The 100,647-nt window shown below is 35.1% G+C and carries 91 protein-coding genes, 1 pseudogene and 1 riboswitch (1 of these 93 running past the window's edge); of the genes and pseudogenes, 13 read left to right on the forward strand and 79 right to left on the reverse strand.

The annotated features are described in order from the left end of the window. From VK90_RS06995 to VK90_RS07015, 5 genes are all read right to left on the reverse strand, one after another. Positions 1 to 346: the 5' portion of a DUF420 domain-containing protein gene (locus tag VK90_RS06995; protein ID WP_002173006.1), read on the reverse strand. Its footprint begins 197 nt before the window's first position; 346 of the gene's 543 nt are visible here — the first part of the coding sequence; the start codon lies at positions 344 to 346; its stop codon lies beyond the left edge, outside the window. Between the two features lie 316 nt (positions 347 to 662). Next, positions 663 to 977: a hypothetical protein gene (locus VK90_RS07000; protein ID WP_156185375.1), complete on the reverse strand. Its 315-nt coding sequence runs from the start codon at positions 975 to 977 to the stop codon at positions 663 to 665. A gap of 158 nt (positions 978 to 1,135) precedes the next feature. After that, positions 1,136 to 2,530 carry a GABA permease gene (gabP, locus tag VK90_RS07005; protein ID WP_048371523.1) on the reverse strand — a complete coding sequence of 465 codons (1,395 nt, stop codon included), beginning with the start codon at positions 2,528 to 2,530 and terminating at the stop codon, positions 1,136 to 1,138. A gap of 276 nt (positions 2,531 to 2,806) precedes the next feature. Continuing rightward, positions 2,807 to 4,024: an amidohydrolase gene (locus VK90_RS07010; protein ID WP_048371525.1), complete on the reverse strand. Its 1,218-nt coding sequence runs from the start codon at positions 4,022 to 4,024 to the stop codon at positions 2,807 to 2,809. A gap of 122 nt (positions 4,025 to 4,146) precedes the next feature. Further along, positions 4,147 to 5,040, reverse strand: coding sequence for a metallophosphoesterase (locus tag VK90_RS07015; RefSeq protein ID WP_048371527.1), 894 nt, complete (start codon positions 5,038 to 5,040; stop codon positions 4,147 to 4,149). A gap of 199 nt (positions 5,041 to 5,239) precedes the next feature. On the opposite strand from VK90_RS07015, the gene VK90_RS07020 reads away from it, so the two are divergent. Further along, positions 5,240 to 6,055, forward strand: coding sequence for a formate/nitrite transporter family protein (locus tag VK90_RS07020; protein ID WP_048371528.1), 816 nt, complete (start codon positions 5,240 to 5,242; stop codon positions 6,053 to 6,055). Positions 6,056 to 6,196: 141 nt separating this feature from the next. Further along, positions 6,197 to 6,469, forward strand: a complete 273-nt coding sequence (locus VK90_RS07025; RefSeq protein WP_001043913.1) for an HU family DNA-binding protein — start codon at positions 6,197 to 6,199, stop codon at positions 6,467 to 6,469. 19 nt (positions 6,470 to 6,488) lie between these two features. Here the strand turns inward: VK90_RS07025 and VK90_RS07030 are convergent, their stop codons facing one another. The 12 genes and pseudogenes from VK90_RS07030 to VK90_RS07080 all read right to left on the reverse strand — a co-directional run bounded on the left by VK90_RS07030 (position 6,489) and on the right by VK90_RS07080 (position 17,253). Further along, on the reverse strand, positions 6,489 to 6,968 hold the full coding sequence (locus VK90_RS07030) for a GNAT family N-acetyltransferase (protein WP_048371530.1): 480 nt from the start codon (positions 6,966 to 6,968) through the stop codon (positions 6,489 to 6,491). Positions 6,969 to 7,110: 142 nt separating this feature from the next. After that, positions 7,111 to 9,528, reverse strand: coding sequence for a heavy metal translocating P-type ATPase (locus VK90_RS07035; RefSeq protein WP_048371532.1), 2,418 nt, complete (start codon positions 9,526 to 9,528; stop codon positions 7,111 to 7,113). Positions 9,529 to 9,626: 98 nt separating this feature from the next. Then, positions 9,627 to 9,833, reverse strand: a complete 207-nt coding sequence (copZ, locus tag VK90_RS07040) for a copper chaperone CopZ (RefSeq protein WP_002173015.1) — start codon at positions 9,831 to 9,833, stop codon at positions 9,627 to 9,629. A gap of 317 nt (positions 9,834 to 10,150) precedes the next feature. Then, positions 10,151 to 10,453 (reverse strand): metal-sensing transcriptional repressor, encoded by a 303-nt coding sequence (locus VK90_RS07045; RefSeq protein WP_000349636.1) that lies wholly within the window; start codon positions 10,451 to 10,453, stop codon positions 10,151 to 10,153. Between the two features lie 345 nt (positions 10,454 to 10,798). Further along, positions 10,799 to 11,026, reverse strand: coding sequence for a hypothetical protein (locus VK90_RS07050; protein WP_000849101.1), 228 nt, complete (start codon positions 11,024 to 11,026; stop codon positions 10,799 to 10,801). Positions 11,027 to 11,288: 262 nt separating this feature from the next. Beyond that, positions 11,289 to 11,498 (reverse strand): annotated as a pseudogene (locus tag VK90_RS28170) (cation transporter dimerization domain-containing protein); the annotation flags it as partial. Then, a complete protein-coding gene (locus tag VK90_RS07055) occupies positions 11,495 to 12,322 on the reverse strand; it encodes an alpha/beta hydrolase (protein ID WP_048371534.1) in 828 nt (275 codons plus the stop codon). The pseudogene VK90_RS28170 and the gene VK90_RS07055, both read right to left, overlap by 4 nt. 15 nt (positions 12,323 to 12,337) lie before the next feature. After that, positions 12,338 to 13,156 carry an ABC transporter ATP-binding protein gene (locus VK90_RS07060; protein ID WP_048371536.1) on the reverse strand — a complete coding sequence of 273 codons (819 nt, stop codon included), beginning with the start codon at positions 13,154 to 13,156 and terminating at the stop codon, positions 12,338 to 12,340. A gap of 14 nt (positions 13,157 to 13,170) precedes the next feature. Further along, the gene (locus VK90_RS07065) at positions 13,171 to 14,193 is read right to left on the reverse strand and encodes a FecCD family ABC transporter permease (RefSeq protein ID WP_048371538.1); all 1,023 of its coding nucleotides are present in this window, start codon (positions 14,191 to 14,193) and stop codon (positions 13,171 to 13,173) included. Further along, a complete protein-coding gene (locus VK90_RS07070) occupies positions 14,186 to 15,193 on the reverse strand; it encodes a FecCD family ABC transporter permease (protein WP_048371540.1) in 1,008 nt (335 codons plus the stop codon). The genes VK90_RS07065 and VK90_RS07070 overlap by 8 nt, the downstream gene beginning before the upstream one ends. A gap of 27 nt (positions 15,194 to 15,220) precedes the next feature. Further along, positions 15,221 to 16,186 carry an iron-hydroxamate ABC transporter substrate-binding protein gene (locus tag VK90_RS07075; RefSeq protein ID WP_048371542.1) on the reverse strand — a complete coding sequence of 322 codons (966 nt, stop codon included), beginning with the start codon at positions 16,184 to 16,186 and terminating at the stop codon, positions 15,221 to 15,223. 308 nt (positions 16,187 to 16,494) lie between these two features. Further along, positions 16,495 to 17,253, reverse strand: coding sequence for an exodeoxyribonuclease III (locus VK90_RS07080; protein WP_048371544.1), 759 nt, complete (start codon positions 17,251 to 17,253; stop codon positions 16,495 to 16,497). Between the two features lie 154 nt (positions 17,254 to 17,407). Between VK90_RS07080 and VK90_RS07085 the strand changes: the two genes are divergently transcribed. The 3 genes from VK90_RS07085 to VK90_RS07095 are packed head-to-tail and all read left to right on the forward strand — an operon-like array spanning position 17,408 to position 19,423. After that, entirely contained in the window at positions 17,408 to 17,980 is a 573-nt protein-coding gene (locus tag VK90_RS07085; RefSeq protein WP_048371546.1) for a bifunctional transcriptional activator/DNA repair enzyme AdaA, read from the forward strand. 4 nt (positions 17,981 to 17,984) lie between these two features. Further along, complete coding sequence (locus VK90_RS07090) at positions 17,985 to 18,509, forward strand: methylated-DNA--[protein]-cysteine S-methyltransferase (RefSeq protein ID WP_048371548.1); 525 nt, start codon at positions 17,985 to 17,987, stop codon at positions 18,507 to 18,509. A 2-nt stretch (positions 18,510 to 18,511) separates the two neighbouring features. After that, on the forward strand, positions 18,512 to 19,423 hold the full coding sequence (locus VK90_RS07095) for a DNA-3-methyladenine glycosylase family protein (RefSeq protein ID WP_048371550.1): 912 nt from the start codon (positions 18,512 to 18,514) through the stop codon (positions 19,421 to 19,423). 199 nt (positions 19,424 to 19,622) lie between these two features. Here VK90_RS07095 and pepT read toward each other — a convergent pair whose 3' ends face one another. Continuing rightward, positions 19,623 to 20,855: a peptidase T gene (gene pepT / locus VK90_RS07100; protein WP_048371552.1), complete on the reverse strand. Its 1,233-nt coding sequence runs from the start codon at positions 20,853 to 20,855 to the stop codon at positions 19,623 to 19,625. Positions 20,856 to 21,038: 183 nt separating this feature from the next. On the opposite strand from pepT, the gene VK90_RS07105 reads away from it, so the two are divergent. Then, positions 21,039 to 21,683 carry a YczE/YyaS/YitT family protein gene (locus VK90_RS07105; RefSeq protein WP_048371554.1) on the forward strand — a complete coding sequence of 215 codons (645 nt, stop codon included), beginning with the start codon at positions 21,039 to 21,041 and terminating at the stop codon, positions 21,681 to 21,683. Between the two features lie 67 nt (positions 21,684 to 21,750). On the opposite strand, the gene VK90_RS07110 is transcribed toward VK90_RS07105, so the two are convergent. Then, a complete protein-coding gene (locus VK90_RS07110) occupies positions 21,751 to 22,326 on the reverse strand; it encodes a histidine phosphatase family protein (protein ID WP_048371556.1) in 576 nt (191 codons plus the stop codon). A gap of 332 nt (positions 22,327 to 22,658) precedes the next feature. Continuing rightward, entirely contained in the window at positions 22,659 to 23,048 is a 390-nt protein-coding gene (locus tag VK90_RS07115) for a VOC family protein (RefSeq protein WP_048371559.1), read from the reverse strand. A gap of 427 nt (positions 23,049 to 23,475) precedes the next feature. Here VK90_RS07115 and VK90_RS07120 point away from each other — a divergent pair, with 427 nt between their 5' ends. From VK90_RS07120 to VK90_RS28180, 3 genes are all read left to right on the forward strand, one after another. Further along, positions 23,476 to 26,199 carry a sensor domain-containing phosphodiesterase gene (locus tag VK90_RS07120; protein ID WP_048371561.1) on the forward strand — a complete coding sequence of 908 codons (2,724 nt, stop codon included), beginning with the start codon at positions 23,476 to 23,478 and terminating at the stop codon, positions 26,197 to 26,199. A gap of 239 nt (positions 26,200 to 26,438) precedes the next feature. Beyond that, positions 26,439 to 27,605, forward strand: coding sequence for a DUF2515 domain-containing protein (locus VK90_RS07125; protein WP_048371562.1), 1,167 nt, complete (start codon positions 26,439 to 26,441; stop codon positions 27,603 to 27,605). Beyond that, on the forward strand, positions 27,580 to 27,999 hold the full coding sequence (locus VK90_RS28180) for a CBO0543 family protein (RefSeq protein WP_082147832.1): 420 nt from the start codon (positions 27,580 to 27,582) through the stop codon (positions 27,997 to 27,999). Before VK90_RS07125 ends, VK90_RS28180 begins: the two co-directional genes overlap by 26 nt. Before the next feature lie 10 nt (positions 28,000 to 28,009). On the opposite strand, the gene VK90_RS07130 is transcribed toward VK90_RS28180, so the two are convergent. From VK90_RS07130 to VK90_RS07170, 9 genes are all read right to left on the reverse strand, one after another. Beyond that, positions 28,010 to 28,432, reverse strand: a complete 423-nt coding sequence (locus VK90_RS07130; protein WP_025148390.1) for a YfmQ family protein — start codon at positions 28,430 to 28,432, stop codon at positions 28,010 to 28,012. Between the two features lie 65 nt (positions 28,433 to 28,497). Further along, positions 28,498 to 29,169 (reverse strand): LrgB family protein, encoded by a 672-nt coding sequence (locus tag VK90_RS07135; RefSeq protein ID WP_048371565.1) that lies wholly within the window; start codon positions 29,167 to 29,169, stop codon positions 28,498 to 28,500. Positions 29,170 to 29,192: 23 nt separating this feature from the next. After that, positions 29,193 to 29,549 carry a CidA/LrgA family holin-like protein gene (locus VK90_RS07140; RefSeq protein ID WP_048371567.1) on the reverse strand — a complete coding sequence of 119 codons (357 nt, stop codon included), beginning with the start codon at positions 29,547 to 29,549 and terminating at the stop codon, positions 29,193 to 29,195. Between the two features lie 54 nt (positions 29,550 to 29,603). Beyond that, positions 29,604 to 31,034: a MocR-like pyridoxine biosynthesis transcription factor PdxR gene (gene pdxR, locus VK90_RS07145; RefSeq protein WP_048371569.1), complete on the reverse strand. Its 1,431-nt coding sequence runs from the start codon at positions 31,032 to 31,034 to the stop codon at positions 29,604 to 29,606. A 93-nt stretch (positions 31,035 to 31,127) separates the two neighbouring features. After that, complete coding sequence (locus VK90_RS07150) at positions 31,128 to 31,322, reverse strand: hypothetical protein (protein ID WP_002173039.1); 195 nt, start codon at positions 31,320 to 31,322, stop codon at positions 31,128 to 31,130. A gap of 226 nt (positions 31,323 to 31,548) precedes the next feature. Then, a complete protein-coding gene (locus VK90_RS07155) occupies positions 31,549 to 32,256 on the reverse strand; it encodes a GntR family transcriptional regulator (protein ID WP_002173040.1) in 708 nt (235 codons plus the stop codon). 30 nt (positions 32,257 to 32,286) lie between these two features. Continuing rightward, entirely contained in the window at positions 32,287 to 33,696 is a 1,410-nt protein-coding gene (locus tag VK90_RS07160; RefSeq protein WP_048371572.1) for a glycoside hydrolase family 1 protein, read from the reverse strand. Positions 33,697 to 33,899: 203 nt separating this feature from the next. Then, on the reverse strand, positions 33,900 to 34,889 hold the full coding sequence (locus tag VK90_RS07165; protein WP_048371574.1) for a phosphatidylinositol-specific phospholipase C: 990 nt from the start codon (positions 34,887 to 34,889) through the stop codon (positions 33,900 to 33,902). Positions 34,890 to 35,072: 183 nt separating this feature from the next. Further along, positions 35,073 to 36,923, reverse strand: coding sequence for a S8 family peptidase (locus VK90_RS07170; protein WP_048371576.1), 1,851 nt, complete (start codon positions 36,921 to 36,923; stop codon positions 35,073 to 35,075). A gap of 304 nt (positions 36,924 to 37,227) precedes the next feature. Here VK90_RS07170 and VK90_RS07175 point away from each other — a divergent pair, with 304 nt between their 5' ends. The 3 genes from VK90_RS07175 to VK90_RS07185 all read left to right on the forward strand — a co-directional run bounded on the left by VK90_RS07175 (position 37,228) and on the right by VK90_RS07185 (position 42,129). Continuing rightward, a complete protein-coding gene (locus VK90_RS07175; RefSeq protein ID WP_048371579.1) occupies positions 37,228 to 38,025 on the forward strand; it encodes a cell wall hydrolase in 798 nt (265 codons plus the stop codon). A 297-nt stretch (positions 38,026 to 38,322) separates the two neighbouring features. Further along, positions 38,323 to 39,660, forward strand: coding sequence for an NAD(P)-binding protein (locus VK90_RS07180; RefSeq protein WP_048371581.1), 1,338 nt, complete (start codon positions 38,323 to 38,325; stop codon positions 39,658 to 39,660). A 549-nt stretch (positions 39,661 to 40,209) separates the two neighbouring features. Further along, positions 40,210 to 42,129 (forward strand): LTA synthase family protein, encoded by a 1,920-nt coding sequence (locus VK90_RS07185; protein ID WP_048371583.1) that lies wholly within the window; start codon positions 40,210 to 40,212, stop codon positions 42,127 to 42,129. A gap of 164 nt (positions 42,130 to 42,293) precedes the next feature. On the opposite strand, the gene VK90_RS07190 is transcribed toward VK90_RS07185, so the two are convergent. Continuing rightward, positions 42,294 to 45,077, reverse strand: a complete 2,784-nt coding sequence (locus VK90_RS07190; RefSeq protein WP_048371585.1) for a dynamin family protein — start codon at positions 45,075 to 45,077, stop codon at positions 42,294 to 42,296. A 582-nt stretch (positions 45,078 to 45,659) separates the two neighbouring features. Here VK90_RS07190 and VK90_RS07195 point away from each other — a divergent pair. Next, positions 45,660 to 45,842: a hypothetical protein gene (locus VK90_RS07195; protein ID WP_048371587.1), complete on the forward strand. Its 183-nt coding sequence runs from the start codon at positions 45,660 to 45,662 to the stop codon at positions 45,840 to 45,842. A gap of 325 nt (positions 45,843 to 46,167) precedes the next feature. Here the strand turns inward: VK90_RS07195 and mutL are convergent, their stop codons facing one another. The 49 genes from mutL to VK90_RS07440 form a co-directional block, all read right to left on the reverse strand. After that, positions 46,168 to 48,111 (reverse strand): DNA mismatch repair endonuclease MutL, encoded by a 1,944-nt coding sequence (gene mutL, locus VK90_RS07200; RefSeq protein WP_048371590.1) that lies wholly within the window; start codon positions 48,109 to 48,111, stop codon positions 46,168 to 46,170. An 8-nt stretch (positions 48,112 to 48,119) separates the two neighbouring features. Then, complete coding sequence (mutS, locus tag VK90_RS07205; RefSeq protein ID WP_048371592.1) at positions 48,120 to 50,792, reverse strand: DNA mismatch repair protein MutS; 2,673 nt, start codon at positions 50,790 to 50,792, stop codon at positions 48,120 to 48,122. 180 nt (positions 50,793 to 50,972) lie between these two features. Next, a complete protein-coding gene (gene cotE, locus VK90_RS07210) occupies positions 50,973 to 51,515 on the reverse strand; it encodes an outer spore coat protein CotE (RefSeq protein WP_002173051.1) in 543 nt (180 codons plus the stop codon). A 125-nt stretch (positions 51,516 to 51,640) separates the two neighbouring features. Continuing rightward, a complete protein-coding gene (locus VK90_RS07215; RefSeq protein WP_002033698.1) occupies positions 51,641 to 52,072 on the reverse strand; it encodes a RicAFT regulatory complex protein RicA family protein in 432 nt (143 codons plus the stop codon). 3 nt (positions 52,073 to 52,075) lie between these two features. Continuing rightward, entirely contained in the window at positions 52,076 to 53,605 is a 1,530-nt protein-coding gene (gene miaB, locus VK90_RS07220; protein ID WP_048371595.1) for a tRNA (N6-isopentenyl adenosine(37)-C2)-methylthiotransferase MiaB, read from the reverse strand. Between the two features lie 429 nt (positions 53,606 to 54,034). Beyond that, a complete protein-coding gene (locus VK90_RS07225; protein ID WP_048371596.1) occupies positions 54,035 to 54,901 on the reverse strand; it encodes a 2-oxoacid:ferredoxin oxidoreductase subunit beta in 867 nt (288 codons plus the stop codon). Then, positions 54,888 to 56,645 (reverse strand): 2-oxoacid:acceptor oxidoreductase subunit alpha, encoded by a 1,758-nt coding sequence (locus VK90_RS07230; RefSeq protein WP_025148375.1) that lies wholly within the window; start codon positions 56,643 to 56,645, stop codon positions 54,888 to 54,890. Before VK90_RS07230 ends, VK90_RS07225 begins: the two co-directional genes overlap by 14 nt. Before the next feature lie 227 nt (positions 56,646 to 56,872). Continuing rightward, on the reverse strand, positions 56,873 to 57,796 hold the full coding sequence (locus VK90_RS07235) for a dipeptidase (RefSeq protein WP_048371598.1): 924 nt from the start codon (positions 57,794 to 57,796) through the stop codon (positions 56,873 to 56,875). A 59-nt stretch (positions 57,797 to 57,855) separates the two neighbouring features. Next, a complete protein-coding gene (gene spoVS / locus VK90_RS07240; RefSeq protein ID WP_000404341.1) occupies positions 57,856 to 58,116 on the reverse strand; it encodes a stage V sporulation protein SpoVS in 261 nt (86 codons plus the stop codon). Positions 58,117 to 58,265: 149 nt separating this feature from the next. Continuing rightward, on the reverse strand, positions 58,266 to 59,060 hold the full coding sequence (locus tag VK90_RS07245; protein WP_002173056.1) for a TIGR00282 family metallophosphoesterase: 795 nt from the start codon (positions 59,058 to 59,060) through the stop codon (positions 58,266 to 58,268). 179 nt (positions 59,061 to 59,239) lie between these two features. Continuing rightward, a complete protein-coding gene (gene rny / locus VK90_RS07250; RefSeq protein WP_025148373.1) occupies positions 59,240 to 60,805 on the reverse strand; it encodes a ribonuclease Y in 1,566 nt (521 codons plus the stop codon). A 481-nt stretch (positions 60,806 to 61,286) separates the two neighbouring features. Beyond that, the gene (recA, locus tag VK90_RS07255) at positions 61,287 to 62,318 is read right to left on the reverse strand and encodes a recombinase RecA (protein WP_001283855.1); all 1,032 of its coding nucleotides are present in this window, start codon (positions 62,316 to 62,318) and stop codon (positions 61,287 to 61,289) included. 143 nt (positions 62,319 to 62,461) lie between these two features. Further along, positions 62,462 to 63,700, reverse strand: a complete 1,239-nt coding sequence (locus VK90_RS07260) for a competence/damage-inducible protein A (RefSeq protein ID WP_002173058.1) — start codon at positions 63,698 to 63,700, stop codon at positions 62,462 to 62,464. Between the two features lie 20 nt (positions 63,701 to 63,720). Further along, entirely contained in the window at positions 63,721 to 64,299 is a 579-nt protein-coding gene (gene pgsA / locus VK90_RS07265) for a CDP-diacylglycerol--glycerol-3-phosphate 3-phosphatidyltransferase (RefSeq protein ID WP_002173059.1), read from the reverse strand. Between the two features lie 63 nt (positions 64,300 to 64,362). Then, positions 64,363 to 65,274 (reverse strand): helix-turn-helix domain-containing protein, encoded by a 912-nt coding sequence (locus VK90_RS07270; protein ID WP_048371602.1) that lies wholly within the window; start codon positions 65,272 to 65,274, stop codon positions 64,363 to 64,365. Between the two features lie 21 nt (positions 65,275 to 65,295). After that, positions 65,296 to 66,081, reverse strand: coding sequence for a DUF3388 domain-containing protein (locus VK90_RS07275; protein WP_000574107.1), 786 nt, complete (start codon positions 66,079 to 66,081; stop codon positions 65,296 to 65,298). A gap of 139 nt (positions 66,082 to 66,220) precedes the next feature. Continuing rightward, positions 66,221 to 66,469, reverse strand: coding sequence for a DUF3243 domain-containing protein (locus tag VK90_RS07280; RefSeq protein WP_025148368.1), 249 nt, complete (start codon positions 66,467 to 66,469; stop codon positions 66,221 to 66,223). Between the two features lie 75 nt (positions 66,470 to 66,544). After that, positions 66,545 to 67,258, reverse strand: coding sequence for an elongation factor P 5-aminopentanone reductase (gene ymfI, locus VK90_RS07285; RefSeq protein WP_002173062.1), 714 nt, complete (start codon positions 67,256 to 67,258; stop codon positions 66,545 to 66,547). Between the two features lie 116 nt (positions 67,259 to 67,374). Continuing rightward, positions 67,375 to 68,661, reverse strand: coding sequence for an EF-P 5-aminopentanol modification-associated protein YfmH (gene yfmH, locus VK90_RS07290; RefSeq protein WP_048371604.1), 1,287 nt, complete (start codon positions 68,659 to 68,661; stop codon positions 67,375 to 67,377). Beyond that, positions 68,662 to 69,936, reverse strand: coding sequence for an EF-P 5-aminopentanol modification-associated protein YfmF (gene yfmF / locus VK90_RS07295; RefSeq protein WP_002173064.1), 1,275 nt, complete (start codon positions 69,934 to 69,936; stop codon positions 68,662 to 68,664). 210 nt (positions 69,937 to 70,146) lie between these two features. Further along, on the reverse strand, positions 70,147 to 71,106 hold the full coding sequence (locus tag VK90_RS07300; protein ID WP_025148365.1) for an ABC transporter permease: 960 nt from the start codon (positions 71,104 to 71,106) through the stop codon (positions 70,147 to 70,149). Next, a complete protein-coding gene (locus tag VK90_RS07305) occupies positions 71,107 to 72,165 on the reverse strand; it encodes an ABC transporter permease (RefSeq protein ID WP_048371606.1) in 1,059 nt (352 codons plus the stop codon). After that, positions 72,158 to 73,690, reverse strand: a complete 1,533-nt coding sequence (locus VK90_RS07310) for an ABC transporter ATP-binding protein (RefSeq protein WP_048371608.1) — start codon at positions 73,688 to 73,690, stop codon at positions 72,158 to 72,160. Before VK90_RS07310 ends, VK90_RS07305 begins: the two co-directional genes overlap by 8 nt. Positions 73,691 to 73,807: 117 nt before the next feature. Beyond that, complete coding sequence (locus tag VK90_RS07315) at positions 73,808 to 74,884, reverse strand: BMP family lipoprotein (protein WP_025148362.1); 1,077 nt, start codon at positions 74,882 to 74,884, stop codon at positions 73,808 to 73,810. 89 nt (positions 74,885 to 74,973) lie between these two features. Beyond that, the gene (locus tag VK90_RS07320) at positions 74,974 to 75,699 is read right to left on the reverse strand and encodes a GntR family transcriptional regulator (RefSeq protein ID WP_048371610.1); all 726 of its coding nucleotides are present in this window, start codon (positions 75,697 to 75,699) and stop codon (positions 74,974 to 74,976) included. A 233-nt stretch (positions 75,700 to 75,932) separates the two neighbouring features. Continuing rightward, positions 75,933 to 76,034: riboswitch (purine riboswitch) on the reverse strand. Positions 76,035 to 76,237: 203 nt separating this feature from the next. After that, complete coding sequence (locus VK90_RS07325; protein ID WP_048371612.1) at positions 76,238 to 78,631, reverse strand: DNA translocase FtsK; 2,394 nt, start codon at positions 78,629 to 78,631, stop codon at positions 76,238 to 76,240. Between the two features lie 213 nt (positions 78,632 to 78,844). Further along, complete coding sequence (locus VK90_RS07330; protein ID WP_002173070.1) at positions 78,845 to 79,048, reverse strand: YlzJ-like family protein; 204 nt, start codon at positions 79,046 to 79,048, stop codon at positions 78,845 to 78,847. Then, positions 79,045 to 79,782: a translocation-enhancing protein TepA gene (gene tepA / locus VK90_RS07335; RefSeq protein WP_025148358.1), complete on the reverse strand. Its 738-nt coding sequence runs from the start codon at positions 79,780 to 79,782 to the stop codon at positions 79,045 to 79,047. Before tepA ends, VK90_RS07330 begins: the two co-directional genes overlap by 4 nt. A gap of 102 nt (positions 79,783 to 79,884) precedes the next feature. Next, positions 79,885 to 81,555, reverse strand: coding sequence for a ribonuclease J (locus VK90_RS07340; RefSeq protein ID WP_025148357.1), 1,671 nt, complete (start codon positions 81,553 to 81,555; stop codon positions 79,885 to 79,887). A gap of 579 nt (positions 81,556 to 82,134) precedes the next feature. Next, positions 82,135 to 83,013: a 4-hydroxy-tetrahydrodipicolinate synthase gene (gene dapA, locus VK90_RS07345; RefSeq protein ID WP_002173073.1), complete on the reverse strand. Its 879-nt coding sequence runs from the start codon at positions 83,011 to 83,013 to the stop codon at positions 82,135 to 82,137. An 11-nt stretch (positions 83,014 to 83,024) separates the two neighbouring features. Further along, positions 83,025 to 84,257: an aspartate kinase gene (dapG, locus tag VK90_RS07350; protein WP_025148355.1), complete on the reverse strand. Its 1,233-nt coding sequence runs from the start codon at positions 84,255 to 84,257 to the stop codon at positions 83,025 to 83,027. Positions 84,258 to 84,280: 23 nt separating this feature from the next. Next, positions 84,281 to 85,327, reverse strand: a complete 1,047-nt coding sequence (gene asd, locus VK90_RS07355) for an aspartate-semialdehyde dehydrogenase (RefSeq protein ID WP_002173075.1) — start codon at positions 85,325 to 85,327, stop codon at positions 84,281 to 84,283. A 149-nt stretch (positions 85,328 to 85,476) separates the two neighbouring features. After that, a complete protein-coding gene (gene dpaB / locus VK90_RS07360; RefSeq protein WP_048371614.1) occupies positions 85,477 to 86,076 on the reverse strand; it encodes a dipicolinate synthase subunit B in 600 nt (199 codons plus the stop codon). Next, positions 86,073 to 86,975 (reverse strand): dipicolinic acid synthetase subunit A, encoded by a 903-nt coding sequence (gene dpaA / locus VK90_RS07365; protein WP_048371616.1) that lies wholly within the window; start codon positions 86,973 to 86,975, stop codon positions 86,073 to 86,075. The genes dpaB and dpaA overlap by 4 nt, the downstream gene beginning before the upstream one ends. Positions 86,976 to 87,200: 225 nt before the next feature. Next, a complete protein-coding gene (locus tag VK90_RS07370) occupies positions 87,201 to 87,452 on the reverse strand; it encodes a YlmC/YmxH family sporulation protein (RefSeq protein ID WP_048371618.1) in 252 nt (83 codons plus the stop codon). 135 nt (positions 87,453 to 87,587) lie between these two features. Next, positions 87,588 to 88,829, reverse strand: a complete 1,242-nt coding sequence (locus VK90_RS07375) for a M16 family metallopeptidase (RefSeq protein ID WP_002173079.1) — start codon at positions 88,827 to 88,829, stop codon at positions 87,588 to 87,590. Positions 88,830 to 88,915: 86 nt separating this feature from the next. After that, entirely contained in the window at positions 88,916 to 89,815 is a 900-nt protein-coding gene (locus tag VK90_RS07380; protein ID WP_048371620.1) for a polysaccharide deacetylase family protein, read from the reverse strand. Positions 89,816 to 89,970: 155 nt separating this feature from the next. Next, positions 89,971 to 92,109 carry a polyribonucleotide nucleotidyltransferase gene (pnp, locus tag VK90_RS07385; RefSeq protein WP_048371622.1) on the reverse strand — a complete coding sequence of 713 codons (2,139 nt, stop codon included), beginning with the start codon at positions 92,107 to 92,109 and terminating at the stop codon, positions 89,971 to 89,973. Positions 92,110 to 92,269: 160 nt separating this feature from the next. Continuing rightward, positions 92,270 to 92,539, reverse strand: coding sequence for a 30S ribosomal protein S15 (gene rpsO, locus VK90_RS07390; RefSeq protein WP_001229392.1), 270 nt, complete (start codon positions 92,537 to 92,539; stop codon positions 92,270 to 92,272). A 100-nt stretch (positions 92,540 to 92,639) separates the two neighbouring features. Continuing rightward, a complete protein-coding gene (ribF, locus tag VK90_RS07395) occupies positions 92,640 to 93,611 on the reverse strand; it encodes a bifunctional riboflavin kinase/FAD synthetase (RefSeq protein ID WP_002173083.1) in 972 nt (323 codons plus the stop codon). A gap of 43 nt (positions 93,612 to 93,654) precedes the next feature. Next, entirely contained in the window at positions 93,655 to 94,578 is a 924-nt protein-coding gene (gene truB / locus VK90_RS07400) for a tRNA pseudouridine(55) synthase TruB (protein ID WP_048371625.1), read from the reverse strand. A gap of 86 nt (positions 94,579 to 94,664) precedes the next feature. Continuing rightward, a complete protein-coding gene (gene rbfA / locus VK90_RS07405; RefSeq protein WP_000776443.1) occupies positions 94,665 to 95,021 on the reverse strand; it encodes a 30S ribosome-binding factor RbfA in 357 nt (118 codons plus the stop codon). Positions 95,022 to 95,036: 15 nt separating this feature from the next. After that, positions 95,037 to 95,318, reverse strand: coding sequence for a DUF503 domain-containing protein (locus tag VK90_RS07410; protein ID WP_017151268.1), 282 nt, complete (start codon positions 95,316 to 95,318; stop codon positions 95,037 to 95,039). After that, positions 95,315 to 97,381 carry a translation initiation factor IF-2 gene (gene infB / locus VK90_RS07415; protein WP_048371629.1) on the reverse strand — a complete coding sequence of 689 codons (2,067 nt, stop codon included), beginning with the start codon at positions 97,379 to 97,381 and terminating at the stop codon, positions 95,315 to 95,317. The genes VK90_RS07410 and infB overlap by 4 nt, the downstream gene beginning before the upstream one ends. Before the next feature lie 4 nt (positions 97,382 to 97,385). Further along, positions 97,386 to 97,697, reverse strand: coding sequence for a YlxQ family RNA-binding protein (locus tag VK90_RS07420; protein WP_001286519.1), 312 nt, complete (start codon positions 97,695 to 97,697; stop codon positions 97,386 to 97,388). Then, complete coding sequence (gene rnpM, locus VK90_RS07425) at positions 97,698 to 97,970, reverse strand: RNase P modulator RnpM (protein ID WP_000071123.1); 273 nt, start codon at positions 97,968 to 97,970, stop codon at positions 97,698 to 97,700. A gap of 11 nt (positions 97,971 to 97,981) precedes the next feature. Further along, positions 97,982 to 99,088, reverse strand: coding sequence for a transcription termination factor NusA (gene nusA, locus VK90_RS07430; RefSeq protein ID WP_002173086.1), 1,107 nt, complete (start codon positions 99,086 to 99,088; stop codon positions 97,982 to 97,984). A gap of 17 nt (positions 99,089 to 99,105) precedes the next feature. After that, on the reverse strand, positions 99,106 to 99,576 hold the full coding sequence (gene rimP, locus VK90_RS07435; protein ID WP_000359095.1) for a ribosome maturation factor RimP: 471 nt from the start codon (positions 99,574 to 99,576) through the stop codon (positions 99,106 to 99,108). Positions 99,577 to 99,909: 333 nt separating this feature from the next. Next, positions 99,910 to 100,647: helix-hairpin-helix domain-containing protein (locus tag VK90_RS07440; RefSeq protein WP_048371632.1), on the reverse strand; the 738-nt coding region annotated here is incomplete at its 5' end.

The following is a 100,647-nucleotide window of genomic DNA, read 5'->3' on the forward strand; positions in this document are numbered from 1 at the left end:
CATATTTAATGAAACCTTCTCCTCCAAAATGCGTTGCTGGTGCCAAGTAATGATACGATAAATATGACACACAAAATAATAAAGTCGTTGTAAATGCTGCAAGAATAAAACCACGGTGCATTTTTACATTCTTTTTAATAATAGAGAATAAAGCTGCTAATAAAAATACAAACGTAAAACTATTAAAAATTGCATTTAACATTGGTAAGATAGTTACATCAAAATGTAATTCTCCTTCATATCCAACAGGTCCAAAGAACAAAAATAAAATAATCGCGTTTACAATTACAGAAAGCGTTATCACAATAGGAGCATAGCTTTTCTGATTTGTTGATTGATCTACCAAATTGGTCACTCCTCTTCTTTCAAATATGTATAATTAACCTCACTATTTTAACATATTATTCACGGTGTAAATGTGACAATACTTTGACACAGTAAGATTAAACAAAGAAAAAATCCTTCTTAACAATACTTCTTAAGAAGGATTTTATCGCTTTATTATTCAAATAGCAATGCGATTAGTTTTTGTTAAAAAACGTACTGCTATACGCTTGAAATATTTCAGACACCTGATATCCCATTAATGAAATTGCTGTTAATGAAAAGAAACCAATCATAAGAAATCGAAACCACATATAAATCTCCTCCTTGTATTTAGCTTAAAAAGCGTTGGCTATATAACAAGTTGGATGGCATTCTTCTTCGTCACTTTCCTTCTTCTTCACAATCGCCGTTATAAAACGAATCATAAAGAATATAACAAAAGGAATTTGTTCGTATTTTACATTGGCATAGTTTAGCAACGGCTCACGTTGCAAATCGAACGGGGATGAGAAGGAATAGAACATACCTTGCTCTTCCATATATACAATTACAATTTTCATGCAAAATAATATCCCAAGAAACGAAACAATATCTTGCCACTCTGTCGTATATAGCAGATTATACAGGTCTAATACGTACTCTTCCATCATCATCCCCCCCTTCCTTTTTTACCATTTTGCTCTCCTTCATATAAAAAGTCAAGAAAAAAGTTCATTTCCACTATGCTAATAGTAATTACTTGTTTCTTTACTTATATATGAATCTTTTCTAGCAATGATTGGATGTAACTTTCTTTGAAAACAAGAAATTAGAATCGCACAGATTCTTCATTCCTATTTTTAGGACTCAAAGCTGAACTAGTTTTATTTCTATTAAAAATAAAATAAGAAACTATAATAAGAACTGTAACAATCATCGTTAAAATCGCTTGTGAACGTAAGGATTCAATTGCAAACATTGCAACTAAAACTGCTATAATAGCGGCAATTGTAACATACGTTAAGTACGGGAAAAGCCACATTTTCACTTTCAAATCTTCTTGTTCTACTTTCCCCATTTTTTTACGCATCTTTAAATGCGAAACTGCAATAACGAGATAAACTAGTAACGCAATCCCACCAGATGCATTCACCAAAAATAAAAAAACTTTATCTGGAGATATGTAGCTAAATACAACACCGATATAGGCGAAGAAAGTTCCAAATAAAACTGCCCGAACAGGAACACCACTACTGTTCAACTTTAAAAATGCCTTTGGAGCATCTCCTCTTTCTGCCATAGAAAATAGCATTCTTGAGTTCGTATATAAACCTGAATTCAAACATGAAAGTACAGCTGTTAAAACGATAAAATTCATAATCTGTGCTGCCGCTGGTATCCTTATATGTTCAAGTACCGCTACAAACGGACTTTTTAGTATGTTTGCTGAATTCCATGGGAGAAGCGTAACAACTACCGCTATAGATCCAATAAAAAATACAAGAATACGCCAAATCACGCTATTTGTTGCTGTTTTTACTGCTTTTACAGGTTCAGCAGACTCACCAGCCGCTACTGCTACGATTTCTGATCCCATAAATGAAAATATAACAACTGTAATACCAAGCAACACCGAACTTATACCATTTGGCATAAATCCACCTTGTCCAATTAAATTTGAAGTACCAGGTGCTTCCGTTCCTGGGACAAGTCCTAAAATAACAGCAAGTCCAAGAGAAAGGAACAAAACAATACTTATTACTTTAATAAAAGAAAACCAATATTCAAACTCTCCAAATGATTTCACCGAAAAAACATTCGTTAACGTTAATAATATTGTTAATATTAAGCTCAATAACCAAAGCGGGATTTGCGGAATCCAATATTGAATAATACCAGCACCTGCTGTCGCTTCTATCGCAATTACAATTACCCAGAAAAACCAATATAGCCATCCAATTGTATAACCCGCCCATGGACCAATTGCTTCTCGTGCATATGTTGCAAATGAACCACTTGTCGGGTTAATAGCTGCCATTTCCCCCAACATTCTCATGACGAAAACGACTAGAAGTCCCGCTAATGCATATGAAACGATAGAACCTGGTCCTGCAGAATGCACAACTGCACCACTTCCAACAAACAAACCAGCCCCTATTACGCCGCCAATTGAAATCATTGTAATGTGGCGTATTTTAAGGTCTTTCTTAAGATTTTTATCCAACTCTTGTACATCCCCTTCCAAACTTGTTTTTGAAATTTATGTAAGAGTATTATGCAAAAAAATCTTGTCCTACACTTTTAAATATATCAAAATATTCTGAATTTAACAATTATAATTCAACTTCCTACAGAAATTATTACATTAAGTTTAATAATTTTCTATACACAGCGGTTTAATGTCTTGGTCCATTAATTTTGATGCTATTCCCTCTCAAAAATAACAAAAGCAACAATAGGTTACTTTACATAACCTATTGTTGCTTTTTATTTATACAAATTACTTTGTCACATTCACATCTAAAGTTTTAAGAGATTCTTTTCCATCCCTTAAATAACTATTTACAAGAGTTAAAAGTAATTTTCCGCCAACCAACATCGCACGTTCATCAAAATCAAATTGAGGATGATGATGTGGATATGTTGCACCTATTTCTTCATTACCTGCACCTGTAAAGAAAAATGCTCCTGAAACATTTTCTAAGTAGTATGCAAAATCTTCACCACCCATAATCGGTGGCACTTCGATGACTCTGTCTCTTCCAAGATCACGTTCCGCAATCGCCATAAAATAATTCGTTTCTTCTAAATGATTTATTAATATTGGATAACCCCGTTTATATTGAATATTAACTTCAGCATGAAGAGACTGGCAAATCCCCTCAACAACTCGTTTAAATTCCTTCTCCATAAATTCTCTCACTTCAGGATCTAACGTCCGAATTGTTCCTGTAAATGTAGCAGTATCCGCAATAATATTATCCGCTTGACCAGCATGGAATGTACCAACTGTTAATACAGCAGATTGTAACGGATCTACTTTTCTACTAACTAATAGTTGCAACTGATTAATAACTTGTGTCGCAACGATAATGGCATCCACAGTATGATGTGGCATTCCTCCGTGACCACCTCGCCCTTGAATCTTCACTTCAAAACTATCCGCTGCTGCCATCATCGCCCCAGCCCTCGCACCTACAATTCCTAGGGGCATTTGAGAAGATAAATGTGTACCAAAAACAACATCTACTCCTTCTAAACAGCCGTCCTCAATCATAGCAATTGCCCCGCCAGGTTCTTTCTCTTCTGCATGTTGATGAATAAGTACTATTTTTCCAGAAATCTGGTCTCGGTTATCACTTAATACTTTTGCAATTCCTAAAAGTGTTGCTGTATGTCCATCATGCCCACAAGCATGCATTACGCCAGGAACCTTTGATTTATATGAGACTTGTTTTTCATCTTGAATAGGTAGTGCATCAAAATCAGCACGTAACGCTATCGTCTTCCCAGGTCTTCTACCTTCAATTACGCCAATTACGCCTCTTCCACCTACATCTGTTTTCACATCAATATGAAAACTTTTTAAGATTTCAGCTATTTTTTTCGGTGTTTCTATTTCTTGAAACGATAGCTCTGGGTATTGATGAAAATCTCTTCGCCACGAAACCATTTGGTTATATAAACTTTCCAATTCTTTATGCCATGTTTCTATCATAGAAATTCCCCTTTCTTTTTAACACTTCAAATAAAAAGTACACAATATTCAGATTTTAATCAATAAAAAAAGAACTTTCTATTAAAAATTCTCTTTTTTTCAAACATGTTAAACGCCCTATTCTAATTACTATTTTTCTTCAATACAAAAACCGAAAGTTCCGGTACACTCCAAAACCTAACAGGCATTCTAGTCGTCCCAATACCTCGATTTACATATAAATGTAATGACTTACTCTTTCCTTCTAATTCATACATTCCTTCAACATACTTCTCAGCTAATTTTGTGGTAATTAAAGGGCCCGCAAAGGGAATCTGAACTTGTCCTCCGTGACTATGTCCTGACATTTGAAAATCAACTGGATAACGAGCTACTTTATCTACAACATCAGGCTCATGTACTAATAGCATATTGAAATCTTGTTGTCTTAAGTTTTTTAAAGTCGAGTCTATTTGTGGTTTCCCTAATAAGAAATCATCCAAACCTGATATTGTAATGTACTTGCCATTTTCCACTTTAATTTTCTGTACTTCATTTACTAAAACAGAAAAACCGGCTTCCTCCATGTACTTTTTGTAGAATAAACTACCGCCCCCACCTCTATCATGATTCCCAAACACAGCATACTTTCCGAGAGGAGCATGAATTCCCCTCAAAATTTCTTTCGCCTCTTCTCTTTCCGCATTATAGGTCCCAAACTTATCTATTAAATCCCCTGTAAAAACTACTATATCTGGACGTAACTCATTCATCTTTCCCACAAGATTATCTAGTTGTTTCAATGTAAACTCTGGTCCTAAATGTACATCTGAGAATTGCAATATCTTTTTATTGTTAAACTCTTTAGGAATCGTAGGAGATTCTATTTCATTCCATGTGACCGCTACTAATCTTCGTTCTATTTCTGTTGCATAGAAATACAAGCTAGCTGGAATAATTAATATACTTAATAAACTAATAATAAATTTCTTTAAAATTGATTTTTTTTGATTTTTTTTTACATGATGCGTATTCACGTTTTCACCTCTAGATGTAGTTTAAAACCTTTTTGTTACATTGATGTGACACCATGAAAAAATGTTAAGCTGCACTCGATTTTATCCCCATCTAAATTTGACAAATTTATACACATTTCATAACATATTTTTATAATACATAGATTGTTAAAAATGTTTCTTCTATTCGTTCCATCACTTTATTACGGAGGGGTTATTCATGTCTGTATGTACACCAGAAGAGATTACTGAACTTGCTGCTAATTCCGGAAGAAAAAAAGCTCATTTATCATTACTCCCTATGCTAATTCTCGGATTTTTTGGTGGCGCTTTTATTGCATTAGGGTATTTACTCGATATTCATGTTATTGGGACAATGCCAAAATCTTGGGGATCATTTACTAGTTTTTTAGGTGCCGCTGTCTTCCCTATCGGTCTTATACTCGTTATTCTTGCGGGCGGTGAACTAGTAACCGGAAACATGATGACAGTTTCAATGGCTTGGCTTCATAAAAAAATCACCTTATTTCACTTAATACGAAATTTAGTTATTGTTACGTTTAGCAATTTCATCGGTGCTGTATTCGTTGCTTATTTTTTCGGCCATATTGTCGGATTAACGGAGGGGGCTTTTTTAGGGAAAACAGTGTCTATTGCACAAGCTAAACTACAAGATACGCCACTACAAGCATTCATATCTGCAATTGGATGTAATTGGCTCGTTTGTTTAGCTGTTTGGCTCAGTATGGGAAGTAAAGAATTTAGCGGAAAGATTATCGGTATTTGGTTCCCCGTTATGACTTTCGTTGCGATTGGGTTCCAACACATTGTAGCTAATATGTTTGTCATCCCAGCCGCAATTTTTTCTGGTCATTTAACTTGGATTGAGTATTTTCCAAACTTCATTTTTGTTTTCTTCGGGAATTTAGTAGGGGGTATGTTATTTGTAGCATTACCGTATTTCATATCTTATAATAAGAAACTATCTTCCAATAAAGAACAAACTGAATTAAAGAACAAATCTGTATCCGCTTAAATTGAATGGCTATAAAGTGGTCCTAAAAAATATTACAAATTTCATTTTTTTCGTGAATATATCTACGTACACTTGTTCTCGGATGTTTTATACGTTATAATAACAACTTAAATAGCATTATTTACATATGAGGTGAAAAACATGAATAAAACAGAATTAATTAAAAGCGTAGCACAAAATGCTGAGATTTCTCAAAAAGAAGCTACTGTAGTTTTACAAACTGTAGTAGAATCAATCACTAACACTTTAGCTGCTGGTGAAAAAGTACAACTTATCGGATTCGGTACTTTCGAAGTTCGTGAAAGAGCTGCTCGTACAGGCCGTAACCCACAAACTGGTGAAGAAATGCAAATCGCAGCTTCTAAAGTACCTGCTTTCAAAGCTGGTAAAGAACTAAAAGAAGCTGTAAAATAATGAAAAATAGCCTTCTCATTTATGAGAAGGCTATTTTTTTCATTACATAATTAATAAAAATCTGACCATTATGCTGTTTATTTTGTTCCTTTATGCAAATAAAACCTTTGCTTTCAAAGAAGGGTTTTGCTGTAATACTCGCCTCTGTATATATATATCTATGCTGCAAGTTCACTGCTTCTTTTTCTAACTTCTGTAGTATGTAGGAAGCTATCCCTTTTCCTTGATAATCTTTATGCGTAAATAAGCGATCTACATAATGGTCCTCATTATAATCCCCAAATCCTACTATCACACCTTTATAATCTGCAACATAACAAATATTCTTTTCTAAAGATTGTAGCCAGCTTTCTCTTTCTAGTCTCTCTGGTGCCCAAGCATTTAACTGTAACGTATTATAATCTTTTGCATTAACCGTATGAACCGTTTCATAAAATAATTGTAATACTTGTTCTAAATCCTCTTTCTGGAATGTTCTAATTATAATATCTTTAAACATGTATAAATCTCCTCATCAAGCTACCGCTTCTATCTTTCCTATATTATATCTTTTTCTTTCTATACAAAAAAACAATACTTATTCAAAGTATTGTTTTTTTGTTTAAAAGCATATTCAATTACTCTATAAAGTGAAACTTTTACTATTTTAATTTAACTCTTTGCAATCTTAATGCATTTAATACAACTGATACAGAGCTAAATGCCATCGCTGCACCTGCAACCCAAGGAGCTAAGAAACCGAACGCCGCAATTGGAATTCCTAGGCCGTTATAGGCTAATGCCCAGAATAGGTTTTGCTTAATATTTCTAATCGTCATTTTACTCATGAAGATTGCATCAGCAATACTATTTAAGTCACCACGGATTAATGTAATATCCGCTGCTTCCATTGCTACATCTGTCCCCGTTCCAATTGCCATTCCAATGTCAGCTGTAGCAAGAGCAGGAGCATCATTTATTCCATCTCCAACCATAGCCACTCTCTTACCGCTAGCTTGAAGTTTTTTTACTTCTTCTGCTTTTCCTTCTGGTAATACTTCTGCGATTACGTGATCAATACCAACTTGCTTAGCAATTGCTTGGGCAGTCTGTGTATTATCACCTGTAATCATAACAACGTCTAGACCCATTTTCTTAAGTCTTGCAATTGCTGCTTTTGAAGTATCTTTTACAGTATCCGCAACAGCAACAATTCCAGCATATTCCTTATCTATTGCTATAAGCATTGCTGTTTTTCCTTCTCGCTCTAGTTCTTCCATCGATTTAGAAACTTCTTCAATATCAATATTAAATTTCATCATTAATCGGCGTGTACCAATTAATAACTTTTTCCCTTCTACAACCGACTCAATACCAAATCCAGGAATTGCTTCAAACGTTTCTGAACTTGGGATATCAATTCCCTTTTCTTTAATTCCTTCTACAATCGCTTCTGCAAGTGGATGTTCAGAATTTTTTTCTGCTGCGCCGACTAATTTTAATATTTCTTTCTCTTCAAATCCATCTGCTACAATTACATCTGTTAATGTCGGTTTTCCATTTGTAACTGTACCTGTTTTGTCTAAAATAATCGTATCTAATCGATGCGTCGCTTCTAGATGCTCTCCACCTTTAAATAAAATTCCGTATTCAGCTGATCTTCCTGATCCCGCCATAATAGATGTTGGTGTTGCAAGACCTAAAGCACATGGGCATGCGATAACAAGTACTGCTATCATTTTCTCAAGCGCTCCTCCAAAATCACCAGGTGTAACAAATACCATCCATACTACAAAAGTGATAATAGCAATCCCAACTACAACAGGTACGAAAATACCTGAAATTTGATCCGCTACCCTTTGAATAGGAGCTTTCGAACCTTGAGCCTCTTCTACTACTTTAATAATTTGTGCTAATGCAGTGTCTCTTCCTACTTTAGTTGCCTTAACTTTTAAAAATCCATTTTTATTCATTGTAGAACCAATTACTACATCCCCGATTGTTTTATCAACTGGAATACTCTCACCTGTTAACATCGATTCATCTATCGCTGATTTTCCTTCTACAATTTCCCCATCTACTGGGATTTTTTCGCCAGGTTTTACATAGACGATATCACCTGCTACCACTTCTTCGATTAAAATTTTCATTTCTGTTCCATCTCGTACAACTGTAGCAGTTTTCGCCTGTAATCCCATCAATTTTTTAATAGCTTCTGATGAACGCCCTTTTGCTTTTGCCTCGAATAATTTACCTAAAATAATTAATGTAATAAGTACCGCGCTCGTTTCAAAATATAAATCTGTCATATGTTCCGAGGAACCAATTGATTGAATACTTAAATAAACACTATAGAAATAAGCTGCGGACGTTCCAAGTGCCACAAGAACATCCATGTTTGCACTTTTATTGCGCAATGCTTTATAAGCACCTATATAAAACTGACCTCCAATTATAAACTGCACTGGAGTTGCAAGAGCTAGCTGCACCCACGGATTCATAAGCATATCAGGTAAATAAATAAACGATGTAAATGAGAAGTGACTTACCATTGCCCACAATAACGGAAATGATAAAACAAACGAAATAATAAACTTTTTCTTTTGTCGCTCAATTTCTTGTAATCGATGATCTGTTGATGAATTTTGCTCATCTGACTTTACTTCTAATTTATATCCTAACTTTGTAATCGTGCTCTTCATTTCATTAACACTAATTTCATCAGGATTAAATTCTACAGTAGCTGATTCTAAAGCGAAATTTACTGTCGCCTTACTCACACCATCTAGCCTATTTAAACGTTTTTCCACCCTATTCGCACATGCAGCGCACGTCATTCCTGATACCATAAACTCTGCCTTATCACTTACAATACCATATCCTAACGATTCAACTTTTTCTTTAAACTTTTGAGGATTTGTTTGAGTTGGATCGTACAAAATTTTTGTTTTTTCAAGCGCAAAATTTACATTTGCCTCTTGAACACCTTCTACTTTTTTAAGACCTTTTTCAATTCTATTCGCACATGCGGCACATGTCATTCCTGATATTTGAAAATTGGCTTCTTTTTGTTCATTCATTTCATTCACCTCTACCACATACCCTCAAGAGGTATATTTGTTAGCAAAATAAATCGCACTTTATTTAAAGTACGATTTATTCCCCTATTTAAAAATTATTATATAACATCGTATCCTTGATCTTCGATTACACTAACAATATCTTTTAAAGTAATGATTGATGAGTCAATGGTAACTTCAACAGTTCCTTCTGCTAATTGCACTTTTACTTGTTCAACACCATTTAGTTCTTTCACATTACTTTCAATAGAATTTACACAATGTCCACAAGACATACCCTCAACCTTTAATGTTAACTGTTCCATTTAAAATCCTCCTCTTGTTCATTCATTGTTTGTTAATCACAACCCTATCTTACCATACCCCCCTAAGGTAATCAATGGTTTTGTATAATGATTTTTATATTTTTTTATAAGTTCCTTGTTTTCTCTTATCCCACACAGCCTTCTTTGAAATAAATCCATTCATTCCACGACAAAACATACAGGTACCCCTTATAGGTACATGAAATAAGTTTAATCAATCGAACTATTAAGTACACGCTTAAACTCCCTATACTAAGCTTTGAGGTAAAAGTCTTAAATAAACAAAAAAACAAGCTAGTCAAATACTAGCTTGTTTCTTAAGCCTTTGAAAATCGTTCAAATACGGTCATTAATTCTTCAATTGCTTCGTCACCATTACCATCCTTAATAGCACCAGAAACACAATGACTTGTATGATTTTTGAGAACACCCATTCCTACTTTTTTCATCGCTGCATTAATCGCTGAAATTTGCACTAAAATATCTACACAATAGCGATCATTTTCTATCATATTTTGAATACCACGGACTTGTCCTTCAATTCGCTTTAATCTATTTATAATTTGCTCTTTTTCTTTTTCTGATCTATGTGTTACTGCTTCATGTTCTTTATGATCCATATTATCACCTTCTTAAAGTTTCTCTTCATCTGATAAAAATAAATGTCTTTTTGAGTATATCAATTATAGCATTAAATATCTATGTATTGATACCCCATATGAGTATCTAATGTTCATATGATTATTCTTAACAAATTATTAGCTTCTCAATCTCAATTGTCATTATACCCTGTCCTTTTTCAAAAAAGCATAAAGTCCGCTGCAAAACTCAATAAAGTGAAACTTTAATCAGCGAGGGTTTTGTTCATCTCTCATTCATTATTAACCCGCAAATAGCTGGATAAATAAAAGCCTCAATCTTCACATATTTGAATTGAGGCTTTTTTCTTCCTATTATATATAAAATTATTGTTGATCACATACTTTTGTGTCATTCACTACTGAATTTCCTTCAACAGTTACCGTATGAAAACAGTCATTTACTCGAACAGTAACAACATTATCTTGCCGATCAATGATATGATATTCATTAAAATTTTTATTTAGAGCACTACGAATTTGCTCTCCTTCATAAATTGGAATGCCATGTGATAAAACCCAAATAAGCCCAGCGATAGCAAGAATAGTTTTCATACGATCTACCTCCTTGAGAATAAAGTGAACTTTTAATCGGTGTTTATTTCAGCCCTACTAATCATTAGTTGAATCAGTCGAGCTTTTATGGGGATAAGTTCATTTCGTCTATTTTATGTTTATGCTAATTGTGACGGAATTGTGACAACTTTTTGTCTCTTTAGACGAAAAGTTGAAACAAAACTTTCAAAAAGGACAATTCTACTTACAGAAATGAAAAGGCTATGGAGGAAATTCTCCATAGCCTTTTCGTAGATTTTTATTAAACGACCATTTCACTATGCTTATTAAGTGTTTCAATTTGAATTGTACTATGTTCAATATGAAAATCGTGTTTTAGCATAGTAATAATATTTTGAAGCACTTCTTGATCATCCTGATTTTTATCAATCATTACATGGCAGCTTAAAGCATCTAATCCTGATGTAATTGTTCAAATATGGAGATCGTGTATATCACGTACACCCTCTACAAATGACCAATAAATCTTAATCCTTTACTTAAAGAAGTCGGTACAACTGATGCATGATTCTCCCCTTCAGCCTCATAAAACTTGAATCTAAACTTCTCATGTTTGAATTGAAGAAGACGTTCTGATAATGCATTTGCATCTACAACCATATGCTCTCGCTCCAATGATCCAACTGTAAGGAATACTCCCGTTTCAACCTTCGCTTCATTTAATTCATTTAATTCATTTATAAGATTCTCTTCTTTTTCAAGTACGGATTGATTGTTCCACCAAATAGACGGGCTGCTAATAAAATAATTTTGAAAAGTATTTACATTTGTAAATAGTATATGTAATGCAAATAATCCGCCTAGAGAATGACCAAATAATGATTGTTTCTCTTTATCAATTTCAAAATTATTTTCAATTTGTGGTTTCAATTCTTCTTCAATAAACGTAAAGAAGTTATGTGCTCCTCCTGTTTTAGGCCACGGTTTACCATCCGGTTTTAAAGGAGCATCTTTTGAAATTATAGAAGGTGTAAAATCATAGCATCTTTCTTCGCCTGAAAATGCCCCTTCAATTGGATAACCAATACCAACTATAATGGCTGGTGAAACACCTGTTTTTTCCGCTCTAACCGATTGTATTTTAACCGCTTCATGGAACGTTTGAAAAAAGGCATTGCCATCTAATACATATATGACCGGATACCCTGAATCTGGTGCTGGTTGCTTCGGCTTTGAAATATGAATTTGATATTCTCTGTTTTCTAATTTGGAATACATTTTCCACTGTTCAGTGTTCCATATACTAATTTGCTGTTTTTCAATAGTTATATTCATCTTATATTCCCCCCTTTAACTTGTTACATATAGCTCTCTTTTTTCTTCTTCATAGATGCTATCATAACCGAAACAAACAGGAGCCCCGTTATACGGATCTACCATGACACGTGCATCAATATGAAATACCTCTTTTAACACTTCATTTGTAATAATTTCTGAAGGACAACCAGTTGTAATAATGTGTCCTTCTTTCATTGCAATAATCTCATCTGAAAATCTCGCTGCATGGTTAATATCATGTAACACCATTACAACCGTACAATTATGTTCTTTATTTAATTTCTCCACTATTTGTAGTACATCTAATTGATGAGACATATCAAGATATGTAGTTGGCTCATCTAGCAATAAGACCTCTGTCTGTTGTGCTAACGCCATTGCTAGCCAAACTTTTTGTCGTTGACCACCTGATAAATTCGCAATTTGTCTCGTACGAAATGCAGATGTTTTCGTTATATCTAGTGCCCAATCAATCATCTCTTTATCTTTTGAAGTTAACTTATTCACATTATTTCGATGTGGATAGCGTCCATATGAAATTAATTCTTCTACTTTAAGCTCTCCTGGAGCGATTGGATTTTGCGGGAGTAACGCTAATTGCTTTGCAATTTCTTTCGTTGGAATTGTATTTAAATCTTGCCCTTGCAAATACACTTTACCGCTTTTTTGCTTTAAAATTCTTCCCATCGTTTTTAATAATGTCGATTTCCCACAACCATTTGGACCTATAATTGTCGTTACTTTTCCTTCTTGTATTTCTACATTTAAATCGCGAAACACGGTAAGCTTTTCATAACTCGTTTCTAAACTTTTTGCACTTAAAATACTCACTTTTATTCCCCCTCTTACGCTTTCGCCTTATAAAGTAAATATAAGAAATACGGTACACCGACAATAGAAATAACGATTCCAACCGGTAACTCTACAGGTGCGAAAACTGTTTTTGCAATAAAGTCTGAAGCAATTACAAGAAACATTCCTATTACTCCGCACGTCGGAATTATATGTTTATGTTGAATACCGACAAGCCTTTTCGCTATATGCGGTGCCATTAATCCAATAAAACCAATACTTCCTGAAACAGCAACACATGCACTCACGAGTCCGATACTACTTAATAGTAAAATTGATTTCTCTCGTTCTACTGAAACACCTAAACTTGTAATACTCGTTTCTTCCAATTGAAATAAATCTAATAAATAAGCTTTCTTTTGTATAAGAGGAATTAGTATAATAAGCCACGGCAACATGGCAATAATATACTTCCAATTTGCACTATATATGCTTCCAGACACCCAAACTGCAGCCATTTCAAAATCAGTTGACTTCATTTTAAGTGATAAATACATAGAAAATGCTCCAAATCCTGATCCAATCGCAATCCCCGTTAATAAAAGGCGCTGGGAATCTAACTTACCGTTTTTCCAAGAAAACAGATATATTATTATGGCTGCACCTAATCCACCAACTAAACCAAACATCGGCATCATCATAATAGAAACCCAGTTTGTACTCTTTAATTGTCCTTGAAAGAAAAACATAAAAATGACGATAGCTGTACCTGCTCCGGCATTCACTCCTAAAATACCTGGGTCCGCCAAACCATTTCTTGTAATCCCTTGAATTACAGCACCCGCAATACCAAGGCCTAATCCTACTAATCCAGCAATTACAATGCGTGGAAGACGAAAATCAAAAATAACTAAATCATGCTCTGGTACTGGATCAATTCTAAAAAGCGTTTTAAATACATCTGTAATCGTAATATCAAACGTGCCATTCGTTAAACTAATATAAATAGCACCAAAAATTAAAAATATAATAATCCCCATCGTCATTCCAAAACGTTGACTTGAACTTTTAGGCATGTCTCTCTCCTCCTCTTGTACGGATTAAATAAAGGAAGAAAGGAATTCCAATTAAAGATGTAACAACTCCAATTGGCGTTTCAAATGGATAATTCACAAATCTACTTAAAACATCACATAACGCTAAGAAAACTCCACCAATAATGCCTGCACAAGGCACAATCCACTTATAATCTACCCCAATTATAAAGCGAGTAATGTGTGGAATAATTAAACCTACAAAACCGATTTTCCCAACTAAAGCTACTGCAGTTCCTGTTAAAAAGATGACCGATAAAATCGCCATCGCTTTAACTAGTTTTGTACGCTGTCCTAGATTAATAGAAATCTCTTCTCCTAAAGAAAGAATTGTAATAGATTTTGATATTAACAGTGCCAAAACTATCCCAATTATCCCAAAAGGTATCGCAATTTTAATTATATTTGGGTCCACTTGATCTAACTTTGCATTAAACCAAAAACTAACATTCTGAGAGATTTGAAAATACGAAGCCATCGCGGCCGATACACTGCTTAAAAATGTTCCAATAACTGTTCCTATTATTGCTAACCTAACAGGAGATAAGCCATTTTGAAGGAGCGAACCAAAACCAAACACTATACCGGCCCCTAGTGCAGAACCAATCATTGAACATAAAACCATACCGACCGATGACATTCCTGGAAGAAAAATCATACAAAGTGTAATAACAAAGGCTGCACCATCCGTCACACCCATAATAGAAGGGGATGCAAGATAGTTTCTTGTCATCCCCTGCATAAGTGCTCCTGATATGGCTAGAAATGCTCCGACTAAAAGAGCTGCAACTACCCTTGGTAAACGTGAAGTAATAATAATATTATGATTTACATCGCTTGAATCAAAATGAAATAACGCATTCCACACTGTTTCAACATCAATGTTTTTTGCCCCATATAAAATAGAAAGTATAACTGTAAATAAGATTAGTATGGGCGCTATACATAAAATGGTTACTGGTACCGCATTTGTTTTCTGCATATCATTCAACGCACCTTACTTATTGTATTATTTAGACAAATTTTTCACTGCTTCTTTTAAGAATGCTGTTTTACTCCAAGCTGTACCACCTTGTGCCATTGGATCTACAACGTTTACAAATACTTTCTTTTCTTTCGCAGCATTCATACTTTGCCAAATTGGATTATTTTCAATGTCTTCTAACACTTTCGGTTTATTATTTTCGCTTGCCTCGTATTGCAAGAAGATATAATCAGGGTTAACTTCAGCAAGTTTTTCTAAAGAAATCTTTTCTTGTGCTTTTACAGTTTTCAATTGTTCTGGAACAGTTAGTCCAAGATCTTTATAAATGACAGGATTAAAGTATACTTCTGCTGGGTATAGGAATAAATCGTTTGCTCTTAATCTAATTACAAGTACCTTTTTATCTTTTAACTTATCTCCTAGTTTCGCTTTTGCTTTTTCAGCATCTGCATTGTAATCTTTAATAATTTTTTCTGCTTTATCTTTTTTACCAGTTAACTCTCCCATTAGCTTTAAATTATCTTCCCAGTTTGTTGAAACGTGTGATACTGGGAACGTCGGAGCTACTTTCGTAAACTTTTCTGCTGTTTCTGCTGGGAATTTCGTACTTGATGTAATAACATCTGGTTTTAATTGAAGTAATGTTTCAAAATTCGGCTCCATTTTCTCACCAACAGACTTCGCACCCTCTAAATCTTTTTCAAGATACTTTGGTAATTTACCACCTACAGTAATTGCACCTACTGGTTTAATTCCAAGTACTGCCGCATCTTCCATTGACTCTAAACTAGCTGTCGCAATTTTATCTACCTTCGCAGGTACTGTATATTCTTTACCTAAATATGTGATTTTTCGTTTTTCATCTTTTTTCGTTTCGGTAGCTTTTGTCTGTTGTTTTTGTTCCCCAGAAGTTTTGTCTGCACTATTACATGCTGCTAACCCTACACTTAAAACTGTAACCATCCCTAATGTAAATAACTTCTTGTTCATCTTTATATATCTCCTCTCGAAACCTTTAAAATATGTTATTCCAACAATGAAATTTAATTATATGAAACATAATCCCCATCTATATTTCACATCATTAACAAATCTACTTAAAATGAAGATTCATCCTTGTTCACTTCCCCTAATATTAAATTCTTCACCACCCTCATCTCGATAATCATTATCAATGATAATGATTATCGTTATTAAGTATATATTTAATATTTATTTATTTCAAGGATGATTTTAAAAATTTTAATAAATCGAACAAAAAAGAAGTATCTCCTTTTTTTCAAGAAGATACTTCTTTTTTAGAAATCCATACGTAACTCAACTGGGCAATGATCTGATCCCATCACTTCACTATTAATTTTCGCATCGGTAATTTTATGTTTTAACCTTTCAGAAATCACAAAGTAGTCTAAACGCCATCCGATATTTTTCGCTCTTGCACCCATACGGTATGACCACCATGAGTACGCACCTTCTTGTTCAGGATATAGATATCGATATGTATCAATAAACCCTTCCTCTAAAACACATGTAAATTTCTCTCTTTCTTCATCCGAAAAACCAGGATTTTTCCGATTACTTTTCGGGTTTTTCAAATCGATTTCTTTATGGGCAACATTTAGATCACCACAGAAAATAACTGGTTTCTTTTCATCTAATCGCTTTATATAGGTCCTCAAATCATCTTCCCATTTCATTCTGTAATCTAAACGCTCTAATCCTCGTTTTGAGTTTGGCGTATATAACGTTATTATGTAAAAATCTTCGAATTCTAATGTAATAACTCGTCCTTCTTGATCATGCTCTTCAATTCCTAAACCATACATTACAGAAATCGGTTCTTTTTTCGTAAAAATAGCAGTTCCTGAATACCCCTTTTTCACAGCATAATTCCAGTATGTATAGTATCCCTCTAGATTTAAATCAATTTGTCCACTCTGTAATTTAATTTCTTGTAAACAAAATATATCTGCATTAGATTCTTCTAGATATTCTAAAAATCCACCTTTCGCAATAACTGCCCGCAAACCATTTACATTCCATGAAATAAACTTCATATATGTTCCTCCTCTTGATGTGCATTTTCAGTTTTCATGCTATCACAAAATAGAAAAACAATCATATTTTCACCTTTGTAATCTTGCTCTTACATTTGTGAATACGTACATACACACATTATTCAGGTTATACTAATTTCAGAGGTGATGTTCTTTGCAAAATGAAGGATTTACTTTAACGAGTGAGTATTGGCAAGCGATTATTCATAATGATTCTTCATATGATAACAAATTCTTTTATGCTGTGAAATCAACCGGGATTTTTTGCCGACCATCGTGTAAATCGAGAATACCTAATAAAAACAACGTACGAATTTTTCTAAATGCAGAGCAAGCATTGTATGAACACTTTCGTCCGTGCAAACGCTGTAAGCCAAACGGGATAACTTTACCTAATGAAGAGTGGGTAGAACAAATTAAAGACTGTATCGAGAAGCATTTTGACGAAGTATTAACTCTCGATATACTCGCTGAAATGTGCCATGGTAGCCCATTTCATTTACAACGCACGTTCAAAAGAATGACAGGTATAAGTCCAATAGAATATATACAGCAATTCAGAATTACAAAAGCGACAGAATACCTTTCACATACAAATAAATCCATTATGGAAATTAGTACTGCTGTTGGGATAGAAAACCCGGAGTATTTCGCGACTTTATTTAAAAAGAAGACAGGATTTACCCCTACTAAATATCGAAAAAAGAACAGAACAAAAGAGGAATGAAATAATGAAACCATATGAAAATAAAACTATATATTGGACATTGCTTATTCATAAACATTGGCGTATGCATATTGCAGCCACTTCAAATGGATTATGCTTCATCGGATCACAAAATAAAACTTTTGAAGAACTAAATACGTGGGCTAGAAAAAAACTTCCACAGCATACATTCATCCAAAATCCAGATTATCTGCAAACATATACGAAAGAACTTATCAAGTATTTGGAAAACAAGCTAGAAACCTTTACATTTCCTATCGATGCTTACGGAACTGCATTTCAATTAGCCGTTTGGAATACGGTACGTGAAATTCCTTATGGAAAGACATATTCTTATTCAGAAATTGCGGAAAGAATTCAAAAACCTAAAGCTGTACGTGCTGTCGGTACCGCGGTTGGGGCAAATCCTCTTCTGATTACAATTCCTTGTCACCGTGTTATAGGAAAAGATGGAAAGCTCACTGGTTTTAGAGGTGGTTTAGACATGAAGAATGAATTGCTCAAATTAGAAGCGTTTCGGGAGGAGTAAATATGACAGAAGATTGTAATGAAACATTAACTTTAGTCGTTCCAAAAGAATTTAGTTTTCAAGAAAACTTACGCTATCTATCGCGTTCTAAAAATGAATGTATGTTTCATATTGAAAACAATAAAATCTATAAAGTCATTCCTATTCAAAAAGTAAATCCTTTAATTGAAATTAGTGTGAATGCTGATGGAAATATTCAAATACGTTTTTTAGGAGAATCATATATCTCTGAAAAATGGATCCGCGATGCTGTAGCTACATATGTAAAAGAGTGGTTTGATTTAGATACTAATCTAGCTCCCTTCTACAAATTAGCTAAATATGATCCACTCCTTCAAAAAACCATTACAGAGTATTATGGACTTCGTACTTTAGGTATTCCTAGTTTATTTGAAGCACTGTGCTGGGGGATTATCGGCCAACAAATCAACCTCACATACGCCTATACTTTAAAGAGAAGATTAGTCGAACAATTTGGAGACCATGTAGAATGGAACGACCAAAAACATTGGATATTCCCATCACCTGAAGTAATAGCAAATCTAAATGTAGAAGATCTCGCAACATTAAAAATGACTACAAGAAAGTGCGAATACTTAATTGACATCGCGCAGCTCATTACAGAAGGTAAACTATCAAAAGAATCTCTATTACAAATACAAGATGTGAAGCAAGCTGAAAAACAATTAACTAGCATTCGCGGTATAGGGCCATGGACGGCCCACTATGTTTTAATGCGTTGTTTACGATTTCCTTCAGCCTTTCCAATTGACGATGTTGGCCTGCATAATGCTATCAAATTTATAACAGGCTCCGAAAAGAAACCAACTAAAAACGAAATAAAGGAATTTGCAGCAAATTGGATACATTGGGAGTCTTACGCGACATTTTATTTATGGCGAGTTCTATATTAATATTTTCTAATGAAAAATAGATAGGTAAATCTATCTATTTTTTCACATGTAAAAACTTCACACATACTGGTTCTGGAACATTGATTCCTTTCAAAAAGCATGAATTTACAAATATCTTGTAAACAGTATATCACTTTACCTTGTATTTTTTAGTATAGAAAAGAACCAAGTAGCACTTCATTACTACTTGGTTCTCTTTTTAAGCTTGTTCTTCAAATCGTCTTGCGATTTCTACAATAACTTGAACAGCTTTTTCCATAGTATCTACCGAAACATACTCAAATTTACCGTGATAGTTTTCACCACCAGTGAAAATATTTGGCGTTGGTAATCCCATATACGATAATTGTGATCCATCTGTTCCACCACGAATCGGATGAATATTTGGCTCAATATTTAAACTTTTCATTGCCTCATACGCAATATCAACAATTTCTCTCACCGGTTCAATTTTTTCAAGCATATTATAGTACTGATCATTCATCTCTAAAACAATCGCATCTTCACCATACTTCTCTTGCATGTTTTTCACAATATCTTTAACGTTATTTTTACGCGCTTCAAAATGATTACGATCAAAATCTCGAATAATATAGTAAGCTTTACTTTGCTCAACGTCACCATTTAAAGAGAGTAAATGATAAAACCCTTCATATCCCTCAGTATATTCTGGCGCCTCTTCTACTGGCAACTGTCTATCGAATTCCATAGCGAGTTTACTTGCGTTACGCATTTTGTTTTTCGCTGTTCCAGGATGTGTATTTGTCCCTTTAAAAGTTAACTTAGCGCTTGCAGCGTTAAAACTTTCATATTCTAAACCACCTAATGGACCTCCGTCCATCGTATAGGCAAAGGATGCACCAAACGCTTCTACATCAAAATGCGATGGTCCACGGCCAATCTCTTCATCTGGTGTGAATGCTACTCTTATTTTTCCGTGCTTAATTTGCGGATTATGTATTAAATAATTCATTGCGACCATGATTTCTGTAAGACCAGCTTTATCATCTGCTCCAAGAAGTGTTGTGCCATCAGTTGTAATAATTGTATGTCCTTTGTATGATGGTAATTCTGGGAACTGTTCAGGTGTTAACACAACATTTAATTCTTCATTTAACGTAATCGCATTACCATCAAAATTTTCATGAATTTGTGGTTTTACGTTTTTCCCTGTAAAATCTGTTGCTGTGTCTAAATGAGCTAAAAACCCTATTACGGGAACATCCTTATCTGTATTAGCAGGAAGTGTCGCCATTACGTAACCATTATCATCCATCGTCACTGCTGATAACCCAATCTCTTTTAACTCTTCCACTAATAACTTACCAAACTCAATTTGCCCTGGTGTTGTTGGCACTGTATGACTTTCTTCATTTGATTGTGTATCAATCTTTACATATCTCGTAAATCTTTCAATAAGTTCTTGTTTCAAATTCGTTCACTCCTTTTATAGTTCTCTCTCTATTATAATCCTTAAAACGAAATATTTTAACTTTTTTGACTGTGAAGATATATATTCCATTTACATTTTTAACAAATCATTAAAAGACATAATATTTGCACATTAAAATCCAAACATGTAATATACATCATTATATATTGGGAGGTTTTAAAGATGAGGCTAACTCTCTTTCGCTATTTTCTTTTTTTCTTAGGATTAATTTTCTTTGGACTTGGAAATGCTCTCGCAGTCAAAGTTAAATTCCTCGGTTTACATCCTTGGGAAGTTTTAAATATGGCTCTATACCAACGATTTGGGTGGACAATTGGTACTTGGAGTGTCATATGTGGATTATGTCTCGTTCTTATCTCTTTACTAGTAGATCCAAAATATATAAACGTAGGTACATTTTTAAATGCACTACTTATCGGTCCTATTATGGACTTTTTCTTACAATCAAATATCCTTCCGCATGCTACTCAGTACCTATGGATAAACTTACTGATTTTATTTTCTGGCATTGTAATCACAGGCATCGGGGGCGGTATGTACGTTGCGGCTGGGATTGGTGCTGGACCTCGCGATGGATTCATGCTTACCATTTCTGACAAAACAGGGCTGTCTATTAGCCGGGCTCGAATCATTGTAGAATGTTTTGTACTAGTCATTGGATATATGCTAGGAGGACCTATTTTTATCGTAACTTTTCTATACACTTTTATTCAAAGTCCGATATTTCAGTACTCATTTAAGATATTTCAAAAACTCTTACATACTTTATATAGCAAAAATAAAGAGCAAATCAGTGAAAATATATAAAACTCAACTTAATACAAAAGAGTGTGTTTTAAAAGTAACTTTTAAAACACACTCCATATACCCCATTTTATTCTTCTCTCCATAATCTCTCTACATTTATTAATTGCTCTTCTTTAAATTCTAGCTTATACATATCTGGTTTTGATGTATTCATTAAAAATTCAAACCCATATTGATTATCAAAATAGTTCATCATTTGTGTCATTACAAGCCCATGTGTACCAATTACAATTTTATTCCCCTGAAAATCCATCAATATTTCTTTTAATACTCTCACTACTCTTCTCTGGCAATCTACATATGATTCTCCCTCAGTTAGTGAAAACTCTGGCTTTGAGAACATCTTCTTTACAAGTGGATACACCTCTTTATCTGATATAATCTTATCCTCACTTGAAAACCTACACTCTTTGAGATTTTCATATATTAATATTTCTTTTTCATAGAAATCGGCTGACTTTTCTATCGTTAGCATTGCCCTCTTATACGGACTTGAAATGAAAGTGTCAATTCCCTCTGTTTTTAATATCTCAGTTACTCTATGAGTATCTAAAATTCCCTTCTCAGTTAATCCACGTGTTCTTTCATCTCCTTCTAATTTTGGTGATTCACCATGCCTAACCATATAGATATATGTATTCATAATTCCTCCTTGTAAATATTTATAAGTTAATTACTTACTTTAATCGCTGCCGTATCAAAACTTAAGTACAATCAAAATATTAATTCATTCTTCTTTTATACACTTAGCTGGGCTGTTCGTCTAACCCACTCCCAGACTAAACTCTCAAATTCATAAGAATATACGTCCTCATTTTACATCTTTTCAGAACCTAATTTCAAATCTTAATTTTCAGATTATAAACACAAAAAAGCTTCCCTATGAGTTTATCTCCTCCTCCAAGGAAGCTTTTTTATATTTTCTTTTATCCTATCAAAATTCGAAACTTTGCTCTCCTCTAACTTCATTACACCCTATTCTTCTATTTGCATCAACACAATTCTCCAACCATCAGGATCCGCTATAGTAATCCCCTTTTCTTTCCAATATGGATTCTCAGGTTCTACTTCATCGTATCCCATTGCATGCAGCCTCATACTCACTTTTTCTATTTCATTATATTCTCGCATATAAAATACAAGTAAATTATCTTTTGTTGGAGCTGGACACGGGCTTCCATCTATATGTTTTGTAAATTCTAGATGATATTCTTCATCCGGTAGACCGAACATGACTCCATCGTAACCATCATGTTTATTAAACTCACCTATCCGCTTTAAACCCAGTCCCTTTTCATAAAATGTTATCACTTCTTCAAACTTATCTGTTGGACGTGCTATTCTAAACTTCACCCATTTCACCATAATTTTCCCTCCATATTAAAAACTAATTACTGTATTACATATTATTGTATATAATTAACACTTTTCTTTAATCCCTCATTAGTATGAGAATAGCTACATACAAAGGTCTTACTTAATACTCTATAATAACGAAAAACTCCCCTCATCTAGAGAGAAGTTCCCATCATTTTATATACAATTTTGTATCTCCGCTTACAAATTACTAAAAAATCTTTAAATTTATAGGATGACTAAATATACAAATGATATCTACATTCCTTATAAACTAAAAATTATTAACTACAACACTTTTTTAACTTCAAGAATTATCGTACTATTCAATCCTTTCCTTATAAGCATGCTTTTTATAAGGAAATCTGATACAATCCTTAAGTAATATTATTACGTATAGATATTAAGAATTACATACTTAAAGAAGGTGATCCAATTGAAATTAAATAAAAATTTACAACTATGTATATTAATCGCTACATTGATATGCTATTCAATCTATTTTATGTTTTTCTTTCTGTTCCCTACTCATTTTTCAAATTTCAATGTACGCTTCGCTTCACTCATCGTTGAAGCCATTACATTTATATCACTAATTTACTCTATATATTCTAAAAAAGTTAGTTCAAATCCTTTTTGGATATGTATCACAATAGCAATTGGTAGTTTTTTATTAGGAAAAATAGTATATACGTATCAAGATACCTTTTTCGAAATTCCAATACATCATTTTACTATTTCTGATGTATTTTACATGTTTTTTCTATTCTTCTGCCTTATCGCTTTCTGCTATAAAATCTTAAAAGAATGCAATAAATGGGAAAAAGCTTTCTTTATTTGTGATATATGTATAGTACTTACTTCCATATTCACATTAGAATGGTACTTATTTAATCAGCCAGATTTAAATATATTCTCTCTTTCACTTGGAGATATTTTCCTTTCATTTCTATATCCAATTGCAGATCTATTATTTCTTCTATTAGGTCTTAGTCTCTTTTTCCGCCCAACAATTTTTAATTCCAAACGGAAAATTTATATCTTTATTTTTGTATTAATAAGTTCTGCAACTTTTAACTATATTTATTTCTACTTAAATAGCCATTTATCAAGTGATACTATAACGTTATTACGTCTTTTATATAGAATACCTATATTACTTATCGCGATAGCTGGTTCTATTTCAGAAGATTATAATAGCCATAAAAATTATTTCATTGTAAATCCTATACTAGGAAAGAAAGTTTTAGTCGTATTCCCCTATCTTGCTGTTGCAATACTAATCGGGTTTACACTAAAAGAACAAACATCATCTTCAACTCTCATTACAGGAAATTGTATCGCTTTTGTTTTCGTACTGATCCGCCATTCTATTGTGCGTATGCAAAACGACAGCCTAACAAAACGTTTACAAGCATTTAATACTCAACTAGAAGAAAAAGTTACTTTACGGACTTCTGATTTAGTTCATCAATCAGAGGCTCTGTCTCAGAAACAACAAAAATTCAAATCATTATATGAGTATCACCCTGATCCTATTTTCACTATTGATTTAAATGGAATATTCTTAAATGTAAATAAAGCAGGAAGCATACTACTCGGAGCACCAACGAACGAGCTACTTGGTGAGACATGTTTTTCGATCATTTTAGATGAGGATAAACATAAACTGGTAGCTGCATTAGAAAAGGTTAAACAGCAAGAATCAGCATCCTTACAACTTAGTTCCCAATATAAAGATGGCTTTACATATTTTTTATACGTTACCATCGTTCCTATTATGATAGATGGACAAATTTCAGGAAGTTATATTATGGTAAAGGATATTACTGCACTAAAAAAACAACAAGAAGAAATAAAATATTTAGCATTCCACGATACTGTAACGAAAATTGGGAACCGAGCCTTTTTCCATAAGAAATTAAGAAAAGTTATAAAAAATGCTGAAACAACACAAGGTGAATTTGCATTATTATATTTAGATTTAGATCGTTTTAAAGCTATTAACGATACACTTGGACATTCGGCAGGTGATTCCATATTGGAGGAAGTAGCAAAGCGACTCCAATCATGTCTTTCATCAGGTACTCATGTATCAAGAATCGGTGGCGATGAATTTACAATTTTAATTGAAAACTATACTGATCGTGATTCCTTATTCCAGTTATGCAACCAATTATTTGAAGACATGAAAAAACCGTTTGTCATACATGAGCATAAATTAACTTTATCACTTAGTATCGGCATCGCTATATATCCATCTGCTGGAATCGATACCGCTACACTCTTAAAAAACGCTAATGTTGCAATGTATGATGCTAAGGAAAAAGAGCTTAACTCCGTCTCTATTTATGACGATGTAATTGCTAAAAAAATCGAAAGACGATTACGATTAGAAAAAGATTTACCAAGTGCGATTCAAAATGAAGAATTGTTCCTTTTATATCAACCTCAAGTTGATAGCGAATCTAATAAAATTATCGGTGCTGAAGCTTTAATCAGGTGGAACCATCCAGAATTAGGTGTTATTTCTCCATATGAATTTATTCCGATTGCTGAAGAAACACTGCAAATTATTCCAATTGGGAAATGGACATTGCAACAAGCTTGTCAGCAACTGAAACGTTGGCATACATCTGGCTATTCTCATTTAAAAATAGGAGTAAATTTATCTGCTAAAGAATTTGAGCAAGAAGACTTTGTAAATTCTATTTCTTCTACTTTAGCAACTACAGACTTACCAGCAAGTTCCCTTGATCTAGAATTAACAGAACGAATTGCAATGATGGATGAGAAAGAAACATTGCTAAAACTACGTACACTAAAGAATTTAGGGGTTCACATATCAATTGATGACTTTGGTACAGGCTATTCTTCATTAGCATACTTACCTTTATATCCAATCGATACTTTGAAAATCCCGAGAGAGTTCATTACAATGTCTGAAACGTGTGAGGATGGAAAAGAAATCATTAAAACGATTATCACATTAGCACATACATTAGAAATGTCAGTTATTGCTGAAGGTGTAGAAACGAAAGACCACGTGAATTTCCTCCAAAAAAATAAATGTCAGTTTATTCAAGGTTACTATTACAGTGAGCCTATTCACGCAGGGGAATTTTGTAACCTACTAGAAAACGGGATACATACTATATAACTCGCAAAAATCACGTATTGAATTCCTTCGCTGCTATAGTCTCCTCATGCATCAGTGAAGAACACATCTGGAGAAAATTTAAAATGAATACAATAAAAAGGAAAGAAGAGTCCATCTTCTCTTTCCTTTTTATATACTTTGCAATTTTTCATTTCCTCCACATATCATTTATTTAAGTCGTTATTAATACATTGATGATAACAGACTTATACGAAATGATATGAATGGGAGGGAACTATGTGCACTACAATAATTCAAATGATAAACTTTATAAAATTACTCCACTATCCCTCTTCAATGTAAAAAATGAACTAAAACAAAAAAGCACCCACACTACTAATATCATATACAGACTTACGAAAGAAGAAGAAATATTAATCCATACGATTAAAGAGCGAACCAGATTACTGAATCGAAATAACGTCACAAGAACGAAGGCCTATTTTCAATTTTATATAAAATACCCTGAAATACATTGGGCATTGCTTGGACATATGGTATCACGTAATGGTGGTTGGAACATGACAGATTTAAAAGGGGACCTATATACGAAGTTATTATCTGAGAAAGATCAATTTATTTTCTTTTCTTTTTTAGAACGAGGAAATTGGCTTATCTTTCAAGATGTATACCCACAATTTTTACTATACGAGTATAGTGTAAAGGAATCAAAAAACCTTTTTCACCTTCTCTCTCACCTCAATGTTTCAACATTTATGGAAACGATGTGGAACTTTTTTTGGAAAACTGGAAACAAAAAAACATTAGCAATCGCAACTATTATTAACGAGCAAAACTACTTAGAAAAAAGAGTCATTCAAAATGAATACTTCAAAAAAAATGTAATAAATAGTATTGGATTCAAACTGTTTGATTTCTTTCAGTTCAATCATATCCTTTTTCCCTTTTACGAAAGTAAAATGCATCCTAAAACATTACTTATTGGTGACACAATGAAACACTTCACTTCACTACATGAACGAATATTACTTGGAAAAAGGTTATACACATTATTATTTCATGATGACCGTACTTTATCTCAAGTTACACATTGGGCAGGTACTCACCCTCATACAGGCTCACGAAAAGATTATTGGCCACATTTATTTTCAAGTGTAAATGAATCCTTTTCACGAGAGTTTTATAAACGAAGAATAAAACGATGCCAATTAAAAAAGGATTCATATCGTATATATAGTCCTGCACTTATTTACGCATGGAAAAATATAGAACACGAAGAAACAGAACATGAAGATTGGTTTAACGACTGGCAAATAATTCACTATTTAACCGATAAGGAGGAAAATATAAATGGACAAATTACAGAAGACTACTGCAAAACACTCGAAAAAATTGAACTCGCAATTCTCGCAAAAAAAAATGTCCTCCTTCGAGAAGAAGAATGATTTTCTAGCATTAGTAGTTACAATCTTTCTCTCTTCTATTATTGGAACTTGTTTAGATGCTTTCTTTGTTAATAAACAATTATATTCATTTCCAGTTAGGCCCTTCTCATCCACATTTTCAGTCAACATAGCTTTTACGTTGTTCGTACTGCCAATTTTAACAGCCTCGTTTATACAAATTTCAAAAAAATTATCTACAGTTTCTAGAACTCTATTTATTATTTCAATAGGCGTTTGCGCTAGCATTTTTGAGCAAGTTGCTGAGAGATTAGGTTTATTTATACATAGTACGGATTGGCAGCATATATATTCTTTCTTTGGATATATCATTTTCTTTTCTCTTATTTGGAAATTTTATAATTGGATGCGAAAAATAAAGAGACCGTCTTTATAACGGTCTCTCCTTATGCATAATCTTCAGTTACTCCAACTGAGCGACTTTGAAGACTTTTAGATCGTAAACGATATGCAACTACTTTCTTCTTATATTGCTTTATTACATCAACGTGTTCCTCATAGCTATATATAGAAAATCTAATCATTTTCTTTCCTTTCTTCGTATCAATAACTAATGGTGTTCCTTCTCCTTGCGGCGGAAAATAATGTTTATCTAAAAATAAAGCCTCGTTAAATTCGTGAATAACTTGAAGTTTCATTTCTCCTTCTATACTTTTTCCATCAACCGTTACAGTAGTGTTTTCTTCATCAAGTTTTTGATGTAACTCAAATCTACTAATAATTGATTCTACAACAGAAGTTGGCATACTAGAAACTAGTACTTTAAGAGCACCAAAAATAAATAACGTAACTATAAACCATGTTGTCACTTTAATCATCCCCATTACTTTCTAAAATAAGTAGTGCTATACTACTTATTACGATTCATTGATTTTTAAAATAAAAATTTCATTCCATAAGGCACTAATATACTAATTAGTACCCCCGTTACAATCATCGTTACCGAACCGATAGTTGCTTCTTTCTCTCCTTCTTTCACTAGACGACTCACACCAATGATATGTGATGCACAGCCCATCCCAACTCCTTTTCCAATCGTACTTGTTATACGAAAAAGCTTAAGTACTGTCGGTCCTATAATAGCACCTGTTATTCCTGCAACAACTACAAAACTAGCTGTCATAGATGGGATACCACCAATTTGATTGGCTAGCGAAATTGCAATAGGCATCGTCGCTAATTGCGGTATAGTTGTTAATATAAGTTCCTTATCTATATTCAACATTTCCCCAACCACTACATTCAAACTTATTAAAGCCACTATACCGATTACTACCCCTACAAGTATTGAAAAGAAGTTTTTCATAAGTATCTTTCGTTCCTTAAATAGCGGTATTGCTAAAGCTACAATCGCAGGACTCAAGAAGCTAGAAAGAATATCTCCCCCATTCTCCTTATAATCTTGATGAGAAATCCCGAAAGCAAGGAATATGCAAATCATAATTGCCGTAGCTGTTAACACCGGTAAAGTAAATGGAAACGTAAATTTTTTATATAACTTTGTCGCCAATAAATAAATCACTACAGTAATAAAAATTAAGACCATTTGAATAGTGCACCTTGTCGTTTTTATTTTTTAGATGTTATTAATAATTGACTTACATAGCCTGAAACAATCAATGTTACTAAAGTACTTACAACAACTAGGAAGAACATACTACTACCCTTACTTAAAAGAAATGAGCCATATTCCATTAAACCAGTCGTCGAAGGAATTAAAAATAAAGGTAAAAATACTATTAGTTTTTCTGCACCTATCTCAAACCATTTTAATGGCAAAATACGAGTGGAAAGAAGAAGAAAAAGGATTAACATTCCTATTAAACTTCCTGGCATAGATAGATGAAATACTTCCTGAATCCATACACCAGCCAAACTAAACAAATATAGCACTCCTACTTGAAGTAAAAGCGTCAAGAACTTCAACTGCTTGCCCTCATTTCAATACTAGATTTTCCCACACCTATAACATCTTTATCATCAAATCTCTTTTAAAGTCTCCGCGAGTCTTGTAATCCCAACCTGAATTTGTTCTACATTCGCTCTCCCAAAAGTAAATCGTATATATTCACTTTTCGAGCCTAATACACTTCCTGGGACAAATGCTACTCCATTTTGAATAGATTTGCCTAATAAATGATATTCGTCAAATGAACCTTGAACTTTACACCATAAATGTATTCCGCCCTCTGGAACGAAAAACTCAACTCGGCCCTCTAATATTTCTTTAAGACTTGCAATTAACTCATCTCTTCTTTTTTTCAATTGTCCACGAAGCATTGTAATATGCGTATGAAAATCCTCTGATTCTAAAAATTGATTTGCTACCCACTGTGTAAATACACTATGACCGAAATCAACTTGCTGCTTCGCATCTGCTAAACGTTCTATTACGCGCGTAGGGCCAATTATCCAGCCAATACGTAATCCTGATGCAACAATTTTTGATAATGAACTTATATACAGAACATTTCCATTTTGATCCATTGATTTCAATGTTGGATTCACTTCTCCATTAAAAGAAGTTAAACTATATGGATCATCTTCTACAATCGGTATACCAAATTCAGAAGATAGTTCTAGTATCTTTTTACGTCTCGCCAATGAAAGCACCGTTCCAGTTGGATTTTGATAATCCGGATTTAAAAAAACCATACGAATGCGGTGCTTTTTGTGCAGATCAATTAAGTCATCTGGATTCATACCGTGCTGATCTACAGGTAAATGGAATATTTTTAACCCTGCTGATTTAAACATCGGCAGCGAAAAACAATAAGATGGATCCTCCATTGCAATCGCATCTCCAGGCTTTAACAAACATTGAACGATAAGATTAAGTGCCTGCTGAGCCCCAGATGTAATAAGAATAGAACGTGAATCAGCTTCTATTTGTTTATATTGCTGAACATGTGTTACGATTGTTTTTCTTAGCATTTCATTCCCTAGTGGGTGATCATAACCGAGGTTTTCCATAAATGTTTGTTCTGATAAAATTGTTCGAAATTGACCAGTCGGAAATAACTCTGGTGATAATTCGCCACTCGCTAAATTGATTAAATCATCTTTTTGTGTTTCCGTTCGAATTTGTTGAACAAGTGGTAAATTAGGTAAAAACGATCCATCCTCTACGTATCTCCCCCAATTTGGTATACGTTTATGTGACACACCCCATATGTCTGTATTTACCCGCGTTCCGCTTCCTTTTTGCCGCTCTACTACCCCAAGTGATTTCAATTCTTCATACGCAGCTACTATCGTACTCCGGTTTACTTGTAATTCCTTTGCTAACTTACGTTCAGAAGGTAACTTACTATTAGAAAGAAATTCACCTGAAGAAATGCCTCTTTCAATATAATCAGCGATTTGTTTATAAACAGGAGTCTTATCTGCACGATTCGGTTTCCATTCCATCTAGTTCCCCCCTTTCAAAACTACCGTCCCTCATTCACTAATAACAGTATTCACTGTAATAATAGTATTAATCACCTTCATCATATACAAACTCTATAAAATAACGACCGCATACCACGTAACTCCTACAAGTAACCCTAAAAGAAGGATGATATAGATAGCGGATAAGTTCTTCACATTCCTCTTTGTAGACTTACCGTAATTCTCCTCCACATTTCGTGCGACTAGTACGGTCCCAAACAGCGATACAATTACAATAATTACAACTAGTGAAATTGCAAAACTCATTGTCTTTTCACCTCTCTAAGGCCAGTCTATTTAAACAAATGAGATATATAAAAAGCGTCCTCCTTAATGCATCAATACAGTACTACCTTTCTTCTCTTATCATAATAGAAGTTTGCAAAAAACGGACCAACCACTTTCAGATTTTTTTGCTCATCCACTTTAAAAATAAAAAGCAACTGATCGTTCTTATCAGTTGCTTTTTTCACAGAGTTATTTATATTCATTTTCACTTAAAATTAATCCGATTTAAAAGTTTGGTCTTTTCATAATGAAACATCGATTGAGATAACTCAAAAATGGTTCCATTTACAAGATGCACTGTATTTTCAATAAGAAGTGCCGGATCACCTTTATTTATTTCTAGAAGCTGTGCGTTTTCTTTATTTACTTTTTCGCAACTAATAACTTTATCGGCAAAACCAATATTTAGTCGCAAATCTTCAATGAAATAACTGTATACAGAGCTTAATGCTATTTCTTCATTCAAATATGGAATTATATCCTTTTTGAAATAACTAATTTCAATAGAAAAGGGTTTACCGTCTACAATTCTTAAACGTTTCAAAAAATATAACCTAGTTCCAACGTCACATTGCATCCGTTCTGCTATTTCTTCATTCGCATCTATTATTTCAAGCTCTAACACTTTCGTTTCAATATTTTGTGAAACGAGGTTTTTCGTTAATCCACGTAAACTGCCTAAATTAATGTAATCTGTTACAGAAGTTTCACGTAAAAACATGCCACTACCTTGTACTTGAAAAATATAACCTCTATTAACAAGCTGACTAATTACTTTACGTATCGTATTACGACTTACCTCAAACCGGTTCATCAATGCTTCTTCTGTAGGTAATTTTTTCGTTTCATTAAAAAGTCCATCTCGAATGTTTTGCTCTAAAATATCTGCAATTTGTTTATACTTTGCACTCATACACTTTCTCCTAAAATACTCTTTTATCTTTTATAACTCTTCTCCTCTCGTTTCGATAATATGCTTATACCAATGAAACGAAAGTTTCTTCTTACGTTTTAAGTTATCATTATGATCGACAAAAATAAAGCCATATTGCTTTTTATATCCATTTAGCCAACTTAACAAATCAATAACTGACCATGCATAATACCCTTTTAAATGAATCCCTTCTTGAATCGCACGCTTAATTACTTTTAAATGTTCTTCAATAAATTTAATTCTCGGAACATCTACAATTTCTCCGTCAATAATTGGATCTTCGTCACCAAGTCCGTTTTCTGTCACATACATCTTTATATCACCGTAACGCCCTTTCAACATATGCAAGCCGTCTAAGAAACCTTCGGGAGATATTTCCCATCCCCATTTTGTATATGTTTTATCATCCATTTTAACCGTTCGATAAAATCCATCAAAGGAAGGGTTACCTGGAGCAAGTGTTGAGTTTTCTCGAGAATGTTCCTCATTCTTTATATCCATATCGTATCTTTCCACTCGAATTGGTTGATAATAATTCAAGCCAATAAAATCATTTTTCCCGGCATTTTGTTTAATGATTTCTAATTCTTCAACCGTCCAATTAGGAGTCCATCCTTTTTCCTTTAATTGTTGCACAACATAAGATGGATACTCACCTTTTAAAACTGGATCATAGTACCAATACGTTTCATATTCATTCGCATGATTTGCTGCTAGTATATTTTCTTTTTGATTATCCACACTATAAGCAGGCAAGAAAACATGCGTAATACCAATTTCACCATATTGTTTTAACTGCTTGTACACTGCAACTGTTTTCGCATGCGCATAAAATACATAATGAGTCGCTTGAAAGTACTTCGGAACACCATTTTGTATCCCTGGTGGATGTGCACCTTTTAAATACCCTAATCCACAAAACATTACTGTTTCATTAAAAGTAATCCAATGTTTAACTCTATCACCAAATGCCTTAAAGCAAATCTCCGCGTACTTTACAAAAGCTTCTGCTGTTCGTTTATTCGTCCATCCACCGTCATTTTCTAAAGTTAATGGTAGATCCCAATGATATAAAGTTACAAACGGTACAATCCCGTATTTTAAACATTCATCAATTACGTTGTTATAAAATTCTATTCCTTTTTCATTTACCTCTCCATCTCCAGTCGGCAAAATTCTCGCCCAAGAAATAGAAAAACGATACGATTCTAATCCCATCTCAGCCATTAAGCGAACATCTTCCTTATATCGATGATAATGATCAACAGCTACATCACCATTTGTCCCATTGTATGTTTTGCCAGGAATTTTTGAAAACTCATCCCAATTCGTAACACCTTTTCCATCTTCATTCCATGCACCTTCTACTTGATAAGAAGCTGAAGCAGCCCCGAATAAAAAATCATGTGAAAACTTCATAGCATATACCTCCATTTCATTGCAATAAATCAAATTCATTACCACATATAAAATTTATAGGTACAATTTTATATGTGTAATTATAGCGTAAGTTTTGATTTTTTTCTATCATGAAAGTACGATATCTAAAACTATACCTGATGTTAATTTTTAGAAAACAAAAAAGAAGCGACATATTTTATCGCTTCTTACTATCACAATCTTTATTCTTTTATAAGTGACTTATTCGTTCTTATAACTTCTTGATAAAGTATCGGTGACCATTTTTCATTTATATAATCTTGAATCATCCATCCGACTCTTGTAGGATTCTTTTGTTTCATATAGTTTGCAATTTCAGGATTTATATAAGAGGCATAATAATATGGACTATTCCATGCTGTACCACCGGAAGACAAGCTTGTAAAATTAATATACAGATGATTAAAATCTTCACTATTGTTATTCGTTTCATTTATCGTATCTTTAATAGACTCTAATTTTTCATCATAACTTACTTTATATTTATCTTGTACCGTTATGTTTATATTTTGATTTAAAGTTGTGGTGAATGTTTGATTATCTGGCCATGGAAAATTATTATACCCTCCAGATTCATTACTGCCACTATATCTTTTTAATAATACAATTTTCCCACGAGCATCTCCAAGACTTATATTCCCTTCCGTTTTTAAAAAGATCGGATCAAGAAAGTAATTTTCTTCGAAAGTACTACTAAATGAACCTTCTGCTCCTTTCATATCCTCGTACTCTTTTTTTAAAGACATTATAATCGTTTCACTCGGATTATCTTTCAAAAATTGTTTCGCTTCATTTATAAATTGATGCAATGTTACATAAAGATACAGTGGTCCATGATGAAGAACTATAGTATTATCATCTGTTAAACGTCCTCTTATATCAAAAATTCTAGCTCCATGATCCATTTGATAACGAAAATCATATTCTTGCGTCATTCCCCATACTTGCTTTATCGGATTTTGCAACTTGAACGTACCACTATCATGTGTTCCTGGAATTGAAATTCGTGCTAACGGTACGTTATCAGGTATAGGTTGCATCCATTTTGACCAATTTTCAAGCTCATTAACAGAGCTAGCTGCAACTACTTGCTTATCATGTAAAGCAAATACAAATGTGCTAAATATAGTACTACATATGAATAATTTCAAAATAAACTTCTTATTGCTCATTATTATTCCTCTCTTTTTCTGTTTTTATATCAAACTTATTGAATATGATATAAGCTACTTAATAAAAAATAAATAACATTTCATAAATATGAAATATTGCATAGAAGTAAAATTAAAAAATCATTCACATATTCTCAATACATGAGAAAAATTTAAAGGAACTTCAGCAGAAGTTCCTTTTGTTTATTTTATGTTCAATACATACGAACCATCTTTATTCTCGTACTTATAGACATATAAATAATATTTACCTGGCTTTGCATTATAGGTTCCTTTAACTACATTCCCTTCATTTTCACCATATGCTACATAGTTATTTAAATCTGATTCATGATGAAGTACCCATGTCATTCCAATATTTTGTTCATTTAGTAGAGAAATATTAATATTTTCTAGTGAGTCAATTTGAAAAGTAAATACATCTACGTTATCACTATTATGTAGTGTTCCTTTCATTGGTGTATTAAAGTTAACTTTATTTGCCTGTCTAGGTTCATTATTTGGTTCATTTTCTGTTACTTGTAACTCATTCCCACCGTTCGGTTCTCTTCGTTCATACCCTAAGTTTACTAGTATAGACTTCAAATCTGGTAAAACACCAATTTTATCTGAATATGGATTTTTAGATTTCGTTCCAGTGTTATGGTTACTTAATATCGTTCTTAGTTCACTTGGTCTATATGGTTGTCCTAAATGTTCTTTAGCAATACTTTGTACTAAAGTCGCTGCTCCGGCAATAATAGGCGAAGCACTCGACGTGCCACTAAAGCTGGATGTATAAAGATTTACAGCACTTCTGCTTTGCTCAGCTGTAGTTGTATCTACATTTTCTCCCCAGCCGTACACATCAATACGGCTTCCATAATTCGAAAACCACATACGTTCATGAGGGAAAGATGAAGAGCCCGCTCCTACTATAATTGCACCCGAATCTTTAAAATCTTTACTATTACGATTTAAAACCTGTTTACCATTTCTATCTTTAAATTGATCTAAATCATTCCAACCATTTGCTCCAGCCTCTATAATTACAACACCCTTATCTGTACCAGCACGAATTGCATCAAAGATATCTGGTTGTACTTCAACAGGTAAATATTTATCACCATATCCATCAAAGGATGCTTGTGCCTCTAATAATAAAACATCCCCAGCTTCTAAATGATTTACAGCACTTAGTATTGCATCAGCTGTATTATACTGTCCATTATCTCTTATTTGAGAAATTACTTTTGCTTTAGCTTTTGTCGCAATACCAATATTCCCCACTTCATTATCTTCAGATGAAACAATTCCTAATACAGACGTCCCATGACCGACATGCTGATCTATATTCCTTCCAGACATCAATTCAATATTTTGATGTACTAAATCCTCATGATTTAATAGCCATCCATATTCCATATCAACAAAGGTTATCCCATTTCCATTACCACCTTGAACTCCCCAAGCGAAAGGCGCATTAATACCGTATGGTGCTGATTCAAGATAACCTTGTTTTTTAAATCTAGGATTACTATTAGGAGTAAGAGATACACCTGATGGTTGCACTTCAGGCGGCGTTATTTTTTCTTGTTTCTTAATATACACATCTTCTATTAAAGAAGATGCTTTTAACTTATCTACTAGTGCTTCTTCATGCTCACCATTTTGAGTTTGAAGAATATAGTAGTTTAATAGGCTTGTAGATACATTATTAGGTGCTTTCACTTCAAGGTCTTGTATTTCTTCTGGACTTACAGATGTGAATAAACGAGTAAATGTTAAATCTGGATATTCTGCCAAAAGATCTTCTAGTACTTTATCACTCTTTTGAGCTTGTATCTGTTTTTCAATACCATCTTCATATGGTAATTTCAAATCCGCTTTGAATTTCACAATGATTTGCTTATCTTTTTCTCTTTCAACCTCTGATTTACTATGTTGTTCTATAGAATCATCAGAATCAGCCTTTATAATATTGAAACCCCCTCCTATTCCTATAAATGTTGAAATTATTACAGCTGGAACAAATACTCTTTTAAAAAGTTTCATTATATCACTCCTCCATTTGATAACGATTAAACAATATATTAAATTATATAAATTCCAAATCCAAATCATATTAAGGTACCTTTCTACTAGATAAATTATAGTAATCAACAACATGAACTTCAATGTGTTTTCATATGCAATATTTCATATTCGGGCCCTAAATTACATAAATAAAAAACTTATAATGATTATTTATTTTATATGCGCTAATATACTTACATTAGAATATTAAATATACACCATATATCTTCTGAACCACATTACTCAACTGCTATAAATTAATTATTTATTAGGAGGATTTACAATGAAATTATTAAAAATAAAACATATAATTCCTTTATCTGCAGCAGCAATTACATTCGTATGTAATCAAAGCATAGCCGATGCTTCTACTATTCATACAGTAAAAAAGAATGATACACTTTGGAACATTAGTAAACAATATGGCGTTTCAATACAATCCATTAAACAAGCGAATAATAAAGTAAACGATCAAACTTTCATTGGCGAACAATTACATATTCCGGGATCCATGAAATCAAATGAGGTCACTGTTCATCAAAACGCCAAACCTGCGAACATTTCTGGACAAATTATTTATCAAGTACAGCCAGGAGATTCATTTGAAACTATAGCAAAGCGTTATAATGTAACCGTTCAATCTATAAAACAAATCAACAACACAATCGGAAACAAGCTTTATACAGGACAACATTTAAAAATTAATTCAAGTATTTCGGAAAAAGAAAAGGACTTAATGGCACGCTTAGTCACTGCAGAAGCAGGTGGCGAATCCTATAAAGGAAAAGTAGCAGTAGCGAAAGTGATCTTGAATCGTGTAAATGCAAAAGGATTTCCAAATACAATTACAGGGGTTATTTATGAACCTATTAAACACGGATATGCATTCACTCCTGTTACAGATGGAAGAATTAATCAACCTGCAAGCGCAGAAGCCAAAATGGCTGTAGAAGAGGCTATCTCTACAAACGGAACAAATTCTGATTGGCTTTATTTCTATAATCCAAAAACTTCAACAAGCAAATGGATTACTACACGACAAACAGTAGCAGTAATCGGTAACCATGTCTTTGCTAAATAAAAATACGTAATAAAACTATAATTAATTTCAAATTATTAACAGACCTCTTTACTTAAAAGGTCTGTTCTTTTTTATTTTAATATCTAAGCTTTTATTAACTATATGATAAAATGATTGTTTAAAACTATCTCTCTTTTCAAATAAAAAACTGTTGTATCTAATTCACCATTCAGAGTAATTGAGTGAGCAAAAAATCCACAACTATAACTTTATTAATACAAGCTATTTCTTAACTTTGTAAAATTGTTATACACTAGGAAAATAGCATACAAACTATTCGTTGGCAGGTGAAAAAATATGTATGATGTTACAATTATCGGCGCTGGAGTGAGTAGCACTTTTACGGCTTATGTATTAGCTAAAAGTAACAAAAGAGTTTTAATTCTTGATAAAGGAAAACCGCTAGAACATCGGAATTGTCCTTTAGACCAAGGGAAAACGTGTAACTGTAATACATGTGATAAATATTTCGGTTTTGGTGGCTTAGGAAAATCTGAAGGGAAATTTAATTATACAAATGGATTTGGAGGAGAACTTGAGCAAAAAGTAGGTAAAGAAGGTTTTATGCAACTACTGGCTGAAGTAGATGAAATTCTATGTCAGTTTGGCGGAAATTCAGTTTCAAAATATTCTACAGAAAATCTAAATCTCACTAAGAGAGCTGAAGCGTGTGGTTTACAAATGCTAACAACAGAAGTAAGGCACCTAGGTACTACACTTTCAAGTAACATTTTTCAGCAACTCTATGAATTTTTACGTAACAAAATAGATATCCGATTTCATATAGATGTACAACATATCGTTAAGCAGAAAGACCATTTTAAAATATATACAAATCAAGAAACTGTCTATTCTAAGAAATTAGTATTTGCAACTGGGCGTTCTGGGACGGATTGGTTAAAAGAAATGTGCTCTTCCCTTGAAATTGCACAGGAGCAAACCCGTGTAGATTTAGGTATTAGAGTAGAGATGAAAGAAAACCAATTACGTTCTATATTAAAAGATACGTTTGAAACAAAACTTTCTTATCAACATGATCATTTCACAGCAACTACTTACTGTATGAATCCAAAAGGACGCATTATTCGGAAGTATGAGGAAGGTTTAGTTATGCCTGACGGTCAAAATTTTCGAGAGCAAGGAACTGGCACTCCTAATTTAAATTTCACTTTATTTATTCCGCGCTATTTTCCAACTCTCAAAGAAGCGAATGTATATGCAAATTCAATTATTAAAGGCATTAACCAAGGACGAGATCGAATTGTTATTCAGCGCTTAGAGGACTTAATAAAGAAACGGCCTACTGCGGAAAAAGATATGAAACATAATCGTATACACCCTACACTACACGGAGATTATGGAGATTTGAATAAAGAAATTCCTCCATTATATATTGACGGACTCAAAGAATTTTTATTACGCTTAGAACACTTTACCCAAGAACCTATCGATCAAGATACTTTACTATATGGAATTGATGGAAAGTTCTATGCTCCTACAATAAAAATCAATAACCATTTTGAAACAAGTATAAATGGGTTATTTTTAATTGGAGATTGTTCAGGCGTCACTCATTCATTATCTCAAGCAGCTGCAAGTGGTCTGTATGTTGGAAAATATTTATCAGGTATTTAGACCCTTTAATTAAGATGCCAGTCAAAATGTTTTAAGTTTCACCAACACTTTACTTATCTAATAATAGCTTTAACGAAATTATTATCCCTCCCCGCTAATGATTATCCCACAAAGAATCAGGATTTTACGGGATATATTAAAAACACATGAAAAACTACATTCTATGTAGAATGTAGTTTTCTACTAATTAATATAATTGTTTACTCTTAAAAAACTTTTTGAAAATTCTAACTAATATAATGTCAATAGTTTAAAAAGCGTCTATTCATTTTCACTTTCATTTGTTCGATATTTTGTAACATCATCATAGTGTTTAATATGTTAGGATGTCTATAAGTCGATTTCACTACAACTATGACTTTTTCTGCTCCGTTTCTAAAAAAATTAGATTTATGTTACTTCGCTTTAAAATTCCCCATTGTATGTATATGAATACTTCAAATTATTACCTTTAGAAAAACATAATCTAAATGGTTCATTACACTCTAATAGTTATGAAAATATAATATATAACATTAGTTAAATAAATCATATAAAGAAGGTGTAAAAATGAAGAATAAAATAAATTTACAAATGCAAAATATAAGCTTTGTTATAATAATTGCTTTAGCAGTATGGTTAAAAGCATATCTTATTACGCGATTCAGTTTTGATTTAAAAATTGAGTCTTCTACACAAGAGCTTATTTTGTTTATTAGCCCTCTAGCTGCATCCTTAGCTTTTGTCGGATTAGCATTATTTGCAAATGGTGAAAAGCGAAATTATATAGCGCTATGTATTAATTTTTTATTAACAATCGTACTTGTTGGGAATGTAATGTTCTATGATTTTTATAGTGATTTCGTTACGTTACCAGTACTTGGACAAACATCAAACTTTACACAATTAGGCGGTAGTATTAAAGAAATATTTAACTACAAAATTATACTCGCATTCGTAGACATTATTTTCTTCTTTATTTTGTTAAAGAAGAAATCAATAGTCTTTAAAACAGGACGTGTAACTCATTCTGCACGCTTGTTATATTTTCTTTTAACGATTGCTGTATTTTTTGCGAATCTACATCTTGCAGAAAAAGAGCGACCTGAATTATTAACGAGATCCTTCGACCGAGTAATGCTTGTTAAAAATTTAGGACTATATACTCATCAAGTATATGATTTAACACTGCAAGTAAAAGCAGGATCACAAAAGGCACTTGCTGATAGTAGTAAATTACAAGAAACAGAAAACTACGTAAAAGCAAACCAAAGTGAGCCGAACCCTACTATGTTTGGCTCAGCAAAAGGAAAAAACGTAATTGTCGTCACCCTTGAATCCTTGCAAACTTTTTTAATAGGTGCATCCGTCAATGGTCAAGAAGTTACACCGTTCTTGAATGAATTCATAAATGAAAGCTATTACTTTGATAACTTTTTCCACCAAACTGGTCAAGGAAAAACATCAGATTCTGAATTTCTAATAGATACATCGTTGTATCCATTAAATCGAGGAGCTGTATTCTTTACACACGGTAACAATGACTATACTGCGACTCCAGAAATTTTACGTCAACAAGGTTATTTCACTACCGTATTTCATGCGAATAACGCAACATTTTGGAATCGTAATATCATGTACTCTGCTCTTGGTTATGATCGTTACTATAATGAACTTGATTACAAAATTACGCCAGAAACAAATTTAAATTGGGGATTAAAAGATATCGAATACTTTGATCAATCAGTAGACATCTTAAAAACGATTGATCAACCATTTTATGCTCGTTTCCTTACTTTAACAAACCATTATCCATTTACGTATGATGAAGATACAAAATTCATTGAACCATATAACTCTGGTAATGGCGTATTTGATCGTTATATCGTAACAGCTCGTTACTTAGACGAATCAATTAAAAACTTTATTGAGCGTTTAAAAGCTGAGGGGCTTTATGATGATTCTATTATTGTGTTATACGGCGATCATTATGGCATTTCCGAAAAACATAATCGCGCAATGGCGCAGTTTTTAGAAAAAAATCAAATAACAGAATTTGATACTTTAAATTTACAACGTACACCTTTATATATTCATGTCCCTGGACAAAAAGAAGGTCAAACCATTTCAAAGCCTACAGGACAAATCGATATGAAACCTACTATTCTAAATTTATTAGGGGTTGATACTACTAACGATATCCGTTTTGGCCATGATATGTTTTCAGATGAATATACCGGATTTGTTGTTTTCCGTGATGGTAGCTTCGTTACTGACAAGTATGCATATACAAATCATACTTTTTATAATCGAGAAACAGGTGAGATTGTAGATTTACCCAAAAAAGAAGCTCAAGAAATGATTAACCGTGCACAAAATGAATTACGAATGTCTGACAAAATTATTGAAGGCGATTTATTACGTTTCTCAGAAAGTAATAAAATTAAAACTGGAGAAGTAAAAACTAAAATTAAAGAAACTGAAAAATAATCTATATATGCGAAGGGAGCAACTAATTACGGTTGCTCCCTTTTTACTCTCTTATAACATATGATGCAATTTAATATAAAAAAAGACCTGACATATTATACGGATGTAAGCAAAAAACAACTCCAAAATCCACTTTTATTGTGTATTTTGGAGTTGTTTTACGTTTATTCTATAGTTGTTTCTAAAGTTAAATCTGTATAGGCATTATCCTCACCTATATTTAAGATTACTTCACATTGACGTAGTCTCAATTCAAAGAGCGTTATAGAATCATGATAAACTTCAGGATTTGATTTCATTTTATGTAATATCTCTTGTTTTTCTTGTATTTCTAAATGAGTATTTTCTACAGCTTGTTTCAAAGAGTTAAATGGATTCCTAAAGAACATATTAATATCCCGCTCTTGTGTGTTTTCAAACAGCTCAAATTGCAAGAAAAATTTCTTCATAATAGACGCCGTTACCTCGGTATAATCTTCATTTTCTAAATATTGTTTGTATTTGTTATATAGCATAGCTCTATTCTTTGGAAGAACCCCAAATAATTTACCGGCACTTTTCAGTAAAAATTGTGCTGGCGTAAATCGGCGTAAAATATTTACTTCTTCCATTTGTATTCTAGTCGTCATTCTATCAGTATCTCTGCGCCAGTCATCAAGCACTTTAAAGTCACATTCTAACTGTATTCGATTTTCTCCAAATAAAGAATTAAGTCCTTCACTGAGTTCTTCTAAGTGCGATTGACTTTGAAGGAGCTCATTATTAGAAGTTTCAATCCAATTTTGCATAGAACGAGCAAAATTAGGTAATACAGTTTGTTCTAAATATTTGTGTACTCTTTTGTTCATCGCTGTATTTAGTTCAATATCAATGTGCCCGAAATCGCTTTCTTCACTAATTAAATCAGAACAACTCTGCAATAGCTTCGGAATACGTTCAGTAAGATCATTAGTAATTTCAGTTTTCATTGCACGATATGATTCTGTAATTAAATGAATTTTTTCCTTCTCAAAAGCAGTAAGGTTATTAATACAACCATTTAGTTTAACTAACATATCTTCATTCCAATTAATAACATCCACTAGATTGTTTTCCTTCTCAACTCGTTTATCCAAAAGATATGTAATTGTTTTTCGAATGAAAAACAATAGCTTTTCAGTACGTTCTGCATCGATATTTTTATAGTTAAAGTTAAAACGAATAAACTCAGTTAAATCATTTAGTTGTTGACTACTTGTATATAACGAAGAGTAAGGGAAAAGTCTCGCATGCGGGAAATATGCGTTTATTCTCGCTTGCGTATCATGTAATACTCTTTTTATTTCTGCTTCACTGTAAATGTTATCTATTTTATTTAATAAGAAATGAATTTGTAGATTTGGTGTATGTTCTTGAATGCTTAACAGAATGTCACGTTCTTTATCAGTAAAAGGTGAATCCGCATTCAATACGAACAATAATTCGTCTACAGAATTTAGATATTCAAATATCTCATCTCTAGTGTCGTTATTCCTATTAAAGCCAGGTGTAACTACGAATGTAAGTTTATTTTTGCTTAAAAATCTGCATGGTAATTTAAATTCAACACATGCTCTATCTCTATATGTTTGATGGTGTAGAGACATCATATTATGGTAATCAGAGAAATTCTCAGTTGTCGTAATGGCTGCATCTGTTATAGCGTTAATTTCTGTATGAGCATCATTTTTTAAAACCACTACATTCGAGATTGAGTTTTCTAATATATTTTCTCCTAATATGGAGTTAATAAATGCAGTTTTTCCGTTTCCTGACGTTCCCGTTACTAAAATACGATTTGTTCTTAAATCTGCAAGCTCGCCAACTAACCATCTAAATCGGTGACCCATTTCTATTTCATGCTTTTGTGCCCACTGTGTAATAGATTCAAAAAGATGTAAACTATACTCTAAGCCATCCACATGATTAATAGAATATAACAGTAGGTTTTCCGCATGTTTTATATTTGCTGAATCTATTTTGGAAGGGAAAATCTCATCCCATGCCAATACAGCTGCTGATGGAAATACAGCATGAGACGGATTGACTACCTTTAACCAATTTGTTAACAGATTTGGAATGATATCATGTAATTGTCTAAGCATGTATTGACCTTGAATTAATTCAAAGTACGTTTCTTCGTAAAGAGAAGAAATTTTGTCCCATATATCGGACGAATGTATTTCGATATGTAAGAAAAACTCATTTATTGTGTTAAGCCATAATAAGTAATTTTGTTCATTTTTATAACTGTTCCAAAGTGCTGAAACAATTTGCGTAAATTGCACCTGATCTACATTATTTAATGTAACTAATACTTCATAAAAATAATCTGGTGAAATATTTTTAGTAAATCCTTTATCGATATATCCTTTTAGAACCTCAAACCACGGATAAGATTCTGTTCGAATTAACTCATTCACAGCAAGCTCTACTGCACTATCAAAATCTTGTTGTTCCTCATAAAAGGAACGGGCAATTATTGTGACGTTTGGATAATCGGGATTTAAAGAAACTGCTTCTTTAATAACAGTGAAAGCTGAATCAAAGTTATTTTGCTCGATGTAAAGAGAAAGTAATTGCAGTCCAATTTCGGTCATCAATATTTTGTTATCAGTAGTAATGGAAGTATAAACATCTTCTGCAACTGATAATCGGTTAAGTTCGAAGTAAGCATCCGCAATATTTTTTTGTGCCCATGGTGCTAGTTCATTACTAACTTTCTCCCATTTAAAAATAGCTGCTTCAAAATCTTGATGGTGATAATAAAATTCACCCTGTGCAAAACGAATATAAGACCCATCGGAAATCTCATCTTTTTCTTCGTTTAAATAAGATTCTCCAAGTACTTGAAGAGGTGGTTGTGTTTCATTCTCCATTAGGAATGTTTCATAATACATCTTTTTTATTAATTGTTTTTCTAATCTCATCTTTTCCCCCACTATATCTTGAAAATACGTTTTTCTCCAAATGTCAATACTTTTTTGTATGTATGCTTTTTATCTTAACAAAGAATTTCTTTTGAAAAATTTCATTTTCCTTTCATTTTTCAAGTAAGATTGAATTTTTATGAGAAAAGTTTCAGTTCTTTTTCAATTCCCTTTCAGTTATGAAACAACATTAAATGTTCCTAATAACCTAATAACAATATAATATTTCACATTATATTATCAGGAAAACCCCATATAAATTACATTATAAAAACAATCTATAACGAATATATATGCAATGTTTACTTCGCTGACAAATAAAAAAACTCGCATAATGATTATTAGATGAACCTATATGCCACGTCTCTTCAAAATTTCAAATACATCACGATAACTTAAAAACAACAATAGTAGTCAACTGCTATTCATACAATATCTTTCTCGAATTGTTTTCCTTTAAAATATTTCATTAGTTATGTTATTAAATTCCATTAACCTATATAAATAACTAGTCCAAAAAAATATATATGCATATCATGTTATAGTAAAGAATTTAGGAAACCCTAAAAAGGAGGCATTTTCATGCTTGAAGATAAATCTAAAATAAATTACCCATATGAATTTACCGAAACTACAACAATCCCTCTAAAAAACCCCATTGATAAAAAATTCAAAAATGGCACAGGTACACATACTTTCCCAATTAAAAAGCATTACAAAGAGCAAGTTCTATACACTGAAAAAATTAATAATAAAAATAAATAATCGTATAGATCCTTATAATAATTAACCAAATAAGAATCAATATTTGGCCATGCATAGTTACGTTTTTAGCAATGTATAAATCTTTATTATACAATTCACGTACCTTTTAAAAAGTGCTGGTATACAGCGCTTTTTTATACATAGATAAATTAAGGCCGCACTAGCCAAGAAATGAATTACTTATAACATGAAGTATGGTGAGCTTAAATTTAAATAAACAGCAATAATACTCCATCCCATTCTCATTTAACAATTACAAGTGTACATAGTAAGAGGGGAGCAACATTAATATGTTGCTCCCCTCTTACATCTAATTTTATTAACCCTACATAACCCTCTTAAACATCTTCTCCAATTCATAAGTAGAATGATGCACAAGAATCGGTCTTCCATGCGGACATGTGTATGGGTTCGTCGTCGTACGAAGTTCTTCGAGTAAAGCGAATATTTGATCGTTCGTTAAATATTGATTTGCTTTAATGGAAGCTTTACAGCTCATCATGATAGCTGCTTCTTCGCGTAGTTTTTTTATGTCTACTTTTTTTAGCTTGACGACTTGTTCCATCATTTCATCGATGATTTCTGTTTCTTGTCCTTTCGGGAACCACGTTGGGTGCGAGCGGACTATAAAGGATTGATGGCCGAATTGCTCTAGAAATAGTCCGACTTTTTTTAGTTCTTCTAACTGTTCTTCAACACGTAAAAATTCGGTAAGAGATAAATCGATGCGATACGGTACAAGTAATTCTTGCACTTCTTGCGTAACTCGTCCCACTTTATCACGGAAATATTCATAATTAATGCGCTCTTGTGCTGCATGCTGATCAATCATATATAATCCTTTATCATTTTGAGCGAATATATAGGTTCCGTGCATTTGTCCAATTGGATAAAGTGGCGGTAAATCATTACCATTCATTTCAATCTCTTCTACTTCTCGAACTTCTTCTTCCAATTCCTCTAATTCAAAGTTCTCTTCATTGCTAGTCCATTCTTTTTCCTCTTGAACCGTTTCTTCTACTACTGGTTTAGAGGATGGTTGCCAACTTTCTTCTTCTCTTACAAGCGACTGTGGTGGTTGCCATTCTTGTTTCGGCGGTTGCCAAAGTTGTGCTGGTTGTTTCACAGTCGTTGTTTCTTCTTGTTTTTCATCCATTCCAGTCGGTAAAACAATATTTGGCATTGTTGGTTCTTTCGGCTTTGTATGCTCAAACTTGAACTGCCCTTGTACACTTTCATCTTTTTCTTTTTTCTTCGTTGTTACACCTGCATCTGGAATGAGCTGTATTTTTTTGAATGCAGCTTGCAGTGTTTCTTCGATAAGCTTTAGCAATTCTTGTTCTTTACTAAAACGAACTTCTAATTTCGCTGGATGTACGTTAACATCAACTAGCATTGGATCCATTTCAATCGATAAGAAACCGATTGGATATCGTCCAACTGGCAGTAATGTATGGTACCCTTGCTGAATGGCTTTCATTAATACGAAATTTCGAACGTAACGGCCATTTACAATCGTTGACATATAGTTACGAGACGCTCGCGTTACTTCTGGCAATGTTACATACCCTTTAATTGTGAAATCTAAAGATTCAGCTTCAATTGGAATAAGCTTCTTCGCAACTTGAATGCTATAAATCGCTGCAAGTACTTGTCTTACATCACCGTTCCCTGATGTATGAAGCAATTTCTTTGCATTATGAAACAGCTTTAACGATACTTCAGGATGCGACATCGCAATACGATACACAATATCTGTAATATTCCCAAGCTCTGTATGAATAGTTTTCATATATTTAAGACGCGCTGGTGTATTAAAGAATAAGTTTTGTACTGTAATATCTGTTCCTTTTCGGCTTGCCGTTTTCTCTTGTTTTATAATGTCTCCACCTTTAATGATAAGGTGTGTACCAGGCGCATCACCTGTGCTTGTGATTAATTCTAATTCACTTACAGAGGCAATACTCGGCAGGGCCTCCCCGCGGAAACCCAGCGTTCTTATACGAAACAGATCATTTTCATCTTTAATTTTGCTCGTCGCGTGGCGTTCAAATGCAACGATACAATCTTCTTCTGCAATGCCATCCCCATTATCAATGATGCGAATTTTCGATAACCCAGCTTCTTCTAAGTGGATTTCAATAGATGTACTATTCGCATCGATGGAATTTTCCACGAGTTCTTTTACAACTGAGGCAGGGCGCTCTACTACTTCCCCTGCCGCAATTAAATTAGAGAGTTGATCATCGAGTTTGCGAATTTTCCCCATCTACTTACTCATCCTTTCTTTAACTTTTTCTGTAAACGATACAGTTCATTCATCGCTTCTAAAGGCGTCATATCAAGTAAATCAATCTTTTTAATTTGTGCAAGTACTGCCGTTTCTTTTTGATCTAGCACAGGCTTGTCTTGTTTTTTCGAAGATTGTTCTCCTCCAAAGAAAGATAGTTGTGACTCTTCTTCAGTCTCTTCTTTCTTTTCTTGTATTTCTGCTGGTTCTTCTTCTACAACTACTGGTTCTGAGGCAACTTCTTGTACCTTCACTTCTACTCGTTTCGGAATAATAATTTCTTCCTGTCCTTCTAGCTGTGCTAACACTTCTTTCGCACGAGCAATTAAGCTATCTGGAAGCTCAGCAAGTTGAGCAACGTGAATTCCGTAACTTTTATCAGCCGCTCCATCTTGAATTTTATGAAGGAAAACTACTTTTCCATTCTCTTCAATAGCTGAAACGTGTACGTTTTTTAGTTGGTCTAAACTTTCTTCTAACACTGTTAATTCATGATAATGTGTAGAGAATAATGTTTTCGCACCAATTTGGTCATGAATATGTTCAATAATTGCTTGTGCAAGTGCCATACCATCATACGTAGATGTACCGCGTCCAATTTCATCGAATAAAATTAAACTTCTTTCTGATGCGTTTGCAATTGCATTTTTCGCTTCTAACATTTCGACCATAAATGTACTTTGACCCGAGATTAAATCATCCGCTGCACCAATTCTCGTAAAGATTTGATCGAAGACAGGTAATACTGCTTCTGTCGCTGGTACGAAACAACCGATTTGCGACATAACAGTTACTAGTGCTAATTGTCTCATATACGTACTTTTACCAGACATGTTCGGTCCTGTAATTAAAAAGACATCCATCTTCTCCGGCATAATACAATCATTTGGTACATACAATTTCCCGTTCAATACTTTTTCAACGACAGGATGACGACCATCTTTAATAAAGATTTCGCGCTTAGTTGTTAACACAGGTTTTACAAACTGCTCCTCTTCACTAACTGTCGCAAAACTTTGTAGTACGTCTAATTCACTAATGACTTTCGCTAAATGTTGTAATTTCGGAATGAATACTTTTACTTCTTCACGAAGTGCTGTAAATAAATCGTATTCTAATTGTACAATTTTTTCTTCTGCTTCTAAAATTAACGTTTCTTTTTCTTTCAGTTCATCTGTAATGAAACGCTCTGCATTTGCAAGTGTTTGTTTACGCTCATAGCGTCCTTCTGGAAGTGCTGCAAGATTCGCTTTCGTCACTTCAATGTAGTAGCCGAAAATACGGTTGTACCCGATTTTCAACGATTTAATCCCTGTAATATCACGCTCTCGTTTTTCAAGCTCAGCAATCCACGTTTTTCCATTTTTACTAACGTAGCGATATTGATCAAGCTTGTCATTATAACCATCTTTAATAATATCTCCATCTTTAATAGAAAGCGGTGGGTTTTCTTGAATACTTCTTCCTAGTAATTCAGTTAAGCTCTCACATGGATCCGCGCCTTGAATTAATCTTGATGCATAAGCATTATCTAACAGACTAATCGCTTCTAAAATAGCTGGTACTTGAAGTAAAGAGCGTCTTAACTGTAATAAGTCCCGTGCATTTACATTACCAAATGCAACTTTCCCTGCTAAACGTTCTAAATCATATACTTCTTTTAATTTTTCTTTTAAATCTTCACGTAAGAAGTAATCATTTACAAATGTTTCAACCATTTCTAAACGCTCTTCCACTTTTTCTTTTTGGATAAGTGGACGTTCCATCCACTGTTTTAACATACGTCCACCCATAGCCGTTTTTGTTTTATCTAATAGCCATAATAATGAGCCTGTCTTTTCCTTCGTACGAAGAGTCTCTGTTAGCTCTAAATTGCGTTTTGAATGCACGTCAATTTTCATAAATTGGTTCGTGTAATAAATTTCTACTGGCTGCAAATGATCTAGTGAGCGTTTTTGAGTTCTGATTACATAGTTAAATAAGCGTCCAATTGCTTTAATTAACTTTGCTTGTGAAACATTTTTCACAAGGTGTTCTAACCCTTCAGGAATAGTTGTTGCATCTTCATACGAAATCGTCATTTTTAATGTTTCAGTTAATTTATTTAATTCATCTTTTGAAAATGTAGAATCTACAACAATTTCTTTTGAACCAGTTGCATACACTTCTAATAAAATATCTTCTACTGAACCTGTTAATAACGTCACTGTATTTTGTCCAGTCGTTAAATCATTACAAGCTAGCGCATAAGATCCATCTTCAAAATGTGTTAATGCTGCTAAGAAGTTATTCTCTTTCTCGTCTATTGTACGCCCTTCCATCATCGTTCCTGGCGTAATTAATTGTACTACTTCACGACGTACTACACCTTTAGCTGTTTTTGGATCTTCCACTTGCTCACAAACTGCTACTTTATATCCTTTTTCAACAAGTTGTTCAATATAATTTTTAGCTGCATGATACGGTACACCGCACATCGGTATACGTTCACTACTACCACCATCTCGGCTCGTTAATGTAATTTCAAGTTCATGAGCTGCTTTAACCGCATCCTCAAAAAACATTTCATAAAAATCACCTAAGCGGAAAAATAAAAAGGCATCTTGATAGTCTGCCTTGACCTTTAAGTATTGCTGTATCATAGGGGTATATTGCGTCATGTCTTTCCTCCATAATTCTTACATAATAATCTATATTCATATATGTCACACTTCACGGACACCCATATCTCCTATTTTAGGAGTCTTTCCTCATTATAGCACATTTCATAAGGAATCATGTTCATTCAGCACCACTTATGTAATGTAAAAAGCTAGGAAGAATTTCTCCCTAGCTTTCTATTACTCTTCTTCTGCATCGACAATAAAGTTCGGATCTAATTCTTCAAACTCATCGTCATCAACTTGGAAATCCTCATCTGATTCTACGCAACCTTCAGGATTTACACTTACACAAATTTTCGTTTCCCCGACTACTTCTGTTACAAATTCACGTTCTACCGTCACAACAATTTTATTACCATTTGGTGATACAAGAGCTTCTAAACAATTTGGCGGCTGAATTACACGAGCGATAATTTCTAAATCGTCACCAGAGAAATTTTTATCACGATACCCAATGCTTACTTCATCAGTGTAGTTAACACGTTCTGTTACAACTTCAGTCTTTGTGTTTCCATCAAATGAATACCAAGTGTTCACATCATAGAAACCTTCAATTTCTACGTGCTTTCCATCCTTTCTCGCTTCGTACGAGTGGTTAATTACCCAGCACCCTAAAATACTTGTTGGCTCATTATTCGATTCACATGTATGCGTTGACTTTGTATACTTACGTCCTTTTCCAACCACTGCTTTTGTAATAATCTCTCTAAATTCGGACATTCGTAACCCTCCTCAATCACTATTCACTTAATCATATGCGTGACAATAGCGGAATGTGTCATTCTTTTTTTGAGAAGAATTTACGTTATAGCCCATTAAAAAAGAGATGTCAATAAGACATCTCTTTAACAACCACAATTTCCTTTTTTACTTTCAACTGCTGCACCAGTTTCACCCTTCAACACATCGCCGCCAGTTGAAACTAATATTTCATCTGTTACATTGTTAGAAATGGTACTAGCAACAAGCTGTAGTAAGTCATTTACATATGTTTGTGAAGATTTAAATTCCTGCACAACCGGGATATTATCTAACTTATCTTGAAGCGCATCAATTTCAGCTTCTACTTTTTTCAAAGCTTCCCATTTCCCATAATGTTGCAAGTTTACTGCTTGTTTTTGCAAAGCTTTAATTTCATCAATTGCTCGCTTTACATTTTCATTTTTATGAATTTGTGCTTCTGCTCGCTTAAAGAAATCAACTTCTTCTGTTTCAGAGATCATTTTCGCTAATTCTTTCGCTTGCTCAACAATTTCATCTTTCGTATATACTTTCATCTATTATTTCACCTCAATCGGCTCCTTAACCAATTCCCCGTTAAGTGACCAAGTTTTTGCTTCCGTTACTTTTACTTTCACAAGCTGACCAATTAAAGATTTTGAAGCAACAAAGTTTACAAGTTTATTCGTACGTGTATATCCCGCGAGTACTTCAGGGTTATTTTTACTTTCTCCATCAACTAATACTTCTACAATTTGCCCTATATGATGCTTATTCTTATTAATTGCATATTCATTTACTAATGTATTTAAGCGTTGCAATCGTTCTTTCTTCACTTCCATCGGCACATTATCTTGCATTTTTGCAGCCGGTGTACCTTCACGCGGGGAATAAATAAATGTAAATGCCGTATCAAATCCTACTTCACGATATAGCGACATCGTTTCTTCAAATTGCTCATCCGTTTCATTTGGGAAACCAACAATAATATCAGTCGTTAGTACTGCATTCGGAATCGTTTCTTTAATTTTTCGTACAAGCTCTAAATAGTGCTCCCGTGAATATTTACGCGCCATAATTTTAAGCATATCTGTACTACCAGATTGAACTGGTAAGTGAATATGTTCTACTAGGTTACCACCTTTTCCAAGAACATCAATTAAATGATCATCAAAATCGCGTGGATGGCTTGTTGTAAAACGAATACGCGCGATATCGACTTTACGAAGTTCATCCATTAAATCACCAAGACCATATTGTATATCTTCAAAGTCTTTACCGTATGCATTTACGTTTTGTCCAAGTAATGTAATCTCTTTATAACCGTTTGCAGCTAAATGGCGAATTTCTTGAATAATATCTTCCGGACGTCTACTGCGCTCTTTTCCGCGTGTATAAGGTACAATACAATATGTACAGAACTTATCACAGCCATACATAATATTTACCCAAGCTTTAATATCACCACGACGTACTTTCGGAAGGTTTTCAATTACATCCCCTTCTTTTGACCAAACTTCAACTACCGTCTCTTTTGAGAACATTGCGTCCTTTAAGATATACGGTAATCTATGAATATTATGTGTACCAAACACCATATCTACATGCTGATTTTTTTGCATAATTTTATTTACAACAGATTCCTCTTGAGACATACAACCACATACACCAATTAAAAGATCCGGATTTCTTCGCTTTAATGATTTTAAATGACCAAGTTCACCGAACACTTTATTTTCAGCATTTTCACGAATCGCACAAGTATTTAATAAAATTACATCTGCCTCTTCCGTTGAGAAGGTTGGCTCATATCCAAGTGTTGTAAAAATCCCAGCCATTACTTCTGTATCATGCTCATTCATTTGACAGCCATATGTACGAATGTAAAACTTTCTTCCTGCGCCAAAATTGCGGAACTCTTCAGGTAAGCCAAAATCTCGTTCAATTTTAACTTCTTCTTTCCCACGCTTTTTCGCATCTTTCAAGGAAGGTGGTTGGTATACACTTTCAAAGTATTTGCTATAATCTTTCTCTTCTTTTTTCGTAGAGGAATTTGCTTGTTGACTTGCTAATCGTTGTTGCTCGTTCATCGGTAATCTCCTTTCAACCTTAACTATACACACTCTGTAGTCCATTTTAATGCGCTTAGACCCATCTCAATAATGTTAGATAGCTTGAGAGATAACTTGTCCTTTGAAACTTGAGTAATCGATCTAATCATCCGTAAGAATGAAGTCTTCCCCACACCAATAGACATTCCCTATTATTATTTCATCTTGTCCTATTGAAAAGCATATTGCTTTATCCTTATACACATTATCATAGTATAGAGCCTTTAGCCAACTTTAACGAAGAATAAGCCTTATCTTATATTACATTTCACAGTTAATGAACATGCTATTTTTATACAACGATTCATATATTATTTTATCATTCCGAATTTTCTAAGTAAATAAATCTGCTAATTATTTTTATCTCACTCAAAAAAGGTTGCCAAACGGCAACCTCCTCTTCTATCATTACATAAATTCAGCAACAAGCTCATCAAACATCTTCTGATCCATATTTAAATCAGCTTGCACTAAAGGCTTTTCACTATAGTCTTTTACAAGTTCTTGGTACGAAGGCTGCTCTGTATTTTGATAAATTAAACCTGTTACTAACCCGTTATTCTCCATTAATGTTTGCATAGCCATCATGCGATTAGATGGATCATATCCTTCTACTGTACTTAGCTTCGTTAAATTCTCTTTAAACCAATCATAAGTATTTACTTTATTGTAAGTAACACATGGACTAAATACGTTAATAAATGAAAATCCTTTATGATTAATACCAGCTTCAATAATTTGTGTTAATTCTTTTAAATCACTTGAAAAGCTTTGCGCCACAAATGTCGCACCAGCTGTTAAAGCCATTTCCATAACATTTAGCGATGGTTCAATTGAACCTTGTGGTGTACTTTTCGTTTTAAATCCAGCTTCACTACGTGGTGAAGTTTGACCTTTTGTTAATCCATAAATTTGGTTATCCATTACGATGTACGTAATGTCAATGTTACGACGAATAGAATGGATTGTATGTCCCATACCAATCGCAAAACCATCACCGTCACCGCCTGATGCGATAACTGTTAAATCACGATTTGCCATTTTCACACCTTGTGCGATTGGAAGAGCACGTCCGTGAATACTATGCAAACCATATGAATTAATATAACCTGAAATACGACCTGAACAGCCGATACCAGAAATAACAGCTAGCTCATCTGGATTTAAACCAACGTTAGCTGCCGCACGTTGAATTGCAGCTTGCACTGAGAAGTCTCCGCAACCTGGGCACCAGTTTGGTTTTACACTGTTACGAAAGTCCTTAAATGTTGCCATTTAATACAACCCCTTTTTTGCATTCGTTGTAAATCTCTTTTGGCAAGAATGGGTTTCCATCATATTTTAAAAGACTAGAAATTTTCTCACCATTACCAAGATTCATTTTCATAATGTTAGCAAGCTGACCAGTTGCATTGTTTTCTACGACTACAACACGCTTCGCCTTTTTCACAAGTGGATCGATTTCAGCCGTTGGGAATGGATGAATTAAACGTATATGTGCGTGGTTTACTTTCATTCCTTCTTGTTCTAAACGCGCCATCGCCTCTTCGATCGCACCACGAGTTGAGTTAAATCCAACAAGCAATACGTCTGCGTCATCATGCTTAGCATTTTTATAAACAGGGGTATTAAACTGCAAGTTCGCCATTTTACGGAAACGTTTGTCCATTTGATCTTTACGATTTAACGCTGATTCAGATGGTTTACCCGTTTCATCGTGTTCTACACCTGTAACATGGTGAATACCATTTTTCATACCAGGTAAAACACGTGGTGAAACTCCATCTTCTGTTACTTCATAACGCTTGAAGTATGCTTTATTTTCACGTTCTGGTAATTCCACTTCTAAGTCAAGCTTACCGCGACGAATTTCAACTTTATCTAACTTAAGTGGTTCTACTGTTTGCTTTCCTAAAGAAAGCTGTAGATCTGTTAAGAAGATAACAGGCACTTGATATTCTTCCGCTAAGTTGAATGCTTCTACAATATCATAGAAAGCTTCTTCAACTGTACTTGGCGCCATTACGATCTTTGGAATTTCACCATGCGTTCCGTAAATCATCGCCATTAAGTCTGACTGCTCTTGTTTTGTTGGTAAGCCCGTACTTGGACCACCACGTTGTGTATCAACAATAACTAGCGGTGTTTCAGTAATACCTGCTAAGCCAATTGCTTCCATCATTAAAGAAAGCCCAGGACCAGCAGATGCAGTTAATGTACGAACACCAGCATAGTTTGCACCGATCGCCATTGTACAAGCTGCGATTTCATCCTCAGTTTGGATTACTGTTCCGCCAACTTTCGGTAATTTTTTAATTAAATATTCCATGATTTCAGATGCAGGTGTGATTGGATATGCAGACATAAAACGTGCACCACCAGCTACCGCACCAAATGCGATTGCGTCGTTTCCAATCATAAACATGCGTTTCTGACCGTCAGCTTTTTCAAGCTGCATCATGTTTACTTTCTCACCAAGCAATTCTTTCATATATTGAGAGCCGCGTTTAATTGCTTCCATATTCTTTTTAACGACTTGCTCTCCTTTACGGCCAAAGATTTCTTCAACAACCTCTAAATAAGCTGTCTCGTCTAACCCTAATACCGCACTAGATGCCCCAACAGCAACCATGTTTTTCATTAAAGATGTACCTAATTCTGAAGCGATATCTGTAAACGGTATCACATATAGATTTACATCTGTATTATCAGGTATTGTCGGATTAAATTTCGCATCCGCAACTACAATTCCACCTGGACGTAGTTCGTGGAAGTTAAAATCAATTGTTTCTTGATCAAAAGCAATTAAAATATCTAAATCATCTGAGATCGCGCGTACTTCTGTTGTACTTACACGAATTTTATTATTTGTATGGCCGCCTTTAATACGTGATGAGAAGTGGCGGTAACCGTATAGGTAATATCCTAATCGGTTTAATGCAATACAGAAGATTTCTCCTGTACTTTCAATTCCTTCACCTTGTTGGCCTCCAACTTTCCATGAAAGTTGACTAATCATCTCCTACACCCCTTTTGGCTGCATTCATTGTAGTGTATTTTTTTACAGTAATAGTTTAGCATTTTTTATACAAATAAACTACAATGGACGCAAATTATGCCTCTTCTGATTTCCCTGAATCTTTAGTATAATGCTATTTCGTTTACCATTCTAGTATTAGGTCTTAAAAAAATCAATAAATTCAAGTGAATTTATTTTAATTTTTCTGAATTTTTAAAAACAAATACTTAGAAAGTAACACGGTCAATAAAATTTTTATACAAAAATCGTTCTACAATTGATTCACTATACTTTTTACACAATTGATTAATTATATTTTCATAATCTCTATACGCTTCTACACCTACAATAGTTTCTATAATCCCATCAAAATCAGAACCAAACCCTGTATTTTTTTCTCCACCCAATGAACAAATATATTCCACATGCCTTAATATATCTGTTATATTCGCTTGTCTTTCATTCGTTAAAAATTGTGGTACGAAAGTGACACCAATAATGCTATTTTTCTTTATGAGAGCTCTTATTTGTTCATCGTTTAAATTGCGTGGATGTTGACAAAGTTGATGACAGTTTGAGTGAGATACAATTGGATTTTCAGCAATTTCTATAACATCCCAAAAGCTTCTTTCATTCAGATGCGACAGATCGGTCCATACATGTAACGTATTAAGCTCTTGTACAACTTGTCTACCAAAGCTAGTTAAGCCTGCACCACGTGTCTCTAGTGCCCCATCAGCTAATAAATTGGCATAGTTCCATGTTAATCCAAAAGAACGTACACCTAAGCGATAAAACAGACGTAATTTCATCGCATCTTTTCCAATAGCTTCGCATCCTTCTAATGTTAATAGCGCTCCAATCTCGTCCTGTTTTAGCATGTTAATATCATCTTTTGTCTGAATAAACTTCATTCCTGGTAGCGATAGAATTTCACTATGAAAAATATCTATCATTTGTAGCGCAACTTCAAAGCGATTTTCATACGCTACTGTTTCTGGTACATATATAGCAAAACATTGTATACTTCCTTTTCTTTGTTTTAATTGTTCAAATGTAATATGTAATTGTGAATCATTCTGAAAATCTTTCTTTCCCTTTGCACTCCATAACTGAAAGAGCACATCACAATGAGCATCAAAAATTTTCATTTTCATTCCTCCATTATAAAAACAACCTGTTTGCATACATGCAAACAGGTTGTTTAAACTTAACGAGGTTCTACAATTAATTTTATCGCTGTACGCTCTTCACCATCAATCATAATATCTGTAAACGCTGGGATACAAATCAAGTCCAAACCGCTAGGCGCTACAAATCCTCTTGCAATTGCTACTGCCTTTACCGCTTGGTTCAATGCACCTGCACCAATAGCTTGAATTTCTGCTGTTCCGCGTTCGCGAATAACACCTGCAAGTGCACCAGCTACAGAATTAGGGACCGACGTTGCTTTAACTTTTAATATTTCCATTCCGCGTTTCCTCCTCGTTTCTATAAAAAGTAATAGCAATTATTTCACTTTAACTTATATTCACGAGGAATGGCACGTATTCCTGCTAAATTTCCGTAATTTTTCTAAAAAATTAAAATATAATGACTTCTCTAACTTTTCGTTAAAAATCACTCAAAAAACGGCTGGTCATCATTAATTAAAATGCGCTCAATTTTCTTCGCTTTCCCTGTATTAGGATCCACATCAATTAACACTGCACTTAATTGTGTTCTACCATTCGTTACTTCAAAACGTACTGGTAAGTTCGTTAAAAACTTCTTCAATACCGCTTCGCGATCCATACCTAAAATCCCATCATACGGGCCTGTCATACCAACATCTGTAATATAAGCTGTTCCGCTTGGTAAAATACGATTATCAGCTGTAGGAACGTGTGTATGTGTACCTACTACCGCTGTAGCGCGACCGTCTACGTACCAACCTAACGCCTGCTTCTCGCTTGTCGTTTCAGCATGAAAATCAATAAAGATAATGTTTGTACGTTTTTTTGCAATGTTGATTAGCTCATCCACTTTACGGAATGGACAATCAATTGGAGGAAGGAAAGTACGTCCTTGTAAGTTAATAACTGCAACTTCTGTTCCGTTACAATTTACAAAGATCAGCCCTTTTCCTGGCGTCCCCTCTGGGAAGTTAGCTGGTCTTGCAAGATATTTTGCATCATCAATAAATTCAAATACTTCACGGTTATCCCAAGCATGGTTTCCAAGTGTAACCGCTTGTGCCCCGCACTCTAAAAAGTTTCGATATATTTTTTCCGTAATTCCACGTCCACCCGCAGCATTTTCTCCATTAATGATTGTTACTGTAGGTGTATATTTTTTCTTTAATGCCGGTACGTACTGTTGAATCATGTCTCTACCAGGAGATCCTACTACATCCCCAACGAATAATATTCTCATATGTCTTACCCTTTCTATGTACTACATTTTTTACTACCATGCTATAACTTGAAGCGATTCCCCTTACAATAGTAACAATTTATCTATTATAAGTTTCTTTCACTTGCATGCAACTCATAATTAATTTTCTTTATTTTGCCCAATTCCAACACAAAAAAATAAAGTGGTGTTTCACCACTTTATTTTGCGTATTCCACTGCACGCGTTTCACGAATAACAGTTACTTTAATATGTCCTGGATAATCCAGTTCATTTTCAATACGTTTTCGAATATCACGAGCTAAACGATGAGCTTCTAAATCATCAATTGTATCTGGTTTTACCAGAATACGAACTTCACGTCCTGCTTGAATTGCGAAAGATTTTTCTACGCCTTCATAAGACTCTGAAATCTCTTCTAACTTTTCAAGACGACGAATGTAGTTTTCAAGCGTTTCACTACGAGCTCCTGGTCTTGCAGCTGATAATGCATCTGCTGCAGCAACTAGAACTGCAATGATAGAAGTTGGTTCCGTGTCACCATGGTGAGATGCGATACTGTTTATAACAACCGGATGCTCTTTATATTTCGTTGCAAGTTCAACACCAATTTCAACGTGGCTACCTTCTACTTCATGATCAATCGCTTTTCCGATATCATGTAATAGACCCGCACGTCTTGCTAGTTTTTCATCCTCGCCAAGTTCCGCTGCCATAAGTCCAGTTAAATACGCTACTTCCATAGAATGTTTTAAGACGTTTTGCCCATAGCTTGTACGGTATTTCAAACGACCTAAAATCTTAATTAAATCTGGGTGTAAACCATGAACACCCACTTCAAACGTTGTTTGCTCTCCGACTTCGCGAATATACTCGTCCACTTCACGTCTTGATTTTTCAACCATCTCTTCAATACGCGCTGGATGAATACGTCCGTCCTGTACTAGTTTATCAAGAGCGATACGAGCTGTTTCACGACGAATTGGATCGAATCCTGATAGGATTACCGCTTCTGGTGTATCATCGATAATAAGGTCAATACCTGTTAACGTTTCTAGCGTACGAATATTACGACCCTCACGTCCGATAATACGCCCCTTCATTTCGTCGTTTGGAAGATTTACAACCGAAACGGTTGTTTCAGCAACATGATCAGCTGCACATCTTTGCATTGCAAGAGATAAAATCTCTTTTGCCTTCTTATCCGCTTCTTCTTTCGCGCGAACTTCACTTTCTTTTACCATAACGGCAATTTCATGAGAAACTTCACTTTCCACTTTACCAAGAATAATTGCTTTCGCTTGTTCGCGTGTCAGATTGGAAATGCGCTCTAATTCCGTTTGTTGCTTTTGAACTAACTCTCCCACTTTGCTTTCCAACTCTTCAATCTGTTGTTGTTTCGCTACAAGAGATTCCTCTTTCTTTTCTAACTGTTGCTCGCGCTTATCGAGCGTTTCGTCTTTACGATCAAGGTTCTCTTCTTTTTGCATTAAACGATTTTCTTGTTTTTGTAATTCGCTTCTACGGTCACGAATTTCTAATTCAGCTTCTGTACGAAGTGTATGAATTTCATCCTTTGCTTCTAAAAGCGCTTCTTTCTTAAGTGCTTCAGCATCGCGATTCGCTTCGTCTAGAATACGTTTCGCTTCATTAGCTGCACCGTTGATCTTCGCTTCAGCAATAGACTTTCGAACAAAAAAGCCAACAACTGCACCGACTGTTGCAAGCAAAATGGAGATGAGTATCCAAACTGTACTACTCGTCATGATTTCACCTCCCCTTGCTATGAATGAAAAAAGACTGTCGACATGTACATTGAATTACAACGTACAGCAAAGACCGTCGTCCCGCTTTTTTAAGGGACTTTCTTCATTTCACAATTAAAATGTCATATTATTATTTCGGCAAGATTTAAGTCTTACTCCGAATATTACTTCTCTTCTTGAGAAGAGTGTATCGTATATAAGAAAAAATATACATTCTCATTGTATCTATCGCAATTTTCATTGTCAAGCGTTGTCTACTTTTACTTTCTTTACCTTCAGCCCTGAATCTTATCTGAATTCGAAAAGTAAATAGCATATTATCCTGGAAAACCTTAGTGAATCCCAATTCATTTACTTAAAATATATAAATATTCCCCTTTACACATAGCCTTTTGGATAGAATAAATATTTTATCTCCAGCTATATACAGCGCTTTCATAGCGAATTAAAAATAAAAGACACGGGACCGTGTCTTTTATTTTTAATCTTGAAGAGTTGAATCTTCCGTGTCTTCAACACCAGAGTCTTCACCAATTCCGTGATGCTCACGAACAAAGAAGGCAATTTCCTCTCTTAAATCCGTATTCTCTTTTAAGAATTGCTTCGAATTTTCACGACCTTGTCCTAAGCGTTCTTCATTATAAGAGTACCAAGCACCACTCTTTTGAACGATATCAAGTTCAGAAGCCATATCTAAGATTTCACCTTCTCTTGAAATACCTTCTCCGTACATAATATCAACTTCAGCAACACGGAATGGTGGTGCTACTTTATTTTTAACTACTTTTACTTTCGTTTTATTACCAACGATGTCGTTACCTTGCTTTAATTGCTCAGCACGACGTACTTCAAGACGAACAGTTGAATAGAATTTCAACGCACGACCACCTGGAGTTGTTTCTGGGTTTCCGAACATAACCCCAACTTTTTCACGAATTTGGTTGATAAAGATTGCGATTGTTTTTGATTTATTAATTGCACCTGAAAGTTTACGAAGTGCTTGTGACATTAAACGTGCCTGTAAACCAACGTGTGAGTCACCCATATCCCCTTCGATCTCAGCTTTCGGTACAAGAGCTGCTACAGAGTCAATTACGATAATGTCAACCGCGCCACTTCGTACAAGTGCTTCTGCGATTTCTAGTCCTTGCTCCCCTGTATCAGGCTGCGATAATAGTAATTCATCGATGTTAACACCTAATTTTTGTGCATATACAGGATCCATCGCATGCTCCGCATCAATGAACGCTGCTTGTCCACCTTGACGCTGTACTTCCGCGATTGCGTGTAATGAAACTGTTGTTTTACCTGAACTCTCAGGTCCATAAATTTCAATAATACGGCCACGTGGGTATCCGCCTACCCCTAGTGCCACATCAAGTGCTAAAGAACCACTTGAAATTGTAGAAATTCTACGTTCCGCTTGTTCTCCTAATTTCATAATTGAACCTTTACCGAATTGCTTCTCTATTTGTTTTAACGCCATATCTAATGCCGCTTGACGATCACTCATTCAAAATTCCTCCTTAGCTGAATTGCTAATCTTATTATACCTATTTTCAATTCAATTTGCCAACAAAAATCGAACATTTATTCGTTTTTTTTATTTTCCATCAAATAAAACTCGATTTACCCACAAAAAAAACTAGAAGAAATTTATATCTCTTCTAGCTTTTTATATAAATGATAAAATCCATATTTTGCAGAGCGTTCTCTAATTTGTTGACGACTTCCACTCAAATTAAGTGGGAAGACTACAGCTGGTTCATCTTTAATCGCCAATCCAACAAATACTGTGCCTGGTTCTTTATGTTCTGAAGCATCCGGTCCTGCCACCCCAGTAAAACTAATTCCGATATCCGCTTTTAACAGTTTCTTTACATTTTCAGCAAGATAACGAGCACACTGTTTACTAACCGCACCATCAGTACGCAACACTTCTTCAGGTACATGTAAAATTTGTTGCTTCACATCATTTTGATAACAAATGACACCGCCTTTAAATACAGACGAAACACCAGCATTTTCTGTTACTTGATTTCCAAAGAGACCACCTGTTAAACTTTCTGCACATGCTAAAGTTAACCCTTTTTCCTTCAATAACTCTACTACCTTGTAATGAAGGAAATCTTGGTCATATCCGTAGAAAAATTCTCCTACTCTTTCTAAAATCAAATCTTCCACATGCTGAATTAGTTTCTCCGCCTCATCAGCATCATGATGTTTGGCAGTCAAACGTAATGTCACTTCTCCATCATTTGCAAGTGGTGCAATTGTCGGATTCGTTTGTTCATCAATTAAATCTTGGACTTTCACCTCTAATTGAGATTCCCCAATACCAAAAAAGCGAAGAACACGAGAATAAATATTTTCACCCGTTGTAAAATTACGTAAAAAAGGCTCTACGTAACTTACATACATCGGCTTCATTTCTTTCGGTGGTCCCGGTAATAAAATATAAACTTTCCCGTTCTTATTTAACCCCATACCTGGCGCCATACCGTGATCATTCGCAAATACTGTCGATCCATTTAAAACGAGCGCCTGCTTTTTATTATTCTCCGTAAATTCACGGCCTGTACGCTTAAAATAATCGCTTATCGATATTAATGCCTTTTCATCATACACAAGCTCTTCATTTAAACTAGACGCTATTGTTTCTTTCGTTAAATCATCCTTTGTCGGTCCTAATCCACCTGTAAAAATGAGCATATCAGCGCGTTCTTCAGCAACTTCAATTGCCTTCTGTAATCGCTTGTTATTATCCCCAACCACAGTATGGTAGTACACATTAATTCCGATTGAAGCTAACTTTTCAGATAAAAACTGGGCATTTGTATTTGCAATTTGTCCAAGTAATAATTCAGTTCCAACCGCAATAACTTCAGCATTCATCCCAATTCCCCCATAAACTTCTATTTTGAGTTTACAAAAGCAGTTCTATTTTTCCAGAAATAATCCCATCCTGAAATAACGGTAAAGATTAATGCAATCCATATGAAAATATCTGCAACTGGGATATGGATTAAATTTAACGGTACATCGTGTAATAAATATGCTGCAATCGCAATAATTTGAGTCCACGTCTTAATTTTCCCTAGCTGATTTGCTGCAACTACTTCCCCTGTTCCAGCAAGTACAAGGCGCAAACCTGTTACTGCAAACTCACGGCTTATAATTACAATAACGATCCAAGCGGGTACATATTGCATTTCTACTAATGTGATAAGTGCTGCCGAAACAAGTAATTTATCTGCTAACGGATCAAGGAATTTCCCTAAATTCGTTACAAGATTATACTTTCTTGCATAATATCCATCAATCCAATCTGTAGCTGAAGCAATAATAAAGATAAGTGCCCCTGCTAAATGTTGAATTGGTAAATCAACATCACCAATTGTAAATGAGCCCCAATCAAACGGCGCTAGCATAATTACCATAAAAATTGGAATTAAGCAGATTCTAGATATTGTAATTTTATTTGGTAAATTCACAGCTATTCCTCCATCATGTCAAAAACATTTGTTCATTGAAAAAAGTCATCGAAGCGATGACTGTTATTGTGCAGGTTGCCCTATCCCTTGGTTTTTTATCACCAATCTTTGGTGATATTCTTTTTCTGGATCTAATGGGAAGGTAACCACTTGGCCATTCAGTTTAATTTCAACATTCGGTGCACTTCCAATATTAAGTCGCACTTCTTTTGCTGTTGATAAATCACGTTTTTCTGTTTGACCACTTTGTACTGTAGTGTTTAGAATTTCGTTACCCGCATCATCTTTAACATCTACATAACTTGCACCCTTTGCTGAGATTTCCAGTTCTAATGTTTTATTATTATGAATTTCCAAAGTAGATACCTTACCAGTTGTTCCAACTACTTTCACTTCTTGTTGTCCAGTTGGTTGCGCTGGTTGCTCCTCTTTCTTTGGTTCTTCTTTTTTTGGTTCTTCTTTTTTTGGCTCTTCCGCTTTTACTTCATCTTTCTTCGTATCTAGCGGAGAATCTTTTGCTTTTTGAACTTCAATTTTCTCACTTTGAGCATTTGGAACTTGTCCGTCATCTTTTCCAGTTAACATTTGAATCACAAACCAAACTACTACTCCAAATACGATTACTAATAACGCAATTAAAATCTTTGGCATATGATCTGCAATTGGCCATGATGAAGATTTCTGCATTGTTTCTTGTGTTTTTTGTCCAGTTGATACTTGTGGAACTTCACGATTTTCAGATTGTGGTATTGTGCTCTGATATTCTACAAGCAGTTCCTCTCCATTTAATCCAACAGCATCTGCATATTGTTTAATGAATGCACGCGCATAAAAAGCTCCTGGCAACACATCGTAATTGCCTTCTTCAATCGCTACTAAATGGCGTTTTTGAATTTTTGTAATCTCATGCAGCTGATCCATAGACAAGCCTTTTGCTTCTCTTGCTTCTTTCAGCTTTTGTCCTAATTCCGTCACTACTAACACCTCAATATTTCTTTAAAAGTCGAACATAGAGAAATTATTTTGCGTACCTTGCTCAATTTCATCTACTAAATTATATTGAATTTCTTCATCATAATCGTTACGCAATTCGATAATATAATCAAAATCATCCAACGTGTATTCTGACTGACTCACAAATACATCCGGATGTTCCACAACTTTCGTTGCAGGCAATCTCATTATTTCACGAACGAGCTGCCAATGCCTTTCATTTGCACGCTTTGTTGACACGATTCCATCTAGTATGAAAATATTATCGTCGCTATACTCATCTTCAATCAATTGACTACGAACAGTTTGCTTAATAAGAGTAGATGATACAAATAACCACCTCTTATTTGCACAAACACTTGCGGCAACAATGGATTCTGTTTTTCCAACACGAGGCATTCCTCGTATTCCAATTAGTTTATGACCTTCTTTTTTCATTATCTCCGCCATAAAGTCTACAAGTAATCCTAATTCATCACGCACAAATCGAAATGTCTTCTTATCATCTGCATCTCGTTGTATGTACCTACCATGTCTAACCGCTAGCTTATCTCTAAGCTTTGGCGGACGATATTTCGTTACCGTTATATTATCCATAGTATTTAAAATTGATTCAAGTCTAGAGATTTGCTCTTGATTATCACACATAAGCAAAAGCCCACGTCGTGCATTATCTACACCATTAATTGTGACAATATTGATGCCAAGCATACCGATTAACGAAGAAACGTCACCAAGCAAGCCAGGTCGGTTCTTATGTATTTCATATTCAAAATACCATTCAATCATCCAAGATCACTCCCCCACGCTTACTTTACACCTACGTACTATATTATATGATTTCACCTTAATAGGGAAGCTAAATGTATAATCTATTCCGTGTAATTATTATACAAAAAAAGTAGAGAGGAGCTTCTCCTCTCTACTTTTACTTATGTTGTACAAATTTCACCATTAAATTTGCAATTGTATGTTGCTCTTGTTCATCAGCAACTTTCCAAAGTTCAGCTAACAATTTTTCTTGGTCATTGCGCGCTTCCACTTCATTAGCTAGATAATCTCCAACGCGAAATGCCATATCTGATACTGCACCACCATCAAGCCCTTTTCCTTCCGCTTGTTCTAAACGTTCTCCTAAAAAGCTTTTCCACTGATCAAAGTTTTCTAACACTGTCATGTTTAAGCACCTCACTATTGAGTAATAGAATCATGCTTAATTTGTACAATTTCTTGTTTTTTATGTAAGAATTTTTTAGCAATGCCAACCGCCATTCACTCCGATAATTTGCCCCGTAATATAAGAAGCTCCTGGTGAAACGAGGAAGGAGACTGTTTTAGCTACCTCTTCTGGCAACCCTAATCTACCTAATGGAATATCTTCAGCAATTTCAGTTTTATCCTCTTCTGAAAATACACTTAACATCTCTGTCTCGATTGCCCCTGGCGCTACCGCATTAACACGCAATCCACTTAAAGAAACTTCTTTTGCTAAAGCTTTCACATATGAATTTTGTGCCCCTTTTACCATTGAGTACAGTACCTCACAAGATGCTCCTATTTGCCCCCAAATAGATGAAATAATGACAACATTACCACTTCTCCGCCCGATCATCGGTGGAAGTGCCATCGATAGAAGTCTATATACACTCTTCACTTGAAGCTCCACCATATAATCTAATTCTTCATTCGTAACATCTGTTACTAATCCAAAGATACTCTTTCCAGCTGCGTATACGATAACATCAATCGGATGTTCGATTTGTCCCCATAATTCCTCAGCGCCATCTTTAGAAGCTAAATTCGCTTGAACAGGAATTACTTCACCAAATTTCTTCTGTAACTCCCTTACCTTCTCTTCGCTTTTATTGTAATGAATATAAACTGTATAACCATCTTCGATTAACTGCTTCGAAATAGCAGAGCCAATCCCTCCGCTCCCTCCAGTTACTAATGCATACTTTTTCATAAATTCCCTCTCTTATCTTTTACGTATAAATAAATAATACCCTCATCTTACCATTTGGCAATAACCAAACGTTAGATGAGGGATTTAGATACTGCGTTTTTTATTCAAATATCACTTTATTTTTTTGGCAACACTTGGCAAACACTCATTTTCTCTTCAATTAATAATGTTTTCGCTGCCTGTTGTAAGTCTTGAACAGTTAATCCTTCCAACACTGTAAGAGCATCAAATAAACTAGATTCATTAAACGCATAACGTGTAAACTGATTTGCAATATACTCAGGTGAATTCAATGAGCGTAAGAATCCACCAATTTTCTTTTTCTTCACACGTTCCAATGCCACCTCATCTAGCTGATCATAATTTGTTTGTAGTAAAATCCCTTTTAACCGATCTGCCAATTCGTCAGGCTGCTTCGTATCGCCGCCAACCATTGCAAAACCGAAGTTATTTTCTTCTGTATAGTCATACGAGAACGAATCATCAATAAGACCTTCGTTATATAGAGTTTCGTAATGAACTGACCCTTTCCCAAATAAATAATCTAAAAGTAATGTAAGCGCAATTTCTTGTTTTAAAAGGGCTTTCCCTTTTTCTTTCAAATTTGTCGCCTTAATACCAACTAGACATTTCGGAGTTTGAACAGGCATTGAAATAATCTTTTTCTTTTCATTTACTTCTTCTGGTTCCTCTTCAAAAGAGCGCACAATTTCCGGTTGGTTTTCATAATCTTTTTTCGCTTGGTTTTCTCGTACTAAATCCATTGTTTTTTCAGGGTCAATTGCTCCAACAACAAACATTAACATATTGCTCGGATGATAAAATGTTTCATAACATTCATACAAAAGGTCTTTTGTAATTTTACTAATCGACTCAATTGTCCCTGCAATATCAATTTTAATTGGATGTTTAACAAACAAACTATCGATTAATCCAAAATATAAACGCCAGTCTGGATTGTCTTGGTACATTTGAATTTCTTGGCCAATAATACCTTTTTCTTTTTCAACCGTTTTTTCAGAGAAATACGGTTCTTGGACAAAATTTAACAACGTATTTAAATTTTGCTCTACATTTGATGTACAGGAAAAGAGGTAAGCAGTTCTCGTAAAGGATGTAAAAGCATTTGCCGATGCTCCTTGTTTACTAAATAATTGGAACGCGTCATGGTCCTCTTTTTCAAACAGTTTATGTTCAAGGAAATGAGCAATTCCATCTGGTACACGAGTCATTTCTTCTTTTCCAAGCGGAACAAATGTATTATCAACGGAACCGTACTTCGTCGTAAATGTTGCAAATGTTTTGTTGAAGCCTTGTTTCGGTAAAATATACACGTCTAATCCATTCGGAAGTTTTTCATAATATAGCGTCTCTTTTAATTGCTCATACTCAATCTTCTCCATTTATTCTCCCTCCGTTCCATGTAAAAAGTAAATTGTATCTAGTTCAATATTATTAGCAACTTTCACAATTTCTTCTTTCGTCACGTTTTCTATGCCCGTTAGCCATTCTTCAACTGGACGCGTACGCTCTGAAATAACGCCGTGATAAAGCATTTCCACAAAACCACGTGGTGTATCAATTGCCTCTAATATTTGATTTTGAATTACACTTTTCGTTTGTTGAATCTCTTCTTCTGAAAAATCACCGTTTTGCATTGCTTTCATCTGTTCTTTAATAATTTCAACTGCTTTTTCAAAGTTCTTCGCTTCAATTCCAGACATAACAAAGAGCAAACCTTTATGACTTTCAAATCTCGATGCTGCATAGTACGCTAAACTATTTTTTTCACGGACATTTACGAATAACTTCGAATGAGAAAACCCTCCAAATAATCCGTTAAACAATTGTAATGCAAAATAATCTTCATCTTTATACGTAACGAATGTGCGATAGCCGATATTTAATTTACTTTGCTTTAATTCTTGTTTTTCAACAATTTCCTTTTCTTCATTATTTCGTTTATGAAGAAGTACATTCCGCTCTTTCACAGTACGAGGGGAAATAGAGAAATATTTACTTACAAGTTCAACAGCATCTTCTGAAATGTCACCAATGATGTATAGATCCATTTCATCTTCAGCTAACACTCTTTGATAAAATTGATACAAACTTTCATTTGTAATGGGAGCAACACTCTCTTTTTTCCCATTTGCACTTAAACGATACGGCTCTACTTTGCACATTTCTTCTACTAATCGTTCATTTGCATAACGCATTTTATCATCATAAGTTGCTTCAATACGTTGCAAAAGTGCTCGTTTCTCACTTTCTACTATAGAAGGTAAAAAACCGTTCCCTTCTGTTGCTGGATGTAAAACAATATCAGATAACATAGAAAGTGCTTTTTCAAATAGCGGCGGTGCATCGCGTAAGTATGTTTCATTTGCGATGTCTACATAAATAGAAATGATATGATCTTCCCCTTTTTTACTTACATCTACTGCTAAAGAAGATCCGTACAATTCTTCTAAATATTGACGAAGGCGAATTACAGAAGGCAGCTTTTCCGTCGCACTTTGTAACACGTATGGCAATAGGGCGCGCTCTGTCACCGTCTCCTCATTTAAAGGTGCTTTGAAACGAAATACAAAGGTATTTGTTTTATATTTGTCAGTCGGAATAATATGTACTCGCAAGCCACCTAATTCATGCATTTGCTGTTCCATTAGTTTCATTTATAGCCCTCCTTTACGTATGTAGGAATATTCCTCTTCAATATACAGTTTTTAGAAATGAAAAATCAACTTTTCTTCCTTATTATGTTTACATATGACTCATTCTAAAAACTTTAATATGTAAGGAACATATTAAAATCCCGTATTAAATATATTCTATGTAAAAAAGCCCGCACTAATGTGCGAGCTTTTCTTATACTTTCTAAATACTCATCGTTTTCCTTTTTCATAAGGCGTTCCTAATGCTTTCGGGGCTTCAGATCGACCTACAAAACCAACAAGTGCTAATATTGTGAATACATACGGTAATATCGTTAATAAAACACTTGGAATTTGATCTAATACAGGAATGGTTCCACCTGTTACACTAAGAGATTGTGCAAAACCAAAGAATAGAGCTGCACCTAGCGCACCTAGTGGGTTCCACTTCCCAAAGATCATAGCAGCTAAAGCTAAGAAACCTTGTCCTGTAATAGTTGCCCCTGAGAAGTTATTAGAAATTGACATTGCAAAAATCGCTCCACCAATCCCAGCAAACACTCCTGATATACAAACGGCTATATAACGCATTTTATATACATTAATCCCCATCGTATCCGCTGCCATTGGATGTTCACCAACAGCACGTAATCGAAGACCGAACGGTGTTTTATAAATAACATACCAAACAACAAATGCTAAAATAATGGCAATATACGACGTTATTGGTACGTTTGAGAAGAATACTTTTCCGATAACTGGAATATCTGAAAGACCTGGAATGTCAATCTTTTCGATACGGTACTGAATAAAGTCAGTTTGCCCTTTATCAAAAATTTTCTTGATTGCAAATACTGTTAAGCCAAGAGATAAGAAGTTAATCGCTACACCACTTACAACTTGATCAGCTCGGAATGTAATAGATGCTAACGCATGAAGTAATGCGAATAATCCACCACCAATTGCTGCAAATAATAACGCAATCCATGGGGTCATCGTTCCCCAAGTATCACCCATTAATAGGTTTGTAACAACTCCAATAAATGCACCAAATAGCATTAGTCCTTCTAACCCGATATTTACAACACCCGATCGTTCACTAAATACACCACCTAATGCTGTAAAAATTATAGGCGCTGATGTATATAACGTCCCAGTTACAAGAATGGCTAATATATCTAAAAAGCTCATTTATTTCCCCTCCTTGCTCATGCGTGTAAGCGCCCATCTTAAAACATAACTACATGCAACAAAGAAGATGATACATGCAATAATTACATTAATTAGCTCTGATGGTACGTCTGCCTCAAAGTTCATTTGAGGGGAAGCACTTTTCAAACCACCAAATAATAATGCTGAAAGAATAATACCAAACGGGTTATTTCCTCCAAGTAATGCTACAGCAATCCCGTCAAATCCTACTCCTGTAAACGAAGACATCGCTGTCATACTTTGGAATGTTCCTAACCCTTCCATTGCTCCACCAATCCCCGCAAATGCACCAGCAATTGTCATGGAGAATACTACATTACGGGAAACTTTCATACCTGCATATTGAGAAGCATTTTGATTAAACCCTACCGACTTTAATTCATAGCCTAAAGTTGTTCGGTCTAATAAGAACCACATTAAGATAGCTATTAAAATTGCTACAATGATTCCCCAGTGAAGGCGTGAACCATCAGTAATGGAAGCAAGCCAATCTGAAGATAGTGATGCGCTCTCTTTAATGTCGTACGTTTTATCATTACCCGCATGTAAGAAACGCTTAATAATGTCATATGTTACATATAACGCGATATAGTTCATCATAATTGTTACAATAACTTCATTAACTTGAAACTTTCCTTTTAAATACCCAGGAATGAATCCCCATATTCCGCCTACCAGTGCTGCAAATAAAATAGATAATGGAATATGAAGAAAAGCTGGTAGGGAAACTGCATAACCGAACCAAACCGCCGCAAGCCAACCAACTAACAATTGACCCTCTACCCCGATATTAAATAAACCTGTACGAAATGCAAATGCCACCGATAATCCAGCAAGAATAAGTGGTATCATAGTGCGAAGCGTCTCACCAATCGCACTTGCACTACCAAACATACCTGTCCAAAGTGCACTATAACCAACAATTGGATCATAGCCACTAACCAACATTACAATCGCTCCAACAATTAAACCAAAAATAACGGATAGTACTGGGACTAAAATATTTATCGTTCGCTCTGTTAAAAGTTTTTTAGCCATTTGTACCCACCTGCTCTTTCTTTGTTCCTCCAGCCATCAATAATCCAAGCTGTTGTTCGTTCGTTTCTTTCGCATCAACAATCGCTACAATTTTCCCTTCATATATAACAGCAACTCGATCACTTACATTTAAAATTTCATCCAGCTCTAAAGATAGGAGCAATACTGCCTTACCATTATCTCTCTGCTCAATTAATTTTTTATGAATAAATTCAATCGCACCTACATCTAAACCACGTGTTGGCTGTGCTGCAATTAATAAATCCGGATTACGATCTACTTCACGTGCAATAATCGCTTTTTGTTGATTACCTCCAGATAGAGCGCGTGCTAGCGTTTGTTCACCGGGTGTACGTACATCAAATTGTTCAATGAGTGCCTTTGCTTTTTCTGTGATTTTGCTGAAATTTAAAATCCCCTTCTTTGAAAATGGATTTTTATAGTACGTTTGCAAAACTATATTGTCTCTAACAGAAAAATCAAGAACTAGTCCGTGCTTATGACGGTCTTCTGGAATATGACCAATTCCTTCTTCTGTAATTCTTCGAACAGGCCAATTCGTTATTTCTTTACCTTTAATTGCAATAGAACCTGACTCAACTTTTCGTAAACCAGTAATTGCTTCTATTAATTCGCTTTGTCCATTTCCATCGATCCCTGCAATACCAACAATTTCCCCCGCACGAACAGTTAAGTCAAGGCCTTTTACAGCAGGTAATTGGCGTGCATCTTGAACAACAAGATTTGCAATAGAAAGTACTTCTTCTTTTGGCGTAGCGTCTATTTTTTCTGTTTTAAAATTCACTTGACGTCCGACCATTAATTCTGCAAGTTTATGTTCATCCGTATTTGCAACGTCAACAGTTCCAATCCCTTTTCCTTTACGAATAATCGTACAGCGATCGCAAACTTCCATAATTTCTTTCAATTTATGAGTAATAAGAATGATAGATTTCCCTTCTTGCACAAGCTTTTTCATAATTTGAATAAGTTCATGAATTTCTTGGGGAGTTAACACCGCAGTCGGCTCATCAAATATTAAAATCTCTGCACCGCGATAAAGTGTTTTTAATATTTCAACCCTTTGCTGCATCCCAACCGAAATATCTTCAATCTTCGCATTTGGATCAACAGCTAAGCCGTACTGTTCAGATAATTGTTTAATTTCTTTCGCAGCTTCCTCAACAGCAATTTTCCCTTTTTTCTTCGGTTCATTTCCGAGAATAATATTCTCTGTAACTGTAAAATTATGAACAAGCATAAAGTGCTGATGGACCATTCCAATCCCAAGGTCATTTGCTATATTAGGATTTGTAATTTTTACAGAATTTCCTTTAATTTTAATTTCACCTTGTTCTGGTTGGTACAAACCAAATAGTACATTCATCAATGTGGATTTCCCTGCACCATTTTCTCCAAGTAAAGCATGTATTTCTCCCTGCTTTACTTGCAGCGTAATATCATCATTCGCTACAATGCCTGGGAATACTTTCGTAATGTTATTCATCTCAATTACGTATTCCATTGTGTTCCTCCTTTTAACAGGGAACATTCCCCTATTACACTATTAACTTATTAAGCAATTCGGAAGTTTTATACATACAAAGGTTAGTTCTATGAACTAACCTTTGCTATTTCTCTATTATTTTTTTAGAGAAGCTTCATATTCTTTATACTCTTTATCTGTAGCTGGCACTTTAATTTCACCATCTGTAATTTTCTTTTCAAACTCTTCTACTTTTGTTAAAATTTCAGGGTTAACTTTTTTCACATTGTCAGTTGTTTTTGCAATGCCAATACCCTCATCTTTTAAACCAAACGCTTCTACTTTACCGCCTTTTAACTTGCCGTCTTTCGCTTCTTTCGCTACTTTTTCTACAGCGATATCAACGCGTTTTACCATTGAAGTTAACGTTACATTTTCAGGCATACCTTCTTGATTTTGGTCACGGTCAACACCAATTACCCAAACATTTTCACCTTTTTTCTTACGGTTTTTCGCTTCAGTGAATACACCGTTACCAGTACCACCAGCAGCATGATAAATAACATCTACACCTTGACCGTACATTGCTGATGCAAGAACTGTACCTTTTTCAGGTTTATCGAATGCTTCTGCATATTCAGATACGATTTCAATATTTGGATTTACTGCCTTTGCCCCAGCTTTAAATCCATTTTCGAATTTACTAATTAAATCACTCTTCATTCCACCAACAAATCCTACTTTATTCGATTTTGTTGACATAGCTGCTACAGCACCTACAAGGAATGATCCTTCATGATCTTTAAATGTAATACTTGTTACGTTCGGTGCATCTACAACAGTATCTACGATTGCAAATTGTTGTTTCGGAGATTCTTTTGCCACTTCTTTAATTGCACCCTCTAATTTATAACCAATTCCGAAAGTTAAATCATATTTATCTTTTGAGAATTTTTTTAAATTCGGAATATAATCAGCTTCTTTTTCAGACTGAAGATAACGATAATTTGTCTTTTCTTTTAAGCCATTATCTTTACCAAACTTTTGTAACCCTTCCCAAGAAGATTGGTTAAATGACTTATCATCAACGCCCCCAACATCTGTTACCAAACCAACTTTAAAGTCTTTATCACTCTTTTTATCACTACTCACCTTATCCGAATTACCACATGCACCTAACACTGCACTTGCCGCTAACGTTAACGATAATAAAAGACCTGTTTTTTTCTTCATACTAGAAACCCCTCCTGAAATGATATGTCTATTTTTTATACGCTGCTGTCCCCTACTTCTTGATGTCACCTCCCTAAAAAGGAACTTACCTACATACGTTTTCTTAATACGTGGAAGCTAAACTTGTCAGCTCTAAAGTAATTAATAGAATATAAGATTGGCTCATCATTTTGATCATAGTGCATTTGCTTTAAAACTAGCAGTGCCGTTTCAGGCTCACATTCTAAAATCGGTGAAATTTTCGGATGATAACCTATTGGCTCAATGTGAGCAACTGCATATGTGATACGCTTGTGCGTGTTATTATGTATGACTGTAAGCAATGATTCCTCATTGTATCCCGATAAATCTGGTAGTATCTCTTTCGCTAACTTATCGATACAGTACACAACAGGTTCCCCATCTGCTGTACGAACACGCTCAATCATCACTGCACTAAATCCATCATCACTATTAAACTTCTCTTTTTCTTCTTCTGTTAAAGTTGTTGTAGATGATGATAAGAAGATTGTTCCTGGTGTTTTCCCCACACTAGAAATCATATCTGTAATACTAGAAAGTTGCTCTATGCCAGAAGAGAATAGCGGCTTCGAATTTACAAATGTCCCTACACCATGTCTACGAATAACAACATTTTCTTCTTCTAAAATACGCAATGCTTCCCTTAAAGTTGCCCTACTTACACCAAGCTCTTTCGCTAGATCAAACTCTGAAGGTAGCTTTTGTTTTTCTTTGTAAGCACCATCTTTAATTTTTTCTTTGATGTGATCAATCACCCGTAAATATAGGTGACGACTATCCGATTTTACTGACATAAGACTCCCCCGCATTTCAATTATTCGACCTCTGATGTAAGACTTCTTTTCTCTTTTTTCAACTTACAACATAGTATAAATTACTACATACTAAAAATAAGCATAATTGTCGAATAAATATTAATAATTTTTCAAGATGAAATTTTCACTCTTTATCCCATAAAAAAAACTTTGCACCATAAACATTCCTCATTTCGAGAAAAAGTTCGGCACAAAGATCCCTTACATCCTTTGTTACACACTTTTCCCCTCATAGTCTAGCAATTCATGGTTGCCAGGTAGAAACTTATGGACCTTATCTCCAAGATTATATGAGGCAGTGATTCTTTTCGAAGTAATCGTACCACTTGCTCCCATATGTGTCAACATAATTCAACACTTTTCTACATTGAATATCGAACATTTAAAAAAACTTAATGAAAAACATTCGTATTCTAAAGGACACTCTAAAATGTAAGCCCTTTCTTAATTGCTAACTATAGTATATAACAGAAACAGCATATAAAAAAGCCTAATTGTAAAAACAATTAGGCTTTTTTTAAGAACTTTTTTCTTGTACATCTTTAATGAGTACTTCTCTCGGTTTACTACCTTCATAAGGACCTACTACACCATTCATTTCCATGGCATCAATTAAACGAGCCGCTCGCGTATATCCTACTCTAAATCTACGTTGTAACATAGAAACAGATGCTGTTTGCATTTCTACTACAAGCTGAACTGCTTCATCATACAATTCATCTTCTACTTCCTGTCTTGTTTCAGGAACATCTTGTGGAATCATATCCTCTTGATATTGCGCTTTTTGTTGTGCAACAACATATTCTACGACTCTCTCAACTTCATCATCAGATAAAAATGCCCCTTGTACACGAACAGGTTTCGATGCACCAATTGGTATGAACAACATATCTCCACGACCTAGCAATTTCTCAGCACCACCACCATCAAGAATCGTCCGAGAATCTGTTTGGGAAGATACAGCAAATGCAATACGTGATGGAATATTCGCCTTAATAACACCCGTAATAACGTCAACTGACGGACGTTGTGTCGCAATAATTAAATGAATACCAGCAGCACGTGCCATTTGTGCTAAACGCATAATTGCATCTTCTACATCAGAAGAAGCAACCATCATTAAATCAGCTAACTCGTCCACAATTACTACAATATATGGCAATTCAGGTTGTTTCGCTTCTGATTGGCTATTATGTTCTTTAATATGATCGTTATATCCTTCAATATTACGCGTTCCACTATGCGCGAACAATTCATAGCGACGCTCCATTTCACTCACAACTTTTTTCAACGCCTGTGACGCTTTTTTCGGATCAGTTACAACTGGTGTTAATAAGTGCGGAACCCCGTTATATACATTTAACTCTACCATTTTCGGGTCAATCATCATTAATTTTACTTCATGCGGTTTCGCACGCATTAAAATACTAACGATAATTCCATTAATACATACACTCTTTCCGCTACCAGTTGCACCAGCCACTAGTAAATGAGGCATTTTATTCAAACGTGCCAACACAGCTTCACCGGTAATATCACGTCCAAGACCGATTAATAACTTCTCTTCTGGATGGTTATTCGCCTTTGAATCTAGAACTTCTCTAAGCGTTACCATAGAAACTTCTGAATTCGGAACCTCAATCCCTACAGCTGATTTCCCGGGAATAGGTGCTTCAATACGAATATCTTTCGCAGCTAAAGCAAGTGCTAAATCATCACTTAAACTAACAATTTTACTTACCTTTACTCCCATATCAGGGTACACTTCATACTTCGTAACTGCAGGACCTCTATGTACTTTTGTTACTTTCGCTTTCACACCAAAACTTTGGAATGTACGTTCCAATTTACGAGCATTCTCATAAATTTCCGCATTTTCATTTGTAAGTTGTTTATTCTTTGGAAATTTCAATATATCAAGAGCAGGAAGCTTATAATCTTTATTTTCCACATTAGAAAATTGCATAGGTGGCGCTTTCGTTTCACTTTCTAGCGATTCAACGATTTTTTCTCCTCGTTTCTTTTGCGGTTGCTCTACTGGCGTAGGCGGAACTGCTTCTTCAATAAACGGAGATGTAATTGAATCATTTTCGTTCTCTTCTTCAATACGCTTTTCCGTCTCTTCACTTATTGGATAATTCTCAGTAAAATTCGAAATAATTGGTGGACCAATTTCTATTTCTTCTACCGGCTCAATAGCTTCTTCTTGTTCGGCAACACGTTCACGGCGCGTGCTTCTTGTCGTTTTTTTCTTTTCAGTTTGCTCGGCGACCCTTTTAGATCTCCAATCTTTATAATCCCCTTGCATCACTTGAAATTGACTTCTAAGTATTCTTCCTACTGGAGCAAGCACTTCTCCAATATGCTTATTTGTTATACAAAGTATTCCGAGGATAACTAAAATAATTCCAATGATATATGCTCCTACTTCATCAAATAAGAAGTAGCATGTTGCAAACATAAGCGCACCAAACATACCACCGCCTAAATGAACGCTATCTGGACCCTTTTTCATTTCAAGAAAGAAGTTATCTTTTGTACTAACAATAACAGATGTATTTTGCACTGCTCCATCTTTTGTAAGAAGATTAAATAATGTAATATGACTAAACATTAATATCGCTAATACAATTAAATAAACACCAATTAGCCGTTTATTTAAAAGGTTCGGCCACCCACGCTTTATGACGAACGCAACTGATAAAGCTATTACACCTAACACACCAATTATGTACCACTCACCAAAGAAGAAGCGAAAAAACAACACAAACGATTTCCCTACAACACCTAGCTGTAAAATCGTAATAATTGAAAGTGCAAAAAGAGTCAAACCGACGATTTCATAATACAAAGTTGGCTTTATCGTACGTCTTGCCTTTGCCTTCGTCCCTCTTTGCTTTTGTTTTGCCATTTCTTCACCTCATGTTCTAAAATTAAGTACAACTTCCTTATAAAAAAGCTCTACTTATATGTCTTTCTCTCTATTTTTCAGGTCTTTATATCTTCTATTTTTACACTTCTTGTAAAATGCTAAATAAACAGAAGAAAGCAGCCTACTCATGGCTGCTCAACCGTCTTGTTTTTTATATTATACCATAGCTTCTAAACAAAATCCTTCTTTTTACTAAAAGGTTATTTTCTGCCCAGGCTCAAATTCTAAGTAGTGAGATGGATTCGTACTTAGCACACGTACAATAGAGTAACATTGATGATCCTCTTCAGAGACCATTAATTCTACACCGTTTATATTTACAACTTTTTGGCTTTCGCACTGTGAATAATCGGCCGGATATACAAGTTGTTCTGGCATAATTGTATATAAGATCATTGTAGCATTGTCCCTTCTGTATGATCGTCCATGCGCGCATCAATTAACTCGTTTAATTTTCGAAGTGCACTCCCAATACCACCCACATCATCTATAAGACCATACTTCACTGCATCTCCACCAATTACATTTGTCCCAATATCTCGTGTCAAATTCCCTTTCGCAAACATAAGTTCTTTAAAGCGATCTTCTGTTACTTTCGAATGCTTTGTCACAAATCGAATGACTCTTTCTTGCATTTTATCCAAATACTCAAATGTTTGCGGCACACCTATAACAAGACCTGTTAAACGAATTGGATGAATTGTCATCGTAGCTGTTTCGGCAATAAATGAATAGTCAGTCGAGACAGCAATCGGTACACCAATTGAATGCCCTCCTCCTAAAACAAGAGATACAGTTGGTTTCGAAAGTGAAGCCACCATTTCAGAAATTGCTAGCCCAGCTTCAACGTCACCTCCAACTGTATTTAATATTAAGAGCAAGCCTTCAATTTTCGGATTTTGTTCAATCGCGACAATTTGCGGAATGATGTGCTCATATTTTGTTGTTTTATTTTGCGGTGGCAACTGAACATGACCTTCCACCTGTCCAACGATTGTTAAACAATGAATACGTGCTTCATTCATTTGCGGTACATTCGTTTGTCCAAGCTGTTGAATTTTCTCCACTATAGAAGCTTCTTTCGGCTCAGCTTCCTTTTCTTCATTTGTATAACGATCACGTTCTGTCATATCGCATCCCCTTTCACTCGTATATAACTATTATTTCTTAAGTTATAAATTTCATTCGATAGGGTTAAAAAAGAAAAAGATCACCTGTAAAGGTGACCTTCTTTATACTTCCATAATAATCGGTAAAATCATTGGCTTTCTCTTCGTTTCTTCGTACAAGAACTGCCCTAATAATTCACGAATATTTTGTTTCAACATAGACCATTCAATTGTATACTCTTTAATTGATTGTTCAACAATCATACGTACAATATCTGTAGATCGTTCGATTAATGCTTCTGATTCACGAACGTATACGAAACCACGTGAAATAATTTCTGGACCAGAGATGATTTTCTTTTCATCTTTACCAAGTGTCACAACGACAACTAAAATTCCATCTTGAGATAACATCTTTCTATCTCGAAGAACAATGTTACCAACGTCGCCCACACCTAATCCATCAATTAAAACATTGCCAGCTTGCACTTTACCGACTAAGTTTGCTTCATCGTCGCCAAAAGCAATTACATCACCTTTTTCTACGATAAAGATATTCTCTCTCGCAATACCTACATCTTCCGCTAAATATGCATGTGCTTTTTGCATACGGAACTCACCATGTACGGGTACAAAATACTTCGGCTTCATTAAGTTTAACATCAGTTTTAATTCTTCTTGGCTACCGTGACCTGAAACGTGGACTTTTCTTTCACCGTAGTAAACAACTTCAGCTCCAGCTCTAAATAACAAATCAATGATTTTCGATACAGATATTTCATTTCCTGGAATTGGAGAAGCTGCAATAATAACCGTATCACCTTTACGAATTGAAATTTGTTTATGAGCTTGCTTCGCCATTCTAGAAAGGGCTGCCATCGGCTCACCTTGACTACCTGTTGTTAAAATAGCTACCTTTTTCTCCGGGAAATTGTCTACTTCTTGTAATGAAATAATCATACCTTCTGGAACATCTAAATAACCAAGACGTCTTGCAATGTCTACCACTTTTACCATGCTACGTCCTACTACCGCTACTTTTCGTCCTGTTTCGGCAGCTGCATCAAATACTTGTTGGATGCGATGTACATTCGATGCAAATGAAGCAACAATAAGGCGACCTTCTGCACTATAGAACACTTTTGAAATCTCTATACCAACTTCTTTTTCCGAGCCAGTATAGCCAGGACGTTCAGCATTTGTACTATCAGATAATAAGCACAGTACGCCTTCATTTCCGATTTGAGCCATTTTCCCAAGATCCGCTCCACTATTTCCGATTGGAGTTTGATCAAATTTAAAATCTCCTGTATACACTACAGCACCTTTTGATGTATGGAAACAAACACCAACAGAATCCGGAATACTATGTGTCGTTCCAAAGAATGACACAGTTGTTGAATTAAACTCAACAGTTGAATTCGAGTCAATTGTTTTTAAGTCTACACGGCCTAACATTCCTGCTTCGCCAAGCTTTTCTTGTATAAGTCCTACCGTTAATTTCGTCGCATATACTGGAATAGATAATTTACGAAGTACATAAACAATTCCACCGATATGATCTTCATGACCATGAGTAATAAATAGTCCTTTTACTCGCTCTTGATTTTCTACTAAATATGTAATGTCAGGAATAACAATATCAATCCCAAACATTTCATCTCCCGGGAACATCAATCCTGCATCTACAATAAAGATTTCAGAATCAATTTCAACACAGTACATGTTTTTTCCGATTTCACCTACTCCGCCAAGAGCAAATACTTTAACAGACTCATTCTCTTTTCTCTTCATGTTGTTGCCTGGTTTAAAAATCTTGCAAACACTGATTTCACTAAAATTGCAGAGACACCAGGGGAAACTCTACAACCACCATATATTCACCGTCCAAGACGAATGTCCTTACCGTTATGCGATATCATGTCCTTGTTTATTTTTTAAACCAGGTTTCACCTCTCTTTCATTATATAAATCAAATATCTTATTCGATATGATATGAAAATTTCATTAAATCATAATTTTTTCCAATTTTGCTAAGCATACCCGTACTAAGCTACTTAGCCATATTATACCTGATACAAGAAATAGAACACAAGTTAAATTATGCGAAAGACTAGAGAAGAAGCTAAAGTGAGGTTGTAATTTACGAGGAATTTTTTCATAACGTACCCACTATTTTTCCTACTTAGATAGGAGTTTAATGGAAAAATATACATGTAAGTTCTTTACATAAACATGAAGCGATTTTTACTAAAACATCTTATCTCTGTAAGCAGTTTCTAACCAATATTATGCCATCCCCTGCTGATTTTTACCACTCACATATATTTAATCAAAATAAAAATGACCTAGTTTTTCACTAGGCCATTTTTATTAACGAGGAATAGATTGCATTACAGATTGTAACGTTACTCTTTCTTCTTCTGTTAATGGAAGAAGCGGCAAACGTACCGAACCTACATCTAATCCAACCATTTGTAATGCTGTTTTTACTGGTGTTGGGCTTGGCGCCATAAATAGTGCATCCGTTACTTTTACTAGTAATTGATGTAATTTCTGTGCTTTTTTGAACTCTCCAGCTTGGAATGCAGCAATCATTTCTTGCATTTCATTCCCGATAACATGAGATGCTACAGAAACAATACCTTTTGCTCCAATTGCCATAGCTGGTAACGTTAAACCATCATCACCGCTGTATACCGCAAAGTCGTCCGCTGTTTTTTCAATGATTTCTGTCATTGTTAACACATCGCCGCCTGCATCTTTAATCGCAACAATGTTTTCTATTTCTGATAAACGAACAACTGTATCAACGGAGATTTGTACAATAGATCGTCCCGGAACATTATATAGCATAACCGGAAGCGGAGTGCTTTCAGCGATTGTTTTAAAATGCTGATACATCCCTTCTTGACTCGGTTTGTTATAATACGGCGCCACTAGCATAACTGCATCAACACCAACTTCAGTTGCCTTTTTTGTTAAATCAACAGAAGCATGCGTATTATTGCTACCTGTTCCAGCGATTACGGGCACCCTTTTATCGACAACAGATACGACATGGCGATATAACGCTACTTTTTCTTCTGATGTTAATGTAGGAGATTCTCCTGTCGTTCCTCCTACCACGATTGCTGTTGTACCGTTATCCATTAAATAATTTACCAATTTCGTTGTCTTTGCAAAATCGATATTACCGTTTTTATCAAACGGTGTTACCATCGCGGTTGCAATTGTCCCAAAATCTATCATGGTCTCACTCCTTATTGTTCCAGTTGCTTTTCTTTTGAAAGCTCAAATGCACTATGTAATGCATTCACAGCCTCCACTAAATCGGCTTCTTTTACAAGAACCCAAATTGTCGTATGACTATCTGCTGATTGCAGAATTTGAATACCTTTTTCCGCTAAAGCTGTGACGATTTTCGCAGTAACCCCTGGAATACCTGCCATTCCAGCTCCAACAATAGATACTTTCGCGCAATGTTCTGTCACAATTGGCTCATATCCAAGTTGCTTCAAGACTTCCTCAGCGCGAGCTGATACACTATCACTTACTGTATAAGCTACGCCAGTAGGAGAAATATTAATTAAGTCAACACTAATTCCTTCGTTTGCCATCTCTTTAAACACATGTTGTTGCAAATCATATGCAGTTTCTTTTGCAAGTACTTTAATTTGCGTTACGCTTGATACGTGAGCAATACCTGTAACAGGACGTTCTTCTACATCCTGCCCTTTTGTAGCACCATCATATGCCGCAATAAGAGTACCTTCACTATCAGAATACGTAGAGCGTACACGAAGTGGTACTTTTGCATGCATCGCAATTTCAACCGCACGCGGATGAACAACTTTCGCACCTTGGTAAGCCATGTTACAAATCTCGTTATACGTTACCGTTTGAAGATGACGTGCATCTTTAACGATACGAGGATCCGCAGTCATAACACCTTCTACATCTGTGAAGATATCAATATATTCAGCATGAAGCGCAACACCTAATGCTGAAGCTGAAGTATCACTACCTCCGCGTCCAAGTGTTGTCGTATCTCCATTTTTCGTTTGACCTTGGAATCCAGTAACGACAATAACATCTACATTTTGTAACTCTTCATGTATACGATCGCAATTCATTTCAACGATTTTCGCATTAGTAAAATCAGCATTCGTTACAAAACCAGCTTGTGCACCATTTAGCGCTGCTGCTTTTATACCATTCTCATTTAACATATTAGAGAAAACAATTGCTGAGATTAATTCTCCACATGATAATAATAAATCTTGCTCACGTTTAGAAATATTAGATTCCTCTTGATTTACAAGACTTAATAACGTATCAGTTGCATACGGTTCACCTTTACGACCCATTGCTGATACGACAGTAACTACTTTATAACCAGCAGCTAACGATTTTTTTATATGGTGAAGCGCATGCTTACGCCCATTGTCATCACGTACTGATGTACCACCAAATTTTTGAACAATAATTTTCATATTTTGCACCTTCTCTTAGCCGTTTACACTAATTGTAATTTTACTAAGCGCTCTGCGATTTGAACAGAATTCCATGCAGCGCCTTTTAATAAGTTATCAGATACGACCCAAAGATGGAACCCTTTATCATTATTTAAATCTTTACGGATTCTTCCAACGAATACTTCGTTTTTACCTACTGCAGTAGCAGGCATTGGATATAACTGCTCTGCTGGATTATCTTGCAGTACAATACCTTCTGCATTTGCAAGTAAGTTTTTCATTTCTTCTACTGTTACGCCTTCTTTATCCACTTCAATGTACACAGACTCAGAATGACCTGATACAACTGGTAAACGTACACATGTCGCAGCTACTTCTAATTCAGGCATATGCATAATTTTTTTCGTTTCATTAATCATTTTCATTTCTTCAAATGTAAATCCATTATCTTGGAATTTATCAATCTGTGGAATAGCGTTAAAAGCGATTTGGAAATGCTTTTCATCACCTGATACAGGTAAAACATTCGCCTTTACTTCTTCTCCATTTAAGATTGCTTGTGATTGTTCATGAAGTTCTTCAATAGCTGCCGCACCAGCACCCGATACAGCTTGGTATGTGGAAACGATTACTCGTGTTAAACCATATTGCTGACGAACTGGCTCAAGAGCTACTACCATTTGAATTGTAGAACAGTTTGGATTTGCAATAATACCATTATGTTCTTTTAAATCATTTTCATTTACTTCAGGTACAACAAGTGGCACGTTTTCTGTCATACGGAATGCGCTTGTATTATCAACAACAATTGCACCGCGCTTTGCTGCTTCAGGTGCTAATTGTTTCGATACAGATCCACCAGCACTAAATAGTGCAATATCTACTCCTTCAAAACTTTCAGGAGTTGCCTCTTGAACTGTAAATTCTTCGCCTTTAAATACAAGTTTCTTACCTGCAGATCGTTTAGATGAAAGTAACGTTAACTTCCCAATTGGAAATTCTCGTTTCTCTAAAGTATTTAACATTTGTTCACCAACTGCGCCGGTTGCTCCAACTACAGCGACATGAAAAGTTTTTTGCTTTTCCATCACTATGCCCCTTTCTAGATACCAATCCTTCTATAACTTAGAATTAGAAGGAGCTACGATGCCCCTTCTAATCTTAATAACGTTAATTTTATCATATTCTACAGTAAGAATGATGGTTTCATCAAAAATTGTCCGTTTTTTTTCGTTTTTTAATTCATATATCTGAATTTTTCTACAACAACAGGTTGTAATTGCTTTCCTTGTAACGCCTCTAATACTGTATCTTCAAGTAACTCCATACGAGCTACCATTGAGTTCGGTTTTTTCTCTGGTGCATCTTGGCCGAATGGGACAAAGTAGATGTTTTTTGTTGCCATTAGGCGCATGAGATTTACCCCATTAAGACCTAAAGCATCATTCGTCGATACAGCCAACACAACAGGCTTGCCATTTCTAAGCGTCGCCTTCGCCGCCATTAATACTGGAGAATCTGTCATCGCGTTAGCAAATTTACTCATCGAATTTCCAGTTAAAGGAGCTATTACCATACAATCTAGCGGGATTTTCGGTCCTAATGGTTCTGCTCCGACAATTGAATTTATTGCTTTAAATCCCGTTATTTCTTCAATCCTTTTAATCCATTCTGCCCCTTCGCCAAATCTAGTATTTGTTGATTCGACAGTATAAGAGACAACTGGACGCACTTCCGCACCTTCTGCAATTAACTTTTCTAGATGTGGCATAACTTCCTCATACGTACAATGTGAACCTGTAAATCCGAAACCAATTCGTTTCCCCTTTAAATTCATTTCTCATCCTCCTCCTTTGCACTTGCATCTGCTATTAATAACTGAGAAAGAACATTCGCTAAAATTTGCCCTGCTGTTTTCGGTGCAACAATTCCAGGAAGACCAGGTGCTAATAGTGCCTTCACGCCTCGCTTTTCCGCATAACGAAAGTCTGTTCCACCTGGCTTAGAAGCCAAATCTATAACTAACGTGTGAGCAGGCATCCGTGAAAGTACACTTGCCGTTACCACGAGATGCGGAATTGTATTAATAACAATATCGATATTGCCTACTTCTTTCTCAATGTCTTGCATATGAAAAGGAGAAAACATCATTTCTGTAATACGAGCAATATGTTCCGAACGTCTCGCTCCAACTTTGACATGTGCTCCTAATGATTGAAAGGCTCTTGCTACACTCATACCAGTTCTACCAAATCCTAAAACCATTACATTCGACCCATGAATTGTGTAATCAGTATGTTGAATAACCATCATTAATGTACCTTCTACAGTCGGAATAGAGTTATAGATTGCAACATCATCACGATCAAATAATTTTACCAGTTTGCGATTTGTAGTAGACACGAGATTTTCCAAGTAAGGTGTACCAATACCTGAATATATAGTAAAGTTTTCTGGCGTCTTTTCAATTTGTTCTTTCGTTATGGAAACTTTTTCATTTGAAAAAATAGTATCTACTTCTCCTTTGGCATTCGTCCCTGCAACCGGCAAAATAATCGCATCTAAAGAAGTGAAATCTAAATCTTGTATACTTTCTTTTGCTGCCCCTGTGAAGCCATGATCTAACTGTTCAAACCCTATTAATGAAAGTTTCGCGTCCAGTTCGACTAGCTTGCGAATTACTTCTAGCTGCCGTGCATCTCCTCCTATGACAGCAATATGCATCTCAGTCAACATTCCCTAATTCACCTTCTTTTTCTTTCATTTATAAGAAAAATGCCTACTTTTTCTTTTTCCTCCACATCATATGTAATGTACGAGTTTGAGGTGATTGAAAAACAAAAAGCACACGTGATTTATGATTGGTGTGGGCTAATAATCAGTGGGGGACGGACAAAACCCCCACTGATTAAAGTTTCACTTTATATAAAAATAAAAAAAGACAACCAAAATGGTCATCTTTCACTCCGATTTTGAATGGTTCGTAAGATCACAAAGTATCATATCATGTCCCACCTTCTTTATTTTGCTCCATTCTACTCTCATTTCTTGCTGTTCTCTTTTAAAACCTCCCCATTTCCCAACAGGTATAATAAGCGCTTGTATTTGTCCATCTCTCTCATCAATTTCTAAATCTGTATGACCTAAAACTCCCATTTTTTCTGCTCTTTCTAAATCCACAATCTCTTTGCCACTTAATTCACTTAAACGCATTAAATCTCCCCCTATCCTACTTTTCATGAAGGTTATCCTATAATAAGTACCTATTCTGCATATCTAAAAAAAATAACCGTATCTCATATAAAAGAGATACGGTTATTTCCAAAAGCGAATGAATTACAAAACCGATTAAAGTTTCATTCCTTTTGGCAGTTTTCCATCTGGACTAATAAGTGCTGCAGAGAATTCATCGGTAAACATGTTGCGAATTAATTCGTCTACATTTTGTTTTGTTACAGTATTTACACTTTCAATAATCTCATCAAGAGAACGATGTTTACGAAGAAGCAGTTCGTTTTTACCGTTACGACTCATACGACTATTGGTACTTTCTAAACTTAACATTAAGTTTCCTTTTAATTGTTCTTTACTATTAACAAGCTCTTTTTCTGTAATACCTGTATTTTTTAACGTATCTAACGTTTCTTGCATTGTTTCATACAGTGTATCTAATTGTTGACTGCCTGTTCCACCGTAAAGCGTTAACATACCTGTATCTTCATAAGAAGAATGGTAAGAAAATACTGAGTATGCCAATCCACGTTGTTCACGTACTTCTTGGAATAAACGGCTACTCATGCTACCACCTAAAATATTATTCAATACAATTAAGTTATAAATATCTTCGTGTCCCATTTGCAAGCCTTTATATCCTAAACATAAATGAGCTTGTTCTGTTTCCTTTTTACGTGATACTTTATTAAAGTGGAAAATTGGGCTATGTACTTGTTCACGATTTGTTGTTCCTTCGTAATTACCGAAATATTGTTCCACAGTTTGAACAAATGCTTCATCAATATTTCCAGCAATTGATACAACTACGTTTTCAGGTGTATAGTGGTCTTTAATATATTGACGTAACGTATCACCTGTAAATGTTTCAAGCGTTTCCTCTGTTCCTAAAATAGGATATCCAAGCGGATGCGTTTCATATGTTGCTTTCGTTAACATATCATGCACAATATCATCTGGAGCATCTTCGTACATTTTAATTTCTTCACATACGACATTCTTCTCTTTTTTCAGTTCTTCCTCATCAAATGTTGAGTTAAAGAACATATCCGCTAATACATCCAAAGCATATTTAGCATGCTCATCTAGCACCTTCGCATAGTAACATGTATATTCTTTTGAAGTAAAAGCGTTTACTTGTCCGCCAATGCTATCAAATGATTCTGCAATCTCTCTTGCACTTCGCGTTTCTGTCCCTTTAAAGAACATATGCTCTAAAAAGTGCGAAACTCCATTATTTTTTTCATTTTCATTTCTTGAACCTGCATGGATCCATATCCCAATCGCAACCGAGCGTACAGTTGGTATATTCTCCATAACAATTCTTACACCATTTTTACAAGTATATTTTTTAATCAAAAACTTTCCTCCTACTGCCAGTTTCTCTAAATAATTGCTATTGTTTAATGATAACAAGTTTACAGATGAATGTCATGCAAATGTATTTAATCCACACGTTTTTCATCTAGTAATTCTGTAATATTCCCCACTTTATATCCTTGTTCCTTCAAATTTTTAATCATAGTATCTAACGCTTCTGTTGTAGATGAAGTAGGGTGCATTAGCACAATAGCACCTGGATGGATTTTTCGCATTACTCTCTGCAATAGTACATCCGGTTCTGGACGCTTCCAATCAATTGTATCTACAGTCCACATAATCGTCCCCATTTGGAAATCATTCGCTATTTTTACTACCTCATCCCGAAAGCTTCCGCTTGGCGGGGCAAACCATCTCACTTTTTGATTCGTAGCTGCTTCTATCATTCGATTCGTTTTTTGTAATTGATCTCGTATTTCATCCGCAGATAGCGTTTTCATATTAGGATGTGTGTAAGAATGATTTCCTACTTCTTGATTTGCATCCACAATCATTTTTGCAAATCGTAAATTTTCTTTCACCCAACGCCCTTCTAAAAAGAAAGTCGCCTTCACATCATGTTTTTTCAATATCTCTAATATACGTGGCAAATACTCATTACCCCAGGCCACATTAATTGTTAATCCCACCATTTTTTTATTTGGATGTCCTCGATAAATGGGAGCTGGTGATAAATCTGCTAAGTGGACACTTGGTGATACTTCCTTAAATTCAAGTTGTTTGTGATCAAACTTCTTGAGCTTCTTCATATTATTATAGGACGCTTCTATATCCACTTGTCTTCCATTATACCCAGGCGTCGCTTTCCAAATCTTATCAATCATCGCATTTTGCGGCAAGATCTCGTACTGTTTTGCATGCTTTCGAATCTCTTCATACAAGCTATCCTGTGCAAAGACTGAATAAGAGCCAAAACCCACATATAAAGAAAATATAAATATGTATGCCAATATACGAACTTTCATAAAAAACCCTCCCATTAACTATAAAAAAGAAACCATTTTCTTCTTATCTTTGTTAATTTGAGCGTTATGATGAAAACTATACCTATACTCACATAAAAATCTATATGAATCACATTTTTTACATAACAAAAAAAGCCAGTTAAACTGGCTTTTACTTATTGCTGCTCTTGTTTATTTTCTTCTTTAGCAGCTTCTTTTTCTTGCTCTTCTTTTAGCAATACTTTTCTAGATAGGTTCACGCGACCTTGCTTGTCAATCTCGATAACTTTAACTGTGATCACATCACCGATTTTCACAACGTCTTCTACTTTACCTACACGCTCAAGTGCAAGTTCAGAAATATGAACTAATCCATCTTTACCGCTGAATAATTCAACGAAAGCACCGAATTTCTCGACACGTTTTACTTTTCCTTCGTAGATTTCACCTACTTGTACTTCGCGAACGATATCTTCGATAATTTTCTTCGCTTTGTCATTCATTTCTTGATTTATTGAAGAAATGAATACTGTACCATCTTGCTCGATGTCAATTTTAACACCAGTTTCTTCAATAATTTTATTGATTTGTTTACCGCTTGGTCCAATAACGTCACGGATTTTATCTGGGTTAATTGTCATTGTAATAATCTTTGGAGCGTAAGCTGATAATTCAGTACGTGGCTCTGCAATAACAGATAACATATGATCTAGAATGTGCATACGACCAACTTTCGCTTGTAGTAATGCCTCTTCTAAAATCTCACGAGATAAACCATCGATTTTAATATCCATTTGCAGTGCAGTTACACCTTGTGCTGTACCTGCTACTTTAAAGTCCATATCGCCTAAATGGTCTTCCATACCTTGAATATCAGTTAAAATTGTGTAATGCTCACCAGATTTAACTAGACCCATTGCAATACCAGCAACTGGAGCTTTAAGCGGAACACCAGCATCCATCATTGCTAAAGTACTACCACAAATACTTGCCTGTGAAGTTGAACCATTTGATTCTAATACTTCAGATACAAGACGTACTGTGTATGGGAAATCTTTTTCAGATGGAATTACAGGCTCAAGAGCACGTTCTCCTAGTGCACCGTGACCAATTTCACGACGACCTGGTCCACGCATCGGTCTTGTTTCACCAACACTAAATGATGGGAAATTGTAATGGTGCATGAAGCGTTTTGATTCTTCTACACCAAGACCATCTAAAATTTGCACATCGCCTAATGCACCTAATGTACAAATACTTAATGCTTGTGTTTGTCCACGTGTGAATAAACCAGAACCGTGTGTACGAGATAAAATACCAACCTCTGATGCTAAAGGACGAATTTCATCACCTTTACGACCATCTGGGCGGATTTTTTCCACTGTAATAAGACGACGTACTTCTTCTTTTACAATTTTATATAAAATCTCATTTACTTGTCCTAATGTGTCAGCGTCAGCTTCTTGAGCTTCGTAATGCTCAATTACACGTTTTTTCACTTCGTTAATTGCATCTTCACGTGCATGTTTCTCATGCACTTGAATTGCAGAATGCATATCTTTCTCAGCCATTTCACGTACAGCTTGATTAATATCAGCATCAACTTCGTAAAGTTTCACTTCTGATTTCTCTTTACCTACAGCTTGTACAATCTCTTCTTGGAATGCAATCAGACGTTTAATTTCGTCATGTCCAAACATAATTGCTTCTAACATTGTTTCTTCAGGTACTTGATCTGCTCCTGCTTCAACCATGTTAATTGCATCTTTCGTACCCGCTACAACAAGGTGAATATCACTTTGTTCTTGCTGTTCTACTGTTGGATTAATAACGAATTCGCCATTAATACGACCAACTGTTGCACCAGCGATTGGGCCTTCAAATGGAATATCTGAAATCGATAACGCTAATGAAGAACCAAGCATAGCTGCCATTTCAGAAGAACAATCTTGATCAACACTCATTACAATGCTGACAACTTGTACTTCGTTACGGAAACCATCTGCGAAAAGCGGACGAATTGGACGGTCGATTAAACGACTTGCCAAAATTGCTTTTTCACTTGGACGACCTTCACGTTTAATAAAACCGCCTGGAATTTTTCCGACTGCATATAAACGCTCTTCATAGTTTACTGTAAGTGGGAAGAAATCTACATTTTTAGCCTCTTTTGATGCAGTTGCTGTAGATAGAACCGCTGTATCGCCATATCTTACTAATACTGCTCCGTTCGCTTGTTTTGCAAGCTGACCAGTTTCAACTGTTAGCTGGCGACCAGCTAAATCTATCGAGAAGACTTGCTTTTCTTGACTCATTTAAGTACCCCTCTCAATTTAAAGTATTCAATTCTTCTATGTAAATGGATAGTATATCACAATATTCTACCTCTAGTATTGCCGAAAATTAAGTAAGCTATAAAGCGTAGAAGATATATTTTTACCTAACAAAAAAGCGGGAATATTCCCGCTTCTTTGACTATCGACGTAAGCCAAGCTTTGTGATTAATTCACGGTAACGTGTGATATCGCTATTACGAAGGTAAGTTAGTAAGTTACGACGTTTACCAACCATCTTTAATAGACCACGACGTGAATGATGATCTTTCTTGTGAGTACGTAAGTGCTCGTTTAGAGTGTTAATTTGCTCCGTTAGGACAGCAATTTGAACCTCTGGAGAACCAGTATCAGTCTCATGAGTTCTAAATTGTGCAATGATTTCATTTTTACGCTCTTGTGTTAAAGCCATCCTATTTCACCTCCTATTAATTAAACCCCCAATTACCTAGCAAGCGTCGGTGAGTCGCAATGCCAAGCAATGGTTGTCATAAAGTACATAACATAGAATACTACTTTTCATTTGAAAAAGCAAGTGTATTCTTTACGCTCGCAAAATATTCTTGGGCAACTTTTTTATCCCGAGCGATTTGTGCAACTAACTCATCAATACCATTGAACTTTTTTTCTTCTCTTATACGCATGTGCCACTCTACTGTAACACTTTGTTCATATATGTCTTTATTAAATTCAAATAGGTGTACTTCAATCGATAATTGACGCTCATTCTCTTTGAAAGTTGGTTTATATCCGATATTACATACGCCATCATGCCACTCATCATGAACTTTCAGCCTTACTGCGTATACACCTACAGGTGGCAACAAATATTCATCACTTAAACCTACATTTGCAGTCGGAAAACCAATTTGGCGTCCACGCTTATCACCGTGCACAACTGTTCCTTCTACCGTGTATGCTCTTCCTAAAATAGATGGAATTTGTTCCATTTCGCCATTTCGAATTAACTTTCGTAATGAAGTAGAACTTACTTTTTCTTCTTGATATTCAACTTTTTCGATCACGGTCTGTGTAAACTCCCCTCTTGCATGAAATGGTAAAGTCTCCATCTTCCCTTTTCCTAAACGTCCATATGAATAATCAAAGCCTGCTACTACATGCTTTACATTTAAACCAATAATATAATCATCGACAAACTGTTGTGGCAATAATCCAGCAAATGGTTCATCGAATTTCACCACATATAATATATCAATTCCTAAACTTGCGATGATTTCTTCTTTAAGGCGCATCGGTGTAATGTACTCCACATGCGCTTCTTTTTTTCCTAATACAACAGATGGGTGTGGATGAAACGTCATGACAGCACTTTTACATCCTCTTTCATCCGCTATTTTTTTCGCTGTTCGAATTACACGTTGATGTCCTAAATGAATGCCATCAAAATATCCTAATGCCATTACAGTAGGTGGTAATTCTATTTTATTTTGTTCATGTGGATGAGTTAAATGAATAAGTTTCACGCTTGAATTCACCTTTTTCTGTAATAATCCTTCCAATAATTCATTATAGCTTTAGTTCTTGATTATTCACAAGTACTTTCATTGGCTTTAGCATACCAGGGTGTTTTGGATGGTGCTCATAAATTGCTAAGCAACGATCATTTTTATCAAATACTGTAATAAATGGTGCTGTTGTTTCTAATTCATTCTTTAAGAACATACCATTTTTTATTTTCTCTGCTTGCTTTTCATCTACAACCATTTTTGGAAACTTACTTAGCGCCTCATCAATTGAGATGAAAATAGACTCTACTGTTCCATTTTGCACGTTTTCTTCAATTTCTTCAAATGATATGCAATCTTCTAGTAAAAATTCACCAGATGCTGTTCTTACAAGGTGAGACATATGTGATGGAAAACCAAGTTTTTCACCAATCATTACTGCTAGCGTTCTTACATATGTTCCTTTACTACACGTTACACGGAAACGGAATGAAACGTTTTCCCCTTCAAAAACTTCATGTTCATCAAGTAATACAAATTCATGAATTGTAATTGTACGAACTGGACGTTCAACTTCTTGTCCTGCTCTTGCATATTCATATAATTTTTTCCCGTTAACTTTTACAGCTGAAAACATCGGAGGCATTTGTTCAATCGTACCTGTTAATTCTGCAAGAACTCCTTCTACTTCTTTACGAGTAATAACACGGTCAACATTTTTTGTTTCCACAACTTCACCAGAAGCATCTTCAGTTGTTGTTGAAAATCCTAATGTCACTTCACCTTCATATGTTTTCGTTTCACTCGTTAAAAACTGTGCAATCTTCGTTGCTCGTCCAACACAAATAGGTAATACTCCTGTTACATCCGGATCTAATGTTCCCGTATGACCAATTCGTTTCTCACGTAAAATCTTTCTTAATTTAAATACACAATCATGTGATGTCATGCCTTTTGGCTTATGTAATAATACTACACCTTCCATATATATTCACCTCATCATAATTCTTTCATAGTAAATATCCAAAACTTATTTTGCATTGAAAAAATGGATAGACAATTGTCTATCCATTATTCTTCACGTTTACCTTCTTTATTAATTTCATGTAAAAGTGTATCAATTCGATGACCATATCCGATAGACTCATCAAATTCAAAGGAAATTTCCGGTGTTTTACGAAGACGAATACGTTGGCCAATTTCTGAACGAATGAAGCCTTTTGCCTTCGCTAAACCTTTTAATGTACTTTCTTTCTGTTCTTCATCACCTAAAACAGAAATATATACTGTAGCAATTTGTAAATCTCCACTCACTTGTACATCTGTTACTGTAACAAATCCGACACGTGGATCTTTAATTTTACGACTGATGATGTCGCCTAATTCTTTTTTCATTTGCTCGCCTACACGGTTCGCACGTAATTTCATAATTCTTCACCTCATTCAATACCATTCCAATTGTGTTATCGTACGTTCAATTTCAGGAAATGAATCGATATACTCAAGTACACGATTCATTTCTTTTTCACAGACAACACGATTTGAGGATACGGAAACAATTGCAATTTCTGTACGTTGCCATACATCTTGATGCCCAACTTCAGAAACAGCTACATTATAGCGCTGTTTCACACGAGTTAACACACGTTGCAAAATTGCTCGTTTCTCTTTTAAAGAATGCACATCGTAAATCATACACTCGAATGAGAGTGAAGCGATAATCATCGCTTCACTTCTTCCATAATGTACGCTTCAATGATGTCCCCTTCTTTAAGATCATTATATCTCTCAATTGTAATACCACACTCATAGTTTTGTGCAACTTCTTTTACGTCGTCTTTGAAACGTTTTAACGTATCAAGTTGTCCTTCGAAAATTACTACGCCATCACGGATAATACGAACGCCACTATCACGTGTAATTTTACCGTCTATTACGTAACAACCTGCGATTGTTCCAACTTTTGTTACTTTGAACGTTTGACGAACTTCCGCTTGACCGATTACTTTTTCTTCGAATTCTGGATCCAGCATACCTTGCATTGCTGATTCAATTTCTTCGATTACTTTATAGATAATACGGTGTAAACGAACATCAACGTTCTCTAATTCAGCTGTACGCTTCGCATTCACATCAGGGCGTACGTTAAATCCAATTATAATTGCATTAGATGCAGAAGCTAAAATAACATCAGATTCTGTAATCGCACCTACGCCTGTATGGATAATTTTCACTTTTACGCCTTCAACATCAATTTTACGAAGTGATGCTGCCATTGCTTCTACAGAACCTTGTACGTCTGCTTTCACAATTAAGTTAATCTCTTTTACATCGCCCTCTTGGATTTGTTGGAATAAATCTTCAAGGCTTAATTTAGATTTCTCACCACGTTGTGCAACTAACGCTTCTTGTGCACGTGATTCACCGATTTGACGAGCTTTCTTCTCATCAGCGAATGCCATGAAACGATCGCCCGCTTGTGGTACTTCATTTAAACCTGTAATTTCAACAGGCGTTGATGGACCAGCAACTTTTACACGACGACCAATATCACTTACCATTGCACGAACACGACCGAATGATGTTCCAACAACAATTGGATCTCCAACTCGAAGTGTACCGTTTTGAACAAGTAATGTCGCGATAGTTCCTTTACCTTTATCAAGCTGCGCTTCAATTACAGTACCAGTTGCATAGCGATTTGGATTTGCTTTATATTCTTCTACTTCACTTACAAGAAGAATCATTTCTAGCAAGTTGTCAATTCCCTCGCCTTGAATTGCAGAAATTGGTACGAAAATCGTGTCTCCGCCCCAAGCTTCTGGAACTAATTCATATTCTGTTAATTCTTGCATTACACGATCAGGATTTGCCGCTGGTTTATCCATTTTATTCACAGCCACAATAATTGGTACTCCAGCTGCTTTCGCATGGCTAATCGCTTCTACTGTTTGTGGCATAACACCGTCATCAGCTGCAACAACAAGAATTGTAATATCCGTTACTTGCGCACCACGAGCACGCATCGTTGTAAATGCCGCGTGACCTGGTGTATCTAAGAATGTAATTTTCTTATCATTTACATCAACTTGGTATGCACCGATATGCTGAGTAATTCCACCAGCTTCGCCAGCAGTTACTTTTGAATTACGGATAGAGTCAAGTAAAGTTGTTTTACCATGGTCAACGTGTCCCATAATTGTAACAACAGCTGGACGTTCTTTTAAGTTTTCTTCATCATCTTGCTCATCGATGAATGTTTCAAATTCAGTTTCACTTACAACTACTTCTTCTTCTACTTCAATACCGTAATCAGTAGCAATTAACTCAATTGTATCTTTATCTAGATCTTGGTTAATTGTTGCCATAATTCCTAGCATGAAGAGCTTTTTAATAATTTCAGATGGCTCTTTGCTTAACTTTTTAGCAAGGTCACCTACTGTAAGGCTTCCAGAGAAAGTAATTTTATCTGGTGTTTCTACTATTTGCGTTTGTTGTCTTCCAGCAAAGTTATCTTGACGTTTGTCTTCATTTCCTTTGCCTTTTTTCTTCTTCTTATTGCTGTTCTTTTTACTGCGAACAACTTTCTCTTCTACTTCAAACTCATCTGCAACAGAAGGTTTTTCCGCTCCAGTGTTATATTGATTATCTAATTTGTTTACTACTTCATCTTCTAACATTGTCATATGATTCGAAACCTCGATATTCATCTCTTTTAGTTTTGTCATAAGATCTTTACTTGAGATATTATTTTTTTTTGCATATTCATGTACTCGAATTTTACTCATACCTTCACCCCCGGTAATTTGTATCGAGCATGCTACGTAGCTTTTTCGCAAAGCCTTCATCTAACACAGCTACAACGACTCGCTCGTCTCTCCCAATCGCATGCCCTAATTGTTGTCGATTTTCGACTTTTCTCATTGGTATGTTGTAGTACGTGGTTTTATCAATGATACGTTTTGTAGTGTTCGCTGACGCATCTTCAGAAAGCAATACAAGCTTTGCTTTGCCACTTCGTACTTCTTTTAAAACGAGTTCTTCACCCGAAATGATTTTTCGAGCGCGGTTTGCTAGTCCTAAAAACGATTTCCAATCGGACACTTATTTCGACTCCTTCTCAACAAGCTCAAGAAGCTCTTCGTACAGAGAACTGTCGATTTTCGCTTTTAGATGATGTTCCAAAATGTTTTTCTTTTGGGCTTGAATAATGCATTCTTTATCTTTTGACAAATATGCACCTCGTCCTGATTTTTTTCCTGATAAATCAATAGACACTTCGCCCTCTTTGGAACGAACAATGCGAACGAGCTCTCGTTTTGATTTCATCTCTTGCGTCGCAATACATTTTCGTAACGGAACTTTTCGATTGCTCATACTCATCACCTCTACTCGATTTCGTCTTCAACTGAATCGAATCCGAATGCGATTACGCTATCTTCTTCTGTCACAATACCAAGTTGTTTCGCATCAGACTCACTTTTAATATCAATTTTCCAGCCTGTTAATTTAGCTGCAAGACGCGCATTTTGTCCACGCTTACCAATTGCTAATGAAAGCTGGTGGTCTGGAACAACAACAGTTGTTGCTTTTTCTTCTTCATCTACAAGTACTTTAACAACTTGTGATGGACTTAAAGCATTTGCAACATATTCAACTGGATCATTTGACCAGCGAACGATGTCAATCTTTTCACCTTTTAGTTCATCCACAACGCGTTGTACACGTTGTCCTTTCGGTCCTACACAAGAACCTACTGGATCAACATCGATATTCTCTGCATATACAGAAATTTTAGAACGGTCGCCTGCTTCACGTGCTACAGAGCGAATTTCTACAGTTCCATCATAAATTTCTGGAACTTCCATTTCGAATAAACGTTTTAAAAGACCAGGATGTGTACGTGATACGTAAATTTGTGGTCCTTTCGTTGTCTTTTCTACTTTTGTAATGAATACGCGAATACGATCATGTGGTTTATATTGCTCATTTGGCATTTGCTCACTTACAGGTAATAAAGCTTCCACTTTTCCTAAGCTTACATAGATGAAACGAGCATCTTGACGCTGTACAATACCAACCATAATGTCTTCTTCACGATCACTAAATTCTGAATAAATAACACCACGTTCCGCCTCACGAACTCGTTGTGTTACAACTTGTTTTGCAGTTTGCGCTGCAATACGACCAAAATCTTTTGGCGTTACTTCAATTTCTAGTACGTCGCCATCTTGGTAGTTTGGATTAATTTGTCTCGCCTCTTCTACAGAGATTTCAAGACGTGGATCAAACACATTATCAACAACGTCCTTACGTGCTAAAACTTGAATTGTTCCCACTTCTGGGTTAAAGCTCACACGAACGTTTTGTGCTTGGTTAAAATTGCGTTTATAAGCAGATATTAATGCTGCTTCAATTGCATCAATAATAATATCTTTACTAATACCTTTTTCTGACTCTAATACGAGCAAAGCATCTAACAACTCAGTGCTCATGAAGATCCCCCTTCTTACTAAAACGTAACAGCAAGTCGCGCATTTGCAACTTTATCCATTGGAATTTGGATTTCTTTTTTACGTGTTTTAATTGTTAATAGTAGTGTAATTGTAGTACCGTCGTAGGAAAGTAGCTTTCCTTCAAACATCTTTTCACCATCAATCGGCTCATATGTTTTAATTGCCACTTGTTTTCCTACCGCTTGCTGGAAGTCTTTCTCTTTCTTTAATGGGCGTTCCGCTCCAGGAGATGATACATCCAAAAAGTAAAGATGAGGAATTGGATCCTCTTTATCTAAAGCTTCGCTTAAACGTTCACTTACCGCACCGCATTCTTCAATGTCGACTCCCTTTTCAGAATCGATGAATACGCGTAAGAACCAGTCTTGTCCTTCTTTCACATACTCTACATCTACAAGTTCAAGATTTAACTCTTCAACGATTGGCTGCGCAAATGCTTCTACAACTTCTGTGACTTTCTTATCCATAAACAGCCTCCTTCCTGCCGCCATGTACCATTTACAAGAAAAGATTCCGTTCATAAAGACCGTATATCTTATTCTTTCTCGTTAGCTAACAAAAGCCCCTGCCGTTAAGCAGGGAATATCTGTCTTAGTATTACCAAATTTAAGAAGTAAAACTTGTAACAAAATATGTATATACGACAGAAATATCTTTACTATCTACAGAAATAAAATGTAGATAGTAACACGAAAGAGTGGGTTTCCCCACTCTCTTTTTCACAAAATATACATGACATGGTTATCTCGGTTTATAGTATACCATAGCAAATGTTGATTTGCAAAGACTTTTCCTACCTATTAGAACAGTGACAATTGGTTTTGATCCGGTAAATCTCCTAGACAACCTTGACTATCTAAATACTCAATAATCGTTTTAGAAACCTTACTACGTTGCTGTAAGTCTTCTTTTGATAAGAAATCACCATTTTTACGAGCTTCAACAATACTGAAAGCTGCGTTTGTACCAAGACCAGGCACTGCATTAAATGGAGGAATTAAAGTATCCCCATCAATAATAAATTCGGTTGCATGCGAGCGATATAAATCAACCTTTTGGAATGAGTAGCCACGCTCACACATTTCAAGTGTCATTTCTAGCACCGTCAATAAACTCTTCTCTTTCGGCGCTGCATCCAATCCTTTTTGTGCAATTTCATCAATTCTTACACGTATGGATGCTGAACCTTTCGCCATCGCCTCTACATCAAAGTCATCTGCACGAACTGTAAAGTATGCCGCATAGAATAAAAGTGCGAAATGTACTTTAAAGTATGCGATACGTACAGCCATAAGTACGTAGGCAGCAGCATGGGCTTTAGGGAACATATATTTAATCTTCTTACATGAATCAATATACCAACCTGGTACATTGTTATTTCTCATGTCCTCTTCCCACTCTTCTGGTACACCTTTACCTTTACGCACCGACTCCATGATTTTGAAGGCTAATGATGGATCCAAGCCTTGATAAATTAAATATACCATGATGTCATCACGACAACCGATAACTTCACTCAGTGTACACGTACCGTTATA

The sequence above is a fragment of the Bacillus sp. LK2 genome (assembly GCF_001043575.1).
Taxonomy (GTDB): Bacteria; Bacillota; Bacilli; order Bacillales; family Bacillaceae_G; genus Bacillus_A; species Bacillus_A paramycoides.

Excerpts from the sequence above, each read along its gene's own strand:
- VK90_RS07000 (WP_156185375.1), bottom strand. The coding sequence starts at position 977 with ATGATGGAAGAGTACGTATTAGACCTGTATAATCTGCTATATACGACA.
- VK90_RS07010 (WP_048371525.1), bottom strand. The coding sequence starts at position 4,024 with ATGATAGAAACATGGCATAAAGAATTGGAAAGTTTATATAACCAAATG.
- VK90_RS07020 (WP_048371528.1), top strand. The coding sequence starts at position 5,240 with ATGTCTGTATGTACACCAGAAGAGATTACTGAACTTGCTGCTAATTCC.
- VK90_RS07025 (WP_001043913.1), top strand. The coding sequence starts at position 6,197 with ATGAATAAAACAGAATTAATTAAAAGCGTAGCACAAAATGCTGAGATT.
- VK90_RS07030 (WP_048371530.1), bottom strand. The coding sequence starts at position 6,968 with ATGTTTAAAGATATTATAATTAGAACATTCCAGAAAGAGGATTTAGAA.
- VK90_RS07035 (WP_048371532.1), bottom strand. The coding sequence starts at position 9,528 with ATGAATGAACAAAAAGAAGCCAATTTTCAAATATCAGGAATGACATGT.
- copZ (WP_002173015.1), bottom strand. The coding sequence starts at position 9,833 with ATGGAACAGTTAACATTAAAGGTTGAGGGTATGTCTTGTGGACATTGT.
- VK90_RS07045 (WP_000349636.1), bottom strand. The coding sequence starts at position 10,453 with ATGGATCATAAAGAACATGAAGCAGTAACACATAGATCAGAAAAAGAA.
- VK90_RS07050 (WP_000849101.1), bottom strand. The coding sequence starts at position 11,026 with ATGAAAACTATTCTTGCTATCGCTGGGCTTATTTGGGTTTTATCACAT.
- VK90_RS07055 (WP_048371534.1), bottom strand. The coding sequence starts at position 12,322 with ATGAATATAACTATTGAAAAACAGCAAATTAGTATATGGAACACTGAA.
- VK90_RS07065 (WP_048371538.1), bottom strand. The coding sequence starts at position 14,193 with ATGCCTAAAAGTTCAAGTCAACGTTTTGGAATGACGATGGGGATTATT.
- VK90_RS07070 (WP_048371540.1), bottom strand. The coding sequence starts at position 15,193 with ATGCAGAAAACAAATGCGGTACCAGTAACCATTTTATGTATAGCGCCC.
- VK90_RS07075 (WP_048371542.1), bottom strand. The coding sequence starts at position 16,186 with ATGAACAAGAAGTTATTTACATTAGGGATGGTTACAGTTTTAAGTGTA.
- VK90_RS07080 (WP_048371544.1), bottom strand. The coding sequence starts at position 17,253 with ATGAAGTTTATTTCATGGAATGTAAATGGTTTGCGGGCAGTTATTGCG.
- VK90_RS07090 (WP_048371548.1), top strand. The coding sequence starts at position 17,985 with ATGAAACCATATGAAAATAAAACTATATATTGGACATTGCTTATTCAT.
- VK90_RS07095 (WP_048371550.1), top strand. The coding sequence starts at position 18,512 with ATGACAGAAGATTGTAATGAAACATTAACTTTAGTCGTTCCAAAAGAA.
- VK90_RS07105 (WP_048371554.1), top strand. The coding sequence starts at position 21,039 with ATGAGGCTAACTCTCTTTCGCTATTTTCTTTTTTTCTTAGGATTAATT.
- VK90_RS07110 (WP_048371556.1), bottom strand. The coding sequence starts at position 22,326 with ATGAATACATATATCTATATGGTTAGGCATGGTGAATCACCAAAATTA.
- VK90_RS07115 (WP_048371559.1), bottom strand. The coding sequence starts at position 23,048 with ATGGTGAAATGGGTGAAGTTTAGAATAGCACGTCCAACAGATAAGTTT.
- VK90_RS28180 (WP_082147832.1), top strand. The coding sequence starts at position 27,580 with ATGTCCTCCTTCGAGAAGAAGAATGATTTTCTAGCATTAGTAGTTACA.
- VK90_RS07135 (WP_048371565.1), bottom strand. The coding sequence starts at position 29,169 with ATGGTCTTAATTTTTATTACTGTAGTGATTTATTTATTGGCGACAAAG.
- pdxR (WP_048371569.1), bottom strand. The coding sequence starts at position 31,034 with ATGGAATGGAAACCGAATCGTGCAGATAAGACTCCTGTTTATAAACAA.
- VK90_RS07150 (WP_002173039.1), bottom strand. The coding sequence starts at position 31,322 with ATGAGTTTTGCAATTTCACTAGTTGTAATTATTGTAATTGTATCGCTG.
- VK90_RS07155 (WP_002173040.1), bottom strand. The coding sequence starts at position 32,256 with ATGAGTGCAAAGTATAAACAAATTGCAGATATTTTAGAGCAAAACATT.
- VK90_RS07160 (WP_048371572.1), bottom strand. The coding sequence starts at position 33,696 with ATGAAGTTTTCACATGATTTTTTATTCGGGGCTGCTTCAGCTTCTTAT.
- VK90_RS07165 (WP_048371574.1), bottom strand. The coding sequence starts at position 34,889 with ATGAGCAATAAGAAGTTTATTTTGAAATTATTCATATGTAGTACTATA.
- VK90_RS07170 (WP_048371576.1), bottom strand. The coding sequence starts at position 36,923 with ATGAAACTTTTTAAAAGAGTATTTGTTCCAGCTGTAATAATTTCAACA.
- VK90_RS07175 (WP_048371579.1), top strand. The coding sequence starts at position 37,228 with ATGAAATTATTAAAAATAAAACATATAATTCCTTTATCTGCAGCAGCA.
- VK90_RS07180 (WP_048371581.1), top strand. The coding sequence starts at position 38,323 with ATGTATGATGTTACAATTATCGGCGCTGGAGTGAGTAGCACTTTTACG.
- VK90_RS07185 (WP_048371583.1), top strand. The coding sequence starts at position 40,210 with ATGAAGAATAAAATAAATTTACAAATGCAAAATATAAGCTTTGTTATA.
- VK90_RS07190 (WP_048371585.1), bottom strand. The coding sequence starts at position 45,077 with ATGAGATTAGAAAAACAATTAATAAAAAAGATGTATTATGAAACATTC.
- VK90_RS07195 (WP_048371587.1), top strand. The coding sequence starts at position 45,660 with ATGCTTGAAGATAAATCTAAAATAAATTACCCATATGAATTTACCGAA.
- mutL (WP_048371590.1), bottom strand. The coding sequence starts at position 48,111 with ATGGGGAAAATTCGCAAACTCGATGATCAACTCTCTAATTTAATTGCG.
- mutS (WP_048371592.1), bottom strand. The coding sequence starts at position 50,792 with ATGACGCAATATACCCCTATGATACAGCAATACTTAAAGGTCAAGGCA.
- cotE (WP_002173051.1), bottom strand. The coding sequence starts at position 51,515 with ATGTCCGAATTTAGAGAGATTATTACAAAAGCAGTGGTTGGAAAAGGA.
- VK90_RS07215 (WP_002033698.1), bottom strand. The coding sequence starts at position 52,072 with ATGAAAGTATATACGAAAGATGAAATTGTTGAGCAAGCGAAAGAATTA.
- miaB (WP_048371595.1), bottom strand. The coding sequence starts at position 53,605 with ATGAACGAGCAACAACGATTAGCAAGTCAACAAGCAAATTCCTCTACG.
- VK90_RS07225 (WP_048371596.1), bottom strand. The coding sequence starts at position 54,901 with ATGGCAACATTTAAGGACTTTCGTAACAGTGTAAAACCAAACTGGTGC.
- VK90_RS07230 (WP_025148375.1), bottom strand. The coding sequence starts at position 56,645 with ATGATTAGTCAACTTTCATGGAAAGTTGGAGGCCAACAAGGTGAAGGA.
- VK90_RS07235 (WP_048371598.1), bottom strand. The coding sequence starts at position 57,796 with ATGAAAATTTTTGATGCTCATTGTGATGTGCTCTTTCAGTTATGGAGT.
- spoVS (WP_000404341.1), bottom strand. The coding sequence starts at position 58,116 with ATGGAAATATTAAAAGTTAAAGCAACGTCGGTCCCTAATTCTGTAGCT.
- VK90_RS07245 (WP_002173056.1), bottom strand. The coding sequence starts at position 59,060 with ATGAGAATATTATTCGTTGGGGATGTAGTAGGATCTCCTGGTAGAGAC.
- rny (WP_025148373.1), bottom strand. The coding sequence starts at position 60,805 with ATGACGAGTAGTACAGTTTGGATACTCATCTCCATTTTGCTTGCAACA.
- recA (WP_001283855.1), bottom strand. The coding sequence starts at position 62,318 with ATGAGTGATCGTCAAGCGGCATTAGATATGGCGTTAAAACAAATAGAG.
- VK90_RS07260 (WP_002173058.1), bottom strand. The coding sequence starts at position 63,700 with ATGAATGCTGAAGTTATTGCGGTTGGAACTGAATTATTACTTGGACAA.
- VK90_RS07275 (WP_000574107.1), bottom strand. The coding sequence starts at position 66,081 with ATGATTGAATGGTATTTTGAATATGAAATACATAAGAACCGACCTGGC.
- VK90_RS07280 (WP_025148368.1), bottom strand. The coding sequence starts at position 66,469 with ATGACAGTGTTAGAAAACTTTGATCAGTGGAAAAGCTTTTTAGGAGAA.
- ymfI (WP_002173062.1), bottom strand. The coding sequence starts at position 67,258 with ATGAAAAAGTATGCATTAGTAACTGGAGGGAGCGGAGGGATTGGCTCT.
- yfmH (WP_048371604.1), bottom strand. The coding sequence starts at position 68,661 with ATGGAGAAGATTGAGTATGAGCAATTAAAAGAGACGCTATATTATGAA.
- yfmF (WP_002173064.1), bottom strand. The coding sequence starts at position 69,936 with ATGAAACTAATGGAACAGCAAATGCATGAATTAGGTGGCTTGCGAGTA.
- VK90_RS07300 (WP_025148365.1), bottom strand. The coding sequence starts at position 71,106 with ATGAGCTTTTTAGATATATTAGCCATTCTTGTAACTGGGACGTTATAT.
- VK90_RS07305 (WP_048371606.1), bottom strand. The coding sequence starts at position 72,165 with ATGGCTAAAAAACTTTTAACAGAGCGAACGATAAATATTTTAGTCCCA.
- VK90_RS07310 (WP_048371608.1), bottom strand. The coding sequence starts at position 73,690 with ATGGAATACGTAATTGAGATGAATAACATTACGAAAGTATTCCCAGGC.
- VK90_RS07315 (WP_025148362.1), bottom strand. The coding sequence starts at position 74,884 with ATGAAGAAAAAAACAGGTCTTTTATTATCGTTAACGTTAGCGGCAAGT.
- VK90_RS07320 (WP_048371610.1), bottom strand. The coding sequence starts at position 75,699 with ATGTCAGTAAAATCGGATAGTCGTCACCTATATTTACGGGTGATTGAT.
- VK90_RS07325 (WP_048371612.1), bottom strand. The coding sequence starts at position 78,631 with ATGGCAAAACAAAAGCAAAGAGGGACGAAGGCAAAGGCAAGACGTACG.
- VK90_RS07330 (WP_002173070.1), bottom strand. The coding sequence starts at position 79,048 with ATGATCTTATATACAATTATGCCAGAACAACTTGTATATCCGGCCGAT.
- tepA (WP_025148358.1), bottom strand. The coding sequence starts at position 79,782 with ATGACAGAACGTGATCGTTATACAAATGAAGAAAAGGAAGCTGAGCCG.
- VK90_RS07340 (WP_025148357.1), bottom strand. The coding sequence starts at position 81,555 with ATGAAGAGAAAAGAGAATGAGTCTGTTAAAGTATTTGCTCTTGGCGGA.
- dapA (WP_002173073.1), bottom strand. The coding sequence starts at position 83,013 with ATGATAGATTTTGGGACAATTGCAACCGCGATGGTAACACCGTTTGAT.
- dapG (WP_025148355.1), bottom strand. The coding sequence starts at position 84,257 with ATGAAAATTATTGTTCAAAAATTTGGTGGTACATCAGTACGTGATGAC.
- asd (WP_002173075.1), bottom strand. The coding sequence starts at position 85,327 with ATGGAAAAGCAAAAAACTTTTCATGTCGCTGTAGTTGGAGCAACCGGC.
- dpaB (WP_048371614.1), bottom strand. The coding sequence starts at position 86,076 with ATGAATTTAAAGGGGAAACGAATTGGTTTCGGATTTACAGGTTCACAT.
- dpaA (WP_048371616.1), bottom strand. The coding sequence starts at position 86,975 with ATGTTGACTGAGATGCATATTGCTGTCATAGGAGGAGATGCACGGCAG.
- VK90_RS07370 (WP_048371618.1), bottom strand. The coding sequence starts at position 87,452 with ATGCGTTTAAGTGAATTAAGTGGCAAAGAGATTGTGGATTTAGAAAGA.
- VK90_RS07380 (WP_048371620.1), bottom strand. The coding sequence starts at position 89,815 with ATGAAAGTTCGTATATTGGCATACATATTTATATTTTCTTTATATGTG.
- pnp (WP_048371622.1), bottom strand. The coding sequence starts at position 92,109 with ATGAGTCAAGAAAAGCAAGTCTTCTCGATAGATTTAGCTGGTCGCCAG.
- rpsO (WP_001229392.1), bottom strand. The coding sequence starts at position 92,539 with ATGGCTTTAACACAAGAGCGTAAAAATGAAATCATTGCACAATTTAGA.
- truB (WP_048371625.1), bottom strand. The coding sequence starts at position 94,578 with ATGGAAGGTGTAGTATTATTACATAAGCCAAAAGGCATGACATCACAT.
- rbfA (WP_000776443.1), bottom strand. The coding sequence starts at position 95,021 with ATGAAATTACGTGCGAACCGTGTAGGCGAGCAAATGAAAAAAGAATTA.
- VK90_RS07410 (WP_017151268.1), bottom strand. The coding sequence starts at position 95,318 with ATGATTATCGCTTCACTCTCATTCGAGTGTATGATTTACGATGTGCAT.
- infB (WP_048371629.1), bottom strand. The coding sequence starts at position 97,381 with ATGAGTAAAATTCGAGTACATGAATATGCAAAAAAAAATAATATCTCA.
- rnpM (WP_000071123.1), bottom strand. The coding sequence starts at position 97,970 with ATGAGCAATCGAAAAGTTCCGTTACGAAAATGTATTGCGACGCAAGAG.
- nusA (WP_002173086.1), bottom strand. The coding sequence starts at position 99,088 with ATGAGCACTGAGTTGTTAGATGCTTTGCTCGTATTAGAGTCAGAAAAA.
- rimP (WP_000359095.1), bottom strand. The coding sequence starts at position 99,576 with ATGGATAAGAAAGTCACAGAAGTTGTAGAAGCATTTGCGCAGCCAATC.